The 111,008-nt window shown below is 65.3% G+C and carries 108 protein-coding genes, 1 tRNA gene and 1 pseudogene (2 of these 110 only partly in view); 43 read left to right on the plus strand and 67 right to left on the minus strand.

Annotation, left to right across the window (positions count from 1 at the left end; genetic code table 11):
- Both ASE61_RS04655 and ASE61_RS26290 read right to left on the minus strand, forming a co-directional pair.
- Positions 1–152, minus strand: partial view of an aldehyde dehydrogenase family protein gene (locus ASE61_RS04655; RefSeq protein ID WP_061965042.1) — the 5' end (the start) only. It extends 1,294 nt beyond the left edge of the window; only the first 152 of its 1,446 coding nucleotides appear in the window; the start codon lies at positions 150–152; the stop codon falls past the left edge of the window.
- Between the two features lie 78 nt (positions 153–230).
- Positions 231–500: a hypothetical protein gene (locus tag ASE61_RS26290; RefSeq protein WP_156406972.1), complete on the minus strand. Its 270-nt coding sequence runs from the start codon at positions 498–500 to the stop codon at positions 231–233.
- A gap of 56 nt (positions 501–556) precedes the next feature.
- Between ASE61_RS26290 and ASE61_RS04660 the strand changes: the two genes are divergently transcribed.
- Positions 557–1,045, plus strand: a complete 489-nt coding sequence (locus tag ASE61_RS04660) for a pyridoxamine 5'-phosphate oxidase family protein (protein WP_061965044.1) — start codon at positions 557–559, stop codon at positions 1,043–1,045.
- 15 nt (positions 1,046–1,060) lie between these two features.
- On the opposite strand, the gene ASE61_RS04665 is transcribed toward ASE61_RS04660, so the two are convergent.
- The 4 genes from ASE61_RS04665 to ASE61_RS04680 all read right to left on the minus strand — a co-directional run bounded on the left by ASE61_RS04665 (position 1,061) and on the right by ASE61_RS04680 (position 4,402).
- Positions 1,061–1,711: a phosphatase PAP2 family protein gene (locus ASE61_RS04665; RefSeq protein ID WP_061965046.1), complete on the minus strand. Its 651-nt coding sequence runs from the start codon at positions 1,709–1,711 to the stop codon at positions 1,061–1,063.
- Between the two features lie 95 nt (positions 1,712–1,806).
- Complete coding sequence (locus ASE61_RS04670) at positions 1,807–2,706, minus strand: diacylglycerol/lipid kinase family protein (protein WP_061965048.1); 900 nt, start codon at positions 2,704–2,706, stop codon at positions 1,807–1,809.
- A 44-nt stretch (positions 2,707–2,750) separates the two neighbouring features.
- Positions 2,751–3,638, minus strand: a complete 888-nt coding sequence (locus ASE61_RS04675; RefSeq protein ID WP_061965049.1) for a transglutaminase-like domain-containing protein — start codon at positions 3,636–3,638, stop codon at positions 2,751–2,753.
- Positions 3,639–4,018: 380 nt separating this feature from the next.
- Complete coding sequence (locus tag ASE61_RS04680; RefSeq protein WP_061965051.1) at positions 4,019–4,402, minus strand: PRC-barrel domain-containing protein; 384 nt, start codon at positions 4,400–4,402, stop codon at positions 4,019–4,021.
- Between the two features lie 256 nt (positions 4,403–4,658).
- Here ASE61_RS04680 and ASE61_RS04685 point away from each other — a divergent pair, with 256 nt between their 5' ends.
- A complete protein-coding gene (locus tag ASE61_RS04685) occupies positions 4,659–4,925 on the plus strand; it encodes a glycine zipper domain-containing protein (RefSeq protein ID WP_200959588.1) in 267 nt (88 codons plus the stop codon).
- 78 nt (positions 4,926–5,003) lie between these two features.
- Here the strand turns inward: ASE61_RS04685 and ASE61_RS04690 are convergent, their stop codons facing one another.
- Both ASE61_RS04690 and ASE61_RS04695 read right to left on the minus strand, forming a co-directional pair.
- A complete protein-coding gene (locus ASE61_RS04690) occupies positions 5,004–5,753 on the minus strand; it encodes a UTRA domain-containing protein (RefSeq protein ID WP_061965053.1) in 750 nt (249 codons plus the stop codon).
- Between the two features lie 12 nt (positions 5,754–5,765).
- Positions 5,766–7,133 (minus strand): formimidoylglutamate deiminase, encoded by a 1,368-nt coding sequence (locus tag ASE61_RS04695; protein WP_244492704.1) that lies wholly within the window; start codon positions 7,131–7,133, stop codon positions 5,766–5,768.
- A gap of 179 nt (positions 7,134–7,312) precedes the next feature.
- Here ASE61_RS04695 and hutI point away from each other — a divergent pair, with 179 nt between their 5' ends.
- The 5 genes from hutI to ASE61_RS04720 all read left to right on the plus strand — a co-directional run bounded on the left by hutI (position 7,313) and on the right by ASE61_RS04720 (position 13,124).
- Positions 7,313–8,479, plus strand: a complete 1,167-nt coding sequence (gene hutI, locus ASE61_RS04700) for an imidazolonepropionase (RefSeq protein WP_244492729.1) — start codon at positions 7,313–7,315, stop codon at positions 8,477–8,479.
- Positions 8,476–10,008, plus strand: a complete 1,533-nt coding sequence (gene hutH / locus ASE61_RS04705) for a histidine ammonia-lyase (protein ID WP_061965056.1) — start codon at positions 8,476–8,478, stop codon at positions 10,006–10,008. The genes hutI and hutH overlap by 4 nt, the downstream gene beginning before the upstream one ends.
- Positions 10,005–10,814, plus strand: coding sequence for an N-formylglutamate deformylase (gene hutG / locus ASE61_RS04710; protein ID WP_061965058.1), 810 nt, complete (start codon positions 10,005–10,007; stop codon positions 10,812–10,814). The genes hutH and hutG overlap by 4 nt, the downstream gene beginning before the upstream one ends.
- Entirely contained in the window at positions 10,811–12,478 is a 1,668-nt protein-coding gene (gene hutU, locus ASE61_RS04715; protein WP_061965060.1) for a urocanate hydratase, read from the plus strand. The genes hutG and hutU overlap by 4 nt, the downstream gene beginning before the upstream one ends.
- Before the next feature lie 82 nt (positions 12,479–12,560).
- Positions 12,561–13,124, plus strand: a complete 564-nt coding sequence (locus ASE61_RS04720) for a HutD family protein (protein WP_082617234.1) — start codon at positions 12,561–12,563, stop codon at positions 13,122–13,124.
- On the opposite strand, the gene ASE61_RS04725 is transcribed toward ASE61_RS04720, so the two are convergent.
- Positions 13,121–14,200, minus strand: a complete 1,080-nt coding sequence (locus tag ASE61_RS04725; RefSeq protein WP_061965065.1) for a citrate synthase/methylcitrate synthase — start codon at positions 14,198–14,200, stop codon at positions 13,121–13,123. The two genes, ASE61_RS04720 and ASE61_RS04725, sit on opposite strands and share 4 nt — an antisense overlap.
- Before the next feature lie 89 nt (positions 14,201–14,289).
- Here ASE61_RS04725 and ASE61_RS04730 point away from each other — a divergent pair, with 89 nt between their 5' ends.
- The gene (locus ASE61_RS04730; RefSeq protein ID WP_061965628.1) at positions 14,290–15,429 is read left to right on the plus strand and encodes a citrate synthase family protein; all 1,140 of its coding nucleotides are present in this window, start codon (positions 14,290–14,292) and stop codon (positions 15,427–15,429) included.
- Here ASE61_RS04730 and ASE61_RS04735 read toward each other — a convergent pair.
- The 5 genes from ASE61_RS04735 to ASE61_RS04755 all read right to left on the minus strand — a co-directional run bounded on the left by ASE61_RS04735 (position 15,426) and on the right by ASE61_RS04755 (position 19,837).
- Positions 15,426–16,631 (minus strand): SAM-dependent methyltransferase, encoded by a 1,206-nt coding sequence (locus ASE61_RS04735; RefSeq protein WP_244492705.1) that lies wholly within the window; start codon positions 16,629–16,631, stop codon positions 15,426–15,428. The two genes, ASE61_RS04730 and ASE61_RS04735, sit on opposite strands and share 4 nt — an antisense overlap.
- Before the next feature lie 174 nt (positions 16,632–16,805).
- The gene (locus ASE61_RS04740; protein WP_061965630.1) at positions 16,806–17,585 is read right to left on the minus strand and encodes an ABC transporter ATP-binding protein; all 780 of its coding nucleotides are present in this window, start codon (positions 17,583–17,585) and stop codon (positions 16,806–16,808) included.
- Positions 17,582–18,355, minus strand: coding sequence for an ABC transporter permease (locus ASE61_RS04745; protein ID WP_061965069.1), 774 nt, complete (start codon positions 18,353–18,355; stop codon positions 17,582–17,584). The genes ASE61_RS04740 and ASE61_RS04745 overlap by 4 nt, the downstream gene beginning before the upstream one ends.
- Positions 18,352–18,867, minus strand: a complete 516-nt coding sequence (locus ASE61_RS04750) for a mismatch-specific DNA-glycosylase (RefSeq protein WP_061965071.1) — start codon at positions 18,865–18,867, stop codon at positions 18,352–18,354. The genes ASE61_RS04745 and ASE61_RS04750 overlap by 4 nt, the downstream gene beginning before the upstream one ends.
- A gap of 10 nt (positions 18,868–18,877) precedes the next feature.
- Entirely contained in the window at positions 18,878–19,837 is a 960-nt protein-coding gene (locus ASE61_RS04755; protein ID WP_061965073.1) for an ABC transporter substrate-binding protein, read from the minus strand.
- Positions 19,838–20,081: 244 nt separating this feature from the next.
- Between ASE61_RS04755 and ASE61_RS04760 the strand changes: the two genes are divergently transcribed.
- Positions 20,082–21,638: an acetolactate synthase large subunit gene (locus ASE61_RS04760; protein ID WP_061965075.1), complete on the plus strand. Its 1,557-nt coding sequence runs from the start codon at positions 20,082–20,084 to the stop codon at positions 21,636–21,638.
- 182 nt (positions 21,639–21,820) lie between these two features.
- Here ASE61_RS04760 and ASE61_RS04765 read toward each other — a convergent pair whose 3' ends face one another.
- The 5 genes from ASE61_RS04765 to ASE61_RS04785 form a co-directional block, all read right to left on the minus strand.
- The gene (locus tag ASE61_RS04765) at positions 21,821–22,864 is read right to left on the minus strand and encodes a histone deacetylase family protein (protein ID WP_061965077.1); all 1,044 of its coding nucleotides are present in this window, start codon (positions 22,862–22,864) and stop codon (positions 21,821–21,823) included.
- 126 nt (positions 22,865–22,990) lie between these two features.
- On the minus strand, positions 22,991–23,587 hold the full coding sequence (locus tag ASE61_RS04770) for a TetR/AcrR family transcriptional regulator (protein WP_061965079.1): 597 nt from the start codon (positions 23,585–23,587) through the stop codon (positions 22,991–22,993).
- Positions 23,588–23,651: 64 nt separating this feature from the next.
- Positions 23,652–24,830, minus strand: coding sequence for an acyl-CoA dehydrogenase family protein (locus ASE61_RS04775; RefSeq protein ID WP_061965081.1), 1,179 nt, complete (start codon positions 24,828–24,830; stop codon positions 23,652–23,654).
- A 98-nt stretch (positions 24,831–24,928) separates the two neighbouring features.
- Complete coding sequence (locus ASE61_RS04780) at positions 24,929–26,050, minus strand: diguanylate cyclase domain-containing protein (RefSeq protein WP_162260065.1); 1,122 nt, start codon at positions 26,048–26,050, stop codon at positions 24,929–24,931.
- A gap of 167 nt (positions 26,051–26,217) precedes the next feature.
- Positions 26,218–26,502 carry a hypothetical protein gene (locus tag ASE61_RS04785; protein ID WP_139163486.1) on the minus strand — a complete coding sequence of 95 codons (285 nt, stop codon included), beginning with the start codon at positions 26,500–26,502 and terminating at the stop codon, positions 26,218–26,220.
- 269 nt (positions 26,503–26,771) lie between these two features.
- Between ASE61_RS04785 and ASE61_RS04790 the strand changes: the two genes are divergently transcribed.
- Complete coding sequence (locus tag ASE61_RS04790) at positions 26,772–27,935, plus strand: hypothetical protein (RefSeq protein WP_061965087.1); 1,164 nt, start codon at positions 26,772–26,774, stop codon at positions 27,933–27,935.
- 184 nt (positions 27,936–28,119) lie between these two features.
- Positions 28,120–28,440 (plus strand): hypothetical protein, encoded by a 321-nt coding sequence (locus tag ASE61_RS04795; RefSeq protein WP_061965089.1) that lies wholly within the window; start codon positions 28,120–28,122, stop codon positions 28,438–28,440.
- A gap of 17 nt (positions 28,441–28,457) precedes the next feature.
- Here the strand turns inward: ASE61_RS04795 and ASE61_RS04800 are convergent, their stop codons facing one another.
- The 6 genes from ASE61_RS04800 to ASE61_RS04825 form a co-directional block, all read right to left on the minus strand.
- Positions 28,458–29,414: a succinylglutamate desuccinylase/aspartoacylase family protein gene (locus ASE61_RS04800; RefSeq protein WP_061965091.1), complete on the minus strand. Its 957-nt coding sequence runs from the start codon at positions 29,412–29,414 to the stop codon at positions 28,458–28,460.
- Positions 29,415–29,425: 11 nt separating this feature from the next.
- The gene (locus ASE61_RS04805; RefSeq protein WP_061965093.1) at positions 29,426–30,247 is read right to left on the minus strand and encodes an ABC transporter permease; all 822 of its coding nucleotides are present in this window, start codon (positions 30,245–30,247) and stop codon (positions 29,426–29,428) included.
- 14 nt (positions 30,248–30,261) lie between these two features.
- Entirely contained in the window at positions 30,262–31,197 is a 936-nt protein-coding gene (locus tag ASE61_RS04810; protein ID WP_061965095.1) for an ABC transporter permease, read from the minus strand.
- A gap of 139 nt (positions 31,198–31,336) precedes the next feature.
- On the minus strand, positions 31,337–32,926 hold the full coding sequence (locus ASE61_RS04815; RefSeq protein WP_061965097.1) for an ABC transporter substrate-binding protein: 1,590 nt from the start codon (positions 32,924–32,926) through the stop codon (positions 31,337–31,339).
- A gap of 214 nt (positions 32,927–33,140) precedes the next feature.
- Positions 33,141–34,763 (minus strand): amidohydrolase, encoded by a 1,623-nt coding sequence (locus ASE61_RS04820; protein WP_061965098.1) that lies wholly within the window; start codon positions 34,761–34,763, stop codon positions 33,141–33,143.
- A 46-nt stretch (positions 34,764–34,809) separates the two neighbouring features.
- Positions 34,810–36,291, minus strand: coding sequence for a M81 family metallopeptidase (locus ASE61_RS04825; RefSeq protein WP_162260066.1), 1,482 nt, complete (start codon positions 36,289–36,291; stop codon positions 34,810–34,812).
- 193 nt (positions 36,292–36,484) lie between these two features.
- Here ASE61_RS04825 and ASE61_RS04830 point away from each other — a divergent pair, with 193 nt between their 5' ends.
- From ASE61_RS04830 to ASE61_RS26295, 3 genes are all read left to right on the plus strand, one after another.
- Positions 36,485–37,507 (plus strand): DNA topoisomerase IB, encoded by a 1,023-nt coding sequence (locus ASE61_RS04830; RefSeq protein WP_061965102.1) that lies wholly within the window; start codon positions 36,485–36,487, stop codon positions 37,505–37,507.
- Between the two features lie 63 nt (positions 37,508–37,570).
- Positions 37,571–37,864 (plus strand): hypothetical protein, encoded by a 294-nt coding sequence (locus ASE61_RS04835; RefSeq protein WP_061965104.1) that lies wholly within the window; start codon positions 37,571–37,573, stop codon positions 37,862–37,864.
- A gap of 18 nt (positions 37,865–37,882) precedes the next feature.
- The gene (locus tag ASE61_RS26295) at positions 37,883–38,032 is read left to right on the plus strand and encodes a hypothetical protein (RefSeq protein ID WP_156406974.1); all 150 of its coding nucleotides are present in this window, start codon (positions 37,883–37,885) and stop codon (positions 38,030–38,032) included.
- 42 nt (positions 38,033–38,074) lie between these two features.
- Here ASE61_RS26295 and hemC read toward each other — a convergent pair whose 3' ends face one another.
- Entirely contained in the window at positions 38,075–39,013 is a 939-nt protein-coding gene (hemC, locus tag ASE61_RS04840; protein WP_061965106.1) for a hydroxymethylbilane synthase, read from the minus strand.
- Between the two features lie 105 nt (positions 39,014–39,118).
- A complete protein-coding gene (locus ASE61_RS04845) occupies positions 39,119–40,507 on the minus strand; it encodes a PLP-dependent aminotransferase family protein (protein ID WP_061965632.1) in 1,389 nt (462 codons plus the stop codon).
- Between the two features lie 155 nt (positions 40,508–40,662).
- On the opposite strand from ASE61_RS04845, the gene ASE61_RS04850 reads away from it, so the two are divergent.
- Together ASE61_RS04850 and ASE61_RS04855 are read left to right on the plus strand one after the other, a co-directional pair.
- A complete protein-coding gene (locus tag ASE61_RS04850; RefSeq protein ID WP_061965108.1) occupies positions 40,663–41,529 on the plus strand; it encodes a DMT family transporter in 867 nt (288 codons plus the stop codon).
- A 63-nt stretch (positions 41,530–41,592) separates the two neighbouring features.
- The gene (locus ASE61_RS04855; protein WP_061965110.1) at positions 41,593–41,856 is read left to right on the plus strand and encodes a DksA/TraR family C4-type zinc finger protein; all 264 of its coding nucleotides are present in this window, start codon (positions 41,593–41,595) and stop codon (positions 41,854–41,856) included.
- Between the two features lie 173 nt (positions 41,857–42,029).
- Here ASE61_RS04855 and ASE61_RS04860 read toward each other — a convergent pair whose 3' ends face one another.
- On the minus strand, positions 42,030–42,653 hold the full coding sequence (locus ASE61_RS04860) for a hypothetical protein (protein WP_061965112.1): 624 nt from the start codon (positions 42,651–42,653) through the stop codon (positions 42,030–42,032).
- Between the two features lie 183 nt (positions 42,654–42,836).
- Between ASE61_RS04860 and ASE61_RS27535 the strand changes: the two genes are divergently transcribed.
- Genes ASE61_RS27535 through ASE61_RS04880 form a run of 5 tightly spaced genes read left to right on the plus strand, consistent with a single transcriptional unit; the run spans position 42,837 to position 46,785 of the window.
- On the plus strand, positions 42,837–43,058 hold the full coding sequence (locus ASE61_RS27535) for a helix-turn-helix domain-containing protein (protein ID WP_413813519.1): 222 nt from the start codon (positions 42,837–42,839) through the stop codon (positions 43,056–43,058).
- A 9-nt stretch (positions 43,059–43,067) separates the two neighbouring features.
- Positions 43,068–43,973 (plus strand): helix-turn-helix domain-containing protein, encoded by a 906-nt coding sequence (locus tag ASE61_RS04865; RefSeq protein WP_061965114.1) that lies wholly within the window; start codon positions 43,068–43,070, stop codon positions 43,971–43,973.
- Positions 43,960–44,448 (plus strand): hypothetical protein, encoded by a 489-nt coding sequence (locus ASE61_RS04870; protein ID WP_061965116.1) that lies wholly within the window; start codon positions 43,960–43,962, stop codon positions 44,446–44,448. The genes ASE61_RS04865 and ASE61_RS04870 overlap by 14 nt, the downstream gene beginning before the upstream one ends.
- A gap of 9 nt (positions 44,449–44,457) precedes the next feature.
- Complete coding sequence (locus tag ASE61_RS04875) at positions 44,458–44,925, plus strand: hypothetical protein (RefSeq protein WP_061965118.1); 468 nt, start codon at positions 44,458–44,460, stop codon at positions 44,923–44,925.
- A 42-nt stretch (positions 44,926–44,967) separates the two neighbouring features.
- Positions 44,968–46,785 carry a type IV secretion system protein gene (locus ASE61_RS04880; RefSeq protein ID WP_162260067.1) on the plus strand — a complete coding sequence of 606 codons (1,818 nt, stop codon included), beginning with the start codon at positions 44,968–44,970 and terminating at the stop codon, positions 46,783–46,785.
- Between the two features lie 11 nt (positions 46,786–46,796).
- Here the strand turns inward: ASE61_RS04880 and ASE61_RS04885 are convergent, their stop codons facing one another.
- On the minus strand, positions 46,797–50,162 hold the full coding sequence (locus tag ASE61_RS04885) for an AAA family ATPase (RefSeq protein WP_082617086.1): 3,366 nt from the start codon (positions 50,160–50,162) through the stop codon (positions 46,797–46,799).
- 210 nt (positions 50,163–50,372) lie between these two features.
- Here ASE61_RS04885 and ASE61_RS26300 point away from each other — a divergent pair, with 210 nt between their 5' ends.
- The 3 genes from ASE61_RS26300 to ASE61_RS04895 are packed head-to-tail and all read left to right on the plus strand — an operon-like array spanning position 50,373 to position 52,952.
- Positions 50,373–50,732, plus strand: coding sequence for a hypothetical protein (locus ASE61_RS26300; RefSeq protein ID WP_156406975.1), 360 nt, complete (start codon positions 50,373–50,375; stop codon positions 50,730–50,732).
- Entirely contained in the window at positions 50,701–51,096 is a 396-nt protein-coding gene (locus tag ASE61_RS04890) for a hypothetical protein (RefSeq protein WP_156406976.1), read from the plus strand. Before ASE61_RS26300 ends, ASE61_RS04890 begins: the two co-directional genes overlap by 32 nt.
- Positions 51,093–52,952, plus strand: a complete 1,860-nt coding sequence (locus ASE61_RS04895; RefSeq protein ID WP_061965126.1) for a type IV secretory system conjugative DNA transfer family protein — start codon at positions 51,093–51,095, stop codon at positions 52,950–52,952. Before ASE61_RS04890 ends, ASE61_RS04895 begins: the two co-directional genes overlap by 4 nt.
- A 25-nt stretch (positions 52,953–52,977) precedes the next feature.
- On the opposite strand, the gene ASE61_RS04900 is transcribed toward ASE61_RS04895, so the two are convergent.
- Both ASE61_RS04900 and ASE61_RS04905 read right to left on the minus strand, forming a co-directional pair.
- Positions 52,978–53,205 carry a hypothetical protein gene (locus tag ASE61_RS04900; protein WP_156406977.1) on the minus strand — a complete coding sequence of 76 codons (228 nt, stop codon included), beginning with the start codon at positions 53,203–53,205 and terminating at the stop codon, positions 52,978–52,980.
- A complete protein-coding gene (locus tag ASE61_RS04905) occupies positions 53,175–53,486 on the minus strand; it encodes a hypothetical protein (RefSeq protein WP_156406978.1) in 312 nt (103 codons plus the stop codon). Before ASE61_RS04905 ends, ASE61_RS04900 begins: the two co-directional genes overlap by 31 nt.
- 158 nt (positions 53,487–53,644) lie before the next feature.
- Here ASE61_RS04905 and ASE61_RS26305 point away from each other — a divergent pair, with 158 nt between their 5' ends.
- The 3 genes from ASE61_RS26305 to ASE61_RS04910 all read left to right on the plus strand — a co-directional run bounded on the left by ASE61_RS26305 (position 53,645) and on the right by ASE61_RS04910 (position 55,626).
- Positions 53,645–54,172, plus strand: coding sequence for a hypothetical protein (locus tag ASE61_RS26305; RefSeq protein WP_156406979.1), 528 nt, complete (start codon positions 53,645–53,647; stop codon positions 54,170–54,172).
- Between the two features lie 213 nt (positions 54,173–54,385).
- Positions 54,386–54,598 carry a hypothetical protein gene (locus tag ASE61_RS27020; RefSeq protein WP_413813520.1) on the plus strand — a complete coding sequence of 71 codons (213 nt, stop codon included), beginning with the start codon at positions 54,386–54,388 and terminating at the stop codon, positions 54,596–54,598.
- A 227-nt stretch (positions 54,599–54,825) separates the two neighbouring features.
- Positions 54,826–55,626 carry a hypothetical protein gene (locus ASE61_RS04910; protein ID WP_156406980.1) on the plus strand — a complete coding sequence of 267 codons (801 nt, stop codon included), beginning with the start codon at positions 54,826–54,828 and terminating at the stop codon, positions 55,624–55,626.
- Between the two features lie 261 nt (positions 55,627–55,887).
- Here the strand turns inward: ASE61_RS04910 and ASE61_RS04915 are convergent, their stop codons facing one another.
- The 6 genes and pseudogenes from ASE61_RS04915 to ASE61_RS25855 all read right to left on the minus strand — a co-directional run.
- The gene (locus ASE61_RS04915) at positions 55,888–57,642 is read right to left on the minus strand and encodes an ATP-binding protein (RefSeq protein ID WP_061965133.1); all 1,755 of its coding nucleotides are present in this window, start codon (positions 57,640–57,642) and stop codon (positions 55,888–55,890) included.
- Positions 57,643–57,651: 9 nt separating this feature from the next.
- On the minus strand, positions 57,652–58,674 hold the full coding sequence (locus ASE61_RS04920) for an SIR2 family protein (protein ID WP_061965135.1): 1,023 nt from the start codon (positions 58,672–58,674) through the stop codon (positions 57,652–57,654).
- A gap of 4 nt (positions 58,675–58,678) precedes the next feature.
- Positions 58,679–60,010, minus strand: a complete 1,332-nt coding sequence (locus ASE61_RS04925; RefSeq protein WP_200959589.1) for an MvaI/BcnI family restriction endonuclease — start codon at positions 60,008–60,010, stop codon at positions 58,679–58,681.
- Positions 60,007–60,462, minus strand: a complete 456-nt coding sequence (locus tag ASE61_RS04930; RefSeq protein WP_061965137.1) for a very short patch repair endonuclease — start codon at positions 60,460–60,462, stop codon at positions 60,007–60,009. The genes ASE61_RS04925 and ASE61_RS04930 overlap by 4 nt, the downstream gene beginning before the upstream one ends.
- Positions 60,455–61,711, minus strand: a complete 1,257-nt coding sequence (gene dcm / locus ASE61_RS04935; protein WP_061965139.1) for a DNA (cytosine-5-)-methyltransferase — start codon at positions 61,709–61,711, stop codon at positions 60,455–60,457. The genes ASE61_RS04930 and dcm overlap by 8 nt, the downstream gene beginning before the upstream one ends.
- 251 nt (positions 61,712–61,962) lie before the next feature.
- Positions 61,963–62,705 (minus strand): annotated as a pseudogene (locus ASE61_RS25855) (IS5 family transposase); the annotation flags it as partial.
- Positions 62,706–62,875: 170 nt separating this feature from the next.
- Between ASE61_RS25855 and ASE61_RS04945 the strand changes: the two are divergent.
- Positions 62,876–63,235 (plus strand): ArsR/SmtB family transcription factor, encoded by a 360-nt coding sequence (locus ASE61_RS04945; RefSeq protein ID WP_061965143.1) that lies wholly within the window; start codon positions 62,876–62,878, stop codon positions 63,233–63,235.
- Complete coding sequence (locus ASE61_RS04950) at positions 63,216–63,716, plus strand: SRPBCC family protein (protein ID WP_061965145.1); 501 nt, start codon at positions 63,216–63,218, stop codon at positions 63,714–63,716. The genes ASE61_RS04945 and ASE61_RS04950 overlap by 20 nt, the downstream gene beginning before the upstream one ends.
- Positions 63,717–64,153: 437 nt before the next feature.
- Here ASE61_RS04950 and ASE61_RS04955 read toward each other — a convergent pair whose 3' ends face one another.
- Positions 64,154–64,582 carry a hypothetical protein gene (locus ASE61_RS04955; protein WP_061965147.1) on the minus strand — a complete coding sequence of 143 codons (429 nt, stop codon included), beginning with the start codon at positions 64,580–64,582 and terminating at the stop codon, positions 64,154–64,156.
- 172 nt (positions 64,583–64,754) lie between these two features.
- Here ASE61_RS04955 and ASE61_RS04960 point away from each other — a divergent pair, with 172 nt between their 5' ends.
- Positions 64,755–65,315: a hypothetical protein gene (locus tag ASE61_RS04960; RefSeq protein WP_156406981.1), complete on the plus strand. Its 561-nt coding sequence runs from the start codon at positions 64,755–64,757 to the stop codon at positions 65,313–65,315.
- Between the two features lie 476 nt (positions 65,316–65,791).
- Here ASE61_RS04960 and ASE61_RS04965 read toward each other — a convergent pair whose 3' ends face one another.
- The 5 genes from ASE61_RS04965 to ASE61_RS04985 all read right to left on the minus strand — a co-directional run bounded on the left by ASE61_RS04965 (position 65,792) and on the right by ASE61_RS04985 (position 70,341).
- On the minus strand, positions 65,792–67,063 hold the full coding sequence (locus tag ASE61_RS04965; RefSeq protein ID WP_082617087.1) for a tyrosine-type recombinase/integrase: 1,272 nt from the start codon (positions 67,061–67,063) through the stop codon (positions 65,792–65,794).
- Between the two features lie 205 nt (positions 67,064–67,268).
- Positions 67,269–67,344 (minus strand) — tRNA-Thr (locus ASE61_RS04970).
- Between the two features lie 91 nt (positions 67,345–67,435).
- On the minus strand, positions 67,436–68,374 hold the full coding sequence (locus ASE61_RS04975; RefSeq protein WP_061965636.1) for a prephenate/arogenate dehydrogenase family protein: 939 nt from the start codon (positions 68,372–68,374) through the stop codon (positions 67,436–67,438).
- A 5-nt stretch (positions 68,375–68,379) separates the two neighbouring features.
- Positions 68,380–69,480, minus strand: coding sequence for a histidinol-phosphate transaminase (gene hisC / locus ASE61_RS04980; protein WP_156406982.1), 1,101 nt, complete (start codon positions 69,478–69,480; stop codon positions 68,380–68,382).
- A gap of 27 nt (positions 69,481–69,507) precedes the next feature.
- Positions 69,508–70,341, minus strand: a complete 834-nt coding sequence (locus tag ASE61_RS04985; RefSeq protein ID WP_061965155.1) for a chorismate mutase — start codon at positions 70,339–70,341, stop codon at positions 69,508–69,510.
- Between the two features lie 169 nt (positions 70,342–70,510).
- On the opposite strand from ASE61_RS04985, the gene metX reads away from it, so the two are divergent.
- Positions 70,511–71,680 (plus strand): homoserine O-acetyltransferase MetX, encoded by a 1,170-nt coding sequence (gene metX / locus ASE61_RS04990; RefSeq protein ID WP_061965157.1) that lies wholly within the window; start codon positions 70,511–70,513, stop codon positions 71,678–71,680.
- 3 nt (positions 71,681–71,683) lie between these two features.
- A complete protein-coding gene (metW, locus tag ASE61_RS04995; protein WP_061965159.1) occupies positions 71,684–72,310 on the plus strand; it encodes a methionine biosynthesis protein MetW in 627 nt (208 codons plus the stop codon).
- Between the two features lie 137 nt (positions 72,311–72,447).
- Here the strand turns inward: metW and clpB are convergent, their stop codons facing one another.
- Positions 72,448–75,066, minus strand: coding sequence for an ATP-dependent chaperone ClpB (gene clpB / locus ASE61_RS05000; RefSeq protein ID WP_061965161.1), 2,619 nt, complete (start codon positions 75,064–75,066; stop codon positions 72,448–72,450).
- A 175-nt stretch (positions 75,067–75,241) separates the two neighbouring features.
- On the opposite strand from clpB, the gene ASE61_RS05005 reads away from it, so the two are divergent.
- Positions 75,242–75,550, plus strand: coding sequence for a DUF2293 domain-containing protein (locus tag ASE61_RS05005; RefSeq protein ID WP_061965163.1), 309 nt, complete (start codon positions 75,242–75,244; stop codon positions 75,548–75,550).
- Between the two features lie 118 nt (positions 75,551–75,668).
- Positions 75,669–76,454, plus strand: a complete 786-nt coding sequence (locus ASE61_RS05010) for an MOSC domain-containing protein (protein WP_061965165.1) — start codon at positions 75,669–75,671, stop codon at positions 76,452–76,454.
- A gap of 99 nt (positions 76,455–76,553) precedes the next feature.
- On the opposite strand, the gene ASE61_RS05015 is transcribed toward ASE61_RS05010, so the two are convergent.
- The 6 genes from ASE61_RS05015 to ASE61_RS05040 all read right to left on the minus strand — a co-directional run bounded on the left by ASE61_RS05015 (position 76,554) and on the right by ASE61_RS05040 (position 84,346).
- Positions 76,554–77,558, minus strand: a complete 1,005-nt coding sequence (locus tag ASE61_RS05015; protein WP_061965167.1) for a DUF4167 domain-containing protein — start codon at positions 77,556–77,558, stop codon at positions 76,554–76,556.
- 405 nt (positions 77,559–77,963) lie between these two features.
- On the minus strand, positions 77,964–78,803 hold the full coding sequence (gene prmC / locus ASE61_RS05020; protein ID WP_061965169.1) for a peptide chain release factor N(5)-glutamine methyltransferase: 840 nt from the start codon (positions 78,801–78,803) through the stop codon (positions 77,964–77,966).
- A 65-nt stretch (positions 78,804–78,868) separates the two neighbouring features.
- Positions 78,869–79,117: a hypothetical protein gene (locus ASE61_RS27025; protein ID WP_061965171.1), complete on the minus strand. Its 249-nt coding sequence runs from the start codon at positions 79,115–79,117 to the stop codon at positions 78,869–78,871.
- A gap of 74 nt (positions 79,118–79,191) precedes the next feature.
- Complete coding sequence (gene prfA, locus ASE61_RS05030; protein ID WP_061965173.1) at positions 79,192–80,277, minus strand: peptide chain release factor 1; 1,086 nt, start codon at positions 80,275–80,277, stop codon at positions 79,192–79,194.
- A 54-nt stretch (positions 80,278–80,331) separates the two neighbouring features.
- Complete coding sequence (gene ptsP, locus ASE61_RS05035) at positions 80,332–82,599, minus strand: phosphoenolpyruvate--protein phosphotransferase (RefSeq protein WP_061965175.1); 2,268 nt, start codon at positions 82,597–82,599, stop codon at positions 80,332–80,334.
- Positions 82,600–82,780: 181 nt separating this feature from the next.
- Entirely contained in the window at positions 82,781–84,346 is a 1,566-nt protein-coding gene (locus ASE61_RS05040) for an alpha,alpha-trehalose-phosphate synthase (UDP-forming) (protein WP_082617090.1), read from the minus strand.
- Positions 84,347–84,626: 280 nt separating this feature from the next.
- Here ASE61_RS05040 and otsB point away from each other — a divergent pair, with 280 nt between their 5' ends.
- Both otsB and ASE61_RS05050 read left to right on the plus strand, forming a co-directional pair.
- A complete protein-coding gene (otsB, locus tag ASE61_RS05045) occupies positions 84,627–85,427 on the plus strand; it encodes a trehalose-phosphatase (RefSeq protein WP_061965177.1) in 801 nt (266 codons plus the stop codon).
- 2 nt (positions 85,428–85,429) lie between these two features.
- Positions 85,430–87,271 (plus strand): glycoside hydrolase family 15 protein, encoded by a 1,842-nt coding sequence (locus ASE61_RS05050; RefSeq protein WP_061965179.1) that lies wholly within the window; start codon positions 85,430–85,432, stop codon positions 87,269–87,271.
- 43 nt (positions 87,272–87,314) lie between these two features.
- Here the strand turns inward: ASE61_RS05050 and ASE61_RS05055 are convergent, their stop codons facing one another.
- Entirely contained in the window at positions 87,315–87,536 is a 222-nt protein-coding gene (locus ASE61_RS05055) for a hypothetical protein (RefSeq protein WP_061965181.1), read from the minus strand.
- Between the two features lie 103 nt (positions 87,537–87,639).
- Between ASE61_RS05055 and ASE61_RS05060 the strand changes: the two genes are divergently transcribed.
- Positions 87,640–88,221, plus strand: a complete 582-nt coding sequence (locus tag ASE61_RS05060) for a TetR/AcrR family transcriptional regulator (RefSeq protein ID WP_061965183.1) — start codon at positions 87,640–87,642, stop codon at positions 88,219–88,221.
- A gap of 6 nt (positions 88,222–88,227) precedes the next feature.
- Here the strand turns inward: ASE61_RS05060 and ASE61_RS05065 are convergent, their stop codons facing one another.
- The 5 genes from ASE61_RS05065 to ASE61_RS05085 all read right to left on the minus strand — a co-directional run bounded on the left by ASE61_RS05065 (position 88,228) and on the right by ASE61_RS05085 (position 94,184).
- A complete protein-coding gene (locus tag ASE61_RS05065) occupies positions 88,228–89,436 on the minus strand; it encodes a M20 family metallopeptidase (protein WP_061965185.1) in 1,209 nt (402 codons plus the stop codon).
- A gap of 123 nt (positions 89,437–89,559) precedes the next feature.
- Positions 89,560–92,328: a tetratricopeptide repeat protein gene (locus ASE61_RS05070; RefSeq protein ID WP_061965187.1), complete on the minus strand. Its 2,769-nt coding sequence runs from the start codon at positions 92,326–92,328 to the stop codon at positions 89,560–89,562.
- Positions 92,329–92,436: 108 nt separating this feature from the next.
- Positions 92,437–92,976, minus strand: a complete 540-nt coding sequence (locus tag ASE61_RS05075; RefSeq protein ID WP_061965189.1) for a chromate transporter — start codon at positions 92,974–92,976, stop codon at positions 92,437–92,439.
- Entirely contained in the window at positions 92,976–93,542 is a 567-nt protein-coding gene (locus ASE61_RS05080; protein ID WP_061965191.1) for a chromate transporter, read from the minus strand. The genes ASE61_RS05075 and ASE61_RS05080 overlap by 1 nt, the downstream gene beginning before the upstream one ends.
- Before the next feature lie 9 nt (positions 93,543–93,551).
- Entirely contained in the window at positions 93,552–94,184 is a 633-nt protein-coding gene (locus tag ASE61_RS05085; RefSeq protein WP_061965193.1) for a LysE family translocator, read from the minus strand.
- Between the two features lie 172 nt (positions 94,185–94,356).
- Here ASE61_RS05085 and ASE61_RS05090 point away from each other — a divergent pair, with 172 nt between their 5' ends.
- Complete coding sequence (locus ASE61_RS05090) at positions 94,357–94,914, plus strand: hypothetical protein (protein ID WP_061965195.1); 558 nt, start codon at positions 94,357–94,359, stop codon at positions 94,912–94,914.
- Here the strand turns inward: ASE61_RS05090 and ASE61_RS05095 are convergent.
- The 3 genes from ASE61_RS05095 to ASE61_RS05105 all read right to left on the minus strand — a co-directional run bounded on the left by ASE61_RS05095 (position 94,911) and on the right by ASE61_RS05105 (position 97,663).
- Positions 94,911–95,417, minus strand: coding sequence for a DinB family protein (locus ASE61_RS05095; RefSeq protein ID WP_061965197.1), 507 nt, complete (start codon positions 95,415–95,417; stop codon positions 94,911–94,913). The two genes, ASE61_RS05090 and ASE61_RS05095, sit on opposite strands and share 4 nt — an antisense overlap.
- A gap of 13 nt (positions 95,418–95,430) precedes the next feature.
- The gene (locus ASE61_RS05100) at positions 95,431–96,654 is read right to left on the minus strand and encodes an NAD(P)/FAD-dependent oxidoreductase (RefSeq protein WP_061965199.1); all 1,224 of its coding nucleotides are present in this window, start codon (positions 96,652–96,654) and stop codon (positions 95,431–95,433) included.
- A gap of 94 nt (positions 96,655–96,748) precedes the next feature.
- Positions 96,749–97,663 (minus strand): LysR family transcriptional regulator, encoded by a 915-nt coding sequence (locus ASE61_RS05105; RefSeq protein ID WP_061965201.1) that lies wholly within the window; start codon positions 97,661–97,663, stop codon positions 96,749–96,751.
- A 165-nt stretch (positions 97,664–97,828) separates the two neighbouring features.
- Here ASE61_RS05105 and ASE61_RS05110 point away from each other — a divergent pair, with 165 nt between their 5' ends.
- The 4 genes from ASE61_RS05110 (at position 97,829) to ASE61_RS05125 (ending at position 103,642) form a co-directional block, all read left to right on the plus strand.
- The gene (locus tag ASE61_RS05110) at positions 97,829–99,349 is read left to right on the plus strand and encodes an aldehyde dehydrogenase family protein (protein WP_061965203.1); all 1,521 of its coding nucleotides are present in this window, start codon (positions 97,829–97,831) and stop codon (positions 99,347–99,349) included.
- A 127-nt stretch (positions 99,350–99,476) separates the two neighbouring features.
- Positions 99,477–100,673: an acyl-CoA dehydrogenase gene (locus ASE61_RS05115; RefSeq protein ID WP_061965205.1), complete on the plus strand. Its 1,197-nt coding sequence runs from the start codon at positions 99,477–99,479 to the stop codon at positions 100,671–100,673.
- A 112-nt stretch (positions 100,674–100,785) separates the two neighbouring features.
- Positions 100,786–101,973 (plus strand): CaiB/BaiF CoA transferase family protein, encoded by a 1,188-nt coding sequence (locus ASE61_RS05120; protein WP_061965207.1) that lies wholly within the window; start codon positions 100,786–100,788, stop codon positions 101,971–101,973.
- On the plus strand, positions 101,966–103,642 hold the full coding sequence (locus ASE61_RS05125; RefSeq protein ID WP_061965209.1) for a thiamine pyrophosphate-binding protein: 1,677 nt from the start codon (positions 101,966–101,968) through the stop codon (positions 103,640–103,642). The genes ASE61_RS05120 and ASE61_RS05125 overlap by 8 nt, the downstream gene beginning before the upstream one ends.
- Here ASE61_RS05125 and ASE61_RS05130 read toward each other — a convergent pair.
- Positions 103,639–104,181, minus strand: coding sequence for a cytochrome b (locus ASE61_RS05130; protein WP_061965211.1), 543 nt, complete (start codon positions 104,179–104,181; stop codon positions 103,639–103,641). The genes ASE61_RS05125 and ASE61_RS05130 overlap by 4 nt on opposite strands.
- 11 nt (positions 104,182–104,192) lie before the next feature.
- A complete protein-coding gene (locus ASE61_RS05135) occupies positions 104,193–104,789 on the minus strand; it encodes a YceI family protein (RefSeq protein WP_082617093.1) in 597 nt (198 codons plus the stop codon).
- Positions 104,790–104,946: 157 nt separating this feature from the next.
- Here ASE61_RS05135 and ASE61_RS05145 point away from each other — a divergent pair, with 157 nt between their 5' ends.
- Positions 104,947–105,441 (plus strand): hypothetical protein, encoded by a 495-nt coding sequence (locus ASE61_RS05145; protein ID WP_061965217.1) that lies wholly within the window; start codon positions 104,947–104,949, stop codon positions 105,439–105,441.
- A gap of 10 nt (positions 105,442–105,451) precedes the next feature.
- Here the strand turns inward: ASE61_RS05145 and ASE61_RS05150 are convergent, their stop codons facing one another.
- From ASE61_RS05150 to ASE61_RS05175, 6 genes are all read right to left on the minus strand, one after another.
- Positions 105,452–106,051 (minus strand): HdeD family acid-resistance protein, encoded by a 600-nt coding sequence (locus ASE61_RS05150; RefSeq protein ID WP_082617101.1) that lies wholly within the window; start codon positions 106,049–106,051, stop codon positions 105,452–105,454.
- A 110-nt stretch (positions 106,052–106,161) separates the two neighbouring features.
- Positions 106,162–106,872 (minus strand): SDR family NAD(P)-dependent oxidoreductase, encoded by a 711-nt coding sequence (locus ASE61_RS05155; RefSeq protein WP_061965219.1) that lies wholly within the window; start codon positions 106,870–106,872, stop codon positions 106,162–106,164.
- 8 nt (positions 106,873–106,880) lie between these two features.
- Positions 106,881–107,849, minus strand: coding sequence for a transaldolase (gene tal, locus ASE61_RS05160; RefSeq protein ID WP_061965221.1), 969 nt, complete (start codon positions 107,847–107,849; stop codon positions 106,881–106,883).
- Positions 107,850–108,060: 211 nt separating this feature from the next.
- Entirely contained in the window at positions 108,061–108,897 is an 837-nt protein-coding gene (locus ASE61_RS05165; RefSeq protein ID WP_061965223.1) for a carbohydrate ABC transporter permease, read from the minus strand.
- The gene (locus ASE61_RS05170; RefSeq protein WP_113585375.1) at positions 108,894–109,769 is read right to left on the minus strand and encodes an ABC transporter permease subunit; all 876 of its coding nucleotides are present in this window, start codon (positions 109,767–109,769) and stop codon (positions 108,894–108,896) included. The genes ASE61_RS05165 and ASE61_RS05170 overlap by 4 nt, the downstream gene beginning before the upstream one ends.
- A 165-nt stretch (positions 109,770–109,934) precedes the next feature.
- On the minus strand, positions 109,935–111,008 hold the 3' portion of the coding sequence (locus tag ASE61_RS05175) for an ABC transporter substrate-binding protein (RefSeq protein WP_061965227.1). 309 nt of this gene lie beyond the right edge of the window; 1,074 of the gene's 1,383 nt are visible here — the last part of the coding sequence; the start codon falls outside the window, past its right edge — the gene reads right to left on this strand; its stop codon occupies positions 109,935–109,937.

Genomic DNA, 111,008 nt, shown 5'->3' on the forward strand with positions numbered 1-111,008 from the left:
TTGGCGGCAGCGACCGCGTTGTTCAGGTCCTCGACCGTCCCTTGCGTGTACTCGCCGACGACATCGTTGGTGTTCGAGGGGTTGATGTTGCGCGAGGCATTGGCGCCGCCGGCCCATTCGCCAGCGATGAGGTTCTTGAAGGGCGCGTTCATCTCTCTCTCCCACGAAACAGGCTCGTGGCAGGGTGTTAGCGCCTTTGGAACGGGAAGGCCAATGCCCAGGGCGACAGGCTATTTTTCCTTGATCGAAAGCCCGTTCTTGCCGACCGAGATTTCCACGCCGTCCGGCTGCTTCTTCTCCTGGTAGAGCGAATAGCCGGTCACGGCGAGCGCGGCGACGAGAACAAGGACGAGTACAACCAGAAGATGACGCGAAGCGAGCATGGAGAAATCCTGTTGAAGGCGGCCAAGCCGCAAGCCCGATCCCAACGCGGGCCGGGCGGCGATGTTCCGCTGCAACGCCGGGAACGTTGCTTCTCGCGCAGCGTTGGCATGGCGCACAGGCCGGTTCCCAAGCGACGCTGGCCATGACAGGATCGCACCGGCAGGAGGTTGCCATGGCCGACACCGAACTGCAGGATCGCATCTGGGCTGCGCTAGCCGCCCACCCGGTCTACATGGTCTCGCTCGTCGCCGAAGGCGACATCAGGACCAGGCCGATGTCCGGCCATCTCGATCGCGACCACCACCGCCTGCTCTTCATCACGCACCGGCATACCGGCATCATCGGCGCGGCCTTGCGCTCGCCCTCCGTCAGCGTGGCGATCAGCCATGAGGACCGCAATTTCTACGCCGCGATCTCCTGCTCGGCCTCGGAAGTTCCGGGCCGCGAGACGCTGCGCGAGGTCTGGACGCCGATGGCGAGCGCCTGGTTTCCGAACGGGCCGGATGATCCCGACGCGACGCTGCTGGCGCTCACGCCGACCTCCGCCGAGATCTGGGACGGCCCGTCGAGCAGCGTGCTCGTCGCCTTCAAGCTGGCAACCGCCAAGATTCTCGGCCGCACGCCCGATCTTGGCGTCAACGCCACCATCGACATGCGCTGAGCCGGCGCCAGGGCCTCAGGCCGGGTCGGAAGCGGCCATTTTGCGGCCAAGCCATGCGATCGCAACGCTCGACCAGACGATCCCGAGCGACCAGCCGCCGAGGACATCGGACGGCCAATGCACGCCGAGATAGATCCGGCTGAGGCCGATCAGGCCGACCATGACCACCGCCATGACCATGCAGAACCGGGCGATATCCGCCCGCCGCGAGGCGAGGCCGACGAAGCCGGCGATGGTCAGCAGCGTCACTGCCGAAAGGAAGGCGTGCCCGCTGGGAAAGCTGGCTGTGAAGGTCAGGGCCGCGTGCTCGACGATATCCGGCCGTTCGCGGGCGATCGCGATCTTCAGCCCCGTGCTGGCCAGGAAGGCGGCGGCGAGGCTCACGACCAAGCCGATCGCGAGATGGCGGTAGCCGCAGAGCCAGAGCGCCAGCGTCGCCGTCAACGCCATGAAGAACAACCCGACGAAGCTGCCGAGCGCGGTCATGTCGCGCACCGCTTCGTGGAACCAGGCCGGCCCGAGCGGAACCGCGGGGTTGGCGGCATCGCGGAACAGCATGATCAGCGTGGTATCGAGGGAGAAGCTGCGCCCGGAAACGATCAGCAACGCCAGCCCGAGGAAGACCAGGCCGGCCACGGCGGGAACGAGGATGCGTGGCTGGGGCAAGAAGCGCGATCTCCGAAAGGTCTGGGACAGGAGATTACCGGAGGGCACCGGGGTCGAACAGGCGACGTTCCGCCGCCCGTGACTCGCGGGCTTCGTCACGCGCTCGCCGGGCGGGCGGCGATCACGCTGAGCGCCTTCGGCAGGAGACCGTAACGCAAGGGGCCGGCCTTGCGCTCGACCTCCCCGTCGAAAGTGATGTGCCCGCGCCCCTTGTCGCGCCGCGTCAACGTCACCGCATCGCCGGTGAAGGAGGCCAGATTATGCGAATCACGCCAATGACCGGACACGACCGACAAGGCCGCCTTGCCACGTGAATAGAGACCGCCAGCATTCAGGACATGCACCTCGAAGACGCCATCGTCGAGCCGTGGGCGACGCCAGTCCGCGCCCTCGAAGCAGTTCACCGTGACGAGCACCGCATCGGCCTCGACGAGGCGATGGTCGCTGCCGATGGTGATGTCGAGCATGACCGGGCGCGTGAACAGGATCGAGCGCGTCGCGGCGATGCCGAAGGCCGCCGCGCGGCTGAAAGGAAAGCGCCGGCGCGCATATTCGCGCTCGCGCGCCATCAGGCTGAAGAAGCCCATGCCGGACAGCGAATGGAACAGCCGGTCATTGACCCGGCCGACATCCATCTCCACCGGCTCGCCCCGGCAGAGGGCCCCGACCTGCTGCTCCAGCGGGCCGGCGAGCCCGAGATCGCGGCCGAGCACGTTTACGGTACCCATCGGCAGGATGCCAACCGGCCGGTCCGCCTGGATCAGGACCGGCAAGGCGCCGTTGATCGTGCCGTCGCCACCGGCGAGAACCGGCATCGCGTGGCGGTCCTCGATGGCGAGGGACAGTGCATCGTCGATCTCGCGCGGGGGCACGAGGTGTACGTCAGCGCCGCAGCCATGGGCCGCGAAGGCAGCCTCCAGCCGCGTGGCGAAAGCATCCGCGCCGGCTTCGAGAACCGTTCCGGCGCGGGCATTGACGATGACGGTGTAGCGCATGGTGCTGGGGTAGATGGGTGGCGCCCGGTCACGCGCAAGAGCGCTTACGCGGCGGCCGGGCGCGCGTCGAACTGTTCCGGCATCGATGGCATCAACGGCATCGGCACCTCCTCGATCTCTTCGGTGACGACCTCGAAGCGCTGCAGGGTATGGGTTCCGAAGGAGCTGATCATCGCGACATCGGTCGCGTCGCGGCCGCGCGCGATGACGATGCGGCCGATGCGCGGTTCGTTATGGCGGGCATCGAACGTGTACCAGCGCCCGCCGAGGAAGACCTCGAACCAGGCATTGAAATCCATCGGGGCGGGATTGGGCGCCACGCCGATATCGCCGAGATAGCCGTTGCAGTAGCGCGCCGGGATATTCATGCAGCGGCAGAGCGTGACGGCGAGGTGCGCGAAATCGCGGCAGACGCCGATCCGCTCCTCGAAAGCCTCGGCGGCGGTGCGGGTGTTGCGGGCGAAATGGTAGCCGAAGCTCAGGTGATTATGGACGAAGTCGACGATCGCCTGCACCCGCGGCCAGCCCGGCTGGACCTGCCCGAACAGGCTCCAGGCCTGGTCGTAGAGCTTGTCGGTCTCGCAATAGCGGCTGCCCAGGAGATAGACGAGAGCCGAGTCCGGCAGGCGTGACGGCGAAACCTCGCGAGCGGCGGCATTGATGATATCGGGCTCGCCGGAATCGTGAACGATCCCCTCGGATTCCAGCCTGATGCCGCCGGGCGGCGCGATCATCCGCCGGCGAATGTTGCCGAAGGCATCGAGATCCTGCGTCATCGCAATCGGCCGGGAGGGATCGGCGAGCGAGGTCAGCCTCATCTCGTCAGGCGTCGTCAGATCGTGCCGGCGCGACGGATGCACGTCCAGCAAGGTGATCAAGGGCATGTCATGGGCACAGATCAGCTCGATCCGATAGCCGTAACGGATGCGCATCTCGCCTTCTCCTGATGTGAGGGCCGGGACCGCCGCGCGAACTGGCTGCTGCGGATCTTCGGGTGCGTTGATCCCCCGCCGACTAGACGCGCGAAGGGGCTCTGCTGTTCCCGCGGATTTGCGAAAAATGGTCCGGAAACCGCGGAATTCAGCCGTTTGCAGCACCCTAAAAAAGAAGATGCGGGCCTTTCGGCCCGCATCCCGCCGCCACGACGGTTCGGCTGGGGGGATAGCAACCGCCGCGACCTGCGCCCTGATCGTTTCCGCGTTCCTGCGAAACACGGACACGATTCAAATGGTCGATTCAGCGCGTATTCGCTGGCGCGAATCCCGGTCCTTCACGCGAACCGGCATCCGCTTCACTCGAAAACGCCCGGCCGCTACATCATCCAGTAGGGCATCGTGCCGTAGTAGTCGTGGACACGCTTGCCGTAAGCCTTGTCGTCCCAGTCCGGCTCGCCTTCGCTGTCATACATCGGCGCAGCCTCGAGCTGTTCCTTGGTGAGCGGCACGACATAGCCGCCGCGCTGCGTGTCGTAGTCGAGAACGCTCCACGGGATCGGGTGGTATTTCTCGCCCAGTCCGAGGAAACCGCCGAAGGACATGATGGCGTAGGCGACCTTCCCGGTCAGCTTGTCGAGCATCACGTCGTAGATTTCGCCGAGATGGTCGCCGGCCGCGTTGTAGACATCCGTGCCGGCAACGCGGGCACCCGCGATGAGCGGATTGGCGGTCGCAGTGGCGGTCATGGGAACATCGGTCATCGTCTTCCCCCTTGTTTCGCGATGGGATGCCGGAGAAAGCGCCCTCCGGCGGGACTTGCCTCACCAACCGACGCTGGGACGATAGGTTCCGGCGCGACCGGGAAATTTCACGGCCTTCGTGCGGACACGAAATCCCTCTCCAAGACTGAAGACCGATGGAAGAAGGCGATAGCGGTTTGCCGCCAGGCGGAACCTTCGTCGTCCGACACTGTTTGGTGCTTCGAGCGACCCGTCATCTCACGGAGGAGGAGAGATCATGATCATCAAGAAGCTGCTGCTTGTCGCAGCCATCGGCGCCGCGCTGGGCGCCTGTACGCCCCGCGAACAGAATGCCGGTACGGGCGCGCTGATCGGTGCAGGCGCAGGCGCCATCATCGGCGGCGCAGCCACGGGGCGCGCCGGCGGCGCATTGGCCGGTGCAGCGATCGGCGGCGCGAGCGGCGCGATCATCGGCGGCGCGGCGACGCGTCAAAGCTGCTACGGGCGGGATGAATGGGGTCGCCGCGTGGTCTACGACTGCTGAGGTAGCAGTATCCCAACGAAGGCCCGCCTCACCGGCGGGCCTTTTCTTTTGCGTGGATTTGCGTGGCGGCCCCTGCCCTCAGGCCGCCCCATATGGCCCAAAGCGCCCGACGAAGCGGTGGCGGAAGCCGGGATAGAGCAGGCGCACCGCCGTCACCGGCTGCGACTGGTTCCAGGTCCGCCGCTCGACCAGGAGGCAGGGCTCGCCGACCGAGATATCGAGCAAGGCGGCCTGCTCTTCGCCAGCCCCGATCGCGCTGATCGCGTGCTCGGCCTGCGACCACAGGCTGTGCTGCAAGAGCCAGTCGCCCGGCGGGGTCCCGGCGAAATCCTCGTCCGACAGCCCTGTCACGCCCGCAGCGTGAATGACGCGCTCCTCCAGCACATGCGGCTTGCCGTCGGCGCGATGCACGACAAGCAGGTGGGCCACCTTGTCGGAGCGCTTCAGGCCGAACAGCTCGGCGACCTCCGGCGAAGGCCGGCCATCGGTGCGCGCCAGCACCTCATAGGCGTAAGTCTGGCCGAGCTGCCGCACCTCTTCCGGGATCGAGAGGATGTCGAGCATGGCGTGGCTTGCCGGGGGCGTCGCGACCACGGTGCCGGAGCGGCGGCGGCGAATGATCAGACCTTCACGGGCGAGCTGCACCAGCGCGCGATGCACCGTCATGCGCGAGGCGCCGAGCTGCTCCATCAGGGCATGTTCGGGCGGCACGCTGGTGCCCGGCTGCCATTCTCCGCTGACGACGAGGTCGCGGATCGCCCGCCGGATCTGGTCATAGACCGGCCCGGCGCCGTCCAGTTTCACCGCGTCGAGCCGGGTCTCCGTCATCGTCGTCCCTGGTTATTCCGCAGCGAGCAGGCGCCGCATCACGCCGGCGAAGCGCGCGCGCACCGAATCGCGGGCGGCATGGCGCCCCTCGGCCACCACCCTCCTGCCACCGACGACGACATCGCGCAAAGGCATCGCGTTGGCTGCGAAGATCGCACTATCGACAGCCTCGGCGCCGGAGCGGCCGACAAGCGCTGGATGATCAGTATCGAGCGTGATGAAATCGGCACGGTGGCCAGGCGCAATCGCGCCGATGGCGCGGCCGCAGGCGCGCGCGCCGCCGGCACAGGCGCCCTGCCAGAGCGCGAGACCGGTCGAGGCCGTCTCCTCCGCGAAAAGCGCGCGGCGGCGGTCGCGCAGGCGCTGCGAATACTCGAGCTGGCGCAGCTCGGAGCCGGCATCGATCTGGATGTTGGAATCGCTGCCGACACCATAGGCGCCGCCGGCTTGCGCATAGCGGATGCCGTCGAAGATGCCGTCGCCGAGGCTGGATTCGGTGATCGGGCAGAGACCAGCGACCGCGCCGCTCAGGGCGATGCCGTCACGCTCGGCATCGGTCAGATGCGTCGCATGGATCAGGCACCAGCGCCGGTCGAGCGGAATCGTGTCCATCAGCAGTTCGACCGGGCGCTTGCCGGTGATCTTCAGGCTGGCCTCGACCTCGGGCACCTGCTCGGCGACGTGGATATGGACGGGGTCGTTGGGGCGCAGCGAGGAGACCCAGCCGAGATCGTCGATCGCGACCGCGCGCAGCGAATGCGGGGCGACGCCGAGCCGTGCGTCCGGCAGATCGCGGATCGCGGCGAGGCTACCTTCCAGCAGGCGCTGATAGGCGTCGCGCTCGTTGACGAAGCGGCGCTGGCCATGGACCGAAGGCGCCTGGCCGAAATTGCCGAAGCGATAGAGCACCGGGAGAAGCGTGAGGCCGAGCCCGGTCTCCTGCGCGGCGGAGGCGATCGCCTGCCCCATCGTCGCGATGTTCGCGTAGGCGCAGCCGTCCTTGTCGTGGTGGAGATAGTGGAACTCGGCGAGCGCGGTGAAGCCGCCCTCCAGCATCTCGACGAAGGCCTGCGCGGCGATGGCCTGCACATCATCGGGATCGAGCCGGTCGAGGAAGCGGTACATCACCTCGCGCCAGGTCCAGAAGGAATCCTCCGGCGCGCCGCGGCGCTCGGACAAACCTGCCATCCCGCGCTGAAAGGCATGGCTGTGCAGGTTCGGCATGCCCGGCAGCGCGATGCCGGCGAAGCTGCTCTTATCCCCTGCCGGCTTCACCCCTGCCTCGACGGACGTGATCGCGCCGTTGGCGACGGTCAGCTTCACATCGCTGGCAAAACCTTCGGGCAAAAGCGCCTCGGCCAGATGCAGGGTCTCGGTCACCGTTTCGCTCCGTCGCTCGCTGGCGCTCAATTGCATATGCAAATAACACTTGCCAATTGCATATGCAATTAGATAGCATAGCCTCAACTCAAAGAGTAGCGGGAGGATGCACGGTGGCGAAAGCGCCTGGTGAGACGATTGTCTGCGACAAGCTCTGGACGAATGCGCGGCTGGCAACGATGTCGGCAGGGGTCGATACGCCCTATGGTGCGATCGAGGACGGCGTGATCGCCGCCCGTGACGGCCGCATCGTCTTCGTCGGGCCGCGCAGCGAGGCGCCCGCCTTCCAGGCCGCCGAGACCATCGATTGCGCGGGACGCTGGATCACGCCGGGCCTGATCGATTGCCACACCCATCTCGTCTATGGCGGCGACCGGGCGCATGAATTTGAGCTGCGCCTGCAGGGCGCGACCTATGAGGAGATCGCGCGGGCCGGCGGCGGCATCCTCTCCACCGTCAAGGCGACGCGCGAGGCGAGCGAGGATACGCTCTTCGCCTCCGCGGACAAGCGTCTCGCCGCGCTGGAGGCGGAGGGCGTCACCACCGTCGAGATCAAGTCCGGCTACGGGCTGGAGCAGCAGGCGGAGTTGAAGCAGCTGCGCGTCGCGCGCCGGATCGGCCGCGAGCGGCCGGTCACCGTCCGCACCACCTTCCTCGGCGCCCATGCCGTGCCGCCGGAATACAAGGGGCGTTCGGGCGACTACACCGCCCTCGTCGCCGGGCCGTTGCTCGATGCCGTCGCGGCCGAGGGGCTGGCTGATGCCGTCGACGTCTTCTGCGAGGGCATCGCCTTCTCGCCCGACGAGACGAAAGCCGTGTTCGAGGCCGCCAAGGCCAAGGGCCTCGCGATCAAGGTCCATGCCGAGCAGCTCTCCAATCTTCATGGCGCGAAGCTCGCCGCCGAGATGGGGGCGCTCTCCGCCGACCATCTCGAATATCTCGACGAGGACGGCGTCATCGCCATGGCCAAGGCCGGGACCGTTGCGGTCGTGCTGCCCGGCGCCTTCTACTTCCTGCGCGAGACGCAGAAGCCGCCGATCGAACTGATGCGCAAGCACGGCGCCGCGATTGCGCTCGCCACCGACGCCAATCCCGGTTCCTCGCCGCTGACCTCGCCGCTCTTGGTGCTCAACATGGCCTGCACGCTCTTCCGCATGACGCCGGAAGAGGCACTCGCCGGCCTTACCCGCCACGCCGCCAAGGCTCTCGGCCTCCAGGACGAGGTCGGCACGCTCGAAATCGGCAAGCGCTGCGATCTCGCCATCTGGGAGATCGAGCGCCCCGCAGAACTCGCCTACCGCATCGGTTTCAATCCCCTTCACACCCGCATCTGGAACGGACAATGATCACGGTTTCGCTGAACCCGGGCGCAGCCCATCTCACCGACTGGCGCGCGATCCTAGACGGCGCCGCCGCCTCGCTCGGCGGCGAGAGCGCGAAGAACATCGCCTCGGGCCAGAAGATCGTCGAGGAGATCGTCGCCGCCGGCACCGTGACCTATGGCGTCAATACCGGCTTCGGCAAGCTCGCCAGCGTCCGCATCGCCGATGCCGATCTCGCAAAGCTGCAGAGCAACCTGATCGTCTCGCATGCGGTCGGCACCGGCCCTGCCCTGCCTGACGGCGTGGTCCGCCTGCTGCTGGCGATGAAGGCGGCGAGCCTGGCGCGCGGCGCCTCCGGCGTGCGCCCCGTCGTGATCGAAGCGCTGACCAATGCGCTCAAGGCCGACGCCCTGCCGGTGATCCCGGCCAAGGGCTCGGTCGGCGCCTCCGGCGACCTCGCGCCGCTCGCCCATATGACCGCAGCCCTGATGGGCTACGGCGAGATCCGCCTGAAAGGCGAGACGCTGCCGGCTGCTGAAGCCTTGAAGCGCGCGAACCTCACCACGCTTGCGCTTGGCGCCAAGGAAGGCCTCGCGCTGATCAACGGCACGCAGGTCTCGACCACGCTGGCGCTGACCGGCCTCGCTGCTATCTCCCGTGTCTTCGACGCCGCGCTCGTCGCCGGCGCGCTCTCGGTCGATGCGCTCAAGGGCTCCGACACCCCGTTCGACCCGCGCATCCAGACGCTCCGCGGCCAGCCCGGCCAGATCAAGGTCGCCAAGATCCTGCTCGACCTGATCGCCGGTAGCGCCATCCGCGAGAGCCATCGCCATGGCGACAGCAAAGTGCAGGACCCCTACTCCCTGCGTTGCCAGCCGCAGGTGATGGGCGCGGTCCATGGGCTTCTGACGAATGTCGCTGCGACCCTCGGCATCGAGGCCAATGCCGTCACTGACAACCCGCTGGTGCTCGGCCCCGGCGAGATCGTCTCGGGCGGCAATTTCCACGCCGAGCCGGTCGCCTTCGCCGCCGACATCCTGGCGATGGCCGTCTGCGAGATCGGCAACCTCTCCGAGCGCCGCATGGCGCTGCTGGTCGATCCCGTCATGAGCGGCCTGCCGCCCTTCCTCGCCCGCGATGCCGGCCTGAATTCGGGCTTCATGATCGCACAGGTCACCGCCGCCGCGCTCGCCTCCGAGAACAAGCAGAAGGCCTATCCGGCTTCGGTCGACACCATCCCGACCTCGGCCAACCAGGAAGACCATGTCTCGATGGCGACGCATGGCGCCTTCCGCCTGATCGACATGGCGAAGAATGCGGCCAGCATCATCGGCGTCGAACTGATGGCGGCGGCGGAAGCGATCGAGCATCACCGCCCGCTCAAGACCAGCGCGCGCCTTGAGCCGGTGCTCGCCCTGCTGCGCAGCAAGATCACGCCGCTGACCGAGGACCGCTATCTCGCCCCCGATCTCGCGGCCGCGACCGAGTTCGTGCTCTCCGGCGCGGTCGGCAAGGCAGCCGGCCTCGACAGCTTCGCCGAGTGCAGCGCATGAGCGCGGAGATCGTCACGGTCACGCGGGGCTCGTCCCCGCTGATCCTCTCGATGCCGCATCCCGGCACCGGCGTTCCGCCGGAGGTCGCGGCGCAGCTCAACGAACGCGGAAAGCTGGTCGAGGATACCGACTGGCATATGCGCCAGCTCTACAGCTTCGCCGCGCCTTTCCAGCCGAGCATCGTCGAGGCACAGCTCTCGCGCTTCGTCATCGACCTCAACCGCGACCCGGCCGGCGTCTCGCTCTATCCGGGGCAGGCCACGACCGAACTCGTGCCGACGACGACTTTCGACGGCGCGCCGATCTGGCAGACCACGCCGGACGCCAACGAGATCGAGCGGCGCAAGGCGGCCTATTTCCAGCCCTATCACACGGCGCTGGCGGCCGAGATCGAGCGGGTGAAGGCCGAGCACAGCTATTGCGTGCTCTGGGACTGCCACTCGATCAAGTCGGTGATCCCGCGCCTGTTCGAGGGCACGCTGCCGACGCTCAATCTCGGCACCAATTCCGGCCAGAGCTGCGCCGCGAGCGTCGAGGCCGCCGCCATCACCGCGATGGCCGGCCAGCCGGCCACCCAGATCGCCAATGGCCGCTTCAAGGGCGGCTGGATCACGCGCCATTACGGGCGCCCCTTCGAGCGCGTGCACGCGCTCCAGATGGAAATCGCGCTCTCGGCCTATCTCTCCGAGGAGACCGCGCCCTGGACCTTCGACGCGACGAAGGCCGCTGCCTTGCAAACCGCCTTGTCCGCCATCATCGCCGCCGCCCTCGACGCGGCCAGGACTCTCGAACGGAGCCGCTCATGACCCGCCTGGACAATACCCGCGTCATCCGCCCCGCCACCGGCACCGAGCTCAGCGCCAAGAGCTGGCTGACCGAGGCGCCGCTGCGCATGCTGATGAACAACCTGCATCCTGATGTCGCCGAGAACCCGCAGGAACTCGTGGTCTATGGCGGCATCGGCCGCGCCGCCCGCTCCTGGGAGGATTTCGACCGCATCGTCGCGGCGCTGCGCCAGCTTGAGGCCGACGAGACCCTGCTCGTCCAGTCCGGCAAGCCGGTCGGCGTGTTCCGCACGCACAAGGATGCGCCGCGCGTTCTGATCGCCAATTCCAACCTCGTGCCGCATTGGGCGAACTGGGACCATTTCAACGAGCTCGATAAGAAGGGGCTCGCGATGTACGGCCAAATGACGGCCGGCTCCTGGATCTATATCGGCACGCAAGGCATCGTGCAGGGCACCTACGAGACCTTCGTCGAGGCAGGCCGCCAGCACTACGGCGGCAGCCTCAAGGGCAAATGGGTCCTGACCGGCGGCCTCGGCGGCATGGGCGGCGCCCAGCCGCTCGCCGCCGTGATGGCCGGCGCGTCCTGCCTCGCCGTCGAGTGCAATCCCGACTCGATCGATTTCCGCCTGCGCACCCGCTATCTCGACGAGAAAGCCGAAACGCTCGACGAGGCGCTGGAGATGATCGCCCGCTGGACCAAGAACGGCGAGGCGAAGTCGGTCGGCCTGCTCGGCAATTGCGCCGAGATCCTGCCCGAGATGGTCCGCCGCGGCATCCGCCCCGACATGGTCACCGATCAGACCTCGGCGCATGACCCGATCAACGGCTACCTGCCGAAGGGCTGGACCATGGGCCAGTGGAAGCAGGCGCGCGAAGCCAATCCGAAATCCGTCGAGACCGCGGCGCGCGCCTCGATGCGCGAGCATGTCGAGGCGATGATCGCCTTCCAGGACATGGGCGTGCCCACGTTCGATTACGGCAACAACATCCGCCAGGTCGCGAAGGACGAGGGGCTGGAGAACGCCTTCGCCTTCCCGGGCTTCGTGCCGGCCTATATCCGCCCGCTATTCTGCCGCGGCATCGGGCCGTTCCGCTGGGCCGCCCTCTCGGGCGATCCGGAGGATATCTACAAGACCGACGCCAAGGTGAAGGAGCTCACGCCCGGCAACACGCATCTGCATAACTGGCTCGACATGGCGCGCGAGCGCATTTCGTTCCAGGGCCTGCCGGCGCGCATCTGCTGGGTCGGCCTCGGCGATCGCCATCGCCTCGGCCTCGCCTTCAACGAGATGGTCCGGAACGGCGAGCTCAAGGCGCCGGTCGTGATCGGCCGCGACCATCTCGATTCCGGCTCGGTCGCCTCGCCGAACCGCGAGACCGAAGCGATGAAGGACGGCTCGGACGCGGTCTCCGACTGGCCGCTGCTCAACGCCCTGCTCAACACGGCGTCGGGCGCGACCTGGGTCTCGCTGCACCATGGCGGTGGCGTCGGCATGGGCTTCTCGCAGCATGCGGGCGTCGTGATCTGCGCCGACGGCACGGATGACGCGGCCGCCCGCCTCTCGCGCGTGCTCTGGAACGACCCGGCAACCGGCGTGATGCGCCATGCCGATGCCGGCTACGACATCGCGCTGGACTGCGCGCGCGAGAAAGGGCTCAACCTGCCGGGCATTCTGGGCTGAACCCTCCCGTCATTCCGGGGCTCCGCGTCAGCGGAGAACCCGGGATGACAACGGTGGCCGCTTGAATTCGAAGGACCGTTCCATGCGCATCATCCGCGCCGCCGATTGCAAGGTCATGCCGTGGAAGAACGGCGGCGGTACCACGACCGAAATCGCTGTTTCTCCAGAAGGAGCCGCGCTCGGCGATTTCGACTGGCGCATCTCGATGGCCAATGTGGGCGCAGACGGGCCGTTCTCGTCCTTCCCCGGCATCGACCGGACGCTGTCGGTGCTGACCGGCAACGGCATTCGGCTGGCCTTCGGCGACGGCGAGACGGCTTCACTCGATCGCGCGACCGCGCCGTTCTTCTTCGCGGCCGACCGGGCGGTGGATGGCGTGCTGGTCGACGGGGCGATCGACGACCTCAACGTGATGAGCCGGCGCGGCGCGTGGAGCCACAGCGTTGAGCGTCTGAGCGGTGGATCGCATGAGGTTGCGGCCGGGCGTGGATTGCTGGTTCTGGTTGCTCGTCAAGGCGATTGGCTGGTGAACGGAGAAGCTCTGGCCGCTGGGGACAGCGCCGTCCTCCAAGCCCCCGTCACCGCAAAACTCGCCGCCGGGAACGGCGGCGAGTTGTTCGTCGTGAAGCTGTCTCCAGCGCGCTAAGCCGCCTGCCGCGGCTGCGGGCCGACATAGACCGATTGCGGCCGGATCAGGCGGCCGCCGGCGATCTGCTCCTTGGCATGGGCGAGCCAGCCCGTCGTGCGCCCCAGCGCGAACACGCAGGTGAAAGAATCCGGCGTGAAGCCCAGCGCCTCCAGCAGCAGCGCCGTGTAGAACTCGACATTCGTTTCCAGCGTCCGGTTGGGCTTGCGCTCGCGCAGGATGGCGAGCGCCGCCTGCTCGACCGCCTCGGCCAGAGCGAGGCGCCCGCTATCGGCGCCGAGCCTGCGGATCGCGCCTTTCAGCGCATCGGCACGCGGGTCGCGGACGCGATAGATGCGGTGGCCGAAACCCATCAGGCGGTCGCCGCGATCGAGCGCGGTTTCCAGCCAGGCGCGGGCATTGTCGGGCGCGCCGATCGCATCGAGCATCTCGATGACCGGGCCGGGCGCGCCGCCATGCAGCGGCCCCTTGAGGGCGCCGATGCCGGCGAGCACCGCCGAGACCAGCCCGGCGCGGGTCGAGGCGACGGCACGTGACGCGAAGGTCGAGGCGTTGAGGCCGTGATCGGCGACGGTGACGAGATAGGTGTCAAGCGCAGCGGCCTGCTGCTTCGTCGGCGCCTTGCCTGTCAGCATGCGCAGCGTGTCGGCCGCCTGCGACAGCGATGGATCGGGCGCGACCGGCGCGAGGCCCTGACGCAGGCGCAGCGAGGCGGCGGTGAAGACGGCCGGCGCCGCCAGAAGCCGCAGCACCGTGCCGGCATCCTCGCCATCCGGGATCAACGCCGTCATCGCGCGGATCATCTCGACCGGCCCGAGCGTCACGGGGATAACGGCCTTCCTGACCACCGTCTCGAACAACTCCTGTCGCGCCGCGCCGAGCGCCGCCGGCAAATCCTTCATGGCCGGCAGGTCCGGCACGAAGCCGTCGAGCATCAATGCGGCCATCTCCTCGAAGGAGGTATGGCCCGCGAGCTCATCGAGGCTGTGGCCGCGCATCACCAGCCGCCCGGCCGCTCCATCGACTTCCGAGAGCACGGTATGGGCGGCAACGACATCTTCAAGGCCATCGGACATGGCGGGTTCTCCTCAACATCTGAGGCCTTGAAGATTGATAGCTTCATCGATAGAATCAATCTTGAACAATATAATCAATGTATTTTCCCATGACCGACTGGCTGACGGCGCAACAGGTAATGGAGCGGCTCGGGCTGAAGCCGCAGACGCTCTACGCCTATGTCAGCCGCGGGCTGATCGAGGCGCGCTGCGATGCGGGCGACTCGCGTCGACGGCTCTACCGGGCCGAGGACGTGGCGCGGCTGGAGCATCGCAAGGCGCGGGGGCGGAAACCGGCAGCCATCGCCGAGGATGCGATCGCCTTCGGCGAGCCGATCCTGGCCTCGGGCATCGCCACGATCCAGCGCGGCAAGCTCTGGTATCGCGGGCAGGATGCGGAGGCGCTGGCCGAGACGGCGAAGCTGGAGGATGTAGCAAGGCTGCTCTGGGATTGCGGCTCGCAGCGTTTCCCGCCGCTGTTCACGCTCGTGCCGGAGGCGCCGTCGCGGCAGCGCATGTTCGCAGTGATCGCCGCGCGCGCCGCCAGCGATCCCGCCATGGCCGGCCGCACCAAGAAGGCGCTCTATCTGGAAGCGGCCTCCGTCATCGACTCGCTCGTCGATGCCATCGCCGGGCGGCCGGGCCAGGGGCCGATCCACCACCGGCTGGCGCAGGCCTGGGGCTGCGGCGCTGATGGAGCCGACCTGATCCGCCGCGCGCTGGTGCTGCTCGCCGACCATGAGCTCAACGCCTCGACCTTCGCGGTCCGGGTGGCAGCCTCGACGCGCGCCTCGCTCGCCGCCTGCATCCTGGCCGGGCTCGCGACATTGTCGGGGCCGCTGCATGGCGGGATGACGCCGCGTGTGCTCGGGCTGATGCGCGAGATCGCAAGCGAAGGCGTCGAGGTGGCGGTCTCGGCGCGGCTTGCGACGGGCATGCCCCTGCCCGGCTTCGGCCATCCGCTCTATCCGGATGGCGATCCGCGGGCTCGCGCGCTGCTCACCGCATTCACGCTGCCGCCAGCCTATGCGGCGACGCGCCGGGCCGTCACCACGTTGACCGGCGAGGAACCGAATATCGATTTCGTGCTGACGGCGATCGTAAGCGAACTCGGGCTGGCGCCGGATATCTCGTTCCAGATTTTTGCCGCCGCGCGCTGCGCCGGCTGGATCGCGCATGCGCTGGAGCAGGGCGAGACCGGACGCCTGATCCGGCCTCGCGCCCGCTATGTCGGGCCGGAGCCGGCTTAGGCCGGCTCAGCGATCTTCCGCGCAAGCTCGCCCTCGCGCTCTTCGATATAGCCGCGCGTGATCGGCAGGCCGTCGAGCTTCTTGGCGAGCTGGAACTGGAACACCACGAGATCGTCATGCCGGAAGCTCGCCTCGCACGCCGCGAGATAGAACTCCCACATCCGGGCGAAGCGCTCATCATACATCGCCACCGCCTCGTCGCGCCGGGCGAGGAAGTTCTCGCGCCAGACCTTCAGCGTCTCGGCATAGTGCAGGCGCAGCACCTCGACATCGGTGATGATCAGCCCCTCCTGCTCAACCGCTGCCGCCACCTCCGACATGGCGGGGATATAGCCGCCGGGGAAGATGTACTTGGCGATGAAGGGATTGGTCGCGCCGGGCGGCGTCGAGCGGCCGATGGTGTGGACGAGTGCCACGCCGTCATCGCTCAACAATTCCCGGATCTTGCGGAAATAGTCGCGGTAATAGCCGACGCCGACATGCTCGAACATGCCGACCGAGACGATGCGGTCGAACGGCTCGGCGAGATGGCGATAGTCCTGCAGCCGGAACTCGACCGGCAGGCCGGATTCGGCGCCGCGCTGCTGCGCGATGGCGAGTTGCTCCTCGGAGAGCGTGATGCCGGTAACCGAGGCACCCGTCCCTCCGGCGATCGACAATGCCATGCCGCCCCAGCCGCAGCCGATATCGAGCACGCGCTGGCCGGGCTTGAGATCGAGCTTGCCCATGATGTGACGCTTCTTGGCCAACTGCGCCTGCGCCAGCGTCATGCCGGGCTCGGCGAAATAGGCGCAGGAATACTGCATGTCCGGGTCGAGGAAGAGCCGGAAGAAGTCGCTTTTGAGGTCGTAGTGATGCGCCACATTGCGCCGGGCGAGCGCCGGCGTGTTGTGCTGGTGGAAGCGACGCACCGCCGTGCGCAGGCCCTCCAGAACCTTGCCCCAGCCCTTGGGGCGTGCGCGATGCACAGCGGCGACCAGCGCATCGAGCAGGTCGTAGAGCGAGCCCTGCTCGACCACGACGCGCCCGTCCATCACGGCTTCGCCCAAGGCGAGCTCGGGATTGAGCGCGAGTTTCAGTTCCGTCGGGGAATCGACGATGCGCATGCGCAATCGCGGCGCAGTGCCCTGCCCGATCGACTGCAACGTGCCATCGGGGAAAACGACATCGATACGTGGCTCGATCGCGAGCCGAGACAACATTCTGGCAATCAGCGAGTGCATTGGCCCCACCTTCGGCAGCGCCCCTTTCGCTGAAGATGGCAATTCGGAGCACCGCCGTAACCGCCCTTTGGTGCAAGGCAGTCCCACGCCTGCGACATGACAACGCAGGCAAGGGCGTTCGGTTCCGCTAGGGAAGCATAGCCGACCTGCCGGCTAGTGATCCGCCGCGATGACCTCTGCGCGGATCTCCTCGACCAGCCGCTCCTTCAGGGCGACGAATTCCGGGGTCGTCTTGATGGTGTAGGGCCGCGGATGCGGCAGATCGACCGCGATATCGGCCTTGATCCGCCCCGGGCGCGCGCTCATCACCACGACGCGGGAGCCGACGAAGATCGCCTCCTCGATATCGTGGGTGACGAAGAGCACGGTCTTCTGCTCGCGCTCCCAGATGCCGAGCAGCATTTCCTGCATCAGGGCGCGGGTCTGGTTGTCGAGCGCGCCGAAGGGCTCGTCCAGCAGCAGGATCTTCGGATCGTTGGCGAGCGCGCGGGCGATCGCCGTGCGCTGCTGCATGCCGCCCGAAAGCTGCTTCGGGAAATGGTCGACGAACTGGCCGAGCCCGACGCGCACCGCCCAGTCACGGGCGATCTTCAGGCGCTCGGCTTCCGGTACGCCCTTCTCGCGCAGGCCGAAGGCGATGTTCTGCTGCACCGTCAACCAGGGGAAGAGCGTGTAGCTCTGGAAGACGAAGCCGCGATCGGCACCCGGCCCGGAAACGGCTGAGCCGTCGAGCAGGACGCGGCCCTCGCTCGCCGTTTCCAGTCCGCCGATGATGCGCAACAAGGTCGACTTGCCGCAGCCGGACGGGCCGAGGATGGTGATGAAGTCGTTGTCGGCGACGCTGAGCGAGGTCGGCATCAGGGCGCGTGTCGGCTCGGCCCCGCGCTGGCCGGCGAAGACCTTGCCGAGATTCTCGATGACAAGCTTGCTCATGCGCGCGCCCACGGGAACAGGCGCTGGTTGATCGCCTTGAAGAGGAAATCCGAGATGAGGCCGATCAGGCCGATCACGATGATGCCGAAGATGATCTGCCCGGTGTTCAGCAAGGCCTGGCTGTCGGTGATCATGTGGCCGATGCCGGAAGAGGAACCGATCAGCTCGGCGACGATGACATAGGTCCAGGCCCAGCCGAGCACGAGGCGGAAGATCTCGGCGATCTCGGGCGCGGCATTGGGCAGCATGACGCGGCGCACCACCGAGCGGTCTGTCGCGCCCAGCGTATAGGCGGCGTCGACGAGATCGCGCCGGATCGAGCCGACCGAAACCGCGATCATCAGGATGAGCTGGAAGACCGAACCGATGAAGATGACGAGCAGTTTCTGCGTTTCGCCGATGCCGGCCCAGAGGATCAGCAGCGGGATGAAGGCGGAGGCCGGCAGGTAGCGCGCGAAGGAGACGAAGGGTTCGAGGAAAGCCTCGATCGGCTTGTAGGCGCCCATCAGGATGCCGATCGGCAAGGCGACGATGACGGCGAGGATGAAGCCGCCGAGGACGCGCCAGATCGTCATCATGATGTCGAAGCCGAAGCCGTATCGCACCATCAGGTTATAGCCTTCGCCGACCATGGTCAGCGGATCGGCGAGGAACAGGCGCTGGACATAGCCGCCGAAGGTCGCGACCGACCAGAGCGCGACGAAAAGCGCAAAGAAGGCCAGGCCGTAGCCGATGCGGGCCGGGGCCGAGACGGGTTGCAAAGGTCTCATCGCGATTGGGTTCCGGTCACGGCCATGGCCAGTTGCTTCCAGGGTTCGATCGACCAGAAGCCGGCTGCGGCGCCGGAGGTCGAGGGGAGGATGTAGACTTCGGCACCGGCCAGTCCGTCTGCCTGCGGCCCGTAGGCAAGCCGGCCCTCGCTGATTCCGAGGGCGACTTGGGCCGCACGCTTGCCGTTGAAGGCCAGGAAGCGGGGCCGGTTCGCAGCGATCCGCGCCGTGAAGCCGGCCACGTCGAAATGGCCGCCGCGCAGCGCGGAATCCGGACCCGAGCTGCGCTTGGCGACATCGGTCAGGCCGATGCCGTAGCGCGGCAGGGTCGCGAATTCCTCCGGCCAGAGCCTCACCGGGACAAGCCCGATCTCGTGAAGCACCGGCCAGAACTTGTTGCCTGGCCCGGCATAATAGGCGCCGCGCCTGGCCGAGACGGCGCCGGCCTGCGTACCGCAGAAGACGACACGCAGGCCGGGTTCCAGAATATCCGGGAGGATGTCGCCGGTCATGCGCCGACGGTTACTTGCCGGCGACGAACCGCGTATCGACCAGCGAGGCGAGATCGGGCTTCGCCTTGAGCAGGCCGATCTCGAGCAGCAGGTCGGCGGCCTTGGCCGAGAAGGCCTGCCAGTCGCCCGCGAAGAATTTCTTGTTGCCCTCGGCATCCGACCAGCGCAGGAACGCCGCCGATTTGCCGAACTGCTCGCCGGTCTGCTTCACGTCGGCGCCCGTGATCTCATAAGCCTTGGCCTGGTCCTTCTTGATCATCTCCAGCGCCTCGAAATAGCTCTGGGTCAGCGCGGCCGCGGCCTTGTCGTTGACGAGGAAGGCGGGCGTGCAGCCGAAGGTATCCATCACCATCGGATAGTCGAGCGTCGTGGCGATGATCTTGCCGGCATCGGGCTTGTCACGGACGGTGGAGAGATAGGGCTCATAGGTCATGGCGGCGTCGTTCTGGCCGGCGATGAAGGCCTGGGCGGCGGGGCCGGGCTCCATGTTGACGACCTTGACGTCCTTCACCGAGAGGCCGTTCTCCTTGAGCATCCAGGCCAGCGCGAAATAGGGCGAGGTACCGGGCGCGGAAGCCGCGACCGTCTTGCCCTTCAAATCCTTGATCGCAGCGACATCCTTGCGCACGGCCATGCCGTCGGCGCCGTAGCTCTTGTCGAGCTGGAAGATCTGCTTGGTCTTGATGCCGGCCGCATCCCAGACGATCCAGGTCTCGACCGTGGTCGCGGCGCACTGGATGTCGCCGGAGGCGATGGCGAGGTGGCGGTCCTTCTGCGGGATCTTCTTGATGGTGACGTCGAGGCCGTTCTTCGCGAAGATGCCGGCCTCCTTGGCGAGCACCAGCGGCGCGAAGCCGGTCCAGCCGGAAATGCCGATATTGACCTTGGTCTGCGCCTGGGCGCCACCCGCCGCGAGAAGCGCCGCGAGGCCGAAGCCGACAGTCGCACCGATGCGCTTGAAAACTGCCATGATTGAAACCCTTCCCCGGTTTTTTGGCCGATGCACCACGCTGACGCCTGGAGCGTCATTCGCGGCGCAATGCAACCTTCGTTCCAAAACAGCCTAATTGCATATGCAAACAGGTCAAGCCGCCGATCAGCGCCGCTTGGGGAAGTCATGACATTCTCTCGTTTGACAGGGCAGAGGGAATTTCCTCCTCTTCCGCCCGCCGGCGCGAGGGGCGCCCTTATTTTCTGTGAGTCGAGGTTTCCCAATGAACGGCGCCGACCGCCTGTGCGACACGCTTCTGATCAACGGCGTCGATACCTGCTTCGCCAATCCCGGCACCTCCGAGATGCATTTCGTCGCGGCGCTCGACCGCAAGCCGGAAATGCGCTGCGTGCTCGGCCTGTTCGAGGGCGTGGTGACCGGTGCCGCTGACGGTTATGCCCGCATGGCCGACAAGCCGGCGGCGACGCTGCTGCATTGCGGGCCGGGCATGGCCAACGCGCTCGCCAACATGCACAACGCGAGGCGCGCCCGCACGCCGATGATCAACGTCGTCGGCGACCATGCGACCTACCATCTCCAGCACGACGCGCCGCTGACCAGCGATATCGAGAGCCTGGCCGAGCCGATGTCGCATTTCGTCCGCCGCATCGCGACGCCGGAGGATGTCGGCCCGGCGATCGGGGAAGCCTATGTCGCCTCGTTGACCCTGCCCGGCGTCACCACCGTGATCCTGCCGGCTGATTGCGCCTGGGGCAGCGTCGAGCCCGCCACGCTGAAGCCGACCGAGCTGCCGGCGCTGAAGAGCGTCGATGACGCGACGATCCGCGAGGTCGCGGCCGGCCTGCGCAAGCATGGCAAGCGCGCCGCGATCATGTTGACGGGCCTCGCGCTCCGCGAGAAGCCGATGGAAATGGCCGCGCGCATCTGCGCGGTGACCGGCGCCCAGATCTTCAGCCAGATGTCGAACGGACGTATCCAGCGCGGCGCCGGCCGCGTCGCTATGCCCAAGGTGTTCTATCCGATCGACAAGGCGCTCGATCAGCTCAAGGATGTCGATTATCTCGTGCTGGTCGGCGCGCAGGTTCCGGTCGGCTTCTTCGCCTATCCCGGCAAGCCCGGCCGCCTGATCCATGACGGCTGCGAGGTCGCCAAGCTCGCGATCCCCGGCGACGACCTGCCGGCCGCCATCACCGGGCTCGCCGAAGAGATGGGCGCGACGAAGACCGCCCCGCTCTACATCGCCCCGCCGCGCAAGGAGCAGCCCGGCCTGCCGACCGGCAAGCTCGACGCCGACAAGGCCTGCGCCATCGTCTCGGCCCTGCTGCCGGAGAACTGCATCGTCTGCGACGAGTCGGTCTCGTCGGGCCGCAGCTTCTACTACGACTGCCACAGCGCGCCGCAGCACGACTATATCCAGCTCACTGGCGGCGCGATCGGCGAAGGCATCCCGCTCGCGATCGGCGCGGCCGTCGCCTGCCCCGACCGCAAGGTCATCGGCATGCAGGCCGACGGCTCGGGTATGTACACGGTGCAGGGGCTGTGGACGCAGGCGCGCGAAAACCTCGACATCGTCACCGTCGTCTTCGCCAACCGGACCTACCAGATCCTGCATGGCGAGATGCGCGCCGTCGGCGTCAATGATTTCGGCCGCAACGCCACGCTGATGCTGAACATCGACGAGCCGGCGCTGGACTGGGTGATGATGGCCAAGGGCATGGGCGTCGAAGCGGCGCGGGCCACGACGGCCGAGGAGTTCACGAGCCTGTTCAAGGCCGCGCTCAGCCGCAAGGGGCCGTTCCTGATCGAAGCGGCGATCTGAGGCGCTTCGAGCCGCGTTGAAGGGTGTCATCCCGCACGCGCTGCGGCACGTCAGTGCTGCGGCGCAGATGCGGGATCGCCCTCAGGAAAAGGCGCCTTCTCGTCATACGACCTCGTGTCTGCGCCGCAGCGTTTTACGCTGCAGCGCGCACGGGATGACAGGTGCCTCCGAGAAGACAGGCGCTACTTGAACCCGCCCAGGAACGCATCGAGGCAGTCGCCGATCGCTTCGATGGCGTAGCCGCCCTCCTGCACCACCAGCGTCGGCAGGCCGAAACCCTTCACCTGCCGGCCGATCGTGCCGAAATCGCTGGCTTCCAGCTTCAAGACGCCGATCGGATCGTCCTTATGGGCGTCGTAGCCGAGCGCGATCACCACGACCTCGGCACCGAAATCGCGGATCGCCTTGCCGGCCTCGGCAACGGCCGCCTCCATCGCGGCGCCGCCGGCACCATGCTCCAGCGGCAGATTGAGGTTGAAGCCCTCGCCCGGACCATTGCCGCGCTCGTCGGCATAGCCGGTGAAGAAGGGGTAGTAGTTTGTCGGATCGGCATGGACCGAGATCGTCAGCACATCGTTGCGGCGATAGAAGATCTGCTGCGTGCCGTCGCCGTGATGGGCGTCGACGTCGAGGATCGCGACCTTGCCGAATTTGGAACGTAGGCGCTGGGCCGCGATCGCGGTGTTGTTGAGATAGCAGAAGCCGGTGGCGCGGTCGGCGCGGGCATGGTGGCCGGACGGGCGGCAGAGCGAATAGACGGCGCGCTCGCCGGCGAGGATCGCATCGGCGGCAGAGACGGCGGTCTCGGATGAGCGCAGCGTCGAATGCCAGCAATGCTCACCGATCGGCACCGAGAGATCGCCGAGATACCAGCCGAGCTGGCCGATGAAACCGGTCGGGCGGCAGGGCGGACGGACATCCTCGTCCGGGCGGCCGCTCCAATAGGGAAAGGTGCTCGGCCAGACTTCCGGCCCGCGCTCGGCCGGCAGGTCCTGCCAGCGCGCCCAGGCGGTCTCCAGGAACTTGACGAAGCCGGCATCATGGATCGCGAGGACCGGGTCCGTGCCATGCGCTGCGGGCTTCTCCGGCGTGATGCCATGTTTCCTGAGCGCGCCGAGCAGGCGCTCCGTCCGTTCCGGCAGGTCCTTGGGAGCCACGACCTTGCCGAAGCGCATATATTGCTGGGGATCGTGGAGGGCTTGGTCGGGGTGATAGAAGGCGCGCATCAGGCGAAGAATCCTCGTCAGATCGCGAGGCGACCGACGGCCCCGCATGGGGATGCTAGCAACCGCCGACGCCTTGGTCAGCCATGACGATGCCGCCCGGCCCTGCATGGGAGGCGGGGCAGCCACTCAATGCGGCGAGAGCAGCGCCACGAATTCGCGCGCCAAGGCGTCGATCGCATGGCGCTCCGGCCGATACCAATCGGTCGAGCCGTTGAGCGCGCCCAGCAGGAACAGGCGCAGCACGTCAGGCGAGTTGCCTGCGGGCATGCCGCCGGCCTGCTGCCATTCGGCGATCAGCCCCCGCCAGACCTCCTCGTAGGCGCGGCGCACCGCGCGTACGCTCTCGGGCACAGCCGCCGCGCCGAAGGTGAAGACCTTGATGCTGGCCGAGGTATAATCGCCATGACCGTGCAGGGCGGAGAGATGCGCCCGGACTGCTGCCTCCAGCCTGACGCGCGGCGAGGCCCCCTCCTCCGCCGCGAGCGCCGCGACGACCGCCTCATGGACGAAGTGCACGCCGTCATTGACGACCGCCTCGACGATCTCCTCCTTCGAGCCGAAATGATAATAGAGGCTGGCCTTGCGGATGCCGACGGCCTCGGCGATCTCGCGCAAGGTGGTCTGATGGTAGCCGCCGCCACGCAGCAGGCGCGCGGCATGGTCAAGGATCAGCCGGCGCGAGCCGCCTTCGGTCGGCGGCCGGGTGTGCGCGGCTTCACTCATAGGGTGTCATCCCGTGTGCGCTGCGCGCAGTGCTGCGGCGCGTGCGGGATGACACACTCAGCCCTCACAGCCGCTTCGCCACTTCCTCGAGCATGACTTCGGTCGCGCCGCCGCCGATCGACTGGACGCGGGCATCGCGGGTCATGCGCTCGATCGCGCTTTCGCGCATGTAGCCCATGCCGCCATGGAACTGCAGGCAATCGTACATCACTTCGTTGACCAGCTCGCCGCAATAGGCCTTCGCCATCGAGACCTCGCGGGTGGCGTCGAAGCCCTGCGCGTCAAGCCAGGCGGCGTGGTAGACAAGCTGGCGCCCGGCCTCGACCTTGCCGGCGAGCTCGGCGAGGCGCTGGCGGATCGCCTGCTTCTCCCAAAGCGGTGCGCCGAAGGCTTTTCGCGTCTTCACGTAGTCCAGTGTCAGGTCGATGGCGGCCTGCGCCTCGCCCATCGCCATGGCACCGATCACGGTGCGCTCGTTCTGGAAATTGCTCATGATCGCGTAGAAACCGCGGCCCTCCTGCCCGAGCAGGTTCTCGGCCGGCACCTTGCAATCGACGAAGGAAAGCTCGGCAGTGTCGGACGAGCGCCAGCCATGCTTGTCGAGGGCGCGCGAGACGGAGAAGCCCGGCGTGCCCTTCTCGACGAGGAAGATCGAGACCGATTGCGACGGTCGCGCTTGCGGGTCCGTCTTGGCGGCGACGCAATAGAGATCGGCATGGACGCCGTTGGTGATGAACATCTTGGCGCCGTTGAGGACGTAATGGTCGCCCTCGCGCCGCGCCGTGGTGCGGATGCCCTTCACATCCGAACCGGCATCGGGCTCGGTCACGGCGACCGCGACGATCTTCTCGCCGGCGATGATGCCGGGCAGGTACTTGTCCTTCTGCGCCGGGCTGCCGGCATTGGCGATATGGACCGAGGCCATGTCGGTATGGACCAGCGCGGTGATGGCGACGCCGGAGAAGGTCGAGCGCCCCAGTTCCTCGGCCAGAACCACAGTCGCCATCGTATCCATCTCGGAGCCGCCATACTCGCCGGGATAGCGGATGCCGAAGAAGCCGAGCTCGCCCATCTTGCGCAGCACCGCACGCGGGACGAAGCCGTCCTCCTCCCATTGCAGGGCATGCGGCTTGATCTCGGCCTCGACGAAGCGGCGGACCTGGTCGCGCAACGCCTCATGTTCCTCCGTGAAGTAAGGCGAGCGGCGAGCGCCCTCCACAGCAGGCTTCCCGACAGCCGACATCGCCTTCTCCCGTTTTCTGCAGCGCCACCAGCGAGCTACCTGCCGGACGGTAGGTGAACACCGCGCCGAGATCAAGCTACCTTCCCTCTATGGCGATGTCAGGCGACGTCGTCCCAGTGGGCGACCATGCTGCGGCCCTTGCCGGCGCGCTTGGCGCCGTAAAGGGCCTGATCGGCCGCGCGCGTCAGGACCTCGGCTGTCCAGGGCGTGGTATCCTGCTCCGACTTGACGGATACCCCGACGCTCGCGCCGACGGTGACAAGCTGACCCATCAGCATGAACGGCGCCATGACGACGGACACGGCCCGGTCGGCGATCTCGGACAACGCAGCCGCATCCTCGACGCTGCGCACCACGAGGGCGAATTCGTCGCCGCCCAGCCGCGCCACGCTGTCACCCGGCCGGACGACACCCTTCAGGCGCATCGCGACCTGCTTGAGCAGATCGTCGCCGGCCTGATGGCCGTGGCGGTCGTTGATCAGCTTGAATCCGTCGAGATCGAGCAGCAGGAGGCCAAGCGCCTCGCCGCTTTCGCCGGCTTCGCGCAGCACGCGATCGAGCCCGCGGCGATTCATGAGCCCGGTCAGGGAATCGTGACTGGCGGCGAAGTCGAGTTCGCGGCGCACCATCAGCAATTCCTCGAACTGGCCGATGATGTAATCCGAACTCTCATAGATCGAATAGAGATAGACGAGGAGCAGCACGCTCAGCGCCTGATAGAGCGGATCGCCGGAGGCCAGGAAGGCGACGACCAGCGTGCCGATCGCGATGGTCGAGAGCACGGCGCAGATCCAGTAGCGCAGGGTGCGCAGATAGGACCCGGCCGTCAGCGCCATGGTGAGACCGAGGCTGAGCACGAAGCCGCCGGCATGATCGGTCGCGGCGGCGGCCAGCGTCAATGCCGCGATGACGAGGGTGAAGGCGAAGGCGGAATAGGCGTAGCCCGCCTCCCAGCGCCGCGCCTCCGCCAGGGATAGCTTGCACGCCGGATCGCGCCGCTTGAAGCTGACGATGTTGGCGATGCGCAGCAGGGTCGTCACGATGCCTGCTGCCGTCAGCCACCAGAAGATCGTCTCGCCGGTTTGCACAGCCATGATCGCAGAGCCGACGATCAGCCCGGCCGCAATGCAGAGGATCTGAGGCAGGGCCGCGAAGAGACGCGAGATGATCTCGATCTCGATATCCGCGGGAAGCTGCGCGGCGCGTCTACGGGGCCTCATCAGCAGATGCATGGCGATGCCTCTACGCGCGAGGCTCTAAGAACCCGTCAGCCCGATCCCGGGCATTTTAGGGATCGCATCGCTTGCGCGATATCGGGCAGAACCGAAAAGGGGCTGGCACATGCCAGCCCCGTTCCAGGCTCCGCATCGGAGGGCGGACGCTGCGATCAGTTGCAGCCGCAGCCGTGACCGAAGCCCCCGAGCAGGCCGCCGACGAGTCCGTTGCGGGAGACGATCGCCTTCACCGGGGCGACGACGCCGACCTTGTTGCCGTTGGCGATGCCGTTGCCGCTGAGCACGCTGACATTGTTGAGCGCATTGATCTTGACGCCCGACACGGCCGTCGTCACCGGGGCGATGATGCCGCCGAGAAGCGAACCGCCTCGCCCACCGGCCATAGCGGGGGACACGGCGAAAGCTGCAACCGTAGCGAGAACAAACGCGTATTTCATCTTGCTTCTCCCTGTTTCGCCTCCGGGCCGGAAGCGATGAAACACGTATAGGTTGCAACAACCTCTTCAAGCAACCTTCTCTCAACATTAACCATACCGAGTAAAGTTAATTTGCACCTGAAAGCATACTTTGAAAATAAACCTCAAATCATTCGCGCTATACATAAATCGATCCGAATACATATAAGAGCAAAACCGGTATAATTTACGATCAATTAACCATCATAAACCATCATTGCGAAATAAATTTTTAGATCATGGCGACGTCTATGCAGAAAATCATCATTATCGCTTTGGTATTTCACGCTTCCCTTGCGCTCGCGACTGAAAAGTCGGCCGAGGAAAAGGAAAGCTCGATCGCCGTTATCGGGCTTCGCGGTGGCTTTGACAGCAATCCCGCCGGCGCCCGGGGGGCGAATGGCACCCCCGTCGCCACAACCTATGCAACCTGGGATTACCTGCGCGGCACATTGCAGGACGGCTACGGGCTGAACCTGTCGCTCGTCGAGACGCATTACGACCCGCGCGCGCTCGCCTCCGCCCGCGCCCATTCTCTGACGCTGAAGCACGGCTTCAGCGTCAGAGAATGGGCGCTGCGTTCCTCCCTCACGGCAAGCAGCGAGCAAACCTGGTCACGTCGGAAAAGCAGCCTGTCCTGGCGCGAACGGTTCGATCACGGCATCGGCGCGTTCCGCCTCTTCGCCAGCGGGGAAGCGCGGATGACGGCGCTGAACGAGCGCAACGTCTTCAATCTCGGCGATTTCCTGCCGCGCGACGAGAACTTCGGCACGCTGGGGCTGACAACGGGCGCCGCCTGGCGATCGGGCGAGACCGAAATCGGCCTCTCCTTCAGCGCCGCGCGCGTCCACTATATCGAGGGCGTCGACTATCTCGGGTTCCGGCGCGACCATAACCGGCTGCAACCCAACCTGTTCTTCTCGACGGTGCTGAAGGGCGCCGCGATCGAGGCCTCGCTCTCGCCGTTCCGCGCCTATTTCCCGGAGAAGGAGTTCGATGCGGTCGAGAGCCTGCTCTATACGGCGAAGCTGCGCCTGCCTTATGAGCGGTTCACGCTCGACCTCGGCTCGCTGCGCACGGTGGAAGACACCACCCTGCCCTTCTCCGTCATCAACCTGGTGACGGCGCATGAGGCGAAACTGACGGCCCGGATCGACGACGACAATGCCGTCAGCCTGTCCGCCCGGCGCAAGACCGACGATTATGTCGGCCTCGATGCCCGCTCGGACCAGAAGGGTGTCGGCATCGACTACCAGCGCAGCCTGGGCAAGGGCCTGATCGGCACCGTTGCCGGCGCCTGGCGCAAGACCAAGGAGACCGGCCTCACCCCCGTGACCTCGTTCAGCGTCATGCTGGGCCTGCAAAAGCAGATCGAACTCAGCCGCAGTGGCAAACCGGACAAAAGCGGCGGGTAGGGTCGCTGCCTTTCACAAAGCCAGCACTTCACACCGGGCGCGTAGCGGGATCCATCGACCAGCTTCGCCGTTCCTTTCCCTTGCCTCCTGGCCGCCTCAGCCTGCGTTCATCATGAACCCGCTAGGAGACAGTGAAACGTCTCGCCAGGCCCACTCGCCGGCGAGGAAACGGAAAGGAAGAACCATGCTGCGTCGCCAGCTCACGGTTTCGGCCCTCGCCTGCGCCGTCCTGCTCAGCGCAATCCCGGCCCAGGCCCAGTATTACGGCGGGCCTTATCGCGGCGGACCGTCCTATAACGATGATGACGACGATGACGATGATCGTCCGCGGCGGCGCTATGACCGTCGCGATTACGGCTATGAGCGCCCATATTACAGGCAGCCGCGCTATGGGAATATGTGCGTGACCAGCCGGGGCGATTGCCCGACGCCACCCCTGCCCTATGGCTCAAGCTGCGGCTGCAGCATCCCCGGCTTCGGCAGCAAGCGCGGCATCGTGCAGTAAAGCCGCGCCGGCCACGTTCAGGGCCGGCGCCGGCTCTCCGTCCCGAGATAGCAGATGCCCTCGCCGGGCTTGGCCTTGGGGTTGGGGAAGATGATGAAGCCGTCGCGCGGCATCGTCACGACGGTGCCGTCTGCGCGGCGGGCGATCGGCGTGCCCTTGGCGACGCGGTCACCGGTCTTCCACGAACCTTCGACCCGGTCGCCCTCGGCCTCGCAGATGACGAGATCGTCCATATGGACGACGACGCGCTTCTCGGGGACCGGCGGCGCCTCATCGGTCAGGCCGAGATGGACGAGCACGTTGCGGATCGCCTTGTAGCCGACATCGACCGAAGCCGGGTCGTCGTGACGCCCGCATTCGAGCGTCACGCCATAGCCGCCGGCGAAGCGCATGAACTCCGTCGTGCCGAAGCCTTCCGTCACGGCGAGCCGCGGCAGGTTCAGGCGCTCGCGCGCCGCGATCAGCCGGACATAGATGTCGAGCCAGCCATGGATCATCAGGTCGACGCCGAGGCAGGCGGCGAAGGCGGCCTCGGCCGCGCCATGGCGGAAGGGTTCGAGCGCGCCGCGATTGTCGTCCGGACCGAAGAAGACGAAGGGCACGCCCTCCCCGGTGAAGGAATGGACGTCGAGCAGCATGTCGTGCTGGCGCAGGATGGTGGAAAGACGATTGCCGATCCTGTCCTCGTTGTCATCGGGTTGCGGCCGCTCGCGCAGGTCGCGGTTGAGGTTGCGGTCGCCCTCGCGGGTGTTCTGCCGGAAGGCCTTGGGGTTGGCGACGGGCAGGAAGGTGACCTCGCCGCGCTGGATCGAAACACGGCCGGCGCGGCAATCCTCGATCACGCGGGCGATGGCGTTCGGCCCGCAGGTCTCGTTGCCGTGGACGGCGCCGAAGACGAGGAGCTTCGGCCCGGCCTTCAGCCCATGGAAGCGGATGGTCTCGAGCGGCGGGTCGATCAGGTCTGGCGTGGTCATAGGCTCTACTGTCAGGCTTTGCGAAGCTGCGAATGCGGGTCGAGGATGTCGCGCAGGCCGTCGCCGAGAAGGTTGAGGCCGAGCACGGTCATGAAGATGGCGAGGCCCGGGAAGATCGAGATCCAGGGCGCCGTGGTGATCTGGTCGCGCGCGTCGGAGAGCATCGAGCCCCAGCTCGGGAAGGGCGGGCGGATGCCGAGACCCAGGAAGGAGAGCGCCGCCTCCGCCAGCACCGCGCCGCCCATGCCGAGCGTGCCGATGACGATGATCGGGCCGGCGATGTTCGGCAGGATCTGCAGCAGCATGATGCGCAGGTTGCTCGAGCCGAAGGAGAGCGCCGCCTCGACATAGCCCTGCTGCTTGATCGACAGCGTCGCGGCGCGCGACAGCCGGCAGGTATAGGACCAGTTGGTCAGACCGAGTGCGATCAGCAGGCTGGTCAGGCCCGGCTGGAGAATCGCCATGATGGCGAGCGCGAAGACCAGCGAGGGAATCGACAGCATGAGATTGGTCAGGCCGTTGACGAAATCGTCCCACCAGCCGCCGAAATACCCCGCCGACATGCCCAGCGCCACGCCGATCACCGTATTGATCAACTGCGAGACGATGCCGACCGTCAGCGAGATGCGCGCGCCGTAGAGCACCCGGCTGTAGATGTCGCGGCCCTGCGCATCCGTGCCGAACCAGAACTCGGCGCCGGGCGGAACCTCGGCATTCATCAGATTGGCGTCCATGACGGGGTCGGTATGTGCCAGCCAGGGTGCCAGCGTCCCGCCGATCACGACGGCAGCGAAGAGCGCGCCGCCGATCCAGAGATTAGCCCGGAATTTCATCTGCTGCCCCGCCCCTAGGTGTATTTGATGCGCGGATCGATCAGAGCGCAGAGCACGTCCACGATGATGTTCACGACGAGGAAGAAGAGCACGAGCAGCAGGATGCAGGCCTGGACGACGGGAATGTCGCGCAGCGACACGCTGTCGACCAAGAGCGAGCCGATGCCCGGCCAGGCGAAAAGCTTCTCGATCACGACGGCGCCGCCCATGATCGAGCCGAATTGCAGCCCCAGCGTCGTCAGCACGATGACCATGGCGTTGCGCGCCACATGCCAGCGCATCACCCGGACCTCGCTGTTGCCCTTGGCGCGAGCGGTGCGAACGAAGTCCGCGTTCATGACTTCGAGAACAGCGGCGCGCGTTGTGCGGGCGAGCAGCGCGAGCGGTGCCACGCCGAGCGCGACCGCCGGCAGCACGATGTAGCGCGGATTGCCGTCGCCATAGCCGAAGCTCGGGAACCAGCCGAGCACCAGCGCGAAGGCATACATCAGCATCAGCCCGAGCCAGAACTGCGGCAGGGACAGGCCCGACACGGCAACGAACATCGATTGCATGTCGAGCCAGCCGCCCGGCTTCAGCGCGGCCAGGAAGCCAAGCGGAATGCCGAGCGCGATGGCGAAGGCCATCGCGGCTATGGCCAGCTGAAGACTGGGCCAGATCCGCTCGAGCAGGGAATTGATCACGGGTTGGCGGGTGCGGAACGAGGTGCCGAGATCGAGCGTCGCAAGCTTCCCGGCATATTTCGCGAAGCGCACATAGACGGGCTCGTCGAGGCCGAACTGCTTGTTCATGCGCGCGACCTGCTCGGCATCGACGACCGAGCGGCCATCCGACATCTGGGTCGAGGCGAAGTCGCCGGGAATGACGCTGAACATCACGAAGACGAGCCCAGCGACCGCAAGCAGGATCGGGATGGCCTGCAGCAGACGGCGGAAGACATAGGGCAGCATGGTCAACTCCTGATCGCCGCCGCAGGGCGGACTCAGGTCAAGGCCCGAAAGTCTCCGTCACCCCGGGCGGGCGGCATGGCCGCACCGATCCGGGATGACGGATGTCTTCGAGCTGGCGGAAACCTCCGCGGAGGCGCGCTTACTTCGCTGCGGGCGAAGACGCGTCGACCCAGAGATCCTCGTAACGCTGGAGCGCGAGCTCCGTAGCGTTCGCCTGCAGGCCATGCAGCCAGGGCTGATAGGCCATCACCGCCTTGTTGTAGTTGAAGAACCAGACGGGAGCCTCGTCCTGCAGCAGCGCATTGGCCTTCTTCATGAGCTCGATCTTCTTGCCGGCGTCCCTCTCGGCCGCGGCCTCCTCGAACAACTTGTCAAAAGCGGCGCTCTTGAAGGTGGTGTAGTTGCAGGACGAGCGCGGCGTCGCCGAGTGGAAGCACTTCAGCGCGGTCAACGGATCGGGGCCGGAGGTGTTCGACCAGATATAGGCCTGGAAGTCGCCCTTCGCGATGACGCCACCAAGCGCCGAGGTCTCGACCGGTTTGACCTTCACCTTGATGCCGACCTTGGCGAGCATGGGAATCGTCGCCTCGACGATCGGAATGCCCCAGCTCTCGTTCGGCGTCGCCGTCCATTCGAACTCGAAGCCATCGGGATAACCGGCCTCGGCCAGGAGCTTCTTGGCCTTCTCCGGGTCAAAGGCATAAGGCTTGGCGTTCTTGTCGAAGGCCGGGACCGAGCTCGGCAGCCAGCTCACCGCGCGATAGGCCTTGTCGCGAACGAGGCGCTTGATGATCAGGTCGCTGTCGATCGCGTAGTTGATCGCCTGGCGCACCCGCTTGTCGGAGAACGGCTTGAACTCCGGGTTCATGCCCATGTTGCGGGTGAAGACCTCCGCGACCTCCAGGATGCCCTTTGAAAGGTTCGGATCGGCCTTGTAGGCAACGTACTGGGTCGAGCCGAGGATCGAGACGTCGATCTCCTTGTTGCGGAAGGCGACGTCGCGCGCAGCCGCCTCGCCCATCGGCGAGATCACCAGCTTGTCGGCATAGGGCTTGCCGGGCTTGTAGTATTTCTCCCAGCGCTCGAAGACCATGCGCGAACCGGGCACATGCTCGACGAACTTGAACGGGCCGAGGCCGATCGGCTTGTTGAAGAAGTCCGGCTGCTGCGCTTCCTTGGCCGGCATGATCGCCGTGGTGGCAGCATAGAACAGGAAGCTGGGATCAGCCGGATCGGTCAGCGTCATCTCGATGGTGAAATCATCGATCTTCTTGAGGCCGGAAATCTCCTTGGCCTCGCCCTTGCGGACGGCCTCGGCGCCCTTGATGCGCACGACGCGGCTCGCACCCGGATAGTTCTTGGAACCATCGACAAGACGCGTGAACGACCAGATCACATCGTCGGCCGTCATCTTGCGGCCATTGTGGAAGAACGCGTCATCGCGCAGCTTCAGCGTATGCGTCAGCCCGTCCGCCGAGGTGGTCATGCTCTTGACGAGCTCGGGCTCGGGCTTGCCGGCCTTCGAATCCCAGCGGAACAGCATGCTGTGCAGGGCGTAGCCGTAGATCTCGTCCTGGATCTGGTTCGAGACATGGCTGTCATTGCTGACGAAGGAGGCGCCATAGGGCGCCGTGAAGCGGATCGTTCCGCCGCGGCGCGGCTCCTGAGCCTGCGCCGAGATCGTAAAGGCTGCCAGCGTCAGCGCGGTGGCGAAGGCAAATTTCTTCAACAACACGATTTTTCCTCCCGTTTCCCATCTGCTCCGGCTGATCCGGAGTTGTTTGTTTCAAGTGGAACCATAACGGCTTTGCCGCGCTTGTCTTCCCCCGCGCGGTCAAATTCCCCGAACAGCTCCGCGATTCACGGTGTTGCAGAGCTGTTCTGAGCTCCGTTTCGCATTTTCTTCACGCGAACCGGCATTTTTCGCTCGAAGATGCTCTGCCTCAAGCTCCCCGCTCGTAGACGACCGCGCCGCCAAGAATGGTCAGATCGCAGCGGGTGTCCTTGAGGATATCGGCCGGAGCGGCGCTCAGCAGATCGCGCGAGAACACAGCGACGTCGGCGAGAAGGCCCGGGGCAAGCCGCCCCTTCACCTTCTCCTGCTTCTGCGAGAAGGCGCCGAATTCGGTATAGGCCTGCAAAGCTTCCTCGATCGAGACGCGCTGAGCAGCGTCCATCACCGTGCCCTTCCAGGTCTCACGCGTCAGCATGGTGTGAAAATTCGGGAAGGGGTTGGGGTCGCAGACCGGCGCGTCGCTGCCCGTCGCCGGCTTCAGGCCGAGATCGAACCAGGTCCGGAAGGGATAGCTCGGCAGCGCCCGCTCCGGCCCGAGTACCTTGACGTAGGCATCGCCGAAATCATGGATGAAGACCTGCTGCGGACAGGGATAGATGCCGGCCTTGACCATGCGCTCGTGCTGCTCGGGGGTCGAGAAGCCGCAATGCTCGATACGGTGGCGACGATCCGGGTCGGGGTAGGCGGCGAGCGCCTTCTCATAGGCGGTGATGAGCTGCTCGATCGCGGCATCGCCGATGGCATGGCAGGCGAGCTGGTAACCCTTCTTGTGGGCATCGAGCACCATGCGTTCGAGCTCGGCATCCTCCCACATCCAGACGCCGGTGGTCTTGTCCTCGCCGAGATAGGGTTCGGTCATCCAGGCGGTGCGGCCGCCGGCCGAACCGTCGAGGAAGAGCTTGACCGCGCCGATCATCAGCATCTCGTCGCCGGTCCCGGAGATCAGTCCGGCGTCGTAGCAATCAGGCACGATCGAGCGGCCGTCATCGCCGAGCAGGGTCAGCCAGGTGCGGACCGGCAGGCGGCCGTCGCGCTTGGCGCGGTGATAGGCCGCGATCTCGCGGAAGCCGCCCTTCTGGCCGACGGCGGCATCCATGCAGCTGGTTATGCCGAGCGAGAGCAGGTACTGCCCGCCGCGCTCGATACCGGCGATGATATCCTCTTCGGTGGCTGCCGGAATCGCGGCCTGGACCGGGGCGCGGGCGTTCTCGGCGAGCAGGCCGGTCAGGCGGCCGTTCTGCTGCTCGATCAGGCCGCCCTGCGGCGTCGGCGACGTCTCGTCGATCCCGCCGAGGCGCAGCGCTTCCGAGTTGCAGATCGCGATATGGCCGCAGGCGCGCACCAGCATCACCGGATTGTTCGGCGCGGCGCGGTCGAGTTCTTCGCGATAGGGGTGACGGCCGGTGTCGAGCTTGGTCTGGTCATAGCCGCGCGAAAGGATCCATTCGCCGGGCTTCGACTGTGCGGCACGGGCTGCGATGGCGCCGAGAAGGGCATCGAGCGTCGGCGCGCTCTCCGGCTTGGAATCGACCCAGCCCATGGTCATGCCGAGCGAGACCAGATGCAGGTGCGAGTCGTTGAGGCCGGGTGTCGCGAGCCGACCCTTCAGGTCGATGACGCGGGTCTTCGGCCCGATCAGCGGCTTGATCTCGGCATCGCTGCCGGCGGCCAGGACCTTGTCGCGGAAGATCGCCAGCGCCTCGACGACGCCTTCCTCGCGCCCGCACCAGATCGGCCCGTTGCGCAATACGATATCGGCCTGAATCGCCATGGTGTTCTCCTCAAATCCAGTCGTCGCCGACGCCTGCGCGCGGCGGTCAGATATCGTCGAGCGGGAAGATCGGGCGGCGCACCTTCTTGTACGGCCGCTCCTTGAAATTGCGCGTCGAGAGCGCGCCCGTATCGACCTCCAGCACCTCGCGTGCGATCGGCTGGAAGGCGGCGCGGAAATGCTGCATCGACTTGACGATCACCGTCGATTTCCGGGTCGGATCGACGCCGAGCGAGGTGAACTGCGCGAGGTCGGTCGCCTGGCCGTTATGGGTGATGACGATGATCTCGACATCGTCGACGCGCAGCAGCGCCGAGAGCCCGTAATTGCGCCAGACACCGCCGGCCATCGGGCCATGGCAGAGGAAATAGCCGTCGGTGATCGCGACCACGTGTGCATCGAGATCGAGCGGCGCGCCGCCCATGGTCGGATCGACCTTGCCGCCGAGCTTGATCCGGCCGCGCTTGCCGACGCCGATCGCCTGGGCGGCCAGCACGGCCTCGGGGTCGTTGATCGCATGGAAGCCGACATTCTTCAGCCCTGCATCGAGGACCGCGCGCAGCAGGTTGGTGGCGTCGCCATAGGCGCCCGAGCCGGGATTGTCCGAGTAATCCGAGATCACCACCGGCTTGTAGCCCGGCTTGCCCGTATCGGCCTCGCCGGCCTTGGCGCGGGCCATGGCCTCGGCCAAGGGCGTGAAATGGATCGAGGAGAAGCGGCGCTGCTCCCAAGCGTAATCCATCAATTCTTCGGCGATGGTTTGCGCCTTGCCGCGATCATCGGCCGTGACCGCGATCGAGGGGCCGATATCGTGGACATCCGCCGAGGAGAAGCCGGCCTGGACGCTGACGACGAGCGCATCGCCCGAGGCTTCCAGCGCGTCGCCACGGCGCAGCAGTTCGAGGAAAGGCGGCGAAGTCGTGCGCCCGCCGTCGAGCGCGTAAAGGATCGGGCGCCGGGCGAGCGCGACCTTGGGCTTGATCTCGCCCTTCAGCGCGCGCTGCAGCAGCTCCGCCGCCTGCCAGGTCCGCTCGTATTGGTCGATATGCGGATAGGTGCGGTAGGAGATCAGCGCATTGGCGTTGTCGGCCATAGCTTGCGTCACCGTCGCATGCAGGTCGAGCACGGCGACGACCGGCACGTCCGGGCCGATGCGCTTGCGCAGCCGGGCGAGCAACTCGCCCTCGCCGTCATCGGAGCTCTCTGTCGACATCGCGCCGTGGAGATGCAGCAGCACGCCGTCGACGCCCGGTGCAGCATCGCAGATCTGGCCGGCGAAGACATCGAAGGCGGCATCGGTGACGCGGCCGGATGGATTGGCGCCGGTCACCAGCGGGTGGACCAGGCTCCAGCCGAACTTGTCGGCCGCCTCGAAGGCCGCGCCCATCGAGGTGCGTGTGCCACGGAAGGCGCCCGGGATTTCATTGTCGCGATAGGCGCCATGCGCCCTGAAGGTGGCTTCGTCCGTGAGCTGAACACTGAAGGTGTTCGTCTCATGCATGAACTCGGCGATCAAAACGCGCGGCACCGTCATCTCCCCAAATATATCGTTCAATTTTTTTGACAGTCTTGGCGAGCCAACTCGGGATTTGCCACTGTTTTTCGCGCATGCATCCCCAGAAACCTGCGCGCTTGTCGAAATGTGGTGAATATGCTCGACTGAGCGGAACCAACTGGCCCATGGCGCCGTTTTCGCAGCGGACCCCCGCGAGCGCCCGCCCATGCCGGTTTCCTCACACGCTAAACGCCCTGCCGCAGCGACGCGACTGCGGCGCGTTTCGTCAGATGAACTCACGATCCGTCGCGTTCGCCACGGCCGCTCCTTCGGTTACCGGGACGCGGAGGGCGGCAAGATCAGCGACGAGGCCACCCTCGCCCGCATCCGCTCACTGGCCATTCCCCCGGCTTATGAGGATGTCCGCATCGCGGCCGATCCGCGCGCCCATCTGCAGGCGATCGGCCATGACGATGCCGGCCGCATCCAGCATCGCTACCATTCAGACTGGGAGAAGGTGCGCGAGAGGCGCAAGCTCAAGCGGCTCGCCCGGCTGATCGAGGCGCTGCCGAAGCTGCGGGCGCGCATCGCAACCGATGTCAAGGCGCGGACTCTGTCGCGCGACAAGGCGCTCGCCAGCGCGGCGGCCATCATCGACCGCTGCCATCTGCGCGTCGGTAACGAGGCCTACGCCAAGGAGAACGGCAGCCACGGCACCTCGACCTTGCTCAAGCGGCACGTCACACTGACGGGCACGCGGGTCGCACTGCATTTCCGCGGCAAGAGCGGCAAGGACATCTCCTGCGCCATCGACGATGCGCCACTGGCCCGCGCAATCACCCGGATCACCACCCTGCCCGGCCGCCGGCTGCTGCAGTATCGCGGCGAAGACGGCTCCGTCGCATCGATCCATGCGGCCGAGATCAACACCTATCTCAAGCGCGCCTGCGGCCTGCCCGTCAGCAGCAAGGACCTGCGGATGCTCGCCGCCAATGCCGCCGCAGCGGAGCTTCTCTTGGCCGGCGAGGCGGTGGCGAGCGAGGCTGGCCGCAAGCGCCAGCTCGCGGACATCATGCGCGCCATCTCGGAGAAGCTGGTCAACACGCCGGCCGTCGTCCGCAAGAGCTATGTCCACGCGATCGTCATCGATGCCTATGCCAGCGGCCGTTTGCAGAAGAGCTACGCGAAGGCGCGCGCCAAGGCCGGCTGCTCGCGGATCGAACGCGCTCTGGGGCTGCTCGCCGCCTGAATCTCGGGGAACAATGCCACCCTTCAGAGCTTGGTCCTGAAAGCCTTTTCAGAGGAGACCGCCATGGCCCAGCCCAACAGGAAGCGCGAGAATCCCGCCCTGATCGAGGACGAGCGCAAGCCCGCGAACGCCGGTCAGACCGCCGCCGAGACCGACCCCAGCGAGAGCCAGCGTGTCAGCGACCGCACCAACATCCATGATGCGGGGAGCGATGCCAACGACACACCGGATGGGCTGACAGAATCGGAAGAGGCCGTGCGGCAGGCGGCGGAGGACGTGCCCGTTGGCAGGCCGCTACGCGGCAAGACCGAGGCGATCCCGGTCTTCGATCGCGGCTCGCTTCCGCCCAAGGCCTGAGCCGGGGAGGACAAACCCATGACCGGCGATTGGAGCTTTCTCATCTGGATTGTCCTGATCGCCGTGCCGATCGGGATTGTCCTTGCAACCTTCTGGGCGCGCTCGCGCGGCCCTGAGGAGGCGATGCTGGGCAAGCCCAGCGTCGACGACCCGCGCGATCCAATCTAGCGAGCCCCTCGAACCGAGGTGCCACGCCCAGGATAGCGGCGCCTACAACGACTTGAAGCTCGGATAGTGCCCGCGGTAGCTCTTCTCGAGGATCGCGACGCCGCCCCGCTCCTTCAGGATCTGCGCAACAGCGAGGCCGAGCTCACGTGCCTGTTCCGGTGCCGCGCTCTGATCGGCGACGACGCGCTCCGTGCCTTCGATCGAAGTCACCTGCGCATGCAGCGTCAGGCGGCCGTCCTGCCATGTCACGCAGGCGCCGACCGGCAGGCTGCAGCCGGCCCCGAGCGCATGCATCATCTCGCGCTCGGCCTCGGCCTCGGCACGGGCCTGCGGACACTCGATCGCCTTCAGCACCTCGATCACCGCCGTATCCTCGGCGCGGGCCTCGAGCCCGAGCGCGCCCTGGCCGACCGCATAGGGGAACAGGGACGGCGCAAGCGCCTCCGAAGAGGCTTCGTCCATGCCCAGCCGGCGCAGTCCGGCTTGCGCCAGGATGACCGCGTCGAGCGCATCCTCGCCGCCGATCTTGGCCAGGCGAGGGCCGACATTGCCGCGGATCGGCACGACGGTGACGTCAGGCCGGAGGTTCAGGATCTGGGCGCGGCGGCGAAGCGAGCCGGTACCGACGCGGGCGCCCTGGCGCAGGGTGGCCATGGTCGCGCCGCAGAGCGCGTCGCGCGGGTCCTCACGCGGCGGCACCGAGGCGAGAACGAGGCCTTCATGCAAGGTGGTCGGCAGGTCCTTCAGCGAGTGGACGACGAAATCCACCTCGCGCTTCACCAGTTGCTGCTCGTGCTCGACGGCGAAGACGCCGACCATGCCGAACTGGTGGAACTCGGAGACGCGGTCGCGGTCGGCGATGGTGGCGATCTGGCAGAGAGTGAATTCCGCCTGCGGGAATTTCTCCCGGATCAGGCCCATGACGTGGTTGGTCTGGGCCATCGCCAACGGGCTGCGGCGCGTGCCGATCCTCAGATGCATGATCTCAAAACTTTCGGTCCTGTCCGGCCGGGCCGGTTATTGCCGCGGTCTATATCAGGGGGGCGCCGGGCTGACGAGTGCGGCACATGCCCTTACTGCTCTGGATCAATCGTGGGCGGCGGCCCCGCCCTGCTGCCGCATGGCGGCCATCGCCTGCCCGAGCACCTCGATCACGCGCGGATCGCGCGACTGGGCGACGTTGAATCGCATGAAGTTGCCGGCCATCTGGGCGACGCTGAAGACATTGCCCGGCGCCAGCACCACGCCCTGCATCACGGCAAGGCGGGCAAGCTCGGCGGAATCCACGTCCTCCGGCAAACGGCACCAGAGATAGAAGCCGCCGCGCGGCATCAGCCAGGGCCGAATCCCGAGCGCCTCCAGGCGGGCGGCGACCTCGCGCCGCGCCTGAGCCAGGCGCCTGTGCAGCTCCTCCATATGCTTGCGGTAGCTGCCGCCGGCGAGGACACCCGCCAGCAGCTCCGTCGAGACCGGCCCGGGACCGCCGAAACTGGTCGCGACCTGCAGATCGACCAGCCCGTCGATCCAATCCGCCCGCGCGGCGATATAGCCGCAGCGGACGGCGGCCGAGAGCGTCTTCGAAAAGCTGCCGATCCGGATGACGCGCTCCAGCCCGTCGAGTGCCGCGAGCCGTGACGAGGGCTCCGGCTCGAAATCGGCGAAGATGTCGTCCTCGACGATGATCATGTCGTTGGCTGTGGCAGCGCTCAGCACGCGATAGGCGGCCTGCGGCGACAGGCTGGCGCCGGTCGGATTGTGCAGGCCGGAATTGGTCAGATAGAGGCGCGGGCGCTCGGCCGCGACGACCGCCTCGAACGTCGCGATATCCGGCCCCGACGGGGTATAGGGCACGCTCAGGATCCGCACCTGATGCGCCCGCAGCAGCGCCTGGAAGTTGAAATAGCAGGGGTCGTCGACGAGGACCGCATCGCCCGGCCGCAGCAGGAAGCGGCAGATCAGGTCGAGCGCCTGCGTGCCGGAGCCGGTCAGCATCAGCTGCTCGGCCGAGACCGCAAGCCCGGCCTCGGCGAAGCGCCCGAGCAGGAGCCGGCGCAGGACGGAGGCGCCGCGCGTGCCGCCGTAATCGGTGAGGATGGCGCCATCGGCCCGCGCCAAGGCCCGGAAGCCGCGGCGCAGAGCCTCATCCGGCATCCAGTCGGCCGGCAACCAGCCGCAGCCCGGCTTCAACGCACCCGGTTCGGCATCGAGCGACTGGCGCGAGACCCAGAACGGATCGACCACAAGCTCCTGCGGCGAGGCGGCCTGCGTCAGCGCCAGGGGCGGCAGGCCGCCGCCTGTCACATAGAAGCCGGAACCCTGCCTTGCGCGGATCAGGCCTTCCGCCGCGAGGCGATCATAAGCCTCGACGACGGTGGAGGGTGAAACCTTCATCGTCGCGGCAAAGCGCCGGATCGAGGGCAAGCGGTCGCCCGGCGCCAGAGTCCGTGCAGCCAGCCGGCTCCGGATCGCCGCCATCACGACTGCCGTGCGAGTCGCCCCGTCTTCGTCCTTGCTGATTGTATGGCCATCCATAGCCATACAGTTTGCCATGAATGTATCGGTCTGTCGCTGGTGCTCTGGAGGGCGGACGCATAGAGCACGGCTTCCGGCACAGCAGTAGAGCGGATCAGATGTTCAGGGATTGGGGCGGCAAGGGTTGGGGCAGCGGGCTCATCGGCGTGCTGATCTTCAGTGGTTCGCTGCCGGCGACGCGCGTCGCGGTGGCCGGCTTTTCACCGCTGTTCCTGACCGGAGCCCGCGCCGCGATCGCGGCCCTGCTGGGCGCGATCTGCCTGATGCTTTTGCGCCAGAAATGGCCGAGCCGGGCGGATATCCGCCCGCTCACGATCGTCGCGCTCGGCGTCGTCCTTGGCTTCCCGCTGCTGACGGCACTCGCCCTGCAGCATATCCCCTCGGCACGCTCGATCGTCTTCATCGGCCTGCTGCCGCTGGCGACCGCGCTGTTCGGCGTGCTGCGCGGCGGCGAGCGGCCGAAGCCGATATTCTGGCTGTTCTCGGGGATCGGCAGCGCGACCGTCGCAGGCTTCGCACTCGCCAACAGCGACAGCGGCTCGCTGGCGGGTGACCTGCTGATGATCGGCGCCGTCCTGCTCTGCGGGCTCGGCTATGCCGAAGGCGCGACGCTCTCGCGCCGTCTCGGCGGCTGGCAGGTGATCTCCTGGGCGCTGCTGCTGTCGCTACCGGCGATGGCCGTGCTCGCCCTGCTGTTCTGGCCGTCGAGCTGGCAAGGCATCGGCACGCCGGCCTGGATCGGCCTTGCTTACGTCTCGGTCTTCAGCATGCTCGTCGGCTTCGTCTTCTGGTATCGCGGCCTCGCGCTCGGCGGCATCGCCAGCGTCGGCCAGCTCCAGCTCTTGCAGCCGTTCTTCGGGCTCATGCTCGCAGGTTGGCTGCTCGGCGAGCCGATCGCCTGGACGATGATCGCCGCAACCGCCGTGGTCGTGCTCTGCGTGGCCGGGGCGAAGCGCTTCGCCTGAGCCGGCCCCAACTCTTGGAATTCCCGCCATCCAAGGCCATCTTGTGGCGATGGAGGTTGCGTGATGGCAAGCGGATGGGCTCCGGACGGAGCGGTTCAGGACCAGATCGACGGCTCGATCACGGACGCAGTTCGCCTGGCGCGCTCGCGGCTGCCAAACGGCCCAGGCGAGATCTACTGCCAGGAATGCGGCGAGGAGATTCCCGAAGCACGGCGCCTCGCCATGCCAGGCGCCCGGCTCTGCGTCGCTTGCCAGTCCGGGCAGGATCGTTCGGCGGCGCAATCCAGCTATAACCGGCGTGGCAGCAAGGACAGCCAATTGAAGTGAGTTCGGCTGCGGCGGAGCGCGCCGCATCGCTTCGGCTGCGTGCGGAGATGGGCATCCACCAGAAGCAATGGCGATGACGCGCTGCGATGTAGGGGAGAGTGGTGCCGCAAGAGAGAACGATGCACCACGATAAATCAAATACTTACTGTGCATTTCTGCTCATATCCCACGAATTACCCCACTTCTGTGGAAAACTCTTCCGCGAGGACGCGATCGATATGCTCCATGGCGTGCTCTGGCGTCAGCCGGTTATCAACCAGCGGGACAGGCGTAACGATAAGCATGTCCAGTCGTGACAGGTAAGCTTCAAACCTCTCTGACGATAGCCTCGCAGGCGCCTTGGAACGGCGCGGCTCTCGTGCGGCCATCTCTAGAACTTGCTCAGCTCCTCGGCGCATAGCCTCCTTAGCCTCATCCGTCGTGAGGTCAGGTATGACATCAAGTGACCGACCCTTTTGGATGTACTTGTTGTCAATCACAACAAGACGGACTTTCTTCCGAGGCATAGCCAAAACAGCCAACCCCGATTTAAGGAATTCCGCAATAAATTTCTCCCGTAGGGACGGGGGTTTATTTTTCTTCCACAAGTTCAAATTGAGCTGCGTTGCCGCAACAAGCTCCTTATAGCAAATCTCATCAGGAAGCGGCTTAGGAAACGAGCCCGGCTCAGGGTTTTTTACCTTAGAGAATGGCGGCTTCGTGGATAGATAAAGCTCAGGTTCCAATCTGAGGAGCGGTAGGAGCTCATTCCAGGCGAGCCGCTTGGCAGCCGAGGGGCTGATCAAAATTTCGCTCATTGGAGCCTTGCCGGTTCAAAACGCATCAAATATGCTTGTTATGTTACCTTCGTTTTCGAATGAGTAACAGGGTCAGTCGCGCGCCGAGTCGCTTCACCATCATCCGGAACGCAATGGGCGCAAGCGCGCCGAGCGTTTCACCTCCGCCGCCAAGAAAATTGGCAGCGCGATGATGGGTGCGCTATGTCCGTTTTTGAAACTCCCCGTGAAATTCTGACCGAATCCGAGGCTGCTGAGCTTCTGGGCTGTACGCCGATTGCTCTTCGCCTTCGCCGCGCTAGGCACAGCGGCGCTTGCCCACCGTACGCGCGCCGCGGCCGGCGAATCTACTACATGCGCACAGCGCTCCTTGAGTGGGTTACCGCCGGGATGGAAAGCCCGGTCGCCGCGCAGCGCAAGAGCTGACGGTGCGGCATGATCATTCGCCGCCGCGTCACGCGGAATTTCACGATCATCGGCAACGAGGTGTTCGATGACGACCGGCTTTCGCTCGAGGCCACGGGCCTGCTGGCTTGGCTGCGCTCGCGACCGGACAACTGGGCACTCTCGGTCGAGCATCTGCGCCGCCGCTTCAAGGTCGGACGCAATAAGATCCACAATCTGGTCCGCGAGTTGGTCGAGACCGGCTGGGTAACGCGCGAGCGTCGGCGCAACCCGGTCACCAAGGCGTTCGTTGGGATCGAGTATGTCGTGCTCGACGAAGCCTCCTCCACGACCGCGGAAGACCAAACGCCAGGTCATCAAAACGAGGACGTGGCTTGCGACGAGCTGAAAGAGCCACGTCCTGATTTACCGCCTCTGGCAAAGCCACGTCTGGCAAATCAGGACGACATAATAAGAACTGAATCAAAACAAGAACTACACACCCCCTTCCCCCCTGATCCGGCCGACGATCTCTGGCGGGCTCTGGCCGAGCAGTGGAACTGGGAGCCCGGCGAGAGCCGGGCCCAGGCTGAAGCCGAATTCAAGCGGCTTAGCGGGGCCGACCGGCGCCACGCGGTGGCCGTAGCAGGCGAATTCATCGCAAGCCGGGCACGCGCGGGCCGAAAGCGCAACTATCTCAAGTCGTTCCTCCGCGACCGGCTTTTCGTCGACTTTACGATCTCGCATAGCGGCGCCACGGCCCAGCCGACTGGCGGCAAAGAGGTTTTTGTCGCCGTCGGAACCGACGAATACGACGCATGGCAGCGGGCCTATCGCGCGGCGGGAAAGCGGGGAATGCCCTCGTCCTACCACGCCGGGCGCGACGGCTGGTGGCGCCCCTCCCCCTTTCCGCCCGCAGGTTGGCGGCCTGGAGTGAAGCAACATGACAGAGCGTGAATTCGATGAGCAGCCAGCGCTGACCGACGCGCTGGCGGTCGAGGTCACTGCGATTGCGGATGGCGTTGGAAATCTCCTGGCGCAGACGAGCCAGATCCATACAGCCCTGTCGCGGATCGAGGCCGGGGCAATATCCAACGGGTCTGAGCATGTAGAGCGCGAGTTGAAGCAAATTCGATCGATACTAGCAGACGTAATTTCACATTCCGCCACCCCTCAACGGCGTCGGACCCTGACGAACCGCAATCTAGTCGTCGGCTCGATCTTCGCCGTGCTTTTGTCGCTGATCGGCTTCTTCGGCGGGACGACATATGCCGCCGTCAATGAATACGGCTTCGGGCTGCGCGGCCAGGAACGAAATATGGCTGTCTACCTTTGGCTGAACCACAACGTTCGGCTGAAGGATTGTATGCAGCGCGCATTTCAATCGCGGACATCCGTTTCGTGCCCGCTGACCATTGACTATTCGAAGTGAGCGCCGTCGATGAAGATGTTTTCTAATCTAGCAATTGCCGTTTCGCTGAGCGTGATATCGGCAGAAGCGCAGGAGCCGCAGGCATCGTGGCCGCCGGCTGGCTACGCCGCGCTTCGGTTCGAGCAGATCGGATATGGCCAGCAAAAATCCGAGTTCGCGGCGCAGTTGCTCGATATCGCCGGGCTCGGCTATGCCGCGCCGTTCACGGTCGAAGGCGCCGCTGGAAGCAAACCGGCCCGGCCAGGAAATGGTGTCTGGCTTGCGACTTTGGGTGCACGCAGCGCTCCGACCTATGTTCTTATGGTCAACTCGCATGCAACGTGCTCGCAAAACCAATGTAGCTGGGCGATCATTCGCAAGGACCGGAATATCATTACGGTCGACGCCTGCGATCTGATTGATAGATCGGCCATCTCATCTGATGGCGGCAAGCTCCGTATTTGCGATAAGATATTGAACTTAACTGATATTCCGTGAGATTTCATAATGACATCGGGATTAAGAGGATGCGCGGTCGTCGTGATCGCGCTGGCAGCGACTTCCATCTCAGCCTTTGCGCAATCGCGCGGCGACTGGACGGACTTCAAACAAGCCGTGGCGCAGCGAGAAAGCGCCAACAATGCGACGGTCGTGAACCAGTATGGATATGCTGGTCTGTATCAGATGGGTACGGCAGCGCTCATCGACGCCGGGTATATAAAGCAGGGCACGCCCAGCAGGGATAACTCTGCCATGAACAATCCTTATAATTGGACTGGAAAGGATGGCGTTTACGCGCTCAATCAATATCTGAACAACACCTCCGCGCAGAGCAATGCCTGGGAGGCATACCAAGCGCAAAATTGGAAGACAATGCAGGGTCTTAACCTTACGTTATTTTCCGGAAAGACAATGGCCGACGGCACCATCATCACGGATTCTGGCCTGATCTTTGCGTCGCAATTTGGTGTCGGAAAGGTCAAAGCTTATCTCGAGAACGGCGGAAACTGCGTGCCGGGCAAAGGAACGGCGACCAACGACGGCAACGGCATCTGTGTTGCCGAGTACATGAAGAAGGGTGCGGGATACGACGTCTCCGAGTTCACGAAGAAGGCCGAGAGCCTGCAGAACTTCACGCCGCAGGACAGCGCGGACCGCGGAAATGCGAACGGGTTGAACACAGCTCAATCTGGCGGATCTGCCCATCAGGGCTCGGTCGAGGAAATCGGCTGCTGGCCGTGCAAGATACTCCAGCCGATCGCCGCACCGCTCGATGCATTCCTGCAGCGCGGGAATGAGATCGGCAAAAGCCATGGCGTCTGGATCGCCTCGATGCTCGCCGGCTTCGGCACCCTGGTCTTGGCCGGTGGCGCCATGCTTGGCGTGCTTTCGAATTGGCGTGAGCTCGGCAAGCTGTTGCTCGGGCTGGCCGTCATATCGGCGCTGCTGAGTAGTCCTGGCTGGCTGTGGGGCAACGTCGGCGCCCCGATCTTCAATGCGACGATCGCGATCGGAAGTGAGTTCGTCGGAAGCCCCAGCCGGTCAGCCGGCGGCTATGCCTGCACCAACGCGAATCCGGCCGGCAACGGCCAGCCGGAGTTTCGGCTTCCGGACGAAGCATCGTATGACATCGCGCGCCGGCTCCAGGCTACGGACCAACTCGGCGGCTCAGGAGGCTCGGCGACACCTGGCAGCGCGACTGAGGGCGCCGGCACCGGCAGCAGCGGCGCTATTTCACAAATCGTGACTGCGGCGGATTGCAGCATCCGTGCGGCAATTGCGCAGCCGAACTACCTGCTGAGCCATGCATGGTGGGGCGTCAAGAAGAACATGAAAAGCAGCCTGTGGAGCGGATTTTCGAACATACCGCTCATCCTGCAGACGATCGTGATCTTCCTCGCCTACATAGGCTACACGCTCGTGCTGGGCATCCTGTTTGTCGTCGCGATGTTCCAGGTGGCCATTGGCGCTGCGACTCTCCCACTTACCTTGCCTGCCGCGCTATTTCGCAAGTCACGCCCCATGTCCTGGTGGTCGGTGAAAATGATTGCGCAGCCGGCGGTGCATTTGGTCCTGATCACCATGGTGGCCGCTGTCTTGAATGCGGCGATAAAGCAGGTCATGGACGCGTATGGATTTGCTGCCGGCGCGGACGTTTTTGGCAAGATGTTCAACGACGGCGCGATTCCGCTGGAGATGTTCATCACTGTTGTCGGAGCGATGTGCCTGGCGCTTTTCATGATGAAGCGCTGTGAGGGGTGGTCTGAAGCGGCGACGCATTGGCTCGGATACGGCGGAAACGGCTTTGGCGGCGCCGCGCTGGCGGCGTGGCAGAACCTTGTCGCCAGAGGTCGGTAGGAGCGCCTCGATCAGAGCTTCTGCTTCGGGCTAGCCTTTTCATTCTCGGTGGCGGCGGCCTTCTCCGCTGCGACCGGGGCCTGCGCCGACCTCCCCGCTTGAATCTGGTGCAAGACAGCGCGCAGCGAGGTGCGAAGCTCCGGCGTCCTAGCGTCGCTCAGAAACAGGCCAGCGGCGGTCTGGTGAGTCGCGAGGCCGGCCTCGGCCGCGCGCTTGATGTTGCCGCCGACGGCCCGGAGCTTTTCTGCGATGATTGGCGCCAGGTGCTTGTCCAATGACGCTTGCATCTTGCTCGGCGCCTGCGGGCGCTCCTGCGGGCCTTCTGCCATCTGGCCCAGGTTCATCTCAATATCGCGCTCCGCCGCTGCTGCCTGGCTTCGAGCCGCCTTCCAATCGCCCGGTCGACCGAGGTGACGGAGGGAGTCTCGCGCGACCGCAGCCTGGGTGTTAAGCGCCAGAGCGAGTTTGTTTCGGCTGTCTCGCTCCTGGCCATAGGCGGGATAATCCGGGTGCTGGCGCTCTCGGCCGGGCGCGTCGCCACGGATGCGATGCCAGAGTTCGCGTGCGCGATCGTGAAGCTTCAGCCACTCGCGGGCGACGGCATCAACCACCGTCTGCCCTGGTGAGCGGACAGGCTCGCGGATGCCGGCGATTTCCTCGAGGCGCGCCCAGGAGAGGCCGGCATGGCGCGCTGTCTTGATGACATCCGCACGATCTCCGGCGGCGACCAGGCTTTGAGCTGCTGCCGAACGCTCGGCGCGCAGGCGACCAAGTTCGCCGCGCTCTGCATCGCTCAGGTCCGTGTCCCTGGTGTCAGCCGCATGCAGGAGATCGGCCATGCGCTGGCCGGCGAGCACGACATTGCGCACGGAATCTGCCACCTCGCCGCTGGCGCGGGTGATGTCCTGGGCCGCAAGCGTCTCGGGCGCGCGCGACAGCGACCTGGCGAGCTCATTGTAGTTCGCGAACTCCTCGCTCGAGTAATAAACGAACGTGTCCTGCTTCGACCGGGTAAGCGCGACATAGGCGCCGTCGCTTCGCAGATAGCGGTCAGCCAAGACGTGCACGGTGCCGTCGACAGTTTGGCCCTGGCTCTTGTAGTGCGTCGTCGCGTAGGCGTGGTTGATATCGGTCCATACCTTGGGCTCGAATTCGACAACCCTCTTGTCGTCAAGCAAGATGGTGACCTGCTCGGGAGAGGCCGTCACAACGGTTCCGCTGTCGCCGTTGACCACGCCGCCAGCGACGATCTGCCCGGGGACATCGCCCGCTGTGAACGAGATCCGGTCGCCCGCGACGAACGACCGTCCACCGATCTGGATGCCGACGGTGTCCTCGACCAGCTCGCCGCGCTCCTGAAGGCCGGCGCGGATTTCTCGGTTGAGCTGGTCCACGTCGCGATTGGTGAAGGCGTAGATGGCCTGCGCTGCCTCGCCCTGGTCGCGAAGCTCGAAGTAGCGACTGACGACCTGTCGGATCGCCGCGTCGTGATTGTCCGAGGCGGTGACAAAGCCGCGCCTTTGCCACTCGCCGACGCCGTCTGCGGTGTTGCCGGCCGCAAGCAATTGCGCGGCTTCGCGCCGCCAGATCGATCCCGCACCCCGGTTGATGTCAGCCACCAGCTCCGGGTTCTGCTCGACGACGACGCGCCGTTCGACGAGCGAGAGGCCGGCAAGGCTCGAGATCGCCTCGGTCCTCGTCTGCCCCTTGGCGACGAGAATGTCCTCAGCGTCGGCAGTCTGGCGCATGATGGTGTTGATCTGGGCCGCGCCAACCGTGTCCTGCAAGATCGAAAAGGCGGGGCCTGCGCTGATGGCTGAGAACTGCGCACTGTCGCCAATGGCGACGATCTTCGCGCCAGCTTTGTCCGCTGCCGTTGCCAGCATCTCCATGGATCGGACATCGACCATGCCGGCCTCGTCGATCACCAGCACTTGGCCGCACTTCAACAGCAGTTCCGGCCGTGCGCATGTGCCATCGTCACGCTGCTGGCGCTCGGCATTGACGATCGCGGCGATCGACGCTGACGGAATTTTCGCCTCTGCTTCCAGCAGCCGCGCGGCCTTCCAGGCGATGGCTGCGCCGCGAACCTGATAGCCGGTCGCTTCCCAAATCTCGCGCGAGGCCTGCATGAGCGAGGTCTTGCCGACACCAGCTCGGCCCTGGACCAGCGCAATACCACCTGCGCCCGTCATATGCGTGACAGCGGCCTTCTGCTCGGCATTCAGCCAGGCGAACTTTTGGACGATGATGCCGTCACGCAGCTCGTCGCGAACAGAAAATGAGGACTGGCGGTCGAGCGATTTTGCAGCTTTGACCAACCGGGCTTCGCGGTCCAGATACTCGCGAGTGGTATAGCGTTCATTGCCTCGAAGGTCCTGCCCGAGTGCGATGAGCCGCCTATCGGCCAGCAGCCGGTCAAAGGCGATGTCCGCGATGTCGTCGCGTCCACCCGTCAGCTTGACGATTTTCGACTTGATGTCGCGCGCCGTGAGCGTGGCATTGTCGCGGCATAATTGGCCTTCGCTCCTGCCCCATTCATCCCGATGGCCTACGAGAAGGAGTTCGACGACGTCGCGCGGGCGCGACAGGATCAGGTCGGCATTTGCTGCCTGGACGCGAGCATTATGGCCTGAAATTCCGATGTCAGGATCAGGCGACTTGGCCGACGTGGCGGCGTTCGCGTGATCGACATGAACGGTAGGCCCAAGCGAAATTCCAATGCTCGCATTGGAACGGTGCTCGACATGGCTCGCCAGATTGAGGGCCGCGAGCCGCTGGTTCTGCTCGTCGGCCGCAACAGAGCGAAACTCCTGGGTCCAGGATTTGATCTGCTGGGGCTGCCGGAATATCCGGGCTCCAAAGGCGCCATCGGCCGACACCTTGCGGCCAGCGATCATGAAATGGACGTGGTAGTTGCCGGCGTCGGCGTGGATCGAATAATGCACCGCGCCGCGAAGCTCATTGACAACGGCGCGCCGCAGAATGCTCTCCGCGATCTCAGGCAGCATCTCACGCGGCAGGGCATTGGATAGCGTAAAGCGCCCCTTCAACGCCGTCTGCGCGTTCTCGACGGCCTCGATGGCGCGAACCGGGTCACGCCTGTGACGGTGCAGCAGGGCGGCGGTTTCGCGGCTCTCCACCGCATTCCAGAAGGCGGCCGGATCATTCTTGAATCTGGCTAGCGAAAACTCGTCCGGTGCGAGGATGCCAGCCGCAAGCGGCGGTACGTCCGACGCGTAGTCGAAAATGCGACCTGTCGCCTGCTCCTGATACACCGTGCGGTCATTATACGCGGCCGTTGCGACGGTCCCGGCACCGCCAGAACGCGACACGAAATCCGCGCGCATGTGCAATCTGTGAACGTCGTTCGCCATGGAAATTCGCGCTGGTCGCGCGCCTGAAACAGCCGCCGGCAGGGCCGGACAATGCAAAATATCATTTTGCTATATGTGAGCACTACTGAAACCGCAACTAACACGGCCGATATGACACAGTAATTTTGTTGAGCGAGGTGGATACACCGTGTAAAATAAAACTCTATTCTAAAGATAGAGGCCATAATGACTGTAACAATACGAACGCTCATGAACGGTGAGGCGGAATTAGCTAGGATCGACGCTGATGCGCAGGCCAAAAGGGATGCGCTTCGGCACGAACTCGAAAGCGCAACCGCAGCGAGGCGCGCGGAGATCGCCGAGATCGCAGAGCGCGTCGGTGCATTGACAATTCCCGACGATATTCTCGGCGGCGTCCTGCTTGGCGCAGTCGATAGCCACTCCCGCGATCCGGATGAACTGAAGCCACTCGCCGCCGACTACCTGGCCCGATTTCCCGGGACTGCCGGCAAGTCGCGGCGGCGAGGCCGGCCGTCGAGGCAACAGTCTCAAGCGCCTAGTCCGAGCGCGACGGGAGGTGAGCAGGCTGGTGCGATCGTCGCGGAATAAGCGACGAAAGGATGCGCCTCGGGTCGGCAAGCACCGCGAACTGCGCCGGAAAATCGAGGCCGCTGGCGTGGCCATCGTGGCCGGCGTCGATCTGTCCGACGTCCTGTTTGTCGAGCGCGTCGCGTCCAAGGCGTTCGATATCATCCTGCTCCCGGCGACGGAACGGCAGGCCAGGCGCGTCGGATTTTCGCTTCTGGATGCAGGACCGGCGCGGCCGAAATCAAACTACCAGACCAACCAGCTCGCAGCCGCTGGCTATCACATCCTGAGGGCCGGCATTGATCCCGGCATCATGGAGCCTGCGATTGCGATCGGCGCGCTTTCGATGGCGCTGCGTCATACTGACGGAGATATTGGACCATGAATTTTCAAAGCATGGGCTGGGGCGCGGCACTTATTCCGCTTCTGCCCGCGGTTTTCTGCCAGATTCTCAGCCTTCTCATGCCGTGGAGGCATTGGCCGAAACTCGGACTGTTCGGCCTCATCGCAAGCCTGGCAGCGGCAGCCTACTATGTTGTCCCCTGGACGCCGACCAGCGGAATCTGGCGCGCGGTTCTGATCTACCGATTGCCAGATCCGAAAGCGGAAACCCTCATTCTTGCATTGCTGGCCGGCAGCATGATTGCGCTGATATGGCTGGTGACCCTGCATGTGATGACCACATTGCGCCGCCGTTCCACGGTCGAACGGTCATCGCGCGATCATCTTGGCGGCGCCCGGTTCGCGCGCTGGGGCGAGGTCACGCATATGACCAATGGCGATCAACCCGGCTTCATTCTCGGCCGCTGGACGAAAAAATCGGCAAAGCTCGCGGCTCAGCTTGGCGCCGAGCCGAGTGTCGCGACAGGAAAAAGCGGATCGATCATTCGCTGGCGCGGCGCCGGCTCGCTGCTGACCTTCGCGCCACCGGGCGGCGGCAAAACGTCCTCGATCGTTATTCCGACCCTGATCGACTATCCGGGACCGATCATCTGTCACGATCCCAAGGGAGAGAATGCAGCGGTCGCGGCCAAAGCGCGGCGGCTGCGCGGGCATAACGTCAAGATCATCAATCCGTTTGGGATCGCGCAGCTCGGAGAGGATACCGACGCGCTGAACCCGCTCGACTATATTCGCCATGGCACGAGCAAGTTCGCGGCCGATTGCAGGCGCCTGGCTGGGGCGGTGGTCGAAAAATCGAGGTCGGGGCAGTCAAACCCGCATTTCGAGGAGTCCGCTATTTCGATCATCGCGGGTGTAATTTCGTTCGTGGTCGATGCAAACAAGCGCGGAATCTGGCCCGAAGGGGTGCAGAAGGTCTCCCCTTCCTTGCCAGGGGTCTTCGACTTTTTTACGGGCGGCGCCGATCAGTTGGAGCAAAGTTTCAAAGCGATCGAGACCGACCCTCGCGAGCCTGGCGATCGTCTGACCCGGGCGGCAACAACGACTTGGGCCAAAATCGGCAGCGACGAAAAAGGCAGTCATTTTTCAACGATCATGCGATTTCTGGGCTGTTTCGGCGATGTCAGCGTGCGCCGGGCCTGCGAGAATTCGACCTTCTTGCTGGATGATCTCCGTGACGACCTAACGCCCATCGATGTCTTTCTATGCGTGCCCCAGCAGTTCATGGCGATGAACAAGGCGCTTATCCGTGCCTTCGTCACCGCGATCTCGGCGCACATTATCGATGGCGAGCGGCCTCCGCGCGATGTCCTGTTGTTGCTAGACGAGATGGCGGCACTCGGTCCGCTCGATGCAATTGCGGACAGCGATGGTGCCGGTGCGCTGACGCTTGGCCGTTCCGCAGGGATCCGGATTTGGGCGATTGTCCAATCTCTCAGCCAGCTCGAGAGCGCCTATGGCCGGGACGGCTTGAAGCTGTGGGTGGCAAATGCGGCTGTGACCACCTTCATGAACGTGGGTGGCTTCGATCGCGAAACGGCGGAATATGTGTCCACGATCTTGGGCGAATTCACGGTGACCGTCGACGATACGTCTGAGAGTCGGTCGAGCCGCGGTCTGGAAGCCGGATCGCGGAACAAGGGCCTGTCGACCAAGGACCAGGCGCGTCGGCTCTTGCGTGTGGAAGAGGTAGCCCAACTGCCGGGCGACGCCGTTGTAGCCGTCGTAACAGGAGAGAGCGGCGCCGCCGGCAAGAGGCCAATCCTCTTGTCCAAGGCCAGCTATTTTGATGTCGATGAGTGGGCTGGACGGTATTCGGACAATCCGTGGCATAAATAGCGTGGTGCCGGCCGGGCGAATGACTTCACCCGGCCTTGACCGCGAGAAAAAGCAGGATCCGGGGCCTAACGATGATCGCCGTTGCGTAGATCATGAGCGGAATCAGCTCCGGATCGGTCCAGGTTCCCGAGAGTAGCCGATACACGATCCATATCAGATAGGCATATTTGAGCGCGCCGAACGCAAAGCGCGAGACGATCGACACTGAGACGATGAGCCGCGCTAAGCGTTCGATCTTGGAAGGGGAAGACATTGAATTTCCTCGTTGAATTCAGCGGCTGCAACCGAGATGATCTCAGCCGTCAATTGAACGATCGTATTCATCTTAGCTATGATGGTCGAAGATTGGTGAAGGATGGCCGCGCGCTCGCGGCAACTGAGTTGCGCAGGGTCGCCAACCAAGGCGAGCGATAGATCGAGACTTGCGGCGATCTGCGGCACGATAGCCGCAAGCGCATCGGTATCCCGATCCGACACGGCGCGACCAGCCCGATCAATGAGCGTGTTTGCAATATAAAATGCATCTCCGATCATGACAACCTTCAATATTCGAGCCATATATCTGGGTAATATGGCATTTATCCGCAAAATGTCAAACACGGAATCAGATTTTATAAGAAATAATCTTGCTTAATACATAGATACTGGCAAATTACATCCTTCTATTATTACGAGTCGATCGATGGACAACGATGAAGCTGAATAAATTTAGCGCAGTTGCGACCACTTTGGTCGCGATCCTGACGTGCGGCGCAGCATACTCTGCTCCAACCGTAACGGGACCGGCGGCAAAAGCGGCTTCGCAATATATGAATAGTACAATGATCGCCTGTTACCGAAATTCTATTGAGAACAAATGCCGGATTTCCGACATGGGAATGAGCGCCAAGATATTTTATGGCAACAGCTCGACCGGATCACCACTGGCAGACGAGAACATGGCAATCGTCTTTCTCGACTATCAGTACGACAATACCGGAAATGCCGTGGACCAAATGGCGATCGTCCTCAAGGGCAGTAACGAAAGTTGGAAAGTGATTGGCCGCGCCGATAATACCGTTGGTTCGAGTCCCGATGATGTTAAATTTTCAAAAGACACGATTACGTATATGGGAAAATACGTCACGGGTCGGGATTCGCGCTCAAATCCGACTGGAAATAGGCGGTTCACGTTAAAATATACGGCGAATAGCGTGACGTTTGTAAAAGATATGCGGTAGCAGGCTGAGGGGCGCATCTTCGCGGCGTGAGCCGCGACCGGCTTGGAGGCGAACCCGCTCCCCCATTGCGCCGTAGAGAGACGAAGGGCCGCCAAGAACGAGCCCCCGTCGCGCCAGCGGCGGGTCCGACCTTTAGGCCCACGAACGCGGGATCAACCACTCAACAACCGCGCTGAGAACTCGCACCTACCTCTGCGACGACGCGAGCGGGCGATGCAGGGCTTTCGCTCCCCCGGAGGCCTGAAGCGGTTCGTCGCCGTCTTCTCTGCCGTCCGCAACCTCTTCGTTCCACCGCAGCCCCATTGTTCCGCCCCGGCGCCCATCTGCATCGCCTGGACGCCACGGCGCACTGGAAAGCCGCGGCAGCTGTCACGGCCTGAGCCCGTCACCAGGCTAAATCGGCCTCTCTGCGCCCCCGGCAGCTAACGTGACAAAGCCCATTTTGGAATGGTGCCTCACCAATCCCAGGAAAAGACTCACGAATTTCGCCCACAGTGCATGACTGCTGATACAGGGGCGATTCTTTCATGCAGTGTCTTCATCCGTTCTGCCCAATGGGCGGGGGCGCGAAATCTTGGGCCGAGGTGGTTGCACATCCGGCGCTGGAGCTTCTTGACGGGCCTTCACGGTCAGCGAAGCAAAGGGCAGAAAAGATGGCAGCGCTTCTGCACGATCTGAATAATCTTTTTGGACCACTCTCTACCAATACTCCTCCGCCTGTAAATTCTACTCCGGCCACCGGTAGCAATGAACGCCTCGGAGCTCTCCTCGATCTCTGTCCATGCCTGTTCAATCAAATCAATATGCCGCCGACATCGCGCGCCATCGTTCATTTTTGCGAATCGTCAATTGGCGCGCGGATCACCGACGCCAATGTGATGCAGGCTTTCAAGGCCCAGCTTCCAAAGGCGACCGCCTGGAAATACGCGCCCGCCGGATATTTCACAGGCAGGGGCGGAGACGTAATGGAATATTTGTGCAGCGAGGTACTTAACAATGGCGGCATCCCGCAGATGGCGCCGGGCGATAACGGCTGGCCCGAATGGAGTATGCCCGGACACATCCTGCTCAACGAAGGAAAAATGCAGGATCTGAAAGCCCTTGGAGATATCCTGATCCCTTGCGCACCGACAAACCTAATCGTGTCCGTGAAATCCGTGAAGGCCAAGGAACGTTTGCTCTACTCGGCCAATTCAATCGAGGGGATCGGCTACGGCTTTTTCGATTCGCCGGAGGAGTTCTGGACGGTTCGCCGGATGCAGCTTTTCAAGCGTATGGGCTTTTCGGCCATCTATTTGCCCGATGACACACTTGCAAAATTGACTGCACGACTAATTAAAGACAAAACTCGCCCGTTTGCCGTGAACATTAACGGCACGCCGCTTTATCGCCCCTTGACGCAATTCACTAGCGACATGCGGAAGGTCGTGGGAAAATCCGCCTTCGATCTGTAGTCAGTCCGCTGCATCACTGCCGTGTGACACAGCGGCACGGATCAGCGTGCTGAGCGAGGGTTACTCCGAATATTTCGGTGAAGAGGCAACCGACAGCGCCAACAGCGCTATCGTGGATCTGATGCTCCTAGTCGCTGCCAAACACTCGCCCGCCTCGGGTACGCCCCCTGGCGGCAGCAAGGGGCGGCTACATCGTCTGCACCGCGCCAAACCTCTCTCAAGGCACCTGTTTCGACCCGATGGCGCTTGGGCCCGCTCGTATCAGATTTGAAAGCTCTGCCGTCTCCAGGCTTTCACTGACTTCGGAGCATCACCTTTTGGTGCTCCCGCATTCCAGCAATCCCAGAATGCAACGGTCTGACTGTCGGGCTTGTGCCGTGGCTCGGCGACGCGCACCCGGGTTGGCAGCAGGCTGGCATCGCCAACGACCAGGGCCTCGCCAATATCGAGGACCGGCAGAAGATCGCCGAAGCTGCCAAGACTGTCCGGCAATAGCCGGCGAATGACGGTTTGGTCGTCCCCGTTGGTCAATCTCATGGCGATGACATTGTTGCACTGGCTGAGTACCGTGCGGTTCACCTCGGCCGGGCGTTGACTGATGACAACGAGACCGATCCCGTATTTGCGCCCCTCCTTCGCAATTCGCTCGAAAATCTCCACTGAAACGGCATCGCTGCTGTCAGCGGCTGCGCGTTCGGGGATGTAGAGATGGGCTTCGTCGCATAGCAGGGCTATCGGATGCCGATCAGCCTGCGCGGTCCACTGGTTGGTCGTGAACACGAGCCGAGCCAGGAGGCTCACCATAAGCGGCAGGATGTCGGAGGGCACCTCGGAAAAGTCGATGATCTTGATGCCGCCCTTCGTGTCGGCCTGCGCGCCGCGCCCGCCAATCAGCAGATGGACAACCTCGGCCAGCCAGCCCATATCCATACATTGCGCGGGAGGCTGGAAAAGGAAGCCAAGCCGGCGATCCTGACGTTTGGCTTCCAGCCTCGCAATCAGGCGACTGAGCTTGTCAAAGTAGGGCCCCTGCTTTTCGGTTCCGGCCTTTGCGCCGGGGACCATCTCTTCATTGAGGCGGCTTAGTTCGGCCAGGACTACGGCGATATCGAACGGGACAGGGCTGTCGATCGTGAAGTTTGCGAGAATGTCCGAATGCGCCGGGTCTGCCAGCGCGGCCCTTTTTGCGTCAGTGATACAACGCGTCATCATCATCGATTGATTGGGAGCGTTCTGGTCTGTCCGGTCAACGAACAGCGAGATCAGCGCCTCGTAACCCAGTAGCCAGTAGGGAAGGTGCAGGACGCCGTCGGCCAGGCCGGTACCCTTCTCCAGGTCAACGGGACCGGCAATGCGGTAATGTCGGAACTCGTCGCCGACAAGCGGCTTATACTCACCGTGGATATCAAAAAGAATGACATTGGCCTGAGGAAGCTGGGCCACCTGATCAAGCAGGCGCGCTGTCGTCCAGGATTTGCCCGAGCCGGTCCCGCCGACAACGACGGCATGGCGCTGGAACAGCTTGTTCCCGTTCAAATAGGCCACGGCCTCATCGTCCAGGGTGAATGAGCCGAGAGACAGGCGCGGGCCGTTGGCTCCCACGTTGGAGATGACCTGCATGAACTGCGTCAGCCGCTCGCCTTCGAGGGCAAAGCAATTCGAGTCGATCTCCGGCACCGTCTCAAGCGTTCGCCGGAACACGTTCTCAAGCATGCCGACGCGGTCGAGGAGCGTGCCGATCAGGGTAATCCTGACGAGGTTGTTCTCGGGAAGAACCTGATCAATCGGATCGACTTCGCCGACGGCCGCCTCAGCGCGGTCTTCAGCACGTCGTGTTATGCGTGTCACGACACCGATCAGGTGCTGCCCGGCACGGCTGCTTTGCAGAACAGTCAGGCGATTGACCTGAATCCTGCGCAGTCTCTCAATGGCATCGACCCTGATCGTTACAGTCGCCGTATCGACCGAAATAACGCAACCAAGCGCCTCGGCATCGGCAAAATTAAAGATTGGCATATTCCCCCCTCAAGTCACTAATTTTAAAAAACCGGCCATCGACCAGAAATCCTGATCGTTAATATTAATGCCGTCCGGATGTTCTTCTACATATACTTTCGATCCGCCTCCACTCATTTCGATTCCGAGATACTTGGTTCCTGCCTTGTTTTGCAGAAAATCACGCGCCTCGTCTGTAAGGGAGCGGGCTATGACGGTGACTGGAAGATTTTTCTGCCTGCACCGGCCCAGCATCTTGGGTTCGATGTGCGTGTCTCTGAAACCGAAGCCCACGCACAGAAAGGCTTCCGCGTTTTCAAGAGCCCGGTCGGCACCCTGGATGGCCGAGCGAAAGGGTTCGTCATGGGTGCGCTCGAACTTGTTGAACCCCGGCGTTACAATCAGCGGAGTAAGAGGCCCGTCGGGCAGCTCGAAAAGCGGCGCAGCAACGGTGCTGCCATCGGCCCGCTCGAACCAGTCAAGGGAACCGTGAACCTTCCATATCCGAACAGCCCTCATCAACTTGCCGGCGCGGGAAAAATGCACCGGATCGGCTCCCTCGCGGGACTGGAGGTAGCCGGGGATGAATCCGGTTGAAAAAAGCAGATCGACCGAATTACAGGCGTATTCCGCGACACGGTCATAGTTCGTCGTGACGATATCAACGGTTTTGTTGCTGCTGCGGAAAAGGGATGCCAGCAGGGTTCCCACGGGAAACGCTTCGTCTGCGGTCAGGGCGCGGTGGAATACGGCCTTGTCGCCGATGTTGATGCAGCGCCAGGTTTCGGCAACGATCTTTCTTGTCAGGGCAACGGGTAGTACCTTACCGATCAAAGCCTGCTCAAGATGCTCCCCCGCATCCAACGACTGCCTGACTGCGTCCCATGCCGCGACTTCCTCCGCGCCATCTGCGACAATGGAGGCTGTTAGGTGATCTCTAAGCGCGTTCATGCCCGGGAGCTGGTGAGCAGCGGAAGCACCACTCCCCAGTACGATCACCGGACTGCTGGCAAAGCAGCTTTGTGCCAGTTTTGCGATACCATCGATATCCATTCGGTCACACCGCCATCACGTCTGTTTCGGTCAGCGACGCATACAGCGATGCGATGTCATTCGATCGGATACGGAACTGACTGCGCCGTTTCACGGTCGGCCTAGCTGTGGAGGCGCCCTCAAGCTTGATGCCGGGGTCGTAGTAGACCTTCTGCTTGGCCATGGCCTGCAGGAAGCGCAGGAAGTCGGTATCCTCGCCAAGTCGGACGCGGGAGCCATAGCTGTATTGCTGATCCGACTCGGTGCGGGCCTTGAAGGGCACATATGCTGCTTTGGCGTGTTTCTTGTTCCAATGGGCCAGCAACCCGGCGAAGTGCCAGGTAGCGGCCTCGTTGCCACCGGCATCAGCGAGCGTGAACCCGCCCTTTGGATCGGTGATGCGGTTCTTGTCCGGATCGTATCCGATGAACTGCATGGTCAGGCCCGTATTGGGGTGGGTCTCTCCCAGCTTGTGAACGCCTCCGAAGTTCAGGCGATCAGGCCGGCCGGCTTTGTCGGCATAGCCATATTTCCGAACGAAGGCCTCCGGTCCATCCGTTCGGTAGTAGCCGCCGGTCGGCTCGGGGGTCATTAGGGTCAGCGGCCCGCTGGAATAGCGGACGAAGTCCGTCACCGTGTGCCCCTTGATTTCCCAGCCTTCAAAGTCCGGCTCGGCGCGGCCGTTCGGCACAATATCGAGATGGGATTCGAGGGTGTAGCCGCCGCAGTTGGTGCCCGTGCAGGGGCCAACGACACCGCCGGTATAGAGCCGCTGGGACGGCAGCCAGCCGAGACGATGGATATCGCGCAGCTTGCGTAGCAGCCGGTCCCGTGAGGTGTCGGCGGTGCCGATCGGGACATGCTGGAAGATGCCGGTGCGCTGCAGCTCGCCAAGGGCGCGGATTTCGTCGGCAAGATTGCTGTCGGGCGCGGTCACCCAGGCGATGATCCGGCGATCGGCCGTGATGCCGAAGAAGAGCAGGCGCCCGGCCTGCCGGGCGGTCATAAGCGCGTTGGGGCCGCCGCGCGCGCCTTTCAGGAAGCCCGAAAGGCGGATTTCCGGATATTGCGGGTACAGGATCAGCTGGGTGTTCGGGGCCTCGGTGAGGGTACCGTCCTCCCGCAACCATGAGAACGGCAGCGGCGCCTTCAACCCGCTGCGTCCAGCAGCCGTCGTTTCCTCGCGGACCTCGCCCATAGGCAGCAGGTTCAGGATGTCCAGGCTGCCGCCCAGATAGGGCTGGTTCTTGGAATTGTCGTTGGCGGCCAGTTCTTTCACGAGCAGCTGCTGGACGCCGTGGGCGACCATCATCCGCCGGAGCATCTCGAGGCTGAGACTGGGCAGGGCGTTGCTCATGCGAGGCCCCGGATTTCAAGCGTCGGCACATCGCTGCGCAGCCAGTCGGCACATGCCTCGATCACGTCAGTGAGCGGCAGCCGGGCCTTGCCCTTAAGGGCGCATTCCCAGACCACCCCATGGCGCCAGCCGGCGGCACCAAGCTGCTCGGCCGCGCGCTGGTCAACTTCCCGATTCCTGCCGATTTTCGCGCGCCAGAACTCATCACGCGACGCCGGCCAGCGGAACAGATGGCAGTCATGTCCGTGCCAGAAACAGCCGTGGGCAAAGAGAACTGCCCGCCACCGCGGGAACACCATGTCCGGGCGGCCGGCCAACGTCCGATCATGCAGCCGGAACCGGAATCCAGCGGCATGCAACCCCCGGCGCAGCATCATTTCCGGTCTGGTGTCACGCCCGCGAATGCCGGCCATCATTCGGCTGCGAACCTCGGGCGATACCCTATCAGCCATGGGCAGCGATGGGCTCGGGCCGTTCCTGAACGTAGGATGGGCTGCTGCCTGCAGCGGCCTCTTTCGCCAGGGCCGCTTCGATGTACGGGCGCATGGCGTTTGCCACGAACTCCACCACCGGCACCACAACGGCGTTCCCGAACTGACGGTAGGCCTGGGTGTCCGACACCGGAATCCGGAACGGCCGGCCAGGCCACTCGAAACCCATCAGCCTGGCGCATTCCTGGGGCGTGAGACGGCGCGGGCGCTTGCCGGGCTGGTCGATGAGGACTTCCGAGCCGTCCTTGTAGTAGCGGGCCGAGAGCGTGCGGGAGACATCGTTGGGGCCGAACAGGCTGAACCCGAATCCATTGCCCTTGGCCAGGTGCTTCTCGCGGTAGCCCTGGAGATACTCCCAGAGCTTTGGGGTCAGAGTGTATTTCGGGTCGACCTGGTCGGGGGGCAGCAGGATGGTCCCCAGCTTCGGCCCCTTTTCGACATCCGGCAGCTTCAGGGCGTTGAAATCGAAATCGTTGCGTTCGCGAAAACCGACGATGAAGACCCGCTGGCGTTTCTGGGGCACCCATGGTTCCGAACTGATGACCCGGTGCTGGACGTGATAGCCCAGCTCGTTCTTCAGCACGTTCATGATGGTGGCGAAGGTCCGCCCGCCATCGTGGCTCTCCAGGTTCTTCACGTTCTCCAGAAGGAACGCAGCCGGCCGGTGATGGGCGATGATTTGGGCGGTATCGAAGAACAGCGTGCCTTGGGTGTCGCACAGGAACCCGTGTGGGCGGCCCAGGGAATTCTTTTTCGACACGCCAGCGATCGAGAATGGCTGGCAGGGGAACCCGGCCAGAAGCACGTCATGCTCCGGAATCTTGCCCGGCGCCTGGGAAAACTCCCGGATATCGCCCGCGATCGGGTGATTGTCGGGAAAGTTCATCGCATAGGTTTTCTGCGAATGCAGATCCCATTCGGATGTGAAGACACAACGGCCGCCGATGGTCTCGAACCCCATGCGCAGCCCACCGATTCCGGCGAACAGGTCAATGAACCGGAATGCCGGCCGACCGACCTCGATAGGCGCGCAACGCTTCGCAGCTGCCTGCTTCAGCATCCGGAGACCCAAGCGTGTCGGCTCGCGTTCGCCACTTTGGTAGCGCTGGGCAGTCCGCTCCGAGACCGCCAGAAAGGCGACGGCTTCCTCGAACGTCATGCCGGCCTGCTCATGCAGGCGGGTGAACTCGGTTTTCTGGCTGGGGCGCATGCGGGAGGTGATTCGCTTTATCCGTGTCATTTACCGTCAGCCTGGCATCAGGATACCCAGCGGGCAATATGCATGTTCCCGTATCGTTCTATTACCGGGCAGGTTTTAACAGGAGGTTTCGACAGCCGCTGTCGCGGGTCCGGCCAACAATGTGCGACCGCATGAACTTCGCGGCCAGCCGCCCTCTCCGTCCTCAACGCCTGACAGGAAACAGACATGCCGCCTATCCAGGCCGTAGACTCATAAACGCGGAGCCAAAGCCGCATTGAAGCCAGTTGAACCATGGCGAGGAAGTTTTCGGCCAGCTTGTCGTAGCGGGTCGCAACCCTCCGGAAGTGCTTCAGTTTGGAGAAGAAGCGCTCGATCAGGTTGCGCTCGCGGTAGAGCCACGTGCTGAAGTACGGTTTGGACCTCCGATTGGCCTTTGGCGGGATATTGGCGAACGCGCCCCGTTCGCCAACGGCTACTCGGAGACGATCGGCATCGTAGGCCTTGTCGGCCAGTACGATTGTTCCGGCGGCAACGTGATCGAGCAGATTGTCGGCAGCTTGAACGTCATGACTTTGCCCAGCGGTAAGGCTCAGCCGGATGGGGAGGCCTTGCCCGTCGACAACCGCGTGGATTTTGGTCGTGATCCCGCCTCGGGAGCGACCGAGACAATGATCTCGATCCCCCTTTTTACCGTCGCGGCCTGCTGGTGGGCGCGAACAGAAGTGCTGTCGATCATCTGGATGTCGCCCTCATGGGCGGCAGTGATGGCGTCCATCATTCGATCCCAAACGCCCGCCTTCCGCCATCGAACGAAGCGGTTGTAGCAGGTGGTTCGTGGGCCGTATCTCTCGGGGAGGTCACGCCAAGGTGCACCGGAGCGCAGCACCCAGAAGATGCCATTCAGCACGCGACGGTCATCGACGCGCGGCACGCCTCGTGGCTTGTTGGGCAAGAGCGGCTCGATCACGCGCCACTCGAAGTCGGTCAGATCATATCGGCTCATGCCGATGCTGAATCAGATCTCGGCACAACACTAAAGACACTCGTCCTCATTCGCCCCAAAAACCGCCTGGCCGCTAGCGCCCCAATTTCGGACATTAGGTTTCGCTTTCGCCAAAGGCCCCGGGGCGAGACTGTTGCGTTTTCCGAACGAGCAAGATAACACTGAACCATATGGTTCAGTCAGTAATGCCTTCCCTCGATCTTTCGTTTGCGGCGCTGTCAGACAAGACGCGGCGCGGCGTGCTTGAGCAGCTCGGCCGAGCGGACGCGTCGATCACCAGCCTGGCCGACAAGTTTCACATGACCCTGACCGGCATGAAGAAGCATATCGCCGTCCTGGAGCGGGCAGGCCTCGTTGTGACGGAGAAGGTCGGACGGGTGCGGACGTGCAAGCTTGGGCAACGCGGCCTCGATGCGGAGGCCGAATGGATCGAAGCGCATCGCAAGCTCTTCGAGGCGCGGTTCGATGCCTTGGACAAGATCATTCTCGAGATGAAACAGGAGGAAGAAGATGGACCAGCAAACGAGTAATCACCCCGTTGCGCAGAACCGCTCGGCGGTTGAGCGGAAGTCCGACCGGGAGCTGGTTGTCACGCGCCTGTTCGATGCCCCCCCGCACATGGTGTTCAGGGCGTGGGCCGAACCCGAGCTGTTCCGCCGGTGGTGGGTGCCGAAGGGCGCCGGCATTACGCTCGTGTCCTGCGAGATGGACGTCCGCACCGGAGGCAAATACCGGCTGGAGTTCGCCGCCGGCGGGACTGACACCATGGCCTTCTACGGCAAGTATCTGGCGGTGGTGCCGGACGAGCGCATCGTCTGGACGAACGAAGAAGAGGATGAGGGCGCAGTCACCACCGTCACCTTCGAGAACCAGGGCGGAAAGACGCTGCTGACGTTCCACGAGCTTTATCCTTCCAAGGAAGCGCTCGACGAAGCGATGGCCGGGTCGGCGGCCGGACTGCCCGCGCAGCTGGATCAGCTGGACGAACTGCTTCCGGCGATCGGCGAGTAGCCGCAAGCGGAATAGAAAAGGGCGGCCCGAATGTCCGGACCGCCCTTTCGCTGGCGCTGCTCTGATTTGCATTCGTGAGAAAGGAGCCGCCGCCTTGGCTCGCCGCGGCGGTCCTTCATTTTCAATGAGTCACGAAGAGGATGAAGTACCCAATCGCGAGGAACAGATATGCCGTTTGATGGAACATGGGATTGCGCTCTGCGGCAAAACTCAGCCGCTGGACACTCTCAGCAACAGGCCTAGAGCGTGAGGGGTGCCCCATAACGTCTCGAACACTTTGCGCTCTGCCCTGCGGTCATTCTTACCGAGAGACCCTCCCTTTAAACGAGAGCTTGGTGTTCGCCATTCTGACGATGTGAGCTTCTCCCTCGCCCCTGCGGCGAAGCTCGCTGTCGCCTCGATATTTGGGGGTAATCGAGGATGTTGCGGACGACCGGTCAGCGAAAGGAGCGTTTCTGGACCGCCTTGTTCAAGGGTGGGGCGAGGCCCGCAATCGCGAGCTTTTCGACCACGCTTGCTAACAAGCTATCTGGCACCTCAACCCATTGAACTCGGATGACCGTCTTCATGTGGTCGCGGCGAGCGACCCGATCTGGATGCGAGAGAGCGAACAGGTTCTGAAGCACATGGCCTTCGTCTCCGGCCAGATGCTTGTTCAGGATCCGACCTCTCAGACCTGAGGGGCTCGAAGCTTCCCCCACGTAGAGGATCTCCCCCTCCTGCCTGAAGGCGTAGACGCCATTCTTCCTCGGAGGGTTGGCGCTTCCGAGCGTGACCGGAGGAAACCGCAAAAGCGATTGAAGGTGTTCATACGCGGCCGCGACAAGGCTCGATGACAAGATGAATGCTGGATCTTCCGGAATCATGTGAGCACGTTTTTGAGAGAGCTGCCCACCGGTAGAGGTTGCCGGCTAGTTATCAAGCTGGCGAGCGAGCAGCAGGCTTGATTCCTGCACGTTGGGTTGGCCGGCGCAGCTTGACGGTGACCAGCTTCGGAGCATTTCTGGGCGGTGGAGATGAGCTTGGCCGGAGCCTCAAGTGTCGCAACACGAGAACGTAAGGCTTCGCCGTATCCGAATGCTGTACTCGCTGGGGGACCTGAAACTCGCGTTGTCTGCAGCGAACTTCCTGTCGGAATGCGAGCCCGGCGAGAAGATATCGAAGGTCGATCTCCGGCGTTTCAAGAGCTACGAGACGACCTTGGTGGTCGCATACGCTCGGCCGTTCTCCGCTTCGAGAGGAACGGACCGGATACCGCCTCTGTCTCTTAAAATGACCGGCGCCAAGCTAACCGTGGAACAGAGAGCCCTTCACGACCGGATAATTGAATTGCGGAACAAGGCATTCGCTCATTCGGACGGAGATATGATGCGAATGCTAGTGAGGCCAATTGAGGTCGACGGGAAGGAAGAAGGGGACACCATAACCTTAGTTCAGACGGTCTTCGACGAAGGGCTGGAGTTCCTCGGAATGGAACTCCTCGACGTTATAGAGCTTATGAACGCGGTCTACGGCGCCCTGTACCACCAGGTGCACGTTGAGGCCCAACAAGACTCCCGCCGTTTCGATTTTCGCCACGACTACCTGTCCCCCGAGTAGGCCAGGCAGGTGCCCCGCCTCAATTTCCAGAGCTGTTCGTTTACGCCACGGCACTCGGTGAACCGGAGGGTGGCGTAAGCTTCTGTCGTAGCCGGCCGGACGCGCCCCTGCCACCCGGCGGTCAACGACCGCCCCCATGCAGAAATTGGCATATCAGACGCCAGCCGGCCGGGGCCAAAGAATCCTGTATTCTCCGACCGGCTGGCGGCCATTCGCCAACAACGTGACCGGTTCAACAAGGTAGCCGCAGGAGCGTCAGCATGGCGACGCCAAAGGCGGGACGCGGGACCGACTGCCTCCGGCACGTTGCTCCGCAGCGCGGCGAAGCCAAGCCCCCCTGACTTTCAGGTTCCCGCGCTGCCCCGCAGCTCACGCCCCCCTAAAGGACATTCAGCGCGACGACCTAGTCGACCTCCACGATGAACGCGATTGTCACGCGGCGCTCGAAACCAACAATGCGGAGACCCGGCCGGGCTTCATCGCAGCGTAGGGTGCTTGTCCCCTGCTTCTTGTTTAGGCAGGGGTTGCTGCGATGAGTTTGGGGGGCAGCAGTAATCTGACCACTCGTTCATCAGCACTCTCCGCTTCTCGAGGGCGGTGGCTCGGCGATAGGCGCCCTCGACCCCACCGATCGTATGCGCCAGAGCTGCTTCCGCTACCTCGCGCTCATGGCCGGTGCAATCGCCCGCCCAGTCGCGGAAGCTGGACCTGAATCCATGCGCGGTCGCGTCGACGTTCATCCGGCGAAGGAGCGAGAGGAAAGCCATGTTGGACAACGGCCGGCCCTCGGACTGGCCGGGAAAGACGAAGCCATTGTCGCCGGATGCGTGCGGACGCATGAACTTAAGAATGTCGGCGGCACGCTCAGAAAGTGGAACAATGTGCTCGCGGGACGCTTTCATTCGCTCCGCCGGAATGGTCCAGAGCCGCTGATCCAGGTGGATTTCGCTCCAGCTGGCGCCGAGGACTTCTCCAGTTCTCGTCGCTGTTAGGATCAAAAACTCGAAGGCGAGGGATCCGTTGGTTATGGCCCTCGTCCGCAGCTTTTTCATGAAGGTGGGGACTTCGCGGTAAGGGAGAGCCGTGTGATGGTCGCCGCGCGGCGCGCGTGGCAGGACTAGGGCCAGATTCCCGGTAAGCTTCGCAGGATTCGGCGACTGCGCGGGAATCAGGCCCTGAACGCGGGCGACGTCAAGAATCGCCTCGATTCGACGACGCACCTTCTTGGCCGTCTCCTGTTTTGCAACCCAGATCGGCGCCAGCACAGCCTGGACGTGCTCGAGGCGAATATCGTCGACCGGCATGGTAATCAACGCGCTGGCGTGATGCTCGATCGACCACAGCCAGTTCGCCTCGGCGCGACTATCCTTCCACGTAGCCGCGCGCTCGAGGATATACTTCTTGGCAAGATCGCCAAACAGCACGCGATGCGTCGCTGCCTCAGCCGCTTCCTGGGCGATTCGCACGGCCGATCGTTGGGCGGCCTTCTCAGCGACCGGATCCCGGCCAGACGCAACGGCGGCCCTGATTTCAGCAGCCCGCTTACGTGCGTCGGCGAGGGAGAGGCCGGCAGGACCAGCTGAACCGAGCCCCATCTCACGTCGCTTGCTGGCGTGGTGGTAGAATACGACCCATTGGCGAGAGCCGCCGGCAGCGACAACGCAATAGAGTCCACCTCCATCGCTATGGCGACCTGTGGGCAGCGAAGCGATTGCAGGCTGTCTTAAGATATTGATCTGGCGTGCCATCCGGGCCTACCGACGTGGGAAAGTGGGATAAAACCCGATCAGGATAGTGGGATCAATCCATACCCCCCGAATTATCCCACTAACGACAAGACGCCGGACCACACCTCATGAACGCTCACGAAACAATGCGAACCGATAAAGCGCTGCAAAGGCAACGCCTTATGACGCAGCATGAACTCTGGTGAAATGTGAGGAGGGGGAGTGGTGGTGCCGCAAGAGGGATTCGAACCCCCGACCCCCTCATTACGAATGAGGTGCTCTACCAGCTGAGCTATTGCGGCAACGGGTGGCGCTGTACCAGCAGGCGCCGGGCTTGGCAAGCCAATCTCGACGTCATGCACATCACCCTGACACGGCGCTGTGCGGCAGCCGTCAATCCTTACGCAGCTTCTCCGTCTCGGGCTTCTCCTGGCCGAGCGCGACGATGCCGCGGCGGATCGTGCGGGTACGGGTGAAGTGCTTGTGCAGCGTCTCGCCATCGCCATAGCGGATGGCGCGGGTCAGCAGCGCGAGGTCCTCGTTGAAGCGGCCGAGCATTTCTAGCACCGCTTCCTTGTTGTGCAGGAAGACGTCGCGCCACATCGTCGGGTCGGAAGCCGCGATGCGAGTAAAGTCGCGGAAGCCGCCGGCCGAGAACTTGATCACCTCGGACTGCGTCACCGCCTCCAGATCTTCGGCCGTGCCGACGATGTTGTAGGCGATCAGATGCGGCAGGTGGCTGGTGACGGCCAGCACGAGGTCATGATGATGGGCGCTCATCACCTCGACCAGCGCGCCCATGCCTTCCCAGAACTGGCGGGTTTTCGCGATGGCCGCGGCATCCGTGCCCTCCGGTGGCGTCAGGATACACCAGCGGTTGAGGAAGAGGCTGGGGAAGCCGGCATCGGGGCCGGAATTCTCCGTGCCCGCGACCGGGTGGGCCGGTACGAAGGCGACGCCTTCCGGCAGATGCGGCTGGACGGCATCGACGACCGAGCCCTTGACCGAGCCGACATCGGAGACGATCGCACCCGACTTCAATTCGCTGGCGATCTCGGCCGCGACTGGCCCGCAGGCGCCGACCGGCACGCAGAGGATGATGTGGTCGGCATCGCGAGCCGCTTCCGCCGCGGTATCAGTGACGGCATGGCCGAGGCCAAGTTCGCGCGCCCGCTTGCGGACGGCTTCGTCGCGATCGGCCAGCACGATCGTGCCGGCGAGGTTCAGCTCCTTCGCCGCGCGCGCGATCGAGGAGCCGATCAGCCCGATGCCGATGATGACGAGACGGGCGAAGACCGGCTCAGAGCGGCGCGGCGCGAAGCTTTCCGCCATCTCGGTCACGCCTTGAGGAAATCGGCGAGCGCGGCGACGACGAGGCGGTTCGCCTCTTCGCTGCCGATGGTCATGCGCAGCGCGTCCGGCAGGCCATAGCCGCCGACGGCGCGCAGGATGAGGCCGCGCTGGGTCAGGAAGGCATCGGCCTCCTTGGCGGTCTTGCCGGGTGTTTTCGTGAAATGGATCAGCACGAAATTGCCGACCGACGGGGTGACGGTCAGGCCGAGCTTCTCCAGCTCGGCCATCGTCCAGGCGAGCCATTTCTCGTTGTGTTCGAGGGCGGCAGCGACATGAGCCTCGTCGGCGACGGCCGCGGCACCGGCCTCGATCGCGGCGCCGTTGAGATTGAAGGGGCCGCGGATGCGCTCGAGCGCGTCGATGATATGGGCCGGCGCATACATCCAGCCGATGCGCAGATTGGCGAGGCCGTAGATCTTCGAGAAGGTGCGGGTCATCACGACATTCTCGCTCTCGGCGACGAGTTCGATGCCGGACGCGTAGTCGTTGCGGCGGACATATTCGGCATAGGCCGCGTCGAGCACGAGCAGGACGTCAGGCGGCAGGCCGGCCTGCAGGCGCTTGACCTCGTCGAAGGGCAGATAGGTGCCGGTCGGATTGTTGGGATTGGCGAGGAAGACGATCTTCGTCTTCGGCGTCACCGCGGCGAGAATGCCGTCGACATCGGCCGTGTAGTTCTTCTCGGGCACGATCACCGGCTTGCCGCCCATGGCGAGGATCGCGATGCGGTAAACCAGGAAGCCGTACTGGCTGTAGATGCCCTCGTCGCCCGCGCCGAGATAGGCCTTGGTGACAAGCTCCAGCAGTTCATCCGAGCCGTTGCCGCAGATGATCCGCGCGGGATCGAGGCCGTAGCGGCCGGCGATCGCCTGCTTGAGCTTGGTCGACGTGCCGTCCGGATAGAGTTCCAGCTTGGCGGCGAGGCCCTCGAAGGCGGCGATCGCCTTCGGGCTCGGGCCGAGCGGAGTTTCATTGGAGGAGAGCTTGTGCAGCTTCACGCCGGCGGGCGCAGCGGATTTGCCGGGGACATAGGCCTCGATATCGAGGACGCCTGGACGCGGGACGGGACGGGTCGCCATGACGATTGACCTTGCAGCAGGAAGCCAGCCCGTTCAGCGGGCGGATTTGACGGAGAAGCGGGCGGCGTGGCTGCCGATCTCGGCGAAGTCGCTGAGGCCCGCCGGCACGAGGGCCTGGCGGATCGCGGCCTGATCGACCTCGCCGGAGGCCGCGACGAGCAGCGAGAGATGCGAGCCGTCGGCAGCGGAGGCCGAGACCTCCGCCAGATGCTCGGCGAGGCCGTGTCGCAGGTTCTCGGACCAGCGCTCGACGCGGGCCGCGTAGAGCACGATCTCGCGCACTGCGGCATCCGCCAGCGGCTTGGCGATGCAGTAGACCGGCGTACCCGCAGGATGGTTCGGCCGCTCGACGAAGGGCAAACGCGCGATGATCTTCGGTGAATCCGCCCCGATCAGATCACGCCACCAGATACCGGCGCTGGCGCCCTGGTCCATGCGGAAGATGCCGAGATCGCCTGCCGATTCCGCGACGGCGCGGATGACGGAGCGGGCATCCTCATGCGGGACGTAAGGCACGGTGAAGCCGAAATGGAAGCGGGCGGAATCACGCATCGCCGCATCGCCGCCGGAAATGTCGGCATGAACGGAATAGTTCGCCTGCACATAGGTGAAGGTCGCGATGATGATGCGCCAGACGCTTTCGACCGTGTCGAGCGGCAGCAGGCCCTTATGGCTCAGCGCCAGCCGCTTCATGATGTCGGCCTCGCGGCCGGGGCGGAAGGCGGAGCCGGAGGCCTGCGTCTTCTTGATCGAGATCAGCGTCTCGATGATCTGCGAGCGCTCCATCAGCAGCGCGTGCATCTCGCTGTCGATACGATCGATACCAGCGCGCAGATCGGCGAGGGTCGTGGGGGCGGCTTCGGTCATGGCAACGCGCTTTCCGGCAAGGCCACGCTCCTTAGCGCTCCCGCCGCGCCTTGGCAAAGCCGGCTGCGCAGTCCCGCGTTGACAGAAGCGCTCTGGCGCGGCATCGCTAGAGTTCGATTTTCCGAACGCCTGGACCGGCAAGACAAATCCTACTGCCGAAGCGGACGACATGAGCGATCTCTCCCCCAGCCTGGCCGATCCGCAAAAGGAGGCGAACGAGCCCTCCAGCCCGGTCGCGCGCTTCGGGCCGGACACGCCCTTGCTGATGGATTGCGGCGTCGTGCTCGACCACTGGCAGATCGCCTACCAGACTTATGGCGAGTTGAATGCGTCTCGGTCCAACGCCATCCTCGTCTGCCACGCCCTGACCGGCGACCAGTATGTCGCGAGCCGCAACCCGATCACCGGCAAGGGCGGCTGGTGGACAGCGATGATCGGACCGGGCAAGCCGATCGATACCGACCGCTTCTTCGTGATCTGCGCGAACGTGATCGGCGGCTGCACCGGCACGACCGGGCCGGCCTCGACCAACCCCACGACGGGTAAGCCCTGGGGTCTGTCCTTCCCGGTCGTGACCATCCGCGACATGGTGCGGGCGCAGGCCGCACTCGTCGATTCTCTGGGCATCGAAACGCTGTTCTGCGTCGCCGGTGGCTCGATGGGCGGCATGCAGGTGCTGCAATGGGCGGCGAGCTATCCGGCCCGCGTGTTCTCGGCGCTGCCGCTGGCGACCGGCGCCAAGCATTCAGCCCAGAACATCGCCTTCCACGAGGTCGGCCGGCAGGCTGTGATGGCCGATCCGGAATGGCGGCAAGGGCGCTATCTCGAAGAGGGCACGCGCCCGGCCAAGGGATTGTCTGTGGCGCGAATGGGCGCGCATATCACCTATCTTTCGGAGCAGGCGCTGCACCGCAAGTTCGGCCGCAAATTGCAGGACCGGGAGGCGCCGACCTTCTCCTTCGACGCTGATTTCCAGGTCGAGAGCTATCTCCGCCACCAGGGCATCTCCTTCGTCGAGCGCTTCGACGCCAATTCCTATCTCTATGTCACGCGGGCGATGGATTATTTCGACCTCGCCGCCGACCATGAGGGCGTGCTGGCGCGCGCTTTCGCGGGCACGAAGACGCGCTTCTGCGTGGCTTCCTTCACCTCCGACTGGCTGTTCCCGACGGCGGATTCGCGCGCGATCGTGCATGCGCTCAACGCGGCCGGCGCCTCGGTCTCCTTCGTCGAGCTGGAGAGCGACAAGGGCCACGACGCCTTCCTGCTGGAAGAGCCCAATCTCTTCGCCACGACGCGCGGCTTCATCGGCGCAGCGGCGCGGGCACGCGGACTCTAGACCATGGCCTTCAGCGACACGAACCAGACCAACCGCATCGACCTCAAGCTCGTCGCCGAGATGGTGCAGCCGGGAACACGCGTGCTCGATGTCGGCTGCGGCGACGGCGCGCTGCTCGCACTGCTCGCCGAGAGCCGACAGGTCGATGCGCGCGGCATCGAACTGTCCCGCGAGGGCGTGGCCGGTTGCGTGGCGCGTGGGCTCTCGGTCATCCAGGGCGACGCCGATACCGATCTCGGCGACTATCCCGACGATAGCTTCGACTACGTCATCCTCTCGCAGACGATCCAGGCGACGCGCAATCCGCGCCTCGTGCTGGAGCAGATGCTGCGCATCGGCCGGCACGCCATCGTCTCCTTCCCGAATTTCGGGCATTGGCGGATGCGCAGCCAGGTGTTCTTCCAGGGGCGGATGCCGGTGACGGATTCCCTGCCCTATGCCTGGTGGGACACGCCCAACATCCATTTCTGCACGATTCGCGACTTCGTCACGCTCTGCGACCAGATCGGCGCCAAGAAGGAGCGCGCCGTCGCGCTCGACGCCGCCGGCGGCAAGGTCGGCGTCAACGCGCCCTGGTGGTTCTGGAACCTGTTCGGCGCGCAGGCCGTGTTCCTGCTGAAGCGGGGCTGAAGGGCGCAGCCGTCATGCTCGCCCCTGTGGCGAGCATCCACGTCTTGAACATCGCATTGCCCGCAGGAAGACGTGGATGGTCGGGACAAGCCCGACCATGACGAAAGAGCGCCGCCCGAAGGCGACGCTCCACCAGATCAGTTCAGCGCGACGCCGGCCGGCCGCTTCTCCTTCACGGCCGCGACCGAACCCAGCATCAGCGAGCCCGGTCCGACGGTGATCGGCACATCCTCGCCGTCGACGATCTCGCCGGCGAGGATCGCCTCGGCCAGCGGGTCCTGCACCGACTTCTGGATCACGCGCTTCAGCGGGCGCGCGCCATAGGCCGGGTCGTAGCCCTTCTCCGCCAGCCACTCGCGCGCCTCCTTCGAGAGCTCGAGGGTGATCTTGCGGTCGGTCAGCAGCTTCGCGAGCCGGGCCATCTGGATGTCGACGATCGCGCCCATGTCCTGCCGCCGCAGGCGATGGAACAGGATGATATCGTCTATCCGGTTCAGGAATTCCGGCCGGAAAGCGTGGCGGACCACGCCCATGACCTCGTCGCGAACCGCGTCGCTGTCCTGCCCCTCGGGCTGGTTCACCAGGAACTCCGAACCGAGATTCGAGGTCATGATGATCAGCACGTTGCGGAAATCGACGGTGCGGCCCTGGCCATCGGTCAGGCGGCCGTCGTCGAGCACCTGCAGCAGGACGTTGAACACGTCCGGATGCGCCTTCTCGACCTCGTCGAACAGCACGACCTGATAGGGCCGGCGGCGCACCGCTTCCGTCAGAGCGCCGCCCTCCTCATAGCCGACATAGCCGGGAGGCGCGCCGATCAGCCGGGCGACCGAGTGCTTCTCCATGTATTCGGACATATCGATGCGCACGAGCGCGGTGTCGTCGTCGAACAGGAACGAGGCCAGTGCCTTGGTCAATTCGGTCTTGCCGACGCCGGTGGGGCCGAGGAACATGAAGGAACCGATCGGGCGGTTGGGGTCCTGCAGACCGGCGCGCGCACGACGGACCGCGGTCGAGACCGCCTCCACCGCCTCGCGCTGCCCGACGACGCGGGCGCCGAGAACCTCCTCCATGCGGAGCAGCTTCTCCTTCTCGCCTTCGAGCATGCGGTCGACCGGCACGCCGGTCCAGCGGCTCACGACCTGCGCGACATGGTCCGGCGTCACGGCCTCCTCGACCATGCCGGCATCGTCGCCCTTTTCCTCGACCTCGGCCAGAGTCTTCTCGAGCTGCGGGATCTCGCCATAGGCGAGCTCGCCGGCCCGCTGATACTCGCCCTTGCGCTGCGCCTGGGCGAGCTCGTTGCGAGCATTGTCGAGCCTGGTCTTGATCTCCGCGGCGTGGCCGAGCTTGTCCTTCTCCGCCTTCCACTTGGTGGTGATGGTGTCGGAGCGCGTCTCCAGATCGGCCAGTTCGGATTCGAGCCGCTTAAGCCGCTCCTTCGAGCCGGCATCGCTCTCCTTCTTGAGCGCCTCCTGCTCAATCTTGAGACGGACGATCTCGCGATCGATCGAATCCAGCTCTTCCGGCTTGGAGTCGACCTGCATGCGCAACCGTGCTCCGGCCTCATCGACGAGGTCGATCGCCTTGTCGGGCAGGAAGCGGTCGGTGATGTAGCGGTTTGACAGCGTCGCCGCCGAGACCAACGCCGAATCCGTGATGCGGACACGGTGATGCTGCTCGTATTTCTCCTTCAGGCCGCGCAGGATCGAGATGGTGTCCTCGACCGTCGGCTCGTCGACGAAGACGGGCTGGAAACGCCGCGCCAAGGCAGCATCCTTTTCGACGTACTTGCGGTATTCGTCGAGCGTGGTCGCGCCGACGCAATGCAGCTCGCCGCGCGCCAGAGCGGGCTTCAGCAGGTTTGACGCATCCATCGCGCCGTCGGTCTTGCCGGCACCGACGAGGGTGTGCATCTCGTCGATGAACAGGATGACGCCGCCATCCGAGGACGAGACCTCGGTCAGCACGGCCTTCAGCCGCTCCTCGAACTCGCCGCGATATTTCGCGCCGGCGATCAGCGAACCCATATCGAGCGCAAGCAATTCCTTGTCCTTCAGACTCTCGGGCACGTCGCCATTGACAATGCGCAGCGCCAAGCCCTCGGCGATGGCGGTCTTGCCGACGCCGGGCTCGCCGATCAGGACAGGATTGTTCTTGGTCCGGCGCGACAGCACCTGAATGGTGCGGCGGATTTCCTCGTCGCGGCCGATCACCGGGTCGAGCTTGCCCTCGCGCGCCGCGGCGGTGAGGTCGCGGGCGTATTTCTTCAGCGCGTCATAGGCCTGCTCGGCCGACGCGGAATCGGCGGTGCGGCCCTTGCGGATGGCTTCGATCGCGGCGTTGAGCGCCTGCGGCGTCACGCCTGCCTTCGACAGGGCCTTGCCGGCATCGCTGTCCTTCTCGATCGCCAGCGCGAGCAAAAGCCGCTCGACCGTGACGAAGCTATCACCAGCCTTCTCGGCTGCCTTCTCGGCGGTATCGAAGACGCGGGCGAGGCCCGGCGTCAGGTTGAGCCCGCCCGAGCCGCCCGAAACCTTCGGCAGCTTGGCCAGCGCCTGGTCCACAGACTGCAAGGCGACCCGCGACTGGCCGCCGGCCCGGTCGATCAGACCAGCCGCCATGCCTTCGTTATCGTCGAGCAGCGCCTTCAGCAGATGTTCCGGCGTGAACTGCTGGTTGCCCTCGCGCAAGGCGATCGTCTGCGCCGCCTGGAGGAAACCCTTCGCCCGATCCGTATATTTCTCAATGTTCATTCAGCTATCTCCGCCCGCAGGCCGCGCCCCGTAGCGACGTGAACCTGCTGCCCTTTCATCAGGATGGGGCGCCGCGATGGGCCGCCCCTCGCCCTCCAAGATAGTGTGACATTGGCGCAACGGAAGAGGCCCGGACCAGAATTGACCTGGCGCAAGCGGCAGGCGCAGATCGGGCATGGCCGGGACCAAGCGACAGCAGGCGATTCGGAAAGCCTTGAGGGCGCTGGCACCCGGCATTCCGCTGTCGGATGCCGAGGCCGTCGTGACGCTGGCGGAGCGGCGCCACATGAAGGACCTGCCGCCCTCGACAGCGCTCTGGCTCGCGCTGGGCAGCCATGTCCGCCACGTCCACACCGACTACGAACGCCTGCTCGGCGAGGGCTACGATCGCGACGCCGCCCGCTTCTTCGTCGCCGAGGAGACCGACGCCGTCCTTGCCGGCTGGGGTTGCCAGCGTTCGGTCAGCGAGGGCGAGGACGAATGACGCGGTCTCCCTGCCATGTTCCGATGCAGGCGGCTGATCGAAACGGATACAAGATTTGATCTGTCAGGGCCGGCCGACGAGGCTATGGTCCGCGACCTTGCCTGAACGGGACCCGACCATGCGCATCGAAACGCTCTACCGCTATCCCGTGAAAGGCCTCTCTCCGGAACGGCTCGAGCGCGCCGCGCTCTCGGCGGGCGGGTATTTCCCCGGCGACCGGCTCTTCGCCATCGAGAACGGCCCCTCCGGCTTCGATGCGGCCGAGCCCGTGCACCAGCCCAAGATCAAGTACCTGATGCTGATGCGCAACGAGTCCCTGGCACGGCTCAAGACCCGCTACGACGATGCCAGCGGCGATCTCGTCATCCACGAGGGCGGGCAGGAGGTGCTGCGTGCAGCGACCGCCAATGGCGAGGGCCACGCCGCGATCACCCGCTTCTTCTCCGGCTTCATGCCCGAGGAACTGCGCGGCGAGCCGAAGCTGCTGACGGCGCCGCCGACCTATCGCTTCACCGATTCGCGCTCGGGCTTCGTCTCGATCATCAACCTCGCCAGCGTCGCCGACCTGGAAGGGCGCCTCGGGCAGCCGGTCGATCCCTTGCGCTTCCGCGGCAACCTGATGGTCAGCGGGCTTGCACCCTGGGCGGAGAACGATCTCGTCGACCGCGAGTTGACCGGCCCCGGCGAGCTGCGTCTGCAGGTGATCAAGCGGATCGAGCGCTGCGCCGCGACCAATGTCGACCCAGAGACCGGCGCGCGCGACATGCAGATCCCGAAGGCGCTGATGAAGAATTACGGCCATGTCGATTGCGGCATCTATTGCCGCGTCCTCGCCGATGGCGCGCTCGGCGAAGGAGACGGGCTGGCGGTCGCGGAGGCACCGGCGCGGCTCGGCATCATCTGATACCGCCTGCCGTCATTCTCAGGACACCGGCAGATTCCAGACAAGAAAAAGGGCCCGAACGGGCCCTTTTCCATATTCGATCGATGATGCCGGAGCAGCTTACTCGCTCGAACCATCCGTCTCCGAACCCAGCGCATCCATGACCTCGCGCGGCGAACGGCGGCGGCGAGTGCGCTTGGGCGCAGCCTCATCCGCAGCCGGTTCGGCCGGGGCGGCGGCGGGCTCGACGGCCGGGGCCTCGACCGGCTCCGGCGCGGGGACACGCACCGGGGTGGTCAGGAAGGACGGCAGCGCGGCAGCGACATCATCACCTGCATCGGCCTCGACCTCGCGTTCGCGGCGCGGGCGACGCTCCCGCTGAGGGCGCTCGGCCCGCTCGGGACGCTCGAAACGGCGCTGTTCGCCCTGAGCCTGCTCGGAAGCAGCCTCGACGGCACCGCCCTCGCTGACCGGGATGTCGGAACGCGGCGCATCGGGACGCGGGGCGTAACCGCCGGGAGCCCCCTGGCCCTCGGCATTGCGGTCGAAACGACGCTCGCCGCGATCCGGCCGATCGAAGCGACGCTCGTTGTTGTTGCTGTTGTTGCGGTCGTTGTTGAAACGCTCGCGGCGGTTGTTGCGGTCGAAACGCTGGCCGCCCTGCTGCTGACCCTCGCCGCCCTCGCCCTCATTGCGCTGGCCACCGCCATGGCCGTTATAGCCATTGGCGTTGGCATAGCCGTTCGAGCGCATCTCCGGCTGCGGGCCGGCGCCAGGCTGGAAGGACTGGCTCTCATCGTCGCCCTCTTCCTCGCCCTCGTCCGCGTCTTCGACGAAGGCGCGATTCGGCGGGAAGGAATGGCCAAACTGCTGAGCCATCTGCTCCTGCGCCGCGAGCAGGATGCGGTAGTAATGCTCGGCGAACTGGAAATAGCTCTCGGCAGCAACGGTATCGCCCGAAGACTGGGCATCGCGCGCAAGCTGGAGATATTTCTCGGCGACATTCTGCGCCGTGCCGCGAACCTTTACGTCCGGTCCGTTGGATTCGTAGCTACGCTGCAACGGATTGGGAGATTTGCGATTGCCGTTATTGTTGCCGCCACCGCTATTGTTGCGGCCGCGCATACGCCGGTTCTGACCTGGTCTCATTCGCGTCTGTCTCGCGCTTCTGTGTTCAAAGCAACCGTGGTGCCGTCATGCGCGTTGCGATGCACAGCGGGTTGCGACGCTGTGTCGGACGAAGGTGACCTGAAGGGGCGATCCGCCGTTCCTGGTCTTCACGCGCTCTTTTCCAAAAAGGGGGTTTCAACCCCATGAGCCGATCGGCGCCACGCGCCTTCGGGGCTCCATCCGGCTTGTCAGTTGCATCGCTGCGGGAACACGCCCTCAAACGATGCCGTACTCGAGCAAATCCTGTACGATCGGGAACTGCCCAGAGGCTCGGCTCTGACGCCACCAGCTTCGGCTGGACGCTGCTTAGCTCGTTTTGGCGGCTTCTCCAAGCGAAATCGACCAAAAGCCTGTGCATTATCAAGCGAGCGTGAAGATCAACGCCCGCTCATGCCCTCCCAGATCGTTCCGGCTGCCACTGAATTCAAGCCCGCCGGCCCGCATCAGCGCAACGACATCCGGCCCCTGCCCGGCTCCGATCTCGAAAACGACGATGCCGCCGGGCGCGAGCAAGGGCGGCAGGGATGAAGCCAAGAGACGATAGGGCCCAAGCCCGTCTGCGCCGCCGTCGAGAGCCAGCAGCGGATCGTGCTCGCGCACCTCGACGGAGAGCGTCGCAATCTCGCCCGAGGGAATATAGGGCGGGTTCGAGACGATGAGATCGAAGCGGCCGGCGAGACCTTCGGTCCAGCTGCCTTGCTGGAACGCAGCGCGGCCTTCGACGCCGTTGAGCGCAGCATTGCCAGCCGCGGTCCGGCAGGCCTCCTCGGACAGGTCGATGCCGAGGCCGTGCGCCTGCTGCAACTCGCTGAGCAGGGCAATCAGCAGGCAACCGGTGCCGGTTCCGAGATCGAGCAGCGCCAGTTCCTCGCCGCGGCGGCCGGCAAGATGTGCGAGTGCCGCCTCGACGATCGTCTCGCTGTCGGGGCGCGGCTCCAGCGTCGCCGGCGACAGACGGAACGGCAGCCCCCAGAATTCGCGCTCGCCGAGAATGCGCCAAACCGGCTCTCCCGCGAGGCGACGCGCCGAAAAATCGACGAGCCGGGCGAGTGCCGCGGCTGGCAGAATCGTATCCGGATCGGCATTGTCGGCGCCCAGGCTGCCTTCGACCAGTAGACGCGCATCGAGCCCGGGGCTCGGCGAGCCCGCGCGCAGGAGGCTCTGCGCAAGATGGCGCCGCGCCTCCCTGACGGTCGGCACGGCGCCCTCCCCTCGAACGCTTCCCGCGGAACCCGCTTCGGGTTCCGCGCCTCCCCGAATGGAGGTCAGTTGCCCTGCATCTTCAGATTGACGCAGGTTATCATCTTCTTGTTCAGCGAGGCCTTGCTTTCGCGCGTGCCGCGCATCTCCGTCCGGCACGCCTTGCGCGCCTGCGACTGCGTCATCGCGCCCTGCAGAGCCGCCGGCTGGCCCGACGTCATCTTGCGGAAGGTGCGCTCCTGAGCCTGCGAGACGCCGCTCATCGCCAGCGCCATCAGCCCGGTCACCGCTATCGTCGAGAACATCTTGATCATGAGAGGGTCCCCCCTTTGCTGGTGTCGATGCATCAACAACGCGGGACGGGCGCTTTGGTTTCATCGCGCGGGCCTCACGCCATGCCCTCGGCCGCCAGCAGCTTTGCCTGGTGCTCGGCCGTGAGCGCATCGATGATCTCGTCGAGCACCAGCCCCTGCATCATCTCGTCGAGCTTGTAGAGCGTCAGGTTGATGCGGTGGTCGGTCACGCGCCCCTGCGGGAAATTATAGGTGCGGATGCGTTCCGAGCGATCGCCCGAGCCGACCTGCGAACGTCGGTCCGCCGAGCGCTCGGCATCGATGCGCAGGCGCTCCATGTCGAAGAGCTTGGCGCGCAGCAATTCATAGGCCCGCGCCTTGTTCTTGTGCTGGGAGCGCTCGTCCTGGACCAGCACGACGGTGTTGGTCGGGATATGGGTCAGGCGCACCGCCGATTCGGTCTTGTTGACGTGCTGGCCGCCGGCGCCGCCGGAACGCAGCGTGTCGGTGCGGATGTCGGCCTCGTTGAGGGTGATGTCGACATCGGTGGCCAGGGGCAGCGTCGCCACCGTCGCAGCCGAGGTATGGATGCGCCCACTCGCCTCGGTATCCGGCACGCGCTGAACCCGGTGGACGCCGGATTCGAACTTGAGACGGGCATAGACGCCGCGGCCGTTGATCTCGGCGATGACCTCCTTGTAACCGCCGGCCGTGCCCTCGCTTTCGGAGAGGACATCCAGGCTCCAGCCCTTCTGGGCGGCGTGGCGCTGATACATGCGCAGGAGGTCGCCGGCGAAGAGCGCGGCCTCGTCGCCGCCGGTGCCCGCCCTGATCTCGAGAATGACGCCGCGCTCGTCGGCGGCATCCTTCGGCAGCAGGGCGACGAGGATCTCGCGGGCGCGCGCCTCGATCTCGGCGCGGGCGATGTCGCGCTCCTCATAGGCGAGGTCGCGGAACTCGGAATCGGTCGCGGGATCGGCGATCAGCGCCTCCGCCTCGTCCAGCGAGATCTGCGCCTGCCGCCAGGAGGCGATCGCCGCGACCACGGGATCGAGCTCGGCCAGTTCCTTCGCCAGCTCGACGGTGCGCGCCGCCTCGGTGGCATGATTGATCTCGTCGGTCGCGGCGGCATGGCGCGCCACGATGACGTCGAGACGATCCTGAGGGAGCTGGAGGGACATCAAATGAACTCGTGAAACAAAAGGGAAAAGCGGCAGCGGCTGAAAGCAGCGTCGCTAGACCGGAACCTTGAACTCGGTCGCGAAGGCGGCGAGTTGCGGGCGCAGATTGGTGGCGCCTTCCGGAGAGGCCAGCATCCAGTCCATGCGCTCGCGCAGTTTGCCGGCGTCGAGCGCGCGCAACATCGCCTTGACCGGTCCGATCGAGGCGGCCGACATCGAGAAGCCGCGATAGCCCAGGCCGATCAGGGCCATGGTTTCCAGCGGCTTGCCGCCCATCTCGCCACAGACGGTGACGGGGCAGCCGGTCTCGGCAGCAGCCTCGATGATACGCCTGAGAGCCCTGAGGGCGCCGACGCCGAGCGGATCGAAGCGGTCGGCGACACGCTTGTTCTCACGATCGGCGGCGAAGAGGAACTGCATGAGGTCGTTGGTGCCGATCGACAGGAAATCCGCCTCGCGCGCGATCTCCCGCAGCTCGAACAACAGCGACGGCACCTCGACCATGACGCCGACCCTGAGGTCGCGCGGCGGGGCAACGCCCTGCTTCTCCAGCATGGCCTGCTCGCGACGGATGATCATGCGGGCGCGGCGGAACTCCTCGGTGGTCGCGACCATCGGCAGCATGATCTTGAGATCCCGCCCCGCTCCGGCCCGCAGCATCGCGCGCACCTGCGCCCGGAGCAGCCGCGGCTTGTCGAGGCCGATGCGGATCGCGCGCCAGCCGAGCGCCGGGTTCTCTTCCTCGACCCGCTCCATATAGGGCAACACCTTGTCGCCGCCGATATCGAGGGTGCGGAAGGTGACCGGCAATTCCGCCGCAGCCTCCAGCACGGCCGCATAGAGCGCCTGCTGCTCGGCGGTGGTCGGCATGTGCTGCGCCACCATGAACTGCAATTCGGTGCGGAACAGGCCGATGCCGGAGGCGGCCGTCGCCTCGATGTTCGGCATGTCGACGATCAGGCCGGCATTGATCTGCAGGGTGATGTCGACCCCGTCGCGGGTGACGGCCGGAAGCTCCTTGAGCTTCTGGTACTGCTTCTGCTTGCGGGCGCGCAGCCGCGCCTTGTCCTTGTAGGCGTTCTCGACGTCGGGCTGCGGGCGGATCTGCACCTCGCCCGCCTGACCATCGACGATGATGGCATCCCCCGCCTCGACCAGCGCGGTCGCATTGACGACCTCGCCGACGGCGGGGATGCCGAGCGCGCGGGCGACGATCGCGATATGGCTGGTCGGCCCACCCTCCTCCAGCACGAGCCCGCGCAGATGGGCGCGATCGTAGTCCAGCAGCGCCGCCGGGCCCATCGAGCGGGCGACGAGGATGGCATTCTCCGGCAGGTTCTCGCGGGCGACGCCGTTCGCCTTGCCGACCAGCGTGCGCAGCAGCCGGTTGGCGAGATCGTCGAGATCGTGCAGCCGCTCGCGCAGATAGGGGTCGGTCTGGCGCAGCATCTTGGCGCGGGTGTCGGACTGGACGCGCTCGACCGCCGCCTCGGCGGTGAGTCCGGTCAGCACGACCTCGCGCATGCGGCGCAGCCAGCCCTGGTCATGGGCGAACATGCGGAAGGTCTCGAGAACGTCGCGATGCTCGCCGGTATGGGCGACGTCGCCGCGCTCGACCAGTTCGTCGATCGAGGCCCGCATCTCGCCGATCGCCGCTTCGAGCCGGCCGACCTCGGCAGCCGGATTCTCGGCGATGAGATTGGTGATCGCGACGCGCGGCTCGTGCAGCACGACATGGCCGAGGCCGACGCCATCGGCCAGCGCCACGCCGACGCCATGGATCGGACGATCGAGGCCAATCGAGGCGCCGGGCGCCGCCAGCGACTTGAGGCCGCCGGCCGCGATCATCTCCGCCATCAGCATGGCGGTGGTCTGAAGGGTCTCGATCTCGTCTTCGGAATAGAGCCGCGAAGCCCGATTCTGGATGACGAGCACGCCCATCACGGCGCCGCCGCGCAGAATCGGCACACCGAGGAAGGAGCGGTAGACCTCTTCGCCCGTCTCCGGACGGTAGGAGAAGGAAGGGTGAGCCTGCGCGTCCGACAGCGCCAGCGGCTCGGCCTCGCTCGCGATCAGGCCGACGAGGCCCTCGCCCGCCCGCATGGTGGTGAGGTGGACCGCCTCGCGGTTGAGGCCTTCGGTCGCGTAGAGTTCAAGCGAGCCGTCCTCGCGCAGGACGTAGACGGAGCAGACTTCGGCGACGAGATTGCCGGCGATCAGGACGACGAGACGGTCCAGCCGCTCCTGCGGGCTGATCGATGCCGCCATGACCTCGCGGAGACGGCGCAACAGAACGCCCGGTCCTCCGAGAGCGCCTCGCATCGATCTCAGCCCTCCGCCCGCCTCCTCAGCCATCGACGATACGATGCCTGTCCAGACCTGAGTCGCCCACTCCGGTCATGCTGCCTTCTAGCGACCAAAGACCTTATTCGGCAAGGGCCGCGAACAGGGTCCGTAGCATCACCCCAAGATTTCCGTCGTTTTTGGGTTCGAGGCCGAAGTCTCAGGGCCGCACCAAAACGAGATGAGAGGCCTCGGCGGCACTCCGCTTCCGGCGCGATCCTGCCGACATCTTGCGGACACCGGCTTCCGGGGCAGCCGATGACGCGGCCGATGTCTCGCCCCGGCCCGTCCGCCGCGCGCCGGCACGTGGTTCCTTGCGCTCTTTACCCACGGCCAATGCCTCGGCCGCCCCGGCCTCACCGGACAGGGCCAGCAGGTATTGCCGCGTCCACCAGTCGATATCGGTAGCCGCGATGATGGCATAGAGCTTCTCGAAGCGGCGGATGCGCTCGGTCTTCGGCATGGCGAGCGCGGTGCGGATCGCTTCCGCCACCTCATGGGAATCGAAGGGATTGACAATCAGCGCCTCGCTCATCTGCTGGGCCGCGCCGGCGAAGCGCGAGAGCACGAGCACGCCCGGATCGGCCGGGTCCTGCGCCGCGATATATTCCTTGGCGACGAGATTCATGCCGTCGCGCATCGGCGTGACCAGGCCGACCTGGGCGCGGCGGTAGAAGCCGGCCAGCGCCTTGCGCGAATAGGCCTTCTTGACCACACGGATCGGCGTCCAGTCGAATTCGCCGAGCTGGGCGTTGAGACGGCCGGCAACTTCGTCGGACTGGCGGTCCAGATCCGCATATTCGGGCACGTCGCTGCGCGAGGGCGGGGCAATCTGCAGCAGGCTGACCCGCCCGCGCTCCTCCGGATGGTCGCGCAGGAACTCGCCGAAGGCCTCCAGCCGCTGGACGATGCCCTTGGAGTAGTCGAGCCGGTCGACCCCGATGACGAGCTTGCGCTGGCCGAGGGATTCACGCGTGGCGCGCAGAGGCGTCGTCGCCTGGCGGGCGGAGGCGGCGGCGAGCCGGCGGAAGCCCTCGACATCGATCCCGATCGGGAAGGCCCGCACCGTGGTCTCGCGCGGGCCCAGCCGCACGCGCCTGCCGTCGGACCGGGCGCCGCAAAGGGAGACGAGTCCGTCGATCAGGTTGCGCGCATCGACCTCGGTCTGCATCCCGACAAGGTCGTAAGCTGCCATGGTGCGGATCAGCGTCGCGCTGAACGGCAAGACGCCCATGATCTCGGCCGCCGGCCAGGGGATATGGTGGAAATAGCCGATGCGGTTGGTGACGCCACGCCGGCGCAGTTCCGCCGCCAGCGGGATCAGGTGGTAATCATGGATCCAGATCATGTCGTCGGGCTTGATCAGCCCGGCGAGCGCCCGGGCAAAGCGCCGATTGACGCCGAGATAGCCCATATAGTCGCTGCGCTGGAACTCGGTGAGGCCCAGACGATAGTGCATCAGCGGCCAGAGCGCCCGGTTCGAGAAGCCGAGATAGTAGCTCTGGCGCTCGGCCTCGCTCAGATCGGTCACGGCATAGGTCACATTGCCATGCTGGACCTGCCGGACCGGCGCCGGCGCGCCCTCGCTGACCGCCCCGCTCCAGCCGAACCACAGACCGCCGCGCTGCTCCAGCGCTTCGCGCAGGGCGACCGCCAGCCCCCCTGCCATCACCTTTTCATGGCGATCGGGAATCGTGACGCGATTGGAAACGATGACAAGACGCATAAACTCGCATTCTCCGGCAGGGGCCGCCCGCATTTCGCCATCGGCGGCAGGAACAGAACGCTTCCGAAAGCGTAATGTTTCCGTGGTGCGGACGCGGTCACATGGCAGCGCTGTGGCAGCCGTGCGGTGAAATCGCGACGACATGGTAGGCTTTCGACAGATCGAGGCAACCCCTCGACCTCTATTTTCGACGCGGCTATGGCTAGGCGACAGGACAGAAAAGGATGTCCTTGGTCGCTTGGCCGCTCTTCTGCCGCCTTCTCTGCCCAGATACGAAACGATGACGATATTGATCGAACCCGATACTGCCTCAAGGCCCGATGAGATCGCTTCCCCGGGCAGCGAGATCGCTCTTTTTTTGGATTTCGACGGAACGCTCGTGGAAATCGCCCCTTCACCGGAGGACGTTCATCTCGACCGACGGGTGGCTCCGGCGCTGATGGCGCTGCGTGCCCAGCTCGGCGGTGCGCTGGCGCTCGTCTCCGGCAGGCCGATCGGCTTCCTCGACGGCGTCCTGGCACCACACCGCTTCGATATCGCCGGGCTGCACGGGGCTCAGATCCGCGTCGACGGCGAGATCCGCTCGCAGGCCGATACACATGAGGGCATGCATGGGGCGCTGCGCGATCTCGTACGCTTCGCCAACAGCCATGTCGGCATCATCGTCGAGGACAAGCGCATCTCGATCGCACTGCACTGGCGGCTGGCGCCTTCGCTGGAGGCCGAGGCCCTGGCGCTGATGCGCAGCATCGCCGTGAAGCTGGGGCCGGGCATGCGCCTGCAGGAAGGCAAAGCCGTAGCCGAGCTGGTTCCCGCCGGCGCCAGCAAGGGCAGTGCCATCGCCTGGCTGATGGCGACGCCGGTCTATGCCGGCCGCATCCCGGTCTTCATCGGGGACGACATCACCGACGAGGACGGCTTCGAGGCGGTCAACGCCATGGGCGGCGTCTCGGTCCGCATCGGCGCCGACCGCGAGAGCCATGCCACCTGCCGGCTGGCCTCGCCGACCGCCCTGCGGCATATCCTTCTCGAAGCCGCCGAAGGTGGCCATCTTACCGCTTCCAGCTTCAAGCAGGACTGATCATGACCGTAACGACTTCGACCGCGGGGCAGCACTCCGCCTCGCTCGACCTCGGCGTGATCGGCAACTGCTCGATCGCCGCCCTTGTCGACCGGCGCGCCCGCATCGTCTGGGGCTGCTTCCCGCGCTTCGACCGCGACCCCGTCTTCTGCTCGCTGATCGACAACAAGGCCGAGGACGGCGATGCCGAGCCCGAAAAGGGCGTCTTCGCCATCGAGCTCGTCGGCATGACCCGCTGCGAGCAGGGCTATCTCGACAACACCGCGATCCTGTCCTCCGTGCTCTCCGACGACCAGGGCAATGCGATCGAGATCCTCGATTTCGCACCGCGCTTCGTGCGCTACGAGCGCTTCTTCCGGCCGCCGCAGCTGGTGCGGCGGGTCCGGCGCGTCTCGGGCCGGCCGCGCATCCGCGTCCTCGTCAGGCCCTGCCTCGGCATCGGCGAGGAGCCCGACGAGATGACGCGCGGCTCCAACCATGTCCGCTTCGTCGGCGCCGACCAGACGATCCGGTTGACGACCAACGCACCGCTTTCCTATGTCGTGGAAGGCACGCCCTTCGCCGTCGACCAAGCCTATTCCTTCTTCATCGGATCGGACGAGGCTTTGCGCGCCGAGATCGAGACGACTTCGCGCGAGTTCCTCGACAAGACCACCGACTACTGGCGCGATTGGGTGCGCTCGCTCTCGGTCCCGTTCGAGTACCAGAAGGAAGTCATCCGGGCCGCGATCACGCTGAAACTCTGTTCCTTCGAGGAGACCGGCGCGATCGTCGCGGCCTTGACGACCTCGATCCCGGAGGCGCCGGGCACGCAACGCAACTGGGACTACCGCTATTGCTGGCTGCGCGACGCCTATTTCGTCGTCCATGCGCTGAACCGGCTCGGCACGACGCGGACGATGGAGGACTATCTCGGCTTCATCACCAATATCGTCGACACCTTCTCCGAGAGCGGGGCCGAGCATCTGCCACCGCTCTATCCGATCACGCGCGGCGGCTCGCTCACCGAGTTCGAGGCGAAGAACCTGTCAGGCTATCGCGGGCACCAGCCGGTGCGCTTCGGCAACGGCGCGGCCGTGCAGATCCAGAATGACGGCTATGGCGCGGTCGTGCTGGCGGCGACGCATTCCTTCTTCGACCGCCGCCTGATCCAGCCCGGCAAGGAGACGCTGTTCGGTCAGCTCGAACGCATGGGCGAGATCGCCATCGCCGTGTTCGACAAGCCCGATGCCGGCCCCTGGGAGCTGCGCGAGAAGGAGGCGGTGCACGCCTTCTCGAGCGTGATGTGCTGGGCGGCCTGCGACCGGCTCGCCCGCATCGCCGGCACGCTCGGGCGCGCCGACCGGAAGGAGTACTGGAAAGGCGAGGCCAAGCGCCTGAAGAACACCATCGCCGAGCAGATCTGGAACGAGCAGAAGGGCCATTTCGTCTCGACCTTCGGCGGCGAAGAGCTCGATGCGACGCTGCTGCTTCTCGCCGAACTCGGCTTCGTCAAGGCCGACGATGCCCGCTTCGTCGCCACCGTCGAGGCGATCGGCCGCGACCTCAAGCGCGGCGACCTCCTGCTGCGCTACGCCACGCAGGACGATTTCGGCTACATGCATACCGGCTTCCTGATCTGCGCCTTCTGGTATGTCGACGCGCTGAACGCGATCGGACGCAGCGAGGAGGCGAAGGAGCTGTTCGGGCGCATCCTGCAGCGGCGCAACAGCTTCGGCCTGCTCTCGGAGGATGCGGACCTCAAGACCGGCGAGCTCTGGGGCAATTTCCCGCAGACCTATTCGCATGTCGGCCTGATCAATTGCGCGATGCGGCTGAGCCGGGACTGGGAAGAGGCGTTCTGAGAGGCGGGCGACGGCCGGCTTTGCCCTCGGAGCCGGCTGCCTTTCAACGCGGCGCGCCGAAGCGGAAGGCGACCGGGATCACCCCATAGACCATCGCGAGCACCATGGGCGGCACGGCCAGCGCCGTGACGCCGAAAATGGGCCAACCCGCGGTGAAGGGCGCCAATGCGGCCAGCACAAGATTGATCGCGGCATAGGCGCCCAGGGTCGCGACGACCAGAAAGCGCAGACGCGAGGCAAGGCGCGACAGGAAAGGCAGGGCCATCAAGCTTCTCCACGTAACGAAACGTTCCGTTTCTATTTGTTGAACTAAACGGACCGTTTCGTTATGTCAAGGAGCGAGCGGTCCGTGCGAGGAGTTCGATAGGATGGAGCCAAAACCGAAGCGCCGGGCCTCGATCGGCGCCCGCCGCAGCCCCGAGACGGAAGCCGCGGTGAAGGCGGCAGCGCGCGCATTGCTGGCCGAGAAGGGTTATGCCGGCTTTTCGATCGAGGAAGTCGCCCGCCGCGCCGGCGCGGGCAAGCCGACGATCTATCGCTGGTGGCCGAACAAGGCCGAGCTTTTCATCGCGATCTACGGCGTCGAGAAGGACGCCGCCATTCCCGTCCCGGATGAAGGCTCGTTGCGTGCCGACCTGCTGCGCTACACCAGGGATCTCTGGCGCTTCTGGCGTGAGGATGCGGCGGGGCGCGTTTTCCGCGGACTGATCGCCGAGGCGCAGACCAGCGCGGAGGCGCTTGCCGCGCTGCGCTTCAAGTTCATGCCGGAACGCCTCGCCTCACCGCGCCGGATGTTCGTGCGCGCCGCCGAGCGCGGCGAGTTTTCGCCGGAAGAGATCGACGACCGGCTGGAGCTCTGGGTCGGCTTCAATTGGCTGCACGTGCTGACCGACCGGCTGAGCGAGGACGAACCTTCGCTCAGCCGCAAGATCGACCTGCTCTGCCGCTGAGCTCCGTCACTCCACCTTGGCGGCAGCCCGCATCACGGCGAGCGCCAGCACCTGCGCGGCCGGGACGATGCTCTCGACCTCCAGGAACTCGTCCGGCGTATGGGCCATGCCGCCGATCGGGCCAACGCTGCAGAGCGTCGGAGTGCCCTGCGCGGCGGTGAAGCCGGAATCGGCGCAGCCGCCGGTGAATTCCGCGGTGACGCCGATGCCGAAGGCGGAAGCCGCCTCGCGATAGGTGTCGTAGAGCGCGACAGAATCCGAAGAGCGCTCCAGCGGCAGGAACTCGCCCTTGATCGAGAGCACGGCGCTGGTGCCGGCAACCTCGGGCTTCTCGATAATCGCCTTGATCTTGCCGACCATCTCGTCGCGCTGGGCGGCGGTGACATAGCGCAGGTCGATCTCGCACCAGGCGCTGGGCGCGATGGTGTTGACGGTCTGGCCGCCGCCGATCAGGCCGACATTGACGGTGATGCCCTTCTCCAGATCGGTGAGGCCCTGGAGCTTCGGGATCTTGTGGCCGAGATCGACGATGGCCGAGGCGCCCTTCTCGTAATTCGCGCCGGAATGGGCGGGCTTGCCGGCGAACTCGGCGCGCATGAAGACGCCGCCCTTGCGGCCGCTGGTGACGGACTGCTTGTGATCCCTGGCGAATTCCGTGCCGGCCGGCAGGCGGCTGGGCTCGGCATTGAAGACGCAGCGCGACTCGCGGGCCGCCGCCTCGATGACCGGACGAGAGGACGGCGAGCCGATCTCCTCGTCGCTGGTCGTCAGCATCAGGAGCGGCGCGGCCAGACCGCCGCATTCGGCGAAGGCGGCGGCGACGAAGGCCGAGATCATGACGCCCGCCTTCATGTCGGCGACGCCCGGCCCATAGGCGCGGCCACCCTTGATGGTGAAGGGCCGGCGGGTCGGTTCGCCCTGCGGAAAGACGGTGTCGCGATGGCCGAGCAGCATGACCGGACGCTGGTCGTTGGCCGTGGGATTGGGCAAGCGTGCACGGACCGCATCGCCGAAGCGGCTATCCGGCACGATCTCGACATCGAGCCCGTTCGCCTTGTGGAAGCGCGCGACGACCTCGCCGGCCCGATCGACGCCGGCCTTGTCGTAGGAACCCGAGTCGGTGTCGACCAGCTCGCGCAGCAGCGCGACCATGCCCTCCTTGCGGCTCGCCAGCCACTCGGTGACCTTCTTCTCCTCGGGGGTCAGGGCGCTCATCAGCTCACTCGCATTCGTTCCGGATGGGACAATGCGGGCAGCTTATCGCCTATGCCGCGAGCGGCAATGGCGAGCGGTGGCGGCCATGCCATTCATGTCGCGCATGGCCTTAAGCCCCCAAGCCTATTTCCGGGCGGCCATCCGCCGGATCAAGGCATCGCGAGCCGTGCGGGCAGCGTCGCGGGTCGCTTCATCGGCCGGCGCGCGCGCCGGCTGTTCCAGCGCCTTGGCATAGTAGCCGAGCGCGAGCTGGTCGGAGGCGATCCCGGCATAGAGATCGCCCAAACGCTTGTTAGCCTGAAGAGACGCTTCGGACCGTGCCGCCGCAGCCTCGAAGGCGCCGATGGCACCGGGCACGTCGCCCAGCTTGGCCTTCAAGTCCGCCCGCGCGAGCAGGAGGCGCGGGTCGTTTGCCTTCGCCCCGAGCGCCGTCTCGACATCGGCGAGCGCGGCAGCGGCATCGCCCTGTCCGAGCCGGGCATCGCTCCGCAGCAGCAGGGCATCCGCATCGCCGGGAGCCACCGCGAGCCGGGCCGTCGCATCCTCCGCCGCTTCAGCGAAGCGTCCGAGGCCGAGCCTCGCTTTGGCCCGCAGCAGCAGCAGATCAGCTTCCGGCGAGGGCGCGGCGAGCGCGACGGTGGCGAAACGCTCGGCGGCAGCGGGATCGCCGGTCGCGAGATTGATCCGGGCTGCAAGCGCCTGCCAGCGCAGCTCGCTCGGCTCGATCCGCAGGGCCATCGCGATATCGGTCAGGGCGGCCGGATTGTCGGAGCGCAGGTTCAATGCGGCCCGCTCGGCATAGGCGCGGGCCCGATCGGGCGCCCGCTTGATGACCTCGGCGAAATCGGCGCGCGCAGCGTTGATCCGGTTCAGTTGCACGCGGGCAAGGCCACGCCAGAGGAAGAGATCGGCGACGAAGCCCGGCGTCAGGCCGGAGTTACGGGCACGGAAGGGGATGTCGACCGCATCGTCGATGACCTTGCTCAGGTCCGATTCCGCGTCGAGCGCATCGCCCAGCCGGGCGGCGGCAAGGCCATTGACGGCCCGCGCCGCGATGTTGAAGCGGTTGTCAGCGAGCGCAGCCGCAGCCTGCTCCCGCGCTGCAGCCATGTCGCCCCGGACCAGCGCGACGCGAGCCCGCAAAGCCTGCTCGGCATAGGCGCCCGGCAAGCGGTTGCTGCGCCAGTTGTCGAGAATCGAGACGGCCTCGTCGAGCGCGCCGGTTTCGATGAGCGCCACGACGAGATCATCCTCGCCCTCCGGTCCCGTCGGGACATCCATCGGCAGCCGCGCCTTCTCGCGCATATCCTCCAAGGCCTGGGCCGGCCGGCCAGCCATGAGAAAGGCGTTGGCGCGCTCCTCGCGATAGTACCGCGCCTTGGGGTCGTGCTCGACGAGCGCGGTCAGATCGGTGACCGCCGCATCGTAGTTTCCCCTGCCCTGCGAGACCGCGGCCCGCGCCAGCATGGCTCGCGCCCAGATCTCCTTGTCGGCACCAGAGCGACGGACGGCGCTGTCAGCGTCGGCCCAGGCGCGATCGAAAGGCGACATGTCCTTGTCATAACGATAATCCGCCATATGCGCGTAGGCCCGCGCCAGGGTGGCGGGGAGATAATCGGGCGCTGCTGCGACGGCCAGTTCGAAATCTCCCAGCCGGTCGGCGAAGGGCCTGGCCCCGGCCCGCAGGATCAGCCTGTCGGCCTTGTCCTGCGGGGTCGTCGCCGTTTCGACGAGCCGGTCGCAGCTCTGCATGCGCAGCGGATCGTCGCGGGTGGCACAGCGCTTCTTCAGTTCGGCCTCGCCGAGATCGGCCACGACGATCGGCTTCGGCTTGTCGAATTCCGCGACCCTCGCCGCGTGACGCTCTTTCGAGGCGATATCATAGGCCATCTTCGCATCCGTGCGCGCCGCGGAACGGACGAGGATGGCACGGGCGCCGGGCTGATCGCCCGAAGCGAGCAGGATGTCCGCCTTGAGCTCATGGGCATCGAACAGGCCGGGATCGAGCTCGATCGCCTTGTCGGCATCCACCGTGGCTGCGGCAATGTCCTTCATCGCCAGCTTCACCGCACCACGCGTCGCATAGGCGCGTCCGAAACGGGGCTGCGCTTCTGCGACGATTTCGGCATCGGCGAGCGCTTCCGGCAATTCGCGACGCGCCAATCGCGCCCGGGCGCGGATCTCGATCAAATCGACCTGCTTCGGGAAGGCGACAAGCCCCTCGGTCGCTTCCTTCGCCGCGGCCTCGAAGGTGCCGAGATAATACAGGCTGCGGGCGCGGGTGATGAAGGTTTCCGAGGTACGGAAGCCGCCCTCGCGCGCCTTGTCGATATGCGCGACGGCGTCGCTATAGCGGCCGGTGGCATAAGCGAGCAGGCCGAGGAGATAATCGCTGCGTGGATGCTGCTTTTGCCAGAACAGGCCCTTGCGCAGGTCCTCGCCTGCCCCGGCGAAATCATACTGCAACAACCTGAGATAGCCGCGATTGGCGTGGTTGTCGGGGTCGAAGGGATCGTTCTCGATGGCTGCGGTGAAATCCGCCATGGCCCCGTCGCGATTCCCCAGCGTGAAGCGGACGCGGCCGCGATCCCGGTAGAGCGGCGCGAATTTCGGCGCGATGGCCAGCGCCTCCGTGTAGTCCTTCTCCGCCTCGGCGGGACGGCCGAGCGCGAGCTGGGTATGGCCGCGCGCGACATGGGCCATCGCCTTGACCTTGCGGTCGGGTCGCCCCTTCAGCAGCGTGTTGCAGGCGGCGAGCCCCTTCTCGGTGCGATCATCCTTGCAGAGCGCAACCGTTCCGGCCTTCTGGGCCTGGGCAGTCTGCGAGCCGAGCATGGAAAGCATCGGCAGTGCGAGGACAAGGAAGGCCATCCGCGAGAGCAAGCTGGGCATGCCGACCTCCCTGACAACGCACCGGGGTGACGTTGGGAGATGCTAGCATGATGGCGGGGGCAACGTCATGCCATCCCCCGAATGAACGACCGGTGCTGCCGCTCGCGCTCAGGCGATACCCGCATACCAGGCGAGGACATAGGCGAGCGTGCCGACCGCCATCGGCACGAGAGGATTGACCTTGGAGCGATAGGTCACGAACGCCGTCGCCGCCGTGATCGCATAGCCGACGAGGCCGGCATCAGCGGCCAGCGTCGCAACGACGCCGCTCGCCAGCATCAGGCCGAGCGCGATCGGCACCAGCGCAAGCGTAGCGATCCGGACCACGCGATGGCCACCGAAGCGCTGGAGGCCGCGGCTCGAGGCGAGCGCCAGCAGGCAGGAGGGCAGCAAGAGGGCCGTCGTCGCGACCAGCAGGCCGGCGGTGCCGGCGACATGCCAGCCGATGACGCTGCCGAGCATGATGTTGGGGCCAGGCGCGGTCTGCGCGATGGCGAAGAGGCGGGCGAAGGTCGGCGCATCCATCCAGCCAAGGATTTCGACGACCTGGCGGTGGATTTCCGGCACCACGGCGTTGGCCCCGCCGATCGCCATCAGCGAGATCGTGCCGAAGGTGACGATCAGCTGGAAGAAGACGCCGCGCTCCATCAGACCCGCCGCGCTCCCAGTGTCGCTGCCACGAGACCGAGCGGCACGAGCACCAGCAAGGTCGGCAGCATCGGCAATCGCAGCACTCCGACCGCGACGAAGGCGGCCGCGGCCATCAGCCAGGCCCAACGCGCAAGGCCGGCCTTCGTCAGGAGCCGCAGGGCGGTGCCGAGGATGAGCCCGGCGGCGCTGGCGGCGGCGCCGGTCAGGGCGATCTGTGCCAGCGGGTGTCCGGAGACCGCGTCATAGCCGTTGGCGAGCGCGACCAGGCAAAGCAGCGGCATCGCCATCAGCGCGAAGACGCAGGTCAAGGCGCCGATTCCGCCCCGGAAGCGATCGCCCAGCATCACCGCCGCATTGACGGTGTTGGCGCCGGGCAGCGCCTGGCAGATGCCGATCAATTCGGCATAGCCGCGATCGTCGAGCCAGTTGCGCTCGGTGACGATGATATGGCGCGCGATCGGCCCCACGCCGCCGAAGCCCATCAGGCCGATCTTGAGAAAGCCGGTGAACAGGTCCGGCAGGCTCGGCCGCGGGGCTTCCGATGCGGTTTCGAGGGTCGACATCCGGGTTGGCTAGCGCCGCGATTCCATCGCCATGCGCAGCGCGAAGCCGGCGAGCACGGTACCCATGATCCAGCGCTGGACCAGTGACCAGAACGGCCGCGTCCGCAGGAACAGCGCGATGCTGCCGGCGGCCGTCGCAATCAGAGCGTTGACGCTGCCGCTGATCGCGATCTGGACGAAGCCGAGCACGACCGACTGGCTGAGCACATGGCCGGCTGCCGGGTCGATGAATTGCGGCAGCAGCGCGAGGTAGAACATCGCGATCTTCGGGTTGAGCAGGCTGGTCAGGAAGCCCATGGCGAAGAGCTTGCGCGGCCCGTCATGGGGCAAATCGCGGACATGGAAGGGCGAGCGCCCGCCCGGCCGCACCGCCTGCCAGGCGAGCCAGAGCAGATAGGCCGCGCCGCCAAGCCGCAGCACGTCATAGGCATAGGGCACGGCGAAGAGCAGCGCCGTGATGCCGAAGGCGGCGCAGAACATGTAGACGAAGAAACCGAGGATGACGCCGCCGAGCGAGATCAGCCCCGCGCCCCTGCCCTGCGCGATCGATCGCGAGATCAGGTAGATCATGTTGGGGCCGGGCGTCAGCACCATGCCGAGCGCGATCAGCGAGAAGGTGATGAGGGTCGTCGTCTCGGGCATCTGAAGCGCTCCGGCGGAACTCAGCGCTTGGACCATGGATCGCGAGAACCGGCAATCGGCTGCGCCGTGGGAACGGCCATGCAAGTCTCGCCATGCGGAGAGCCCTGCCCCGCCACAAGGGAACCCACCGGTTTGCCGGCGGTTGTCGCCTGCAAGCGGATCGGGGGGAAACATGACGCTGTTCAGCCGGCTGCTCTACACCATCATCTCTGTCGCGCTGCTCGGTGCCTCGATCGTGCTGATCGGCGTCGCGGTCTGGCGGACCTCGCAGGGCTTCTGGACCGGCGAAGGCGCGCTCGACACGATGCTCGACGCGATCGGGCTTGTGATCATCGCGGTCGCCGTCGCCGATGTCGGCAAGTTCCTGTTCGAGGAGGAGGTGGTGGCCGACCGCGAAATGCGCCGCCCGGCCGAGGCACGGGGATCGCTGACCAAGTTCATGTCGATCATGATCGTGGCGCTCTCGCTGGAATCGCTGGTGCTGATCGCCAAGACCTCGCGCGAGACCATGGGGGACATCGTCTATCCCGGCCTGCTGATGCTGCTCGCCGTGCTGGCGCTGGTCGGGCTCGGCCTGTTCCAGAAGCTCAGCCAGAACGCGACGGCTGCGGTGCCGCCGGATCGGGGCGAGGATGAGGAAGGCGAAGCCGAGGAACGACCGCTCGCGATCGGCAAACCGTCCACACATTCCAGACGTCGCCCGGCTGCGCCAGCCGCTGATCCTGCCTAGCGCGGCTCATCGACCAGGAGCAGATCGGTGTCATCCGGCTTCGCCCCCGCCGCCGTGAGCATGGCGTGGATCTGGCCGCGATGATGGGTCTGGTGGTTGAAGAAATGCGCGATCACGAAGCCGCGCGGCTTGCCCATCTCGCGGCCAGCGGCGCCGGAATACCAGATCAGCGTCCCGCGCAGCCAATCGGCCGTGACCTTGTCCGCCCAATCGAGAATGAACTCATCGCGCTGGCGCCGGCGCGCTGAGAACTGCGCCCAGCCCTCGAAATAGACAGCCGAATCACGGCCGCCGACAGCCGGCTTCTCGCTGCCGATGAGGCGGCTGAGCCAAGTCTCGTCGCCCCAGAGGATGTGGTTGAAGGTGCCGTGGATCGACTTGAAGAAGGCGCCGCGATCGAGCTTGCGGGCCGCATCGGTCAAGCTGTCCGCTGCCGCCATCAGGCTGCGGTTCTGCCAGGCATTGTAGCGGGCCATGGTCTGGACGAAAGCGGGATCGACCATGGCGGCCTCCTCGTCAGATGACGTTGGCCTCCTTGAGCGGCCTCCCCTCCACGATGCGCTCGTGGCCGAGATCGGCAAGGTCGAGCGAGCGATAGCGGCCATGCGCGATATGCTCGGCAAGCCCACGCCCGACCGCCGGAGACTGCTGCAGGCCGTGCCCGGAGAAGCCGTTGGCGAGATAGAGGTTCGGCAAACCCACCGCAGGGCCGATGATGGCGTTATGGTCGAGCCCGCACATGTCGTAGGGACCGGCCCAGGCGCGGCCGGGCTTGATCTGCTCGAAGGCCGGGATGCGGGTGGCGAGCGAAGGCCAGACCACCTCCTCGAAGAAGCCCCAGTCGACATCCTCGGCCGCCGGGTCGTTCTCGATCCATTCGACATCCTGCTCCGGCGTCAGCGGCGAGCAGCTGCCGATGAAGAGCTGGCCTTCCGCCGTGCGCTTGCCTTCCTGCCGGCACCAGGCGCCGGTCGTGTCGATCAGGAGCGGGCAGCCATCGACATCGCCCTTGCAAGTGAAGGTGAAGACATAGCGTTTCATCGACTTCACCGGGATTTCGATCCCTGCCGTCGCGGCGAGCCTGGCGCCATGGGTGCCGCTGGCGTTGACGACAGCGCCGCAGGCGATGCGGCTGCCATCCGCGAGCTCGACAGCGGTGACGCGTCCGCCCTCCGTGACATAGCGGGCAACCTCGCCCTGCCGGTACTCGACACCGAGGTTGCGCGCCTTCTTGCGGAAGGCCTGGAGCAGCGCCCAGCCGTCGAACCAGCCCTCGCCGCTGACGCCGAAAGTGCCGCAGGCAAGATCCTCGGTGTTGAGCCAGGGGAAACGTTGCTTCAGTGTCGCGGGGTCGTAGAGCGCGATATCGGCGCCCTCGGCCGCTTGCAGCTTCTGATTGGCTTCGAGGATCGGCGCGCCGGCTTCGCTGGCGAGATAGAGATAGCCGCCCTCGTGCAGGTCGATCGCCGGCACCTCACCCTCGACGGCGAGATGCTGGCCGATATTGCGCAGGAAATCGACGCCGAAGAGCGAGATGCGGATGTTCACCGCGCTGGAGAATTGCTGCCGGATCGAGGCGGCCGAGAGCGCCGAGGCGGAGAAGCGGTAGGTCGGGTCCTTCTCGATCACCACGACCTTGCCGGTGAAGCCGGGATCGGCGACGAGATGATAGGCGACGGAGGAGCCGATCGCGGCGCCACCGCAGATCACGACATCGGCGCTTTCGGAGACGGGCGGCATGGCAGGCCTCGCGCAGCCGGCTTCGCTGGAAAAAGCCGGGTTGGTGAATTTCGCGCATGAATGAACGAGCGCGAGGCGCTTGTCGAGAGGGGCCTTAGTTCGCCGGCGCGCATTCCCCGAGCAGCCAGTCGCGGAAGGCAACGACGGTCGGCAGATTGGCCTTTTCCTCGGGGTAGACGAGATAGTAGCCGTCGCGGCCGGTCACCGGTCGGTCGATGGGGATGACCAGCGAGCCGGAGCGCAATTCCTCCTCGACGAGGAAACGCGGCACGATGGCCAGGCCCAGCCCCGCCACCGCCGCCTGCGCTATCATGGCGAACTGCTCGAAGCGTGGCCCCATCAGCGCCCGCTCCGGCCCCAGTCCCTGCTGCTCCAGCCAGTCCGCCCAGGCGCGCGGCCGCGTCGATTGCTGGAGGAGCGGCGCGCGCAGCATGTCAGCCGCCTCCGTGATCCCGACGCGCGCCAGCAGGGAGGGCGCAGCGACGGGCACGACCTCCTCGCCCATCAGGCGATGCAGCCTTGCGCCCGGCCAGCTATCGGCGCCGAAATGCACGGCGGCGTCGACCTGCTCGCGGGCAAAGTCGAACGGCACCAGCTTAGTGGTGAAGTTGATGGTGATGCCGGGATGAGCCTCGATGAAGCGCGGCAGGCGCGGGATCAGCCAGCGCGTGCCGAAGGTCGGCAGGATCGCGAGATTAAGCACGCCGGCCGCACCGCGAAAGGCCATGGCGGAGACGGTCGCGGCTGCGAGACGGGACAGGCCGTCACGGATATCATTGGCATAGGCCGCGCCCGCCGCCGTCAGGCTGACACGCTTCTTGACGCGCTCGAACAGGCTGACGCCGAGCACCTTTTCGAGATGCGCGACCTGCCGGCTCACCGCGCCCTGCGTCAGGTTCAGCTCCTCAGCTGCGCGCGTGAAGCTGCCATGCCGGGCCGCCGCCTCGAAGGCGGCGAGCGCGGACAGCGAAGGCACCGAGAGCCGGCCGGGAACCAGAATATCATCCATGATAAATTCTCACCAAGTGATGAGAACATATCGGTTGCCGCCGCCCCAAGAAAGAGGGCATTCTGCAGGCCTCAAGCGCGGCGGCCTCCGGTTCCCGCGCCTTTATGTCATGCGCCCTAGGGCATGCGCCCTTTGGCTCCCGCTCGCGACCGCTGGAAGACAAAGATGGCCACATCCCTGCCGAAAGACACGCTCGCCCTGCTCAAGCGCCTCGGCGTTTCCGAAGCGTCTTACGCCGATGCCGGCCTGTCGGCCCGTTCGCCGATCACCGGCGAGACCGTCGTGACCCTGCGCGAGACGTCGCCGGCCGAGGCCGAGGCCGCGATCGGCCGGGCGCAGTCCGCCTATCTCGCCTGGCGCAAGGTGCCGGCGCCGCGCCGCGGCGAGTTCGTCCGCCTGCTCGGCGAGGAATTGCGCGCCGCCAAGATCGATCTCGGCCTGCTGGTGACGCTGGAAGCCGGCAAGGTCACCTCCGAGGGCCTCGGCGAGGTCCAGGAGATGATCGACATCTGCGACTTCGCCGTCGGCCTGTCGCGCCAGCTCTACGGCCTGACCGTCGCCACCGAGCGCCCGAACCATCGCATGATGGAGACCTGGCACCCGATCGGTATCTGCGGCGTGATCTCGGCCTTCAATTTCCCGGTCGCGGTCTGGTCGTGGAACGCGGCGCTCGCCTTCGTCTGCGGCGACAGCGTCGTCTGGAAGCCCTCCGAGAAGACCCCGCTGACCGCGCTCGCCGTGCAGGCCATCGTCGAGAAGACGATGAAGCGCTTCGGCCCCGAAGCGCCGATCGGCCTCTCGGAGGTCCTGATCGGCGGCCGCGAGCTCGGCGACATCCTGGTCCAGGATCATCGCGTCCCGGTCGTCTCGGCCACGGGCTCGACCCGCATGGGCAAGGAAGTCGGCCAGAAGCTGGCGGCCCGCTTCGCCCGCGCCATTCTCGAGCTCGGCGGCAACAATGCCGCGATCGTCGCTCCCTCGGCCGATCTCGACATCGCGCTGCGCGGCATCGCCTTCGCGGCGATGGGCACCGCCGGCCAGCGCTGCACCACGCTGCGCCGCCTGATCGTGCATGAAAGCGTCTATGACGCGCTCGTGCCGAAGCTCGCCAAGGTCTACGGCTCGGTGAAGATCGGCGATCCCCGCGAGGCCGGCGTGCTGGTCGGCCCGCTGGTCGACGAAGCAGCCTATCAGGGCATGCAGAAGGCACTTTCCGAGGCCAAGGCCGAGGGCGGCAAGGTCCATGGCGGCGAGAAGGTCGATGTCGGTTCCGGCGGCTTCTATGTCCGCCCGGCTCTGGTCGAGATGCCCAAGCAGTGCGGCCCGGTCGAGCGCGAGACCTTCGCCCCGATCCTCTATGTGATGAAGTACAAGTCCATCGACGAGGCGATCTCGATCCAGAACGCGGTCGGCGCCGGCCTGTCCTCCTCGATCTTCACGCTGAACATGCGCGAGGCCGAACTCTTCGTCTCCGACGAGGGTTCGGATTGCGGCATCGCCAACGTCAATATCGGCCCCTCGGGCGCCGAGATCGGCGGCGCGTTCGGCGGCGAGAAGGAGACCGGTGGCGGCCGCGAGGCCGGCTCGGACGCCTGGAAGGCCTATATGCGCCGCGCCACCAACACCGTGAACTACGGCACCACGCTGCCGCTGGCTCAGGGCGTCAGCTTCGACGTGGATGCGTGACACAGAACGTCATTCCCGGGCGCCTGATAGCGGCGGCCCGGGAATCTCATGACAAGAAGACACTGGTTTCCGGGATGGTCGGGTCAAGCCCGACCATGACGGTCTGAATATCAGGGAGACGAACATCATGGCCGGCAGCCACAAGCTCGCGAAGTTCACCTGGGACGATGCCTATCTGCTCGACGAGCAGCTGAACGAGGACGAGCGGCTGATCCGCGACACGGCCCGCGCCTATGCGCAGGAGAAGCTCGCTCCCCGCGTCACGGAAGCTTATCTCGACGAGAAGACCGACCGCTCGATCTTCAACGAAATGGGCGAGCTCGGCCTGCTCGGCGTCACCGTCCCCGAGGAATACGGCTGCGCCGGCGCCAATTACGTCTCCTACGGGCTCGTCGCCCGCGAGGTCGAGCGCATCGACTCCGGCTATCGCTCGATGATGTCGGTCCAGTCCTCGCTCGTGATGTTCCCGATCTACGCCTATGGCAGCGAAGAGCAGCGCAAGAAGTACCTGCCGAAGCTCGGCTCGGGCGAATGGGTCGGCTGCTTCGGCCTGACCGAGCCGGATGCCGGCTCCGATCCCGGCGGCATGAAGACCCGCGCCGAGAAGGTCGCCGACGGCTACAAGCTGACGGGTTCCAAGATGTGGATCTCGAACTCGCCGATCGCCGACGTCTTCGTCGTCTGGGCGAAGTCAGCCGCGCATGACAACCAGATCCGCGGCTTCATCCTCGACAAGGGCATGAAGGGCCTCTCGGCGCCGAAGATCGGCGGCAAGCTTTCGCTCCGCGCCTCGATCACCGGCGAGGTCGTCATGGACGGCGTCATCGTTCCCGAAGAGAACCTGCTGCCGAATGTCTCCGGCCTGTCGGGCCCGTTCGGCTGCCTCAACCGCGCCCGTTACGGCATCTCCTGGGGCGTGATGGGCGCCGCCGAGGACTGCTTCCACCGCGCCCGCCAGTACGGGCTCGACCGCAAGCAGTTCAACAAGCCGCTCGCCCAGACGCAGCTCTACCAGAAGAAGCTCGCGGATATGCTGACCGAGATCACGCTCGGCCTGCAGGGCAGCCTGCGCGTCGGGCGCCTGCTGGACGACGGCAAGATGGCCCCGGAGATGATCAGCCTCGTCAAGCGCAACAATTGCGGCAAGGCGCTCGACATCGCCCGCCAGGCCCGCGACATGCATGGCGGCAACGGCATCCAGATCGAGTATCAGGTGATGCGCCATGCCGCGAACCTCGAGACGGTGAACACCTACGAGGGCACGCATGACGTCCATGCGCTGATCCTCGGCCGCGCGATCACCGGCCTGCAGGCGTTTTTCTGAAATCCAGCCGTCATCCGTCATGCCCGGGCCTGACCCGGGCATCTCGTCCCACGCGAACCTCCCCGGAGATGGTCGGGCCAAGCCCGACCATGACGCCCGAGTCGAACCCGCCATGACGACCCCTCCCCTCGCCGGCCTGCGCGTCCTCGAACTGGCGCGCATCCTCGCAGGTCCCTGGATCGGCCAGTTGCTGGCCGACCTCGGCGCCGATGTCGTGAAGGTCGAGGCGCCGGAAGGCGACGACACCCGCAAATGGGGCCCGCCCTTCGTCGAGGGCACCGGCGACGAGCATCTCTCCGCCGCCTATTTCCACGCCGCCAATCGCGGCAAGCGCTCGATCACCGCCGATTTCCGCACGGCCGAGGGACAGGCGCTGGTCCGGCGTCTCGCCGCCCATGCCGACGTCGTCATCGAGAACTTCAAGGTCGGCGGCCTGTCGAAATACGGGCTCGACGCGGCTTCGCTGCGCAAGGAGTTCCCGCGCCTCGTCTATTGCTCGGTCACCGGCTTCGGGCAGGACGGCCCCTATGCGCCGCGCGCCGGCTACGACTTTCTCGTCCAGGGCATGGGCGGGGCGATGTCGATCACCGGCGAGCCTGAGGGCGCGCCGATGAAGGCGGGCTATGCGGTCGCGGACATCTATACCGGGCTCTACGCCACGGTCGGCATCCTCTCGGCGCTCCGCCAGCGCGACACGACCGGGGAAGGTGCGACGCTCGATCTCGCGTTGCTCGACTCGCAGGTCGCGGTGCTCGGCAACCAGGCGATGAACTATCTCGTCGGCGGCAATCCCCCGCCGCGGCTCGGCAACGCCCACCCGAACATCGTGCCTTACGACGTCTTCTCGGTCGCGGACGGGCATATCATCATCGCGACCGGCAATGACGGGCAGTGGCGCAAGCTCTGCGAAGTGCTGGGCGAGCCGACGCTGGCCGACCATCCCGACTATCTCGACAACAAATCGCGCGTGAAGAACCGCGTCGCGTTGACCGCCAAACTGCACCTGCTCTGCCAGCGCTACGCCAAGCTCGATCTGCTGGCGGCGCTGGAGAAGGTCGGTGTACCGGCCGGGCCGATCAACGATATCGGCGAGGTCTTCGCCGATCCGCAGATCATCGCCCGCGGCGTCAAGGTCGACCTACCGGGCGAAGCCGCGAAGGCGGGCCACATTCCGACAGTCGCCTCGCCCATCGTCATGAACGGCGTGCGGCAGGTGGCCAAGCGTCCGAGCCCTCGGCTCGGCGAGCACGCAGACGACATCTTGAACGACCCGGCCTGGGGAGGGCCGCAGCATGGCTAATCGCACTGGCGGGCAGATCCTCGTCGACCAGCTTCTGATCCACGGCGCCACCGACGCCTTCTGCGTGCCGGGCGAGAGCTACCTCGCCGTGCTCGACGCGCTGCACGACGCCTCGATGAAGGTCACCATCTGCCGGGCCGAAGGCGGCGCCTGCATGATGGCGGAAGCCGCCGGCAAGCTCACCGGCAAGCCCGGCATCTGCTTCGTGACGCGCGGTCCCGGCGCCACCAACGCCTCGCCCGGCATCCATATCGCCGACCAGGACTCGACCCCGCTGATCCTCTTCGTCGGCCAGATCGACGGCAGCATGCGCGAGCGCGAGGCTTTCCAGGAGCTCGACTACCGCGCCGTCTTCGGCACGATGACCAAGTGGGCGACCGAGATCGACGATGCCGCGCGCATCCCGGAGATCATCAGCCGCGCTTTCCATGTCGCGACTTCCGGCCGCCCCGGCCCGGTCGTGATCGCACTGCCCGAGGACGTGCTGACCGACCTTGCGGATGTCGCCGACGCCGAGCCCTATCAGGTCACCGAGCAGCATCCCTCGCCCGTGCAGATGACCGATCTCGCCAAGCGCTTTGCTGCTGCCAAGTCGCCGGTCGCGATCCTCGGCGGCTCGCGCTGGAGCCCGGAGGCGATCGCCGGCTTCCAGGTCTTTGCCGAGCGTTTCGACCTGCCGGTCGCGGTCTCGTTCCGCCGGCAGATGCTGTTCCCGGCCGATCATCCGAACTTCGCCGGCGATCTCGGCATCGGCCCGAACCCGAAGCTGCTCGCCCGCATCAAGGAGAGCGATCTCGTCCTGCTGGTCGGCGGGCGCCTCTCGGAGATGCCGAGCCAGTCCTACACCCTGTTCGGCATTCCCAATCCGGGCCGGCCGCTGGTGCATGTCCATGCCGATCCGGAAGAGCTCGGCCGGGTCTATCGCCCGACGCTGGCGATCAATGCCTCTCCCGCCGGCTTCTGCGCCGCGCTCAAGACGATCGAGCCGCCCAAGGCCCCGGCCTGGAAGGGCGCCGGCGCTGCCGCGCACGAAGCCTATATCGCCTGGAGCGAGCAGCCGGCACCCGTGCCCGGTGAGTTCCATCCCGGCGAGATGGTGCGCTGGCTGCGCAGCCAGCTCCCCGAGGACGCCATCATGTGCAACGGCGCCGGCAATTACGCGACCTGGGTGCACCGCTTCCACCGCTTCAACAAGTTCGCGACGCAGCTCGCCCCAACTTGCGGCTCGATGGGCTATGGCGTGCCGGCCGCGATCGGCGCCAAGCGGCTCTTCCCGGAGCGCACCGTCATCGCCTTCGCCGGCGACGGCTGCTTCCTGATGAACGGCCAGGATTTCGCGACGGCCGTGCAGTACGACCTTCCGGTCATCGTCGTCGTCGTCGACAATGGCATGTACGGCACGATCCGTATGCATCAGGAGCGTGAATATCCCGGCCGCGTCTCGGCGACGACGCTGAAGAATCCGGATTTCGCGGCTTACGCCAAGGCCTTCGGCGGCCATGGCGAGCGCGTCGAGAAGACCTCCGAGTTCGCGCCGGCCTTCGAGCGCGCGGTGAAGAGCGGCAAGCCCGCGATCATCCACTGCCTGCTCGACCCCGAGGCGATCACGCCTGCCAAGTCGCTCTCGACGATCCGCGCCGAGGCCTTCGCGGCTCAGAAGAAAGACTAAGAACGGCCGAGCCACATCCGCTGCATCAGCCCGTCCCTGAGGACGAACTGATGCAGTAGGGCCGCGCCCGCATGGATGAAGGCGAGCGCGGCCATGATGTCGAACAGCGTCGCATGCGCCCGTAGCATCGCGTCATAGATGGCCTGATCCGGGCCGATCGGATGCGGCACCGAAAACAGCCCGAAGAACAGCGTCGGGATCTGGATCGGCGCGGCAGCCGCCATCAGGAAGCCGGTGACCGGCAGTGCCAACAGGCAGAGATAGAGCCCGCCCTGTACCGTCCCGGCCGCGACCCGCTGCCAGCGCGGCATCGGGACCGGCGCTGGCGCCGGCTGCAAGCGCCGAACGGCGAGGCGCAACAGAACCAATCCCGCGAGCGTGAGGCCGAAGGACTTGTGCCACTGGTAGAGCGCGAAGCGGGAAAGCAGGTCGCGCGTCTCGTCGCCCATCAGGCGGGACAGCCCATATTGCAGCAGGATAAGCATCACCGTCGCCCAATGCAGCAGGATGATCAGGGGATGCCAGGTGCGGGAGCGCATCGCCGGCCATCCTAGCGCGAGATCACGCCCTTGATGTCGATCTCGACCTGATCGTCGACGATATTGACCTCGCGCCCGATCGCGAAGGCAGCACGCGAGAAACTCGCACTGGCATGGAAGGGCAAAGTGCCGCCCGCGCGCATGCCGGCCGGATCGCTTTCGGCGACGGCGATAACCGTGACAGGCTGCGACGCGCCCCGAATCGTGAGCTGGCCCGTAATAGAGAGGCTGCGCTCACCGGTGCGCGCCACCTGTTGGGATACGAAGCTGGCAACCGGATAATGCGCGACGTCGAGCATCGTCTGCCCCTTGATGAAGCCGTCGACGAGATCGGCGCCCGTGCGCAGGGATGCGGTCTGGATCGTCATTCTGATCCGGCTGCGCTCCGGCCGGTCGAAATCGAGTGCGATGGTGCCGTCGACAGTGCCGAAACGGCCGCTCGCCGTCGGGATGCCGAAATGACGCGCCACGAAGACGACCCCCCGCCGTCTCTCGACAACGACCAGATGTCCTGCGCGAAGGCAGAAGCGGACGACGGCCCCAGAAGAGCCGCGACAAGCAGCGCACGCATCATCATGGCATGGCTCCTCGGCAGCCGGATGGCCCACATCTTAGGCCTGGCTCCCCACCGGCTGGCAGGGGCAGACACGCAGTTGTGAGTAAGCCCGGCCTCCGCGGGAAAGATTCTTAACCGCTTTCGTGAACCCGGACCGAACCTTTCGCGACCACACGTCGTTGGTAAGACGACGACGTGGAGGCAAGGTGATGACGCGGGCATGGATGATGCGATTGGCGACTGTCGCAGCGCTCGCCTTTTCGGCTGCGCCCAGCGCCCAGGCGGCAGGCCTCTTCGACGACCTCGCCCGTGCGCTGTTCGGCGGCGGGCCGCGCCTGCGGGCCTCGCCGATCTACGAATATGACGACGAACCGCGCAGGCGGGCGCCCCGCGCCCGCGCGCCGGAGGTTTCCTCGAAACCCAAGCCACCCGTCGTGCAGCTCGATCCCCAGGCCGACAAGGAATGGTATCTCAAGGACCCGACGCTGCGGCGCGGCGACATCGTGGTCACCGCGGGCGGCGTGCTGGTCTATCAGGGCCGCAGCGCCGATGCCGCGCGTCCGGCCGATTTCGTCGCGCTCGGCGGCAACGATGCCAAGGGCTGGAAGCAGCAGTTGCAGACTGCAGCGGCCGGCGGACGCGCCCGCTTCAGCGATCTCAGCACGCCCGCCAAGGCTGCCGTGACGGCCGAGGCCGCCGAGTAGGCGGCCGGCTTCAGCGCGGCTTCACCCCATCGAAAGTCGAGCGGATCGCGCGGGCGAGCGCAATCGCCGCCCAGCCTTGGAAGATCAATTCGACCGCGAAGAAGGTCCCGAGCACCCACAGGCTCGAACCCGGCCATTGCGCCAGGATCATGCCGCCGAGCAGCAGCGACAGCGCGCCCGAAAAAGCGATCCAGCCCCAGGCTGGCAGTTCCCGGTTCTGGAAGGCGACGACGAGGCGCAACACGCCGGTCGCGACCAGCGCCGCACCGGCCAGCAGCGTCAGCGAGGCCGTGGCGAGGAGTGGGTTGGCAAAAGTCATCAGGCCGACCGCGACATAGAGCAGGCCGATGAGGATATGCAGCAGGCGGCTCTTCCAGCCCTGATGCCGGAAGGCGTCGATCAGCACGACGATGCCGCCGACCAGGATCATCGCGCCGAACCAGATCGCACTGGCAAGGCTGAGCAGCGCGACCGCTCCGAGGCCGACGACGCCGAGAATGATGAGGGCGACGCCTGCCGCCATCAGCCAGCCGGAATTGCGCCGGAGTGGGACGAGATGCGTTGCAAGAGAGGAGCCCGAGCGGGGCGCGGATTCTGCAGGCGTGGTCATGGCCGACTCCGATTGGACGGGCCGCGACAGCCGGGGCGGCCTCGTCAGTGCAGGTCGCTATCAGAAGCCCGCGCGCAAGCCACGTCAATGATCTGGCGCAAGGCGCGCCGTCAGTAGGTCGCGCGACCGCCCGAGAGATCGAAGACCGCACCGGTCGAGAAGCTGCAGCGCTCGCTCGCGAGCCAGGCGACGAGTTCCGCCAATTCATCGACCGTTCCGAGCCGCTTCAGCGGGCTCTTGCCGATCATCGTTGCAACCGTCTCGGGGCTCATCTGCTGGAGCAGATCGGTCTCGATCGCGGCCGGCGCGACGGCATTGACGAGGACGCCCGTGCCGGCCAGCTCCTTGCCATGCGCCTTGGTGAAGGCGATGACGCCGGCCTTGGCGGCGCTATAGGCGGAAAGCGTCGGCGTGCCCTCCTTGCCGGCGAGGGAGGCGATGTTGACGATGCGGCCGTAAGCGCGCGGCACCATCACCTTCGCCACGGCCTGCGAGCAGAGGAAGGTGCCGGTCAGGTTGATCGCATGCACCTTCTGCCATTGCGCCAGCGGCGTCTCCGCCACTGTGGTCGAGGGGCCGGTCAGGCCGGCATTGTTGACGAGTACCGCGATGCGGCCGTGCTCGCGTTCTGTCGCGGCCAGGGCCTGCGCGACGGAAGCCTCGTCCGAGACGTCACAGGCGAGATGCCGGCGCCCCGCTGTCGCGGGCGTCGCGATATCCCAGACAACCGGGACGAGGCCGTCCTGCTCCAGCCGATCGGCGACCGCGGCGCCGATACCCTTGGCGCCGCCGGTGACGACGGCGATCCGCCGCTCCGCCATGGCTGGGCTCAGCCGAGCTTCGCGGCGACGAGCTTGCGCAGGCCGCGCAGGTCCTTGACGAAGCCGCGGATGCCTTCGGCCAGCTTCTCGGTGCCCATCGCATCCTCGTTCATGGCGAAGCGGAAGGCCTTTTCGTCGTAACCCAGCTTCTTGGCGACGCCCCCTTCCATCTGCGGCGACGAAGCCGGCGAAAGGCGGCGCGGCAGGTCGCCGGTCGCGGCGGCGAGTTCGTCGAGCAGGCCAGGCCCGATGGTCAGGCGGTCGCAGCCGGCCAGCGCCTCGATCTCGCCGGTGTTGCGGAAGGAGGCACCCATCACGACCGTCTTGATGCCGAAGGCCTTGTAATAGGCGTAGATGCTCTTGACCGAGACGACACCGGGATCGGTCTCGGCCGTGTAGGGGCCGCCGCCGGCCTTGACGTGCCAGTCGAGGATGCGGCCGACGAAGGGCGAGATCAGGAAGGCATTGGCCTCGGCCGCCGCGACCGCCTGCGGCAGCGCGAAGAGCAGGGTCAGGTTGCAGTCGATGCCCTCGCCCTGCAGCACCTTGGCGGCCTGCAGGCCCTCCCAGGTCGAGGCGATCTTGATCAGGATACGGTCCTTCTCGACGCCGCGCTCCTTGTAGGCGGCGATGACGGCACGCGCCTTCTCGATCGTCGCCTTGGTGTCGAAGGAAAGGTCGGCATCGACCTCGGTCGAGACGCGGCCGGGGACGATCTTGGTCAGCTCAGTGCCGAAGCTCACCGCGAGGCGATCGCAGACGGCATGGACGGCCTTCTCACCGCTGCCCTGCTTCTTGCCCCACCCGACCGCCTCGTCGACGAGATGGGCATAGGCCGGCGTCTCCACCGCCTTGAGGATCAGGGTCGGGTTCGTAGTGCAGTCGACAGGCTTCAGCCGGCGCACGGCCTCGATGTCGCCGGTGTCGGCGACGACGGTGGTCATCTGGCGGAGCTGGTCGAGCTTGGAGGCGGTCATCGGTCTATCCTCGGCAATTCTTCTTGTCGTAACGCATTCAATGTGGCGCCTGTTCACCGCAATGGCGAGAGCGATGAAGCAGTTCCGCCATGCGGCGAGCTGACGCCCGCGTCATGCCCCGGGCATCCCGTGAAGGACGGGCGCCTTTTCCGGCCTGAGCTTCTCGGGTCGAAGCTGCGCTTCGCCCGAGAATGACGCGTGGGGGACTCCCTCAGCTCTTCACTGCGCCCGAGGTCAGGCCGCCGACCATGTTCTTGCGGAACAGGTAGTAGATCACCGCCGGCGGGATGGCATAGAGCAGGCCCGCCGCCATCAGCAGGTTCCAGGGCGCGTCATCGGCCGAGAGGAAGAGGCCGAGGCCGACAGCAAGCGGAACCGCCTTCTCCGAGGAGAGCAGCAGGAAGGCGTAGAGATACTCGTTCCAGGCGAGCAGCAGCGCATAGATGCCGATCACCACCATCGAGGGCTTCATCAGCGGCAGGTAGACCAGCCGGAAGAGCTGGATCGAGGTCGCGCCATCCATCACAGCGGCCTCGTCGAGCTCCTTGGGCAATTTGTCGGAAGCCTGCTTCAGCACCCAGATCGCATAGGGCGAGGCGAGCGCGACCATCGCGAGGATCAGCGAGGCCTGCGTGTTGAGCAGCCCATAGGAGCCCATCGCCTTGTACATGGGAATGGCGAGGAAGGCGGCCGGGATCAGGTAGGTCGCGAGCGCGAGGTTCATCATCGTGCGCCCGCCCCGGACCTTGAGGCGGGCGATGGCGAAGGCCGCAAAGGTGGCGACGAACAGCGTGATCAGCCCCGTCGCGATCGCGATGAAGAAGCTGTTGAACATCTGCCGCCAGAAATTGTGCAGGTAGTAGTGCTGCTGCGCGAAGACGATCTGGAAATTCTGCAGCGTCGGCTGGTCGGGCCAGAGCTTGCCGGCCAGCATCGATTCCTGGTTGGAGATCGACAGCACGAAGAGGTGGTAGATCGGCAGCAGCGTCCAGACCAGGACGGGGATCGCGATCAGCAGCAGCTTGCCTTCGTCGAGGAGCTTTCTCATGCGTCGGGCCCCTTCGACAGGCGCTTCACCATCACGAAGACCATCGGCAGGATCAGCGGCATGGCAACGATGATCGAGGCGATGCCGAGATCGAGATTGTTGTTGCGCATGTAGCGGATGCCGAGCGTCGCCAGCACATGGTTGAGGTCGCCCGGCCCGCCGCCCGTGAGCAGGTAGACGCTGTTGAAGTCGCCCAGCGTCCAGATCATCGAGAGCATCGTCGAGGTGACGTAGAGCGTCGCCAGCGACGGCCAGGTGATGAACCGGAACTGCTGCCAGCGATTGGCGCCGTCGACGCTGGCGGCCTCGTAGAGGTCCTGCGCGATCGCCAGCCGGCCGGTGATCAGGATCAGCGTCCAGAACGGCAGCGACTTCCAGATGTGGACGAAGATCGAGGAGATGAAGGCGAGCGTCGGATCTGTGAGCCAGCCCGGCCCCTCCATGATGCCGAACCACTGGAAGAGCTGCTGGTTCACCATGCCGTTCTCGGGATTCAGCATCACCCGGAAGGACAGGATGGTCGGGATCGAGGGCACCGCCCAGGGCAGGATGAACAACACCAGCACGATCCGGATCCAGGGCCGCTGCTGTATGAAGAAGCCGGAGAGAGCGAGCGCGATCAGGAATTTCAGGTTCACCGCGACGAACAGGAAGATGACCGTGTTGACGACGGTGCGCAGGAAGATCGGGTCGGCGAAGAGCGCCCGGTAGGAATTCCAGTTGAGGCCGAGCCAGAGGCCATAGGCCACCGGGTAGACCACCATGACGGCGAAGACGAGGACGTAAGGGGCCAGCATGATGGCACCCCACATCGCGCGGTCGCGGGTGAAGCCCGAGTTATCCTCGCGTGGCGCCGCAAGCGGCGCGGTCATGACGGCTGAGCTCATGGACTCTCCGTGGAATTGTCACCCTGTGAAAGATACGCCGCGGCAAGGATTGCCGCGGCGGGTCGTCGATGCAAGCGGAACGAGGACCGGGCTCTACTGTCCTAGCATCGGCTTGGCCCGAAAAGTGGGAGCCACTTTTCGGGCCAATGCTCAGCCGGCGATCTGCTTGATGCGGGCGATCATCTCGTCCACGGCCTGCTCGGCCGGGATCTTGTCCTGGACGACGCGGTTCACCGCCTTGGCCCAGACGTTCTCGGCATTCACGGTCGTGAAATTGTAGTTGTAGACAAACTGGAACGGCACGGTGCCGTCCTTGTACTGCTTGTAGACGACCGCGCGATGCGGGTCCTTGCCATCCGACCAGAACGGCGCCTCGATCGCCTTCAGCGTCGTCGGCACCCAGCGCCCGGCCGAGCCTTCGACGAAGGGCCGCAGGTTCTCGTCCTTCATGAAGAAGGCCATGAACTCCTTGGCGCGCTTCTTGTTCTTGGCGTCGGCGAAGATCACCGCGGTCTTCACGGCGGCGAGGTTGGTCATCTTGCTGCCGTCCGCCTTGAGCGGGAACTCGGCGGTGCGGATGTTGTCCTCGTAGTTCTTCTTGGCCGTCGCCCGCTGCTCGGCCGTGAGCGCCTGGTTGCTCATGTCGTCCATGTGCTTGCCGGCGATCGAGATCGTGGCGTTGTGCGTGGCGACGGTGGTGCGATTGTGGAAGGCGACGTTGTTGTCGGGGTCGAGCCAGTTCACCGAGGAGGGCGGAGTGCAGCCGCGCTGGAAGATGTTGGCGTAGGACTTCACCGCCTCGACCATCGCCTTCTTGTTGGCGGGCTGGTCGAGCACGATCTTGCCGTTCTCGTCGACGACCTGGGCGTTATAGGCGTTGGCGAAGGTCAGGAACGAATAGAAGGTGTCGGACGCCGCGATGCCCATCGGGTGGCCGATGCCGTAGACGCGCTTGCCCTTGGCGCGCAGCGCGCCCTGGACCTTGTCGCACCAGAAGTCCCAGTAGCCGTTCCAGGTCTTCGGGATGTCGGCCTCCTTGAAGCCGGCCTCCTCGAGCATGTCCTTCCAGTAGGTGATGTGCATCATCTGCTGCTCGACCGGGAAGGCATAGTATGACTTCTTGCCGGTCTTGCCGTTCATCAGGAAGGTGGTCGAGACCGCCATCGGCTGGAACTCGGCCTTCATCGGCTCGATCACGTCCGAGACGTCCTCGAGCTTGCCGTC

It is taken from the genome of Allobosea sp. Root670, from assembly GCF_001429415.1.
In the GTDB taxonomy this organism is placed as follows: domain Bacteria; phylum Pseudomonadota; class Alphaproteobacteria; order Rhizobiales; family Beijerinckiaceae; genus Allobosea; species Allobosea robiniae.

Excerpts from the sequence above, each read along its gene's own strand:
- ASE61_RS04685 (WP_200959588.1), top strand. The coding sequence starts at position 4,659 with ATGATCATCAAGAAGCTGCTGCTTGTCGCAGCCATCGGCGCCGCGCTG.
- ASE61_RS05105 (WP_061965201.1), bottom strand. The coding sequence starts at position 97,663 with ATGGATGATATTCTGGTTCCCGGCCGGCTCTCGGTGCCTTCGCTGTCC.
- ASE61_RS26295 (WP_156406974.1), top strand. The coding sequence starts at position 37,883 with ATGACCGGCGATTGGAGCTTTCTCATCTGGATTGTCCTGATCGCCGTG.
- ASE61_RS04750 (WP_061965071.1), bottom strand. The coding sequence starts at position 18,867 with ATGACCGGCGACATCCTCCCGGATATTCTGGAACCCGGCCTGCGTGTC.
- ASE61_RS05115 (WP_061965205.1), top strand. The coding sequence starts at position 99,477 with ATGGCCGGCAGCCACAAGCTCGCGAAGTTCACCTGGGACGATGCCTAT.
- ASE61_RS04855 (WP_061965110.1), top strand. The coding sequence starts at position 41,593 with ATGGCAAGCGGATGGGCTCCGGACGGAGCGGTTCAGGACCAGATCGAC.
- ASE61_RS26300 (WP_156406975.1), top strand. The coding sequence starts at position 50,373 with ATGAACGGTGAGGCGGAATTAGCTAGGATCGACGCTGATGCGCAGGCC.
- ASE61_RS05080 (WP_061965191.1), bottom strand. The coding sequence starts at position 93,542 with ATGTCGACCCTCGAAACCGCATCGGAAGCCCCGCGGCCGAGCCTGCCG.
- ASE61_RS04760 (WP_061965075.1), top strand. The coding sequence starts at position 20,082 with ATGAACGGCGCCGACCGCCTGTGCGACACGCTTCTGATCAACGGCGTC.
- ASE61_RS05145 (WP_061965217.1), top strand. The coding sequence starts at position 104,947 with ATGACGCGGGCATGGATGATGCGATTGGCGACTGTCGCAGCGCTCGCC.
- metW (WP_061965159.1), top strand. The coding sequence starts at position 71,684 with ATGGCCTTCAGCGACACGAACCAGACCAACCGCATCGACCTCAAGCTC.
- ASE61_RS04745 (WP_061965069.1), bottom strand. The coding sequence starts at position 18,355 with ATGAGACCTTTGCAACCCGTCTCGGCCCCGGCCCGCATCGGCTACGGC.
- ASE61_RS04985 (WP_061965155.1), bottom strand. The coding sequence starts at position 70,341 with ATGACCGAAGCCGCCCCCACGACCCTCGCCGATCTGCGCGCTGGTATC.
- ASE61_RS05110 (WP_061965203.1), top strand. The coding sequence starts at position 97,829 with ATGGCCACATCCCTGCCGAAAGACACGCTCGCCCTGCTCAAGCGCCTC.
- ASE61_RS04810 (WP_061965095.1), bottom strand. The coding sequence starts at position 31,197 with ATGCTGCCCTATGTCTTCCGCCGTCTGCTGCAGGCCATCCCGATCCTG.
- ASE61_RS04820 (WP_061965098.1), bottom strand. The coding sequence starts at position 34,763 with ATGGCGATTCAGGCCGATATCGTATTGCGCAACGGGCCGATCTGGTGC.
- ASE61_RS05120 (WP_061965207.1), top strand. The coding sequence starts at position 100,786 with ATGACGACCCCTCCCCTCGCCGGCCTGCGCGTCCTCGAACTGGCGCGC.
- prfA (WP_061965173.1), bottom strand. The coding sequence starts at position 80,277 with ATGTCCCTCCAGCTCCCTCAGGATCGTCTCGACGTCATCGTGGCGCGC.
- ASE61_RS04780 (WP_162260065.1), bottom strand. The coding sequence starts at position 26,050 with ATGAGGCCCCGTAGACGCGCCGCGCAGCTTCCCGCGGATATCGAGATC.
- ASE61_RS05090 (WP_061965195.1), top strand. The coding sequence starts at position 94,357 with ATGACGCTGTTCAGCCGGCTGCTCTACACCATCATCTCTGTCGCGCTG.
- ASE61_RS05150 (WP_082617101.1), bottom strand. The coding sequence starts at position 106,051 with ATGACCACGCCTGCAGAATCCGCGCCCCGCTCGGGCTCCTCTCTTGCA.
- ASE61_RS04795 (WP_061965089.1), top strand. The coding sequence starts at position 28,120 with ATGCTGCGTCGCCAGCTCACGGTTTCGGCCCTCGCCTGCGCCGTCCTG.
- ASE61_RS04675 (WP_061965049.1), bottom strand. The coding sequence starts at position 3,638 with ATGCGCATCCGTTACGGCTATCGGATCGAGCTGATCTGTGCCCATGAC.
- ASE61_RS05155 (WP_061965219.1), bottom strand. The coding sequence starts at position 106,872 with ATGGCGGAGCGGCGGATCGCCGTCGTCACCGGCGGCGCCAAGGGTATC.
- ASE61_RS27025 (WP_061965171.1), bottom strand. The coding sequence starts at position 79,117 with ATGATCAAGATGTTCTCGACGATAGCGGTGACCGGGCTGATGGCGCTG.
- ASE61_RS04965 (WP_082617087.1), bottom strand. The coding sequence starts at position 67,063 with ATGGCACGCCAGATCAATATCTTAAGACAGCCTGCAATCGCTTCGCTG.
- ASE61_RS04915 (WP_061965133.1), bottom strand. The coding sequence starts at position 57,642 with ATGCCAATCTTTAATTTTGCCGATGCCGAGGCGCTTGGTTGCGTTATT.
- otsB (WP_061965177.1), top strand. The coding sequence starts at position 84,627 with ATGACGATATTGATCGAACCCGATACTGCCTCAAGGCCCGATGAGATC.
- ASE61_RS04930 (WP_061965137.1), bottom strand. The coding sequence starts at position 60,462 with ATGGCTGATAGGGTATCGCCCGAGGTTCGCAGCCGAATGATGGCCGGC.
- ASE61_RS04805 (WP_061965093.1), bottom strand. The coding sequence starts at position 30,247 with ATGAAATTCCGGGCTAATCTCTGGATCGGCGGCGCGCTCTTCGCTGCC.
- ASE61_RS04870 (WP_061965116.1), top strand. The coding sequence starts at position 43,960 with ATGACAGAGCGTGAATTCGATGAGCAGCCAGCGCTGACCGACGCGCTG.
- ASE61_RS04955 (WP_061965147.1), bottom strand. The coding sequence starts at position 64,582 with ATGATTCCGGAAGATCCAGCATTCATCTTGTCATCGAGCCTTGTCGCG.
- ASE61_RS05085 (WP_061965193.1), bottom strand. The coding sequence starts at position 94,184 with ATGCCCGAGACGACGACCCTCATCACCTTCTCGCTGATCGCGCTCGGC.
- ptsP (WP_061965175.1), bottom strand. The coding sequence starts at position 82,599 with ATGCGAGGCGCTCTCGGAGGACCGGGCGTTCTGTTGCGCCGTCTCCGC.
- ASE61_RS05060 (WP_061965183.1), top strand. The coding sequence starts at position 87,640 with ATGGAGCCAAAACCGAAGCGCCGGGCCTCGATCGGCGCCCGCCGCAGC.
- ASE61_RS05065 (WP_061965185.1), bottom strand. The coding sequence starts at position 89,436 with ATGAGCGCCCTGACCCCCGAGGAGAAGAAGGTCACCGAGTGGCTGGCG.
- dcm (WP_061965139.1), bottom strand. The coding sequence starts at position 61,711 with ATGCGCCCCAGCCAGAAAACCGAGTTCACCCGCCTGCATGAGCAGGCC.
- ASE61_RS05015 (WP_061965167.1), bottom strand. The coding sequence starts at position 77,558 with ATGCGCGGCCGCAACAATAGCGGTGGCGGCAACAATAACGGCAATCGC.
- hemC (WP_061965106.1), bottom strand. The coding sequence starts at position 39,013 with ATGCATCTGAGGATCGGCACGCGCCGCAGCCCGTTGGCGATGGCCCAG.
- ASE61_RS04770 (WP_061965079.1), bottom strand. The coding sequence starts at position 23,587 with ATGAGTGAAGCCGCGCACACCCGGCCGCCGACCGAAGGCGGCTCGCGC.
- ASE61_RS05100 (WP_061965199.1), bottom strand. The coding sequence starts at position 96,654 with ATGCCGCCCGTCTCCGAAAGCGCCGATGTCGTGATCTGCGGTGGCGCC.
- ASE61_RS04775 (WP_061965081.1), bottom strand. The coding sequence starts at position 24,830 with ATGTCGGCTGTCGGGAAGCCTGCTGTGGAGGGCGCTCGCCGCTCGCCT.
- ASE61_RS04865 (WP_061965114.1), top strand. The coding sequence starts at position 43,068 with ATGATCATTCGCCGCCGCGTCACGCGGAATTTCACGATCATCGGCAAC.
- ASE61_RS04730 (WP_061965628.1), top strand. The coding sequence starts at position 14,290 with ATGACCGACTGGCTGACGGCGCAACAGGTAATGGAGCGGCTCGGGCTG.
- ASE61_RS04975 (WP_061965636.1), bottom strand. The coding sequence starts at position 68,374 with ATGGCGGAAAGCTTCGCGCCGCGCCGCTCTGAGCCGGTCTTCGCCCGT.
- ASE61_RS04660 (WP_061965044.1), top strand. The coding sequence starts at position 557 with ATGGCCGACACCGAACTGCAGGATCGCATCTGGGCTGCGCTAGCCGCC.
- ASE61_RS04885 (WP_082617086.1), bottom strand. The coding sequence starts at position 50,162 with ATGGCGAACGACGTTCACAGATTGCACATGCGCGCGGATTTCGTGTCG.
- hutI (WP_244492729.1), top strand. The coding sequence starts at position 7,313 with ATGTCGGCAGGGGTCGATACGCCCTATGGTGCGATCGAGGACGGCGTG.
- ASE61_RS04680 (WP_061965051.1), bottom strand. The coding sequence starts at position 4,402 with ATGACCGATGTTCCCATGACCGCCACTGCGACCGCCAATCCGCTCATC.
- ASE61_RS04910 (WP_156406980.1), top strand. The coding sequence starts at position 54,826 with ATGGCAGCGCTTCTGCACGATCTGAATAATCTTTTTGGACCACTCTCT.
- ASE61_RS05075 (WP_061965189.1), bottom strand. The coding sequence starts at position 92,976 with ATGGAGCGCGGCGTCTTCTTCCAGCTGATCGTCACCTTCGGCACGATC.
- ASE61_RS27535 (WP_413813519.1), top strand. The coding sequence starts at position 42,837 with ATGTCCGTTTTTGAAACTCCCCGTGAAATTCTGACCGAATCCGAGGCT.
- ASE61_RS27020 (WP_413813520.1), top strand. The coding sequence starts at position 54,386 with ATGCAGGGCTTTCGCTCCCCCGGAGGCCTGAAGCGGTTCGTCGCCGTC.
- ASE61_RS05170 (WP_113585375.1), bottom strand. The coding sequence starts at position 109,769 with ATGACCGCGCCGCTTGCGGCGCCACGCGAGGATAACTCGGGCTTCACC.
- ASE61_RS04765 (WP_061965077.1), bottom strand. The coding sequence starts at position 22,864 with ATGCGCGCCTTCTATCACCCCGACCAAGCCCTCCACGATCCCCAGCAA.
- ASE61_RS04800 (WP_061965091.1), bottom strand. The coding sequence starts at position 29,414 with ATGACCACGCCAGACCTGATCGACCCGCCGCTCGAGACCATCCGCTTC.
- ASE61_RS05050 (WP_061965179.1), top strand. The coding sequence starts at position 85,430 with ATGACCGTAACGACTTCGACCGCGGGGCAGCACTCCGCCTCGCTCGAC.
- ASE61_RS04835 (WP_061965104.1), top strand. The coding sequence starts at position 37,571 with ATGGCCCAGCCCAACAGGAAGCGCGAGAATCCCGCCCTGATCGAGGAC.
- ASE61_RS26305 (WP_156406979.1), top strand. The coding sequence starts at position 53,645 with ATGAAGCTGAATAAATTTAGCGCAGTTGCGACCACTTTGGTCGCGATC.
- ASE61_RS04925 (WP_200959589.1), bottom strand. The coding sequence starts at position 60,010 with ATGAGCAACGCCCTGCCCAGTCTCAGCCTCGAGATGCTCCGGCGGATG.
- ASE61_RS04690 (WP_061965053.1), bottom strand. The coding sequence starts at position 5,753 with ATGACGGAGACCCGGCTCGACGCGGTGAAACTGGACGGCGCCGGGCCG.
- ASE61_RS05005 (WP_061965163.1), top strand. The coding sequence starts at position 75,242 with ATGGCCGGGACCAAGCGACAGCAGGCGATTCGGAAAGCCTTGAGGGCG.
- ASE61_RS04895 (WP_061965126.1), top strand. The coding sequence starts at position 51,093 with ATGAATTTTCAAAGCATGGGCTGGGGCGCGGCACTTATTCCGCTTCTG.
- clpB (WP_061965161.1), bottom strand. The coding sequence starts at position 75,066 with ATGAACATTGAGAAATATACGGATCGGGCGAAGGGTTTCCTCCAGGCG.
- ASE61_RS04950 (WP_061965145.1), top strand. The coding sequence starts at position 63,216 with ATGGACCAGCAAACGAGTAATCACCCCGTTGCGCAGAACCGCTCGGCG.
- ASE61_RS05095 (WP_061965197.1), bottom strand. The coding sequence starts at position 95,417 with ATGGTCGATCCCGCTTTCGTCCAGACCATGGCCCGCTACAATGCCTGG.
- ASE61_RS04790 (WP_061965087.1), top strand. The coding sequence starts at position 26,772 with ATGCAGAAAATCATCATTATCGCTTTGGTATTTCACGCTTCCCTTGCG.
- ASE61_RS04725 (WP_061965065.1), bottom strand. The coding sequence starts at position 14,200 with ATGTCCGATGGCCTTGAAGATGTCGTTGCCGCCCATACCGTGCTCTCG.
- ASE61_RS05055 (WP_061965181.1), bottom strand. The coding sequence starts at position 87,536 with ATGGCCCTGCCTTTCCTGTCGCGCCTTGCCTCGCGTCTGCGCTTTCTG.
- ASE61_RS05165 (WP_061965223.1), bottom strand. The coding sequence starts at position 108,897 with ATGAGAAAGCTCCTCGACGAAGGCAAGCTGCTGCTGATCGCGATCCCC.
- ASE61_RS04850 (WP_061965108.1), top strand. The coding sequence starts at position 40,663 with ATGTTCAGGGATTGGGGCGGCAAGGGTTGGGGCAGCGGGCTCATCGGC.
- ASE61_RS04755 (WP_061965073.1), bottom strand. The coding sequence starts at position 19,837 with ATGGCAGTTTTCAAGCGCATCGGTGCGACTGTCGGCTTCGGCCTCGCG.
- ASE61_RS04830 (WP_061965102.1), top strand. The coding sequence starts at position 36,485 with ATGCCGGTTTCCTCACACGCTAAACGCCCTGCCGCAGCGACGCGACTG.
- ASE61_RS04860 (WP_061965112.1), bottom strand. The coding sequence starts at position 42,653 with ATGAGCGAAATTTTGATCAGCCCCTCGGCTGCCAAGCGGCTCGCCTGG.
- hutU (WP_061965060.1), top strand. The coding sequence starts at position 10,811 with ATGACCCGCCTGGACAATACCCGCGTCATCCGCCCCGCCACCGGCACC.
- ASE61_RS05130 (WP_061965211.1), bottom strand. The coding sequence starts at position 104,181 with ATGCGCTCCCGCACCTGGCATCCCCTGATCATCCTGCTGCATTGGGCG.
- ASE61_RS05125 (WP_061965209.1), top strand. The coding sequence starts at position 101,966 with ATGGCTAATCGCACTGGCGGGCAGATCCTCGTCGACCAGCTTCTGATC.
- ASE61_RS04735 (WP_244492705.1), bottom strand. The coding sequence starts at position 16,631 with ATGTTGTCTCGGCTCGCGATCGAGCCACGTATCGATGTCGTTTTCCCC.
- ASE61_RS04905 (WP_156406978.1), bottom strand. The coding sequence starts at position 53,486 with ATGATCGGAGATGCATTTTATATTGCAAACACGCTCATTGATCGGGCT.
- ASE61_RS04720 (WP_082617234.1), top strand. The coding sequence starts at position 12,561 with ATGCGCATCATCCGCGCCGCCGATTGCAAGGTCATGCCGTGGAAGAAC.
- ASE61_RS04785 (WP_139163486.1), bottom strand. The coding sequence starts at position 26,502 with ATGAAATACGCGTTTGTTCTCGCTACGGTTGCAGCTTTCGCCGTGTCC.
- ASE61_RS04845 (WP_061965632.1), bottom strand. The coding sequence starts at position 40,507 with ATGGCGGCGATCCGGAGCCGGCTGGCTGCACGGACTCTGGCGCCGGGC.
- ASE61_RS04945 (WP_061965143.1), top strand. The coding sequence starts at position 62,876 with ATGGTTCAGTCAGTAATGCCTTCCCTCGATCTTTCGTTTGCGGCGCTG.
- tal (WP_061965221.1), bottom strand. The coding sequence starts at position 107,849 with ATGACCGCCTCCAAGCTCGACCAGCTCCGCCAGATGACCACCGTCGTC.
- ASE61_RS04875 (WP_061965118.1), top strand. The coding sequence starts at position 44,458 with ATGAAGATGTTTTCTAATCTAGCAATTGCCGTTTCGCTGAGCGTGATA.
- hutG (WP_061965058.1), top strand. The coding sequence starts at position 10,005 with ATGAGCGCGGAGATCGTCACGGTCACGCGGGGCTCGTCCCCGCTGATC.
- ASE61_RS05010 (WP_061965165.1), top strand. The coding sequence starts at position 75,669 with ATGCGCATCGAAACGCTCTACCGCTATCCCGTGAAAGGCCTCTCTCCG.
- ASE61_RS05040 (WP_082617090.1), bottom strand. The coding sequence starts at position 84,346 with ATGCGTCTTGTCATCGTTTCCAATCGCGTCACGATTCCCGATCGCCAT.
- ASE61_RS04670 (WP_061965048.1), bottom strand. The coding sequence starts at position 2,706 with ATGCGCTACACCGTCATCGTCAATGCCCGCGCCGGAACGGTTCTCGAA.
- ASE61_RS04920 (WP_061965135.1), bottom strand. The coding sequence starts at position 58,674 with ATGGATATCGATGGTATCGCAAAACTGGCACAAAGCTGCTTTGCCAGC.
- metX (WP_061965157.1), top strand. The coding sequence starts at position 70,511 with ATGAGCGATCTCTCCCCCAGCCTGGCCGATCCGCAAAAGGAGGCGAAC.
- ASE61_RS04900 (WP_156406977.1), bottom strand. The coding sequence starts at position 53,205 with ATGTCTTCCCCTTCCAAGATCGAACGCTTAGCGCGGCTCATCGTCTCA.
- ASE61_RS05070 (WP_061965187.1), bottom strand. The coding sequence starts at position 92,328 with ATGCCCAGCTTGCTCTCGCGGATGGCCTTCCTTGTCCTCGCACTGCCG.
- ASE61_RS04740 (WP_061965630.1), bottom strand. The coding sequence starts at position 17,585 with ATGAGCAAGCTTGTCATCGAGAATCTCGGCAAGGTCTTCGCCGGCCAG.
- hutH (WP_061965056.1), top strand. The coding sequence starts at position 8,476 with ATGATCACGGTTTCGCTGAACCCGGGCGCAGCCCATCTCACCGACTGG.